The sequence below is a fragment of the uncultured Shewanella sp. genome (assembly GCF_947501665.1).
GTDB lineage: Bacteria > Pseudomonadota > Gammaproteobacteria > Enterobacterales > Shewanellaceae > Shewanella.
Genome location: NZ_CANMWS010000012.1, coordinates 57,672 through 157,892 on the forward strand (window position 1 = coordinate 57,672; position 100,221 = coordinate 157,892).

Below are 100,221 nucleotides of genomic sequence, written 5' to 3' on the forward strand. Positions count from 1 at the left end.
ATAAAAGGACAATGGCGCAGCAATAACGCCAATGTAGTATTAGATGCATGTAAAAAAGGGCTCGGTATCGCATACATGCCAAAAAGTACCTTTAAAGCCGCCTTAGAAAATCATGAACTTGTTCCCATTCTTGCCCCTTTTTGGGGGCAAGGCACCAGCAGCTGGATTGTTTACCAAAATAAACGCTTTATGCCATTACGTGTCAGACTTGCCATTGACTTTTTGGTGCAATATTTTGCTGATTGGGATGAAGATTAATGCGTAAAATCTTGGCTCTCTAAATATAATGTACGTACAAAAATGATCCCTTGCTCGCTCAATTGCACTTGTACTTCATCTTTAGTGGCCGGATATGACAGCTTAAAATCAATTTGAGTGACGTCATTTAATGGTTCTCTATTCGGCGTGATTTTTCCTAAAAAAATATGATCAAAACTGGGATTAGTCGCAATTTTATGAATAAACAATATGTCATCGGTATTGAGTGCTCGTTGATAATAAACACCATTGGACGTTGAAACTCCTGCACTTGGCATTGGCTGGCTGAGAATTATCTCATCAATATGGATACGCACATCACTGAGCACTTTACTGCCCCCTCGCTCAAAATGCCCAGCAAAAATGTCTGTTTTAAAAGACGTCAAGTTTTGATCCATTAAACGATGTAAATCAAATCGTTCTGGCATCAATGTCACCAAATGATGGCCTTTCATAATACTTTTAATCACTTGTTTATCAGCTGCATTCACCGATAATCTAAACACAACTTGCTGAGCATGTATCGAGTGGGCTAAAGGTAAATGCGATGCATAAAAATGTTGATTAATTTGTAGTAATACCATGCCATGCACACCCGTCGCCTTATGCTGGTTAGCAAAAACCGGTAAACAGATAAACAATAACCCAACGGTATAATAAGCTTTAAAGATATACCTCATTCAACGACTGCCTTTACACTCTAAATAAAACTGGATTGTCCATCAATATAGATGCTATAACAAACCTAAATAGGCATTAGTTGATTCCAAATTAGATATGAATATAGACGATTTAGACAAGTTTATTGTGATGGCGGCAACTGAAAACCTGCAAAGAGCTGCCGAGCTCCTTGACTGTAATGCCAGTATGCTCTCTAAAACATTAAAAAGGCTTGAATATTACTTCAACGCTCCGCTATTCGATCGCGTCGGTAAGCATATTAAGCTCAATAGCGCGGGCAAGACATTACAAAATAAAGCCGCACAAATCGCAATCGATCTTAAACAAACCAAAGCAGAAGTTGCCAAACAACAAGTGAATATTACCTATCGAGTGGTGAGCCCAGGACTCATATTACGCAGTGGGGTTGTCACATCGATACTGCATTGAGAAAAAGTCATACCAATATTTCACTTCAATTCAAACATATGTACGAAAGTCAATCGTTAGATCAGATCGTTAATGGATTAGCCGATCTCGCTTTCATTACTGGCGCCATCTTGCATCAAGTTCCCGTACATTTACACAGTCAGCCTGTAGAGAAAATCACTATGCAACTCGCGGCCTCCCAATCTCACCCCTTGCTCGCTAACCTATCCTCAAATAGCACAAAGAATACTGCTGTGCATCATTCCTTATCACTCCCAAGCTCTCCTTTTTTAATAAGTGATATTCTCGCCCATGTTTTTGTCGTGCCCGAGCAATCACCTTTTTGTGGAAAAGCAGATACACCCAGTTGTGACGGCTGGAATGAAGCCTGCTATCCCAGAACTCAACAAATTGTGTGTAATGATGATGGGCTCACAGCAAGCTTTATACACTCAGGGCAAGCTCTGGCTTATTTGCCCGATGGCTGAATTAAGACTCAAGGCCTCATTCCCATCACGGCAATGGATGCCAACACGAGCCATGAAGAAGATATTTTCATTGTGAGTAGAAACTCAGAACTGATTAAACAATGTATTGAATTCCCCACAAGTGACATAGATGTATAGCTAAACTTAAGTTTACATTAACGCCCCTAATAAAAAGTCAATAAAAGTACGAATTTTTAAAGGTTGTGTTGCACTTTTATATAATAAGTTTATTGGTAATGGCTTAGGGGCTGAGCCTATGAGTACTTCAATTAACTCACCGGTTTTGATACTGTCAGCAAGTAATAATCTCGGCTGTAGTACAATCCCCGCGCCAGCCATTGCAGCCACTTTTAAAGCTAAGCCACTGTTTGAGGTTAAACGAGTGTGAGACTTATCAAAAGCCAATGTCTCATATCTCACGGCCTGATTAACATGAACATCGCCATAGTGAAAACCTAAACAGGAATGAGATAATAAGGCATCGATAGACTCAGGGATCCCCGCTTGCTTTAGGTAGCTTGGTGACGCGCAAAATATCATGTCATATTCCCCCAGCTTTCGAGCAATTAAAGATGAATCAGCTAAATTGCCAATACGGATCACTAAGTCAAAAGGATCGTGTAGGGGATCAATAAACCCATTATCTAAAATCAACTCTATATTCATTTGAGAATAGGTTTGTAAAAAATCAGCTAAAATCGGTGCGAGCACTTGATGACCATAAGTCACGGGAGAGTTAATTCTGATCTTCCCTTTTGGAGCATGATTAAATTGCTGCAGACTGTTTTCAGCTTCTGCAATTTCCATCAATAACCGCTTACATTCAAAGTAATACTGCTCTCCAGCCTCTGTTAAAGATTGTTTGCGAGTCGTTCGATTCAATAACCTTACACTCAATACAGACTCTAATGCATTAATATGCTTCCCTACCATAGTCGCAGTAATCGATAAACGCACAGCAGCCTTTGAAAAACTCCCTGAGTCCACCACAGCCACTAAGGCCTGCATGCTTTTTAATTTATCCATTTTCCCCTCATATCTCCTACAAAATAAAGAGCCAGCAGCCAATTACCAACTAATAGTTGGTAAAGTTTAAACCAAAACAGAATTTATTAACTCAAATAGGTGTAATAAAGTCATTATCCTTTTTTGATCACCCTAAAATAGAGTACACGATGTTAAATCAAGGCCTTTTCATCACAGCAGAGATCCGTATCAAACCAGAAACAGATCTTCACACTGGGATCAATGCTATTCATGCTTTTTGTGAAGGTATGAATTCTGAAAGCGGTTGTTCAATGGCGATAGCGTTACAAGATACCCAAGATCCTTACCGCTTTGTATTTTGGGAGCGATATGATGACAAAGCCGCTTTTGAAGCCCATTTTAACGCCCAGCATACACAAACCTTCATTCAATCTGGGCTCACCGAATTGGTACAAGCATTTGAATCACAAAAACTACTCAAGGAAGACTAATGCTATGGAAACAACATTAAAATGGGGTATTGTAGGCACCAGTTTTATTTCAGGTGTCATGGCGGACGCTATTATTGAAGATGGTCATAGCATATTGCACAGTGTTGCAGGCCGTAATCTAGATAACTTACAATTATTTGCAAACCAATATCATATTCCAAATATTTATCAAGATTTTGATGCATTAATCACTGACGATGCTGTCGATATTATCTACATTGCTCTGCCCAATCATTTGCATCATGAATTTATTATTAAAGCCGCAGAGGCAGGGAAAGCCATTTTATGCGAAAAGTCATTATCCATTGATATGGAGAAGACTCACGCTGCAATCAATGCGGTAAAACAACATAATGTGTTTTTCGCAGAAGGACTCATGTATCTCTGCCATCCTTTTGCAAATAAAATCAGCCAAGTGATCAATGAAGGCCATATTGGGCAAATTAAATCTATATCAGGGCAATATTGCGCAGCCATTGCTGAATTTGTAAATCCTCAAAGTCGAGGTGCCCTGTATAATTTAGGCTGTTATCCTGCTTCATTGATGCACCTTATTCTAAAACAGCACTTTGGTCGGGATTATTTTGAAAACGCCGCTATTAGCGCACAAGGGCGATACGGACAAGATGGCAATATCTGTGAAAGCAGCGCTTTGATCCGTTTAAACAATAGTGTTTTATGCCAATTACATACTGCCGAGGATTACGGCTTACACGCTTCTTTTACGGTATTGGGCACAAAAGGCAAACTCAACATTAGCTCCAACCCTTGGTTACCCCAAGCCACTGGGAATCAATTACGTGTTAGTGAATATGAACAAGCTGAGCAAGTCATTGATATCAAAGCTGATGGTAATGCTTTTCTTTATCAAGTCAAACAAGTACGTCAAGCCTTAAAAGCAAATAAAACCTCCCTCACCTTTCCAAGTGCCACCATCGACGATTCATTACAAATTATGCAAATACTCACCAGTTGGGAACAAACAGTGAAATAAGTTAATACCCAGCTCTAAAAGGAGCAGGCCTCCAACACCTTAATGAATACATAACCATAAACAGTATTTAAAAAAGGGGGACGATTTCCCCCTTTATTGTCTTCAATTGACCGCACGTCCTGAGATAAATTAACCGAATTAGGATATAGCAGAGTCGCTCAATACTGCTATTTTGTCCTATTTATGGATGTCACTCTGACGATTCATCCTCCTCAAGTATGCATACTGTAAGCATTAATAATATCATCACCATTTTTGCTACTTATCCTTAACACTGAAAAAACTGTTCAACATATAAACAACACTGCCCACTCGTCGCTACTATCTAGCCAATAAACTATTAACAATAATTTACTTACTGGTAAGAATGAAAATATTAATAAAATCATTATTAACCAATAGAGTAACTGGTAGGATGAGATTGTTGCACTTAAATTAAAATACGATATATGTTCAAAAAGCGATCAAGTAAATTAACAAAAATTAATCCTATCTAATCTTATGAGTACAAGAATATGAAAGAGCACTTCCAATCTTTAATACATTTTTATTTTAATAATAAAAATCTCACCATAAACAATAATATTGTCACACTAACCGTCAATGATAAGTTGGAGATTAATATTATTTATATTGAAGAAACATTTACCATTCATATTTCTGCTTATATCTCTGAAATTAAAGATAATGAAAGAATTAATATCTATGAAAGATTGCTTATAGGAAATTACCTATGCAGTGATTCCGCCGATGGAACCCTTGGTATTTGTCCTGACAAAAAACACATTGTTTACAGTTATAAAACATCTGCATCAATTAACGATATTGAATTTAAAGATTGCATTAACTCTATTATTGAAAAAAGCCTAAAGTTCAAAAATTCATTCTCAATTTCTCACTAATATTTCATACCTTTGCTACATAAAATATAGGAATAAAACCTCATGCCAACACTATCTCAACTACCTAACTCTCCTAAGTTTCAAGATTTAGTACCCGAATCAATAAAAAATTTCTCAAATAATAATACAACCTCAAGAGAATTAAATTTTGTTTCAACCCATAAAGGTAATGATGTCATTTTACAAGATGTTTCCGATCAAACAATGACGCATTTAATAAAAGCTAAAGAAGCCATTGTATCCATTAAATATCAAGATGGTATCGAGTTTATAGGCAACCAAAGAGTCCATATTAAACTCACAGAAGGCCAATCTAATATTGATGCTCTCTCCGGTAAAAGAATGCACTATTTTCTTGATTCAGCTAAAGGTACAATAAAGCAAAATGAATATGATAAATTTAATGAAATTGAGCAAGCGGTTTACAGGGCTAAACTCTCTAAAGGATCATTTTGTGGAGATGTGGGCCGCTTACTCTTTGCAAAATTAGCCGCTAAAGATCACAGTTTACCCGTACATTTGGCTGCTTGGAGTAATGACCACTCAGTTGTCATCATTGGGGAATTGGATCCCAAAACCAATAAACCTATGGATAATGCAATTGTTATCGATGCATGGTGCCTACACCCAACACCTGTATTGTATAAAGACTCTTGCTTCCAAGATGTAAAAATTACAAAAACAGCCAAACCAACCACAACACAGGAAGGTCAAGAACTCCAGAAAAAAATGCAAACCTGTCTTAAAGAATCAACTGAAGTTTTTAATAATGAAAATAAAAATAGATTGCTACAGAAACAAGATGCATCTAAATTTATTACTAACCAATCGATTAACACATATAACAACACAATAAATAATTTCGATATTAGTAATGAAATACTATTAAGAACTGATAAATTATGGGATCATCCTTCCCCATACCTAAATAAATCTGAACAAGATAGTATTCACGTTTATAAAAATACTAATAATAATATCATGCAAACATTTGATATTCACGATGAAAAATATTTAAATTCAGTAAAAAAAGGCCGTGAATCCTTAAATAATACTGATTTAAACAACATACAAACAGGCTTTACCCAAGCATTACTGAATAATGAAGTTTCTATTAATGATTTAAAAAACCTTCTTAAAGCAGATCCTAAAGCAATGAATGCGACCAATAATAAAGGTCACAGTCCAATTTATTATGCTCTTAATACCTATTTAGGAAATGAACGAGTTTTAACCAATGAAGAAACATTACTCTTAAAAGAAAAAATTGACTTTATGTTAAATAATAAACTAGAGGTTAATACTAGCGATCCTGAACTGCTTTCTTTAGTTATTGATAGTCAAAATAAAAATAATGATACCTACGAGATACTAACTAAGCTAGTTAACAAAAATAGTAAAATCAACACCTTCGATAAGGCTGGATTTACACCACTAACAAAACTATTAAGCTATGGGGACAGTACAGATGAAAAGGCATTTGATATTATTACCTCACACCCCAAAATTAATGTCAATAAACCTGATAAAAATGGTACTTACCCACTTTTTAGGGCGCTAGACATTATCCTACAGGATAAAGATATCGGTTTTGAAGATGGTAAAGAAGAAATGTTTAATACATTAATTAACCATGAAAAAGTGAACCTGAATATAACAAATCCATCAACAGGTAAAACACCTTTAATGGTTCTCTGTGAAGATAATAATGCAAGTTCAGTCACTCATCTAGCTACAGCACTTATCAATAAGATGTCAGCCCAAGATTTAATCAAGCAAGATAATCAAGGTGAAAATGCATTAATGAAAGCAATTGATTCTGGCCATACCAAAATAGCTAACATGATATTAAGTAAATTACAGGGTGAACAATTGACACAACTAGACTTAAAAATGGACTCTGTATTAATAAAAGCCATTAATAATAAAGAAAATAAAACTGCGAAATTAATCCTTGAAAAACTGCCTAAAGAAAGCCTAACAAAACCGAATATCCAAGGTGAAACGGCTATCATGAAAGCAATCAATTCAGGAAATACAGAAATAGCAAAGTTAATCTTAGCGAAATTATCTAATGATGATTTACTACAACTTGATTTTCAAAGAAGATCTATATTAATGTTGGCTATTGAAAACACTAATAATGATATTGCCAAATTAATCCTCGAACGGATACCAACAAAAAGCTTAACAAATGTAGACCTACAAAACAACACACCATTATCTTTAGCGATTAAAGATAATAATGAACCTATATTACAATTATTACTTAATAAAGAAGGTGAACATTTACGCATGCCTCTAACCAGCCTGACAGATAATAAAACCAATATGAGACCAGAAACCTTACTCACTTGGGCTGAAAAGCAAGTAGATAGTCAAAGTTTTTCTGGAAAAATGAGTCGACTCTTTAGTAGTAAGGAGCCATCAACTCCTCTTTCAACTATTTCCCTTAATCTATTAAAACACATTACGACAATGAGCTACCTAACACAAAGAACAGTATAAAGTATCTTTATTTAACAATAGCCTAAAAAATATTAGGCTATTGTTATTTTAAAAATCAATGTCGCTGAGTCACTTTGGGGCCAGTCACTATTGCAGGTCGAGTAAAAGGTTTTACACCTAAAGTACGATATAACTCAGCCGTTTTATAAAAATGATTATCTTTGACCACCAGCGAAACATTACGAATATCACTCATGTTTTGGGTCGGATCCCCTTCCACCAAAATCAAATCAGCATTTTTTCCTTCTTTAATTGAACCAGAAAGATGACCTGCTCCCACTAAGTTCGCTGAATTAATACTCGCCATGGCTAAAATATCAAACGCTGGGATCCCCGCTTGCTCATAGAGCTCAAGCTCTCGGTGCAAGGTAAAGCCGGTTAAATTATCGGTACCCGGCACGATAGGCACTTGATTGTCATAAAGCACTTTTACCATGTCTATTAATGCATCAGCGCTTTTTTTATATTCCACCAATTCGGCTCCTTTGACATTCATTTCAGCCCCTTTTAGTTGCCTTGAGGCAGCTGGCGGAAGGTGATCAATAATGGCCAAATACTCAGGATTCGTTTGTCTATCTTCAGCAATAAGCAAACTTCTAAAAGTGGATACTGTTGGATCAACTGTGATGCGCTTATCCGCCAACAGTTTAATTAGGGCTTTCATTTCAGGACTGTTTAAATCCATTTCCCCCGCTTGTTCACCTATCAGAGAAAACCGTAATTGCTGGCGAGTATCTGCATGTGTGCCTGCCAGAAAGTTTAAAAATATCATATTAATATGTTGAATTTCATCATAACCCGCATTGACCGCTTGCTCTGCGGTCATAAACGCCGGAATATGACCACTGACTCGTAGCCCTCTACTGTGTGCCCTTTCAGCCAAAGGTTTCACCCAATCAGGGTCGATTGAACTGTATAGCTTGATTTGAATATAACCATTATCAGCAAACCAGTCGACAGTATTAAGTGCCTCCTCTAATGTTTCCACCGATAATCCCGCTGAATACTCACTTTTTTGATCCATGAACCCTGCGCGATATACATGTGGACCAATGATCTGATTACTGTTAAATAAGGTTTCTATCTCCATAATACTGTCATGATTACTGCCCATATCTCGGACATTGGTGACACCCGCGGCCATATTCAATAAACCATCATCTTTCGATAGGTGACCATGCATGTCCCAAAGCCCCGGCAATAAAGTTTTATCTTTTCCATTAATGACTTGCATGTGATCATCTTGAGGAATGTGTTTGGCTATTTTCTTTATTTTACCATTCTCCAACAACACATCGATTTGTTCAATCCGTTTACCTTGCTCAACATCAATGACATTACTGCCTTGAATGAGAAGCTGAGTATAAGAATGGCTTAATTTATCAGCCATGTTTTCAAGGTAAGATTTTTCCTCTTTTTGTTGGATTTCACTCAACGCACTCAGGTTTTCAAGGCTGAAACCTTCTCGAATAACCCGCATGAATCCCCCCATATTTTGAGCAAACAAACGGCCTTTATTATCATACCAAGCAAAATCGGGCGTAAAATCCAACCCACTGATTGCATATAAATAAACTTGTGCTTTATTCCCTTGATGCTCAACTTCCTGTTCATTAAGTATGGTTAAAGACGCATGACCACTGGGTAATAATTCTAAGGTTTTAGACGGAGAGGCTAATAATGCTCTCACAAAGGCGGCATCAGTAGCTACAGAACTGTCTGCTGGCACATAAAAGCGAGGTGTATTGACGTCCATAGTGCCTACATCTTTAGCACTTTCCCAATGAGCCTGATGATTTTTTAACGTAAAAGACTCTTCAATAATTGAGCCAAAAGGAGATTGGCCATGGGCCTTAAATGATACAGGCATACCATTAGCATCTAATGTTACCGACTCTGATATTTTCAAACGGCGATTATTCCAGCCCACCTCAAGAAAGCCACTATAATCAAATTGACTTTCTTGAGTAAATACGGCCTTGCCCGCTAAACCTTTTTCAGTATACAGTAAGTTAGTAACCGTCTCTTTATTCTCTGCAATAGCATTAAAGCTAACACTGACACATACGATCAGTAAACTTAACCAAGCCTTATTGGTTTTTGTCACCATGCTTTTCTTCCTTGTTTATTATTGATGTTTGTTATGAGATGCTGCTATCCCACCATATTGTTCAAACCACCACAAAATATAAGCCACCTTAGTGAGTAAATTAGATGGCCTAGCCGTAATACTGTGACTCGCATTGGGGATCCGGACCATCATGGTATCCACTTGCTTTAGTTTTAATGCTTGATATAACTGCTCTGATTCTGAAATAGGAGTACGATAATCTTCCTCCCCCGTCAATAACATCGTCGGTGTTTCCATTTGTCCCACATAACGAATAGGCGAGCGCTTCATATAGGCCTCAGGATCATTCCAAGGTTTATCGGCAAACCAATATTTGGCAAAAAATGGATAATCATCTGCCGTTAAAACAAAACTAAACCAATTGATCACAGGCTTTGCCACCACAGCGGCAGAAAAACGCTTGGTATGACCGATAATCCACGCCGTTAATACGCCGCCACCTGAACCACCTGTCACAAACAAACGTTTATCATCAATAAAACCTTTAGCAATCAATGCATCCACCCCAGACATGAGATCATCATAATCTTGACCTGGATAGTTATTATATATTTTTTGAACAAACTCAGTGCCATAACTTGTACTCCCTCTTGGGTTCATGTACAAAACCACATAACCTGCCGCAGCATAAAGCTGATCTTCAGCTGAAAAATGAGGGCCATAGGCCGCTGCAGGGCCACCATGAATTTCAAGAATAAGAGGGTATTTTTTGCGTTTATCAAAGTTCGGGGGATAAAGCACCCAAGCTTGAATAGGCAGATCATCGAAACTCGATTTCACCATAAAACTCTCGAGCCTTGCTAATGTTTTATGGGACAGCGCATCTTTATTCAACTGAGTCAGTACATCATGCTTACCCTGTTTTATCCTGCCTATTTCCGCAGGTACTTGAGGATCAGACTGAGTAAAAACTAAGGTACCATCATGAGCAGCATCGAAATCCCCGCCAGAATAAGGTCGGCCTAGATAATCATTACCGATATTATTGGTAATGAGGTTTCGTTTGCCCGATAGAGGCTGAAAAGCCACACTCGTACTGCCTTGATCGTCATACTGAATATAGAGGCCTTTGCTTTTAGCATCCCATTTAATATTCTCTATATTTCGATCAAGATCTTTCGCTAATACGGCAGTTTTACCTTCTTTTTTTAACGGCCGTACATAAAGTTGCCAGTTTTCATAATTCATGCCTTTATCATCAAAACCTAAATAAGCTAAATACTCTCCATCAGGTGATACTTTAGGATGCTTATCGGGTCCATTTCTATTTGTTATGGCCGTTATTTCCCTCGAGCTCAACGTTAAACGGTAAATTTCACTGCGCATCGGTGCTAACACTAGATCATCAAAACGTTGAGCCGAAAAATACATCGACTTGCCATCGAGTGCCCAGCTCACGCCACCATTATGATGATAATCCCCCGTTGTTAATTGTTGAGCATTACCTCCATGAATTGCCAACTTAAAAATATGTTCAAAACCAGCGCGAGTATAGCCTGAACCATCTTGCCGATAAATCAGCTCATCAATGACCACAGCTTCATCAGCCCAAACTGCACCTTTAGGCTTTCCTGTTATTACGACTGGCCGATTGGTAGGTTTTGGCACAAACATGTTAAACGCAATAAAACGATTATTAGGCGACCAAGTTAAGTGACTTGGCACTTCATTTAAATGACTTATCATCGCTATTGCTCCAGTCTTCAACCACTTAATAAAAATTTGTGGTTTACCTGAACGAGTGGATATAAAAGCAAGCTTTTCTTGATCAGGTGACAAAACAGGTGAAAAGTCAGCATGAATACCTGATGTTACAGGCAGCAATTCTTTGGTTTGTGTGTGTATCGACCAAATATTTTTAACTTGCTTGTCAGTATTGATATCCATACGATTACGAACAAAATAAACCATCAATCCATCATCACTGATGGTCATGTCGCTGGCATATTCCAGATTAAAGACATCCATTGGCATAAATAGACTTTCATCAGGATCGTTTGGCTGCGCCAGTAAAAATGAAGAAGGTAGTAAAAAAGCCAATATAAATAAAGAAAGTGATCGTAAATAGCTCAATGCTGGTCTTTTGATAATATTAGGTAATATCACATTTCATCCTTGTATTTTTTATTTATCTTTTATTGTTCTTTTACTGCTTTTTATATTTGTATTAAACATGCCAGCTTTTATCACACCAAACAAGCCTATTATTTAATGTTAAAGTGCCTGTTTATATTACAAACGCCCTCGGTATCACGTACTTTAATAAAACGAATAGTGAACATTAATTTGTAAGTAAAAGTGTCACTCGGAATAAAAAGTCCAAAACATAGAATAAATGCAAAATTAAAGACCATTACCGATCTTGTTTTCGTCTAATGTAAATAACTTTTGTCACCACAGCTACAACCTCTCCTGTTTCATCTTTGATATCAACTATCAGTTTGGGAAGATATTTATTTCCGGTTTCAGTTTGTTGCACGATTTGGCCTAGTAATTCATCGGTTATGAGAAAGTCACATGACATACAACCCTTTCCAGGTTTAATAAATTCAATATTCGCAGACTGATCCCAGACTTTAAAATCACGCCCTAGCACTTGAATAAGCATCAGCATAAACCAAGGATCGGTCATCGAAAATAAATTACCACCAAAATGTGTTCCAACATAATTTCGATTATACCAACGCAAGGGCATCACAACGGATAAATGTCTAAAATCATGGCTGAGGTATTTAACCTTAATACCAGTAAACAAGTAAGGAGGATAGACATTCATGAGTCCTTTAAAAATCCAACGTTGAGAAAGTAACGATTTCATACCACTATTTTCCTTATAATTTTTATAGTGTTGTAGAAATCAAGGTTAGCACTTTCCTAATAAAGTCAGCAATCCATATATCTTGAACTAGACTTTAGTACTAGTTGTAAGTTAGCTGAAAGGGATTTTAATGCAAACATTAAGAATAATGACATTTTACAGCTTGATGTTATTCACCTTCATATTCTATTCCAAATTAAGTATCGCAACCGCAGGAATTGATGACTTAAACTATAATATTTATCAAAATCAAACAGGCGATCTATTCTTAAGGATCCCTCCTCAATTTGTCTTAATTGCCTCAGATATCAACATTCCTCTTAATATTACCCCTAAAAATGGCGTGTTCAGACTCGCTTACACTCAGAGTAACAATAAATGGACATTGATTATTCTGAACGAAACTGAATTTAGCCAACTCACTTTAACTCAAGCCTCACACTATAAAATTGAATTTTCAGAACTTGATGGAGATGGCCATTTAGATCTTCTCATTCGCAGTGAAAACAGTGCTGATGATAGCTTTATTGTCAATAAGCTCACTCAAACGGCTAAACTCAATGTTTACAGCCAATCACGTAACAACATTGATTTTTCTCAATCTATTACACTCACCACAAAAGATCTGAACGGCGATAACATTGACGATATCATCACACTGAAAAATGGGTCATCGGTGACTTATTTAGGCTCTCATTCAGGGCAACTCATTAACACATCCGCCTCCCCTTCCTATGCGCAAGCAGGTAATATAATTAATCTCAATCAAGGTCAATTTCAAGTCACAGAAACCGGATCTGCTAGCTATACCTTGCCAATAACATTACCACCAGCAACGGCGGGGATCAGTCCAGATTTAAGTTTGGCTTACAACAGTCAAGGCGGAGAAAGTATTTTAGGCGTGGGTTGGTATTTAGCCGGCTTATCCGCTATTAATCGATGTGCCAAAAACATTGCAATTGATAATAAAATATCAGGAGTTAACTTTGATGAACATGACGCTTATTGTTATAACGGACAAAGGCTTCTATTAAATACACATTCAAACAATCAATACCATACAGAAATTGATTCTTTTAACACCTTCACAGCTTACCCTGATAACCGTCACCCTCAATATTTTACGCTAACAACTAAAACCAATGAAACCCATTATTTTGGTCGAGCCCCTATTTTAACTAATGCATCAGATGCCTATATAGAGCGCAGTGGACATGCTAGCGACACATCAGCCCAAGTCTGGGCATTGAAAGCTATTATTGACAAACATGGAAACTATATTCGCTATGACTACGATAAAAATATCATCAAAGGCAGCCATTACTTATCTCAAATCGTATATGGAGGAAATCACCTCTTAGGTAAGCCCGCTTATAATCGTATTTTATTGCACTATGACCATTTAAATAAGAGTCATGTTAGCTTTTCTCATGGTAGTCAATTAACCCACGATAAAAAATTAAACTACATTCAAATCAAACAAGACAATGACACTTACCGCACTTACTATTTCAGTTGGGCAGAAGGCTCTCTTCCTGAAGAGCGGCGTTATGTGACAGGCATTCAAGAGTGTTTCGACAACACTCAGCAACTATGTTCACCTAAAACAAGTTTTAATTACCAACATGCTGCACATAAAACAGTCAACCCGATATATCAAAGATGCAGTGCAGCCCCCAGTGGTTCAGTCTCTTGCTCAACCGTTTCTCATTGTGAACCAGGCTCAGAAAGTTCTGCAGAGATCTGGTGCCACATAAACTATCGAGCCCCTAACTTTGGGCCTTTTGAATCGAGCAGTGAAAATATTAATATTCATGACGATAGCCGCTTTCATACCCAAATACTTGATTTCAATGGTGACGGTTTTGCAGATATGCTTTTTCCTAAAAATAACCAATGGCATTATTACACCAGCGAGTGGGACGTCCATCAGGTCCAGTCCAACCTTGTCCCCAATGCATTCGCTCAGCAATATCTCAACCAATACCCTATTCAACGTATATTAAATATCAGTACGTTACAAAGTAAAACCCAAGCGATTAGTAATGCCGGTTTAGGCGAAAAAGAATATGTCAAAGTCATAGATATAAATGGCGACGGAAAACAAGAACTGCTGATACCTTTTAAAAATGGCCAATGGCATGCAATAAGCTCCGATCCTAGTACAGGTGAAAGACGCATTTGTGAAACCGAGCCCGGAATGGAACATATCTGTTTCACAACGCGTGTTAATTATGATTTTACTTATCGTTCTTTAGGCATTTCATCCTCTCAATATGCCAATACATTGATTGCAGATATTGACGGTGATGGACTACAAGATATTGTTTTTAAATCAGGAAGCGACCTTTATTATTATCAAAATATCGGAGGAAGTTTTTCACAGGCTAAAAATATTATGGTTAATTTTCCCTCGAAATCTGGAGGAGCAGTTCTTCATACTACCTATAGCCAATTAAGTAAATTGGGCCAGAATACTGCTATGGTTGACATTAATGCCGATGGATTAACCGACCTCATTATGACCATTAAAAAAACCATTTCCAATGACCCCTGTGGTCCTATGGTAACGGGTTCCGCTTGTCCTATTGCTCCCATGATGGAATACCATAATGAATCCAATACATCCTATAATACCTATGCTTTCCTTGCTTCCTTTGATAATAATCAAATCACCTATACAGCAAGCAATGCTACCCATTTAGAGAAAGATCTTAATGATCTCAGTGTCGCTGACTTCAATGGTGATGGACTCACAGATGTGACTTATCGAATGCATAACATTTGGTATTATCGCTTATCTAAAGGAGACGGCAGTTTTATTTTCCGTAAAGCCTTAGCAGGTATTAATGCAACCAGCAGTGACCTTTATAATCGACATCAATTTATTGATGTTAACAATGATGGCCGAACAGATGTATTGGCGGCCACATCTAGCACTCAATATGAAATATACCTATCAGAACCCAGCCCACAATCTGCATATGTCCATTTTGCAAAAAGAGGCGTACTCCCCACTGGCACCGATAGTGATCCTAATAAAACATCCATCCGCTTCGCCGATGTTGATGGCGATACAAAAGTTGACTTACTCTATTCATCAGGTAATACCAATTCTTGGAAATTACATAAAGCCACACGCTCCAATATCAACGAACATGTAATGACTCGCATCACCAGCGGCGCGGGCATAAAAACAGACATCGCCTATGCAACACTTAATAGTGGGATCCCTTTACTTAATATTGAATCAAGTCAAAAACCCGATATCAAAGCCAACTATGATTACGATGACGACCCCGTCGGACAAGAAGATGGTCGGGATTTTTTAACTCCCATAGCGGGTATGTTTTTGGTATCAGAAATCGCTCAACAAACCAGTCGAAATCATTCTATACTCACTCAGTACACTTATGGCGGGCCACTTACCCACAAGAAAGGCCGTGGTTTTTTAGGTTTTGAAACCATAAAGAGCACTCAACCAGAACAAAAGCTCACAACAACCACTCAATACCATCAACTTTATCCACTAACTGGCCATATTAAAAATCAACAGCAGCGCTATCAAAATTTGACGTTGAAACATACCCAACATACCTATACTCAAAACATCAGTGCTCAAGGGGGAATACAAGTCAACCCTCATCAAACTCAAGAGACTCAATATCATATTGACCTATCCTCTAATGGCATCACCCCCACTCATCACCAAAAAGTCGCTGAGACCCTCACGACCAACACGTTTGATAACTGGAATAACCTCACCAGTAATACACTGCTAAAAAAAAGCAGTACAGGCCAACTTGTTCATGAAAGCATCACGACTCACCATTATTCAAATGCCGCTCATAATGTCATAACTCCCCAAGCACTCACCTTAACTCACAACCACAATCAAGTTACCTTTCCATCTAGTCAGCAGTTAGATGCTAAACAATTCGCACTTATTCAGACAACCAAAGTCAAAAAAATACGGTATCAGCATACCAGTAATGGACAAATAAGTACTCAAACCAGACAAACAGACCTCAGCTACTACCCTAATGGTTTACTGAGAGAATCTAAGGTTAATGGGCTAACTTCAGCTTATTTCTACGATAAGTTTGGCAATAAAGTGGCTCAACAAGACTATGCAATGGTCAATGATACCCTGTACCAAAAACGAGCAAACTATTGGTTTTATGACTCTCGAGGTCAATATGTTGCCAGTAAAATGAACTCATTAGGTGAAAAGGAACACTTTCTATATAACGGTACTTCAGGGCACATCGCGACACAGGGCCGCATTGTGAGCCAAACGAGTACGGGACCAAACAAACTAGCCACTACCGTATTTTTCGATATTCTCGGGCGGAGTATAGAGAAGCGTTTAGTCGATGGAAATTATACAAAAATTAATCGAAGTTACTGTTCAAGTTGTGACAAAAACTATATTACTGAAACCCAAACCAGCAGTAATGAACCTGCCAAAATCAGTTACCTCGATCCCTTTGGACGAGAAAGAGAACAGAAAATTAAAAGTTTTGATGGCAGCTGGATTGTGACAACCATGCAATATAATTCCCAAGGATCACTTACCCATGTTTCAACACCACAATTTAATAGTGCGTCAACACATTACCAGCAAGAATTTTATGACAATTTGGGCAGAGTGTATAAAAAAACCATTCCCTCAGATACAAGCACTGTCAGTCGATTAACGAAAATCAATGGGTTGACAACGACCCGTATTGATGAAAAGGGGCAAGCATCTTATTACACTTACAGCCCTGACGGACTATTATTGTCTCTTAAAAATGTGGTTGGGCAATATATTCGCTATTATTATGATGCCTTTAATCAACAAACAAAAGTCTCTGTTACTGCCAAAAATCAAACAAATATTGATCAAACCCAATCCATATTGTCTCATTTCAATGATTATGGACAACTGCTCAATACTCACGATCCCGACAAAGGTACTTGGAGCTATAAATACAATGGTTTCAAAGAAGTCATAGAACAAACCGACGGCGAAAATCAAAAGAGCCTATTAGCTTATGATGAAATAGGAAGAAAAATACGGCAAGAAAATAATGATAATGTATCTTGTTGGTTCTATAGTAGCAGCGGTCACAACAAAAGTGCGGGTAAACTCAGTGCCCTGAAACAATGGAGCAAAATAGGTACCGCTCCCATCCATTGCGCCAATACAGCGCCAACACAATACAGTGAACAATACCGCTATGATGACTTTGGTCGCACACAGAACATTCATTATATTCTCGATGAAACAGATTACAATGTCACTTACCAATACAATGCTAAAGGCCAATTAAGCCGACAATACTTCCCCAGTCATCACGGCCTTTTCTATGTCAATTTTTACTATAATGCCCACCATTATTTATATCTTCAAAAAGACAATAAAGGACAGGCTTTACGACAAATTATTGCAACCGATCCTTATGGCAACATTACCGAGCAACACTTTGCCAATGGCACTCAGGAAGTCAAAGATTACAACACTAAAACAGGCCGGCTTTATTCTATTAATGTTAAACGCGGTAACCAAAACATTCATCAACTCAGCTATGGTGAATACGATCAAAAAGGCAACTTAGGTAGCCGCTCTCATAGTTATTATCATCAAGGAATATTAAATCTTGCCTTCAATGAATCTTTTACTTACGACAATTTAAATCGGTTAACTAACCGTCAACTCAGTATCGGCAAAGGCCACTTATCACCTCATGGCTATTCTGAACAATATCAATATGATGGGTTTGGAAACATCAAAACACGCAAAGGCGTTCTTAATGGTAATGAACAAATCACGTTAGCCAGCTATGAATACCAACAAGCCACCAGTGCCAATCACCTCATTAGTGCCGAGGTAGACGGGCAGGACTATTCACTCATCACTTATGATAGTAATGGTAATATACTCTCAGATGGTATAAGACAGCTCAGCTATTATAGTTTTAATAAAATCAAAACTATCCAGCAAGGCGATAGCTATAGCGAATACCGCTATACGCCTAACCAGAATGTAATGAGCCGAGTTGATAAACGTTTAAACAATGAAGAATGGAAAACTTTTAATACCCATTATATTGGTAAACTCTACCAAAAAGAGCAGCGCTTTAGCGAAAACAGCCTTGAGAGAACACGTCATCGTTATTTCATTAATAATATCACCGTTGAACGAGATGAATTACCGGATCAAACGACGCAAGAAACAATACAATATCAACATAGGGATCATCAAGGCTCAAACCTGAGTATCACCAATCATTCAGGGCAAGTCATTAAACAATACTTTTATACTGCTTTTGGTCATGCAATGGAGATTGAAAATAGCAACTTGATCCCAGCGACAAACTCACTCCCTCATGGATACACAAATCATGAAACCTTACCTACACTGAATATTATTCAAATGGGTGGACGTATTTACGACCCTGTTTTGAATCGTTTTTTACAAGCAGATCCCAGTATTCAATCACCTCAAAATGTACAAAATTACAATCGATTCAGTTATGTACTTAATAATCCATTACGTTATACCGACCCAAGTGGGTATAACTTCTTTGAAAAAGTTTATAAATTTTTAGGTAAAATCGATGGACGAGAACACTCGCAAAAGTATGTCTTTCAAAAAAATCCAACCTTAGCAAACTTTACTCAAACTGCACTTACCTACATTCCCGTCTTTGGCACGCTCGCATCGGCGCATTTTGCTTTTGACCGCGCCTATTATGCATCCGGTAGTTTAAGGGCAGCTTTTAAAGCTGGGATCATTACCTATGTCATGGCACAGGCTAATGGTACTCCTGAATTTAGCACTGAAGCTATCGCTTTATTGGCCATCGACAATATTAATCCTGATGTGGGCAGAGTCGTCAGAACCTTGTATTATGGTATGGATAATCCCGATGACATTATGGGCAATCTTAAAAATGCCTTTGCCACAAAATATGCCGCTAAAGGCGTTGAAAAATTAGCCCATAATGCGGGGCTCTCTTTGACAGAATTTAATGCTATTTTAACAATCAACTCTTTTATTGGATTTGAAGTAGCAGGCAGTCGTGCTCAATGTGAGAATGACTCGTGTGATGTGTTTGGATTTACCACTCGAGAAAATGGCGTGATAGGCATTATTTGGGATGTCAATGATACGCTTCTAGGCTATCAAGGCCTTATGGATGCAGTGGGTTATAACATTGTTCGCCAAGGCTACAAAAAGCTCGGCGTCTGTCATAGTTTAGGGTCAATAACCTGTAATAATTTAGCCGCCAAAGGCTTTACCTCAACGGGTGAATTGAATTCACTCCCCTTTGGTAACGCTGCTTACGGCGGCGCAGTGACCAAATTAGGTTCATTGGACTTTGTGAATGGATTTATTGGCGGGTTTATTCTCAATTGGAATGCAAGAAATATCACCTGTTCAAAAGCCCCTTGCCATAGCTATGTCGATAACTATAAAGGAAAATAATATTATAACTTAAGTCAATAATAAAAGTGCACAGATTAAGTGTGTAATCCCACTACAAGGATGGCGCCCTTTTAAAACTTAGACCCGTTCTATCTTTACCCGATAGCGTTGGCGAAGTGACACAAGGCCAAGCTATATTGAGGGTTGGGTCGTCCCAGCGAATACTCACTTCAGAGTCACTGTGATAATAGTCAGTACACTTATATACACACTCAGCAATATCACTCATCACATAAAAACCATGGGCAAAACCTTCAGGGATCCAAAGTTGACGTCTGTTTTCCGCAGATAATACTTCCCCTACCCAATGTCCAAATGTGTTAGAGTTCTTTCTCATGTCCACCGCCACATAAAATATTGAACCGCTCACCACTCTTACCAATTTACCTTGGGTTTGCTCAGTTTGATAATGCAGACCTCTTAGAACGCCACGCTGAGATCGAGAATGGTTATCCTGAACAAATGCTCTGTTGGCAACTTGACCATTAAAAATATCTTGCCGCCAAGTTTCCATAAAAAAACCCCGTTCATCGCCAAATAGCGCAGGAATAATCACTTTCACATCTTCAATTTGAGTATTAATCACTTGCATTATTTTAAGCTTCTTTGTTAATAAACTGCTCAATGACTTGAGGCAAGGCCTTAGACCAATCACTCATTTCGATACTAAAATGTCGTTTTATTTTAGCGCAATCGAGTGTTGAATTGGCTGGACGTATGACAGTCGATGGATAATCTTGGCTTGAAATAGGCACTAAACACGGTATTTTATCTATTTTTTTTTGTGCATGTGCTTGCTGAAAAATATGCTGAGCAAATTGATACCAATTCACACAGGGAAAACCTGAAAAATGATAGACTCCCCAATCAAGTATTCCTGCTTGTTTAACTTGCTTAATCACATGAATAATCGCATTAGCAAGATCGCCCGCATAAGTCGGTCCTCCCCATTGGTCGCTTACTATATGTAATTTATCGCGATCGCGACCTAACTTCAGCATGGTACTCACAAAGTTATTGTCTTGCTCACTAAATAGCCAAGCAGTGCGAATAATGATGTGCTTAATGCAAGTATTAATGATGGCTTCTTCGCCCGCTAACTTGCTCATGCCATAACTGTTTTGAGGAGCAGCGACATCATTTTCTTTATAAGCATGTTTATTACTACCGTCAAATACATAGTCTGTGGAAATATGAATAATGATGGCACCTTGCTGGTTTGCAGCTCGAGCGAGAAAATAAGCGCCTTTATGATTCACTTCAAACGCTTTTTCTTTTTCAATTTCAGCTTGTTCGACAGCAGTATAAGCAGCGGCGTTAATAATGAGATCCGGACGACATTGCTCAATCACCTTATCGACTATTGTACTGTCACAAATATCAAACTCTGATCTCTCAATGACATAAAGCTCAGTGTGCTCTTTGAGCTTATGAAACAGGTGACTGCCTAATTGCCCCTTTTTTCCAACGATTAGCACTCGCATAATACTGCCTTATTGGTGATGAGAGCAGTATGGTCAAAAAAACATTTTCCCGTTTGCGCTTCAACTTGCTGAATATACTTTGATGTATCTCTTAACTTTTCATGGGTCCCCATATCGAACCAGCTTACACCTGAGCCTAATAATTCCATTGTTAATTCACCACATTCAAGATACATCTGAATGATAGAGGTGATTTCAAGCTCTCCCCTTTTTGATGGCACCACCTTTTTTGAAAATTCAACGACGCGATGATCAAAGCAATATAAGCCCGTAATAGCGATATTTGATTTCGGGTAGGCAGGTTTCTCTTCAATCTCGACCACTCGGTTATATTGATCTAGCCTTGCGACCCCATAATGCTGGGGATCTTCCACCTCATAGCCAAACACGGTCGCCCCAGAGCCTCTTGCTGCTGGACTAAAGTATTTTTTTCGCTTTAACTCATTAAAAAGTGACTGACCATAAAAGAAATTATCACCCAAAATTAAACAGACATTATCATCACCGATAAAAGATCCTGCGATAATAAATGCCTCTGCGATCCCTTTAGGTTGTTGTTGGATAGCATACTCAAGTGATATGCCAAAACGTGCCCCATCTCCCAATAACTGCCGAAATGCTAATTCGTCCTTTGGGCGAGTGATCAACAATACCTCTTTTATCCCCATTTTCACTAAAAAAGATAAGGGATACAGTATCATTGGGTTACCATTAACCAACAATAATTGCTTAGAGATAAACTGAGTCAGAGGATAAAGGCGAGTGCCAGCTCCTCCCGCTAAAATAATGCCTCTCATTATCAAATAGCGACTTGTTTTGTCGAAGCTTGGTGCATAGCCTCAATTGCACTATGGGATTGAACGCGTGTATGACACCAATTAGGGTTATCAACATACCATTTAACCGTCGACAATATTCCCGAATCAAAATCCGTTAATGGCGCCCAGTTCAGTTCTTTTTTAATTTTTGTAATGTCAATCGCATAACGGGAGTCATGACCTGCTCTATCATCAACATGACAGATCAAGTCACGGTAACACTTCACTCCTTTGGGCTTATTAGAGACTAACTGCTCTAATATTTCACAAATAATACTGACTAACTCAATATTGGACTTTTCAGCTTCTCCGCCAATATTATAGGTTTCGCCCACTTGACCTCGAATTAAAATACAATATAAAGCTTGAACGTGATCATTGACAAAAAGCCAATCTCGCCGCTGTAAGCCATTACCATAGATCGGTAATCGTTTACCTTCAAGTGCATTAGACACCATCAAAGGGATCAACTTTTCAGGGAATTGATAAGGCCCATAATTATTAGCACATTGAGAAATCAAAATAGGGAGACCGTAAGTGCGATGCCAAGCACGAACTAAATGATCGCTTGAGGCTTTTGATGCAGAATAAGGGCTACTGGGGGCAAAATTAGATGCTTCAGTAAAAGGAGCAGACAACTCATCCAAATCGCCGTACACTTCATCGGTTGAAACATGGTGGAAACGGAAGCGCTTTTTTTTCTCGCTTTCTAATTGCGCCCAATAGTGTCTCACCACTTCAAGTAAAGTAAAAGTGCCGATAATATTAGTCTGTATAAATGCAGCAGGTCCATCGATAGAGCGATCCACATGACTCTCCGCCGCGAGATGCATTACTGCGTCAGGTTGATGCTCTTTGAAAATGTTGTCTAATACTGCTCTATCGCAAATATCAGCTTGTATAAAGCAATAACGCGTATTATTTTCCACTGATTGAAGCGCATTGGTGTTGCCCGCATACATTAATTTATCAAGATTCACCACACAGTCATTTGTCTTATGTATTAAATAGCGGATCAGCTCAGAGCCAATAAAACCTGCACCACCTGTTACTAACACTTTCATATCTCGGCCACTATACACTCGACTTGTTCAATTTGATTAATACTAAACACCTAAATTAAAGTCGAGTTACCCACTGCTTGATACCCATTAAAGAAGAGCACCATTCTAACGTGATAACCCAATGAATGCTATCAGCCCTCACCACAAAACATGAGGCGGCCTCTTTCAATCACATCAAATATATCATCACCACAGTGCAATCTTTCAAGCATAAAAAAACGGCTAGCAATCCATCATCGCTAGCCGTTTCGTTTTTAAAATCAATAAAATTCATTGTAAAAATTTTAAAGGATTAAACAGATAATATATGATTAAGCTCAGTTTTGAACTGAGTCCCTAGCATTTCATCACGTAGACCATACTCAACAAAGGCTTTCATATAACCTAACTTATCACCGCAATCATGGGACTGACCAGACATATGAAATGCTTCAACATTATCAATCTCAATCAACTTATCAATCGCATCCGTTAATTGAATTTCATCCCCCGCTCCTTTTGGGGTATTCGCTAGCAAAGACCATATTTGATTTGATAATACATAACGGCCCACCACAGCCAAATTAGAAGGCGCAAATTGAATATCAGGTTTTTCAACCATGGCTTTGATCATGGCAGAACCGCCCGCCTTTAAAGTGACATTATCGCAATCTGCAATGCCATATTTATTCACTTCACTCATAGGCACGGGCTCAACCATAATTTGACTAGATTGTGTGTTTTCAAAACGCGCAATCATAGCCGCTAAATTATCCTTTGATTGATCCGCAGTATATTCATCTAAGATCACATCAGGTAATACCACTGCAAAAGGATTATCACCAATTAAGGGTTTAGCGCATAGAACTGCATGCCCTAATCCCTTAGCTTCACCTTGACGTACATGCATAATGGTCACATCACTTGGGCAAATAGACTGAACTTCTTCCAATAATTGCCTTTTGACACGCTTCTCTAATGTCGACTCCAATTCATAGGAAGTATCAAAGTGATTCTCAATGGCATTTTTACTGGCATGAGTCACTAATACAATTTCTTTCACACCCGCACTCACACATTCATTGACTATATATTGAATAAGTGGTTTATCGACAAGGGGTAACATTTCTTTCGGAATAGCTTTCGTTGCAGGTAACATCCGAGTTCCTAAGCCTGCAACAGGAATAACAACTTTCATTTATTTACTCTGTTTTTTTAAGTAATAATCTCAACATGATATGGTTCATTTGAGTACTATTTAGCGATGAATAAAAGTTAACGGCGGATAAAGGTCAATATTTTCCAAACATGCATGAGAGCATAATTGTACGTTAAAAATAAAACAATAAAGCCAACAAACATAATCCATTCAGGCACTAAATAAAGCTCACTAATACAGCCAATCATTGCTATTAACGATGCAAAGCTAGTTATAATAACTAAGGTTTGTTTGCGATTATAGCCCGCACGTTCAAAAATATGATGCAGATGCTCCCTATCGGGCTTAAAAGGCGATACGCCTTTTTTAATTCGGCGGTACATAATCGCCGCCATGTCCATTAAAGGAATAGCAATTAAATACAAAGCAGTGACCGGACGAAATGCCTGAGTATGGGCACCTAGATTAGGCGTTGCACCAATCACAAGTAACCAAACTACAGTCAAGCCGATTAACATACTGCCTGCATCACCCATAAAGATTTTAGTTAACGATTTACTTGGCCAGCCTAAATTAAAAATTAAATAAGCTAAAAGCGCTGCAATAAACAATAAAGGCACTAAATGCCAGCTACTCTCCACTCGCCAAAGCAAAAAGAGTAGAGATGAAAATGAGACTAAGCTCAACATCCCTGCCAGCCCATCAATTCCATCTACCATATTGAAAGCATTAATAGAACCAATTACGGCTAATATGGTGATCACGACCCCCAAATAGCCAAGCTCTAATTCAAAAAAACCCAACACAGAACCAAAACTATGTAAATAAAAGTCAGCGCCAAAAATCATCAATGATGCCACTAATATCTGTACTCCAATCCTAAGTTTGACTGATAAATCATACATATCATCAAACACACCTAAAATTAAAATCATAGCAATAGAGGATAAATATATTTTTAATGCATCGTTAGGCTCTATAAAAAAAAGAGCTGTGAAAAAAACACCAATAAATATTGAAATCCCCCCGATTAATGGAATAGAACCCACATGTTTCTTACGTACATTAGGCGTATCAACTAGCCCCGTTTTCACCGCAATGGGTTTCATCAATTTAATTGCAAAGAATGAAATCAAGAATGTTGACAATAGAGGAATAATATATTCCATTGCTCGCCCCTAGAAAAATATTAATATTTTAAATTAAAATAATATAGTCTTATATGGATAAAATTGTAATCAATCAGAACCAAATAAATCTCGCGTATAAACTTTATCACTCACATTCTGTAACTCTTCCGCCATACGGTTAGATATAATTACATCACTCAACTTTTTAAACTCTTCGAGATCATGAATGACTTTCGAATGAAAAAACTCATCTTCTTCAAGCGTAGGCTCAAAAATGACAACTTCGGTTCCTTTGGCTTTGAGGCGCTTCATAATGCCTTGAATAGAAGACGATCTAAAGTTATCTGAGCCTGACTTCATGACTAGACGATAAACCCCAACAACTTTTGGATGCTTTTTTAAAATGGAATCTGCGACAAAATCTTTACGTGTAGTATTAGCATCTACAATGGCTGCTATAATATTATTCGGCACATCAGCATAATTGGCTAATAGTTGTTTAGTATCCTTTGGTAAGCAGTAGCCGCCATAACCAAATGAAGGATTATTATAATGCTGACCAATTCTAGGGTCTAACCCCACTCCCTCAATAATTTGCTGACTATTAAGCCTGTGCGATTCAGCATAAGAATCTAACTCATTAAAGTAAGCCACTCGCATGGCTAAATAGGTATTAGAAAATAATTTAACAGCTTCAGCTTCTGTTGAATCAGTAAAAAGAACTTGAATATTCTCTTTAACAGCACCTTCAACTAATAAATCAGCAAAAATCTTAGCACGCTCTGATCGTTCACCCACAACAATTCGCGAAGGATGAAGGTTATCATATAATGCTCGACCTTCTCTTAAAAATTCAGGTGAAAACATAATATTCTCACACTGAAGAGATTCTTTAATTTTTGCGGTAAAACCCACTGGCACGGTCGATTTAATTACCATCATGGCTTTTGGATTAATCGACATGACATCTTTAATAACCGATTCAACTGATGAAGTATTAAAATAATTCGATTTAACATCATAATCAGTTGGTGTTGCAATAATCACAAAGTCAGCATTTTTATAAGCCAACTCTTTATCTAGAGTAGCCCTTAATTTCAGTTGTTTTGTCTTTAAAAAATCTTCTATTTCAACGTCACTAATAGGTGATATTCTATCATTCAATAAATCAACTTTTTCAGCAATCACATCGACTGTAATCACTTCATTATTTTGGGCTAACAAAACCGCATTTGATAAGCCAACGTACCCTGTCCCTGCAATAGCAATTTTCATTCTTATTTTTCCAATTTAGGCTAAACATGCATCAACAGCATTAATATATTTATTAATGACAATATTTTCATCAAATTCATTTTTTATTTTCAAGCGACTTTTAATGCCCATATCGATACGTTCGTTATGAGTTAGTTTAATTATTTTATCTAATTGTACAATTAGACTACTAGTCGACTTTATTTCACATAAATATCCATTAATATCATGATCAACAGTTTCCCGGCAACCAACATTATCAGTAGTCACGATAGGCTTTCCCATAGCTCCTGCTTCTAAAAGTGACTTAGGCACCCCTTCCCTATAAAAAGACGGTAATACCATACAATCGGACTTAGCTATCTCAGCTTCCACAGTATCAGATGCCCCTAAATAATTAACGATACCTTCAGCCACCCAACTTTCCATTTCAACTTGACTCACCGATGATGGATTATCTACATCAAGAAAACCTAATAAATAAAACTCGATTTTGTCTCCATAACATTTTTTTAATTCACGAGCAGCTTCAATATAATGACCTATACCTTTGTCGTATAGCATTCTCGCTATTAATAAAAAACGAACGACGCCATCATCTTTTGCTGGAGATACAATAAAACGCTTAAGATCGACACCGGATCCAGGTAAACGCTCTGTTACCGAAAGAGTAGTTAATTTATGTTTTATAAATAGAGTCCTATCATCTTCATTTTGAAAAAATATTTTATCTGCTTTACGTTGGCTAAATTTATAAAGTACTCTTGCCACTTTTGCAGTAATATTCTCATTAATAAATAAGACACCTAATCCAGCAATATTATTTATTACTTTCAGTCCATTTAATTTAGCAGCCATAGTACTGTATATATTATTTTTTGGTGTAAAATTTAGCACTATATCATATTGGCCACTACGGTATATTCTAAAAAAATCTATATAAGTTTTAATATCTTTTAGAGGATTAGTTCCACCTTGGTCAATATCAATATCAATATGTTGAGCTCCTAATTCTTCCAACATTGATGAATAACTATCTTTTGGAGAAATAGCAGTTACTTTATGCCCTTTATCAATTAAAGATAAAATGGTATTCTTTCTAAAATTATATAAATACCAACTGGTATTTGCAGAAATCACAATATTGGCCATAATTTACTTACTATAGAATTCTTTATACCAACGAACGAAATTAGTGACACCCTCTTTTAATCCCACTTTAGGTTTATAACCAATAACATCAAATAAGTCTTGAGTATCGGCATAAGTTTGATAAACATCACCTGGCTGCATTCCACGAAAATTTTTCTTAGCTTCAATACCTAATTCTGACTCAATGGCTTTAACAAAGTCCAATAAGTTGATAGGGCTACCATGTCCTATATTATAAATACTATAAGGCGCAGAGCTAGAAGCTGGACTTCCTTGCTCCACACTCCATTCAGTATTGCTTGTGGGAATAACATCAGCGATACGGATAACCCCCTCTACAATATCATCAATATAAGTAAAATCACGCCACATATCTCCGTTATTATTGATATCGATAGTTTTACCTTCTAATATTTTTTTAGTAAAAATAAAAGGTGCCATATCAGGTCGGCCCCAAGGGCCATAAACAGTAAAAAATCGTAATCCTGTAGTGGGTGTATCATAAAGATGGGAGTATGAATGAGCCATTAATTCATTGGACTTTTTTGTTGCTGCGTAAAGAGAAACAGGATGGTCAACGCTATCAGAAGTCGCAAAAGGGATTTTACTGTTTAAGCCATACACAGAACTAGAAGATGCATATATTAAGTGTTGTATTTTATTATGACGACAAGCCTCAAGAATATTTAAATGACCAATAAGATTTGAATCTGCATAAGCCATCGGATTTTCAATAGAATAACGCACTCCAGCCTGAGCACCTAAATGAATAACACGGTCAAATTTATTCTCTTTAAATAAATTATCTAAAGATTTTTTATTCGATAAATCCATTTCAATAAATTTAAAATTTTCAGTTGCAATTCTTTTTAATCGAGCATACTTTAAATTAATATCGTAATAATGATTATTATTGTCAATACCAACAATTTTATGCCCTTTGGCACTTAAAGCCTCGATAACCCGACTACCTATGAACCCTGAAGCACCTGTAACTAAATATTTCATAAAAACCCTTTAATAACTTTGTATCCAAGGTTGACCAAAAAGCAAATCATATTTTTTATCTGGAAACTTTTCAAACCCAGCCCCTGGATAGACGGTCAACTCACCAAATGTAATCATTTTATTATAATAATACAAATCTACTCTAATAAAGTCGAAATAAGCACCTAATTCTTCAGAAATTCTAATCATCTCATTTAAAAATAATGGTTTTTCTGGAGCTGGACTTTTCCGCTTATAAGAATATTCAAACCCTAATTCATTCCATTCATAATCGAACATATTTCTAGAGTGATTAGTAAACCTATCTGAATCTAATTGAATAAAGTGTACTTTCCCATGATAAACAAAAAACTTATAATCATCAGGAGCCTCACCTTCAAAATCTAAAAACTCTTCAACAAATATTTTTCTAGGAATGTCTTGATATGCCCATTCACCAAGCGATAAAGACTGATCATGTTTAAGCCATGATTTAGCGAGTCTTTTCATACGATTTTTACTTAAATGTTTAGAACCCCGAATTATTTCTATTGTTTGGCTCGTATGGTTAGCTTTAAAAACATAATCACTAGGCAACTTTGATAAATCTAAATCATCTATAAATGATGGTGAATCTCCAACATATAATGTTTTTGGTATATATAATTGGCTAGATACTGAAGATGCAAACTCTTTAGATTTCAATTTATCTGCCGCAATAGATAAAAGTTTATTTCTATCTTTAATTTTTCTTAATTGTAATTTTTCATTAAAAGTCTTAGGTGATTTTAAATTTAAAAAAGCATTAAACCGTCTAAAATATAATAAATTCAACTTTATTATATCAGGTAACAAACCAACTGCTTTGGAAAAAAGCCTATATTGTAAACTAGCCACAATATCCCCTCAGATATATAGTTTTGATATATAAAAACTGAAAAACAATCCCGCTTAATACATCATAAGCTAAATTTAATGTTTTCTTTTTTGTTCATTATGAATAGTCTTCATTAACGGCTTATAAAACAATCGACTGTAACGATTTTTATTTAAATATGATTCTAATATTCTAAAGAAAGTTGAAAGCCTAAATCTAGATATAAACCACTTGAAGTCGCGTGATGAATTTCGTTTCTTAATCACGCCTTCAATCTGCCTAGTTCTTTCTTCTGAATAACAATTCATATCAAAAGATAACATATTGCTATATTCACTCATTTTCCCTGAGTCAACCACTTTTAATTCGTTATCACCAATAAAAAAGTCAATTGTTTTATGTTCTACAATTTCTCCACCTTGAATATCAAGGATACAAATTGCTGATTCCTTATTATTAACACTTTGCTTAACTAATGGGTTCTCCGTCCTTTCATCATAAATATCATCAAAACAGAAGTTCCCTAAACTATAAGCGATAATACTGTTATTAATTTTTTCTATTCCTTGGAGGACATGAGGATGATGACCAAAATAAAAGTAATCATCAATAGTTGAAAGGTATCTCGCAAAATCAATATCATCGCGGCTTGGTATATTTATATGCTCAAATCCTGAGTGAATACTCATCACATTGAAATAACCTGCATCTTTAATTTTAGAAAAATTATTAATAACATCATGAAAAGAAAGATGATTAATACTAGGTTTTGATCCGGATTCATCATATCCGATTGGATTCGTATTTAGAGAGCAGTAACCGTGAAATGCAATATTTTCCCCACTAGGATGGTTAAGATAATGTATTTTATCTTCACATCCAAACCAGTCAATTCCAGATTTGTCTAAAATATTTGTAGTAGATTTATAACCCTCTTCTCCAAAATCAAATATATGATTATTTGATAAATTAACTGCATTTATACCCAAATATTCTAATATTTTAATATTATCTGGATGACCCGATATATAAGCTGATTTAGAGCCTAATTTTACACCATTTTCTACTAATGGTGTTTCAAGATTCCCCACAACATAATCACAACCATCCATCGCTTTTTTTACTTCTTGGAAGCTTTCTAAGGCTTTAGGATTTTGATGTATACAAAACCGACCAAAGAATGCGATATCACCAATAAATGCTATTTTCAATGAACACCTAACCTGTTTGTCTATATAATTTGTTAACTCTTAGTTTCATACTAATTTCATATAATTTTTCTAGCACTAAACAGCATGGTACTGTTAATAAAATCAAGTTTAAAAATACTAAAAATGAATATTTAGGTGCAAACACTATACTTTGAAAATAATAATAGCAAAAAAAACTGTGCGTTAACCACATGAAAAGAGTTTTTTTCCCTAACCATTCTAATGAAAAACTCACCCCGTTACTCATCTCATTAAAAGCCATACAAAGAGCAAGGCATATAACAGGAGTAAAAAATATTAGCGCATATACTTTCAGATATAAATATGAAATCAATATCAATGGTAATAGTATCACAATAAGAACAAACGAGTATTTTTTAAGTCTAAAGATTATCGTATTAAGTTTTAGATATGATATAACATTATAATAAAACAATCCTGAAATAAATGATACTTGCCACAATAAAAAATTATTTAGTAGCACTCCAATATCGAATGAGAGCATATGTAATAAGAAATAAACATTTAAAAAAGAGAAAGATAACACTATTGATTTTAAACACCCTATCCTAATATAAAATGGCGTAAATATTACACATAAAAAATATACACCAGAAAACCACCACTCACCATTATAACTGCTTTCTATCATTAGCAGATTTTCAAAGAAAGTTTTTATTTCAAAACCAACCCCGTTAACATTGCCAAAATACAAAAAACCAAAAGGAATAAAAATTAAGAATACAATAATGTAAGCTCGGTAGAAACCTAGAGCTTTATCAAGATAGTATCTAAGCTTTCTTTCTCTAGAAAATGAAAAACCAACTCCTGACAAAAATAAAAACATTGAAACACATATTTTACCAAAAATAGCAATATAATATTCAAAATCAATATTATTTGAAATTGCTATAAAATAGTTAGGTTCAACTATTCTTTCAGGAAAGGCGAACAAATGATGGAAATACATCAGAATAATCGCAATACCTTTCAAGATATTTCCATTTCTTTTTGAAAAAATATTTATAGCAAAATTATTGACATAAGTACTGTCTTTAAAATTCATATTCAGGCCAAGTTAAAATATATTTGCAATGTTATATTTAGATGATTGATATACAAGATTATCTCTTACATAATCAGTATTGTTTTTAAACTTTAAACCTAACTGAATTTTATTTTCTAAGCAATAATCAATTTTCTCTGCTAAGTCATTGATATCTGAGGGAGTGAAGTTTATTGAAAGATTTTGGTCAATATTTAGTTCTTTAACAGCATCAAAGCTACCATTAATTACAATTTTATTGGATACAAGAGAATCAATATATTTCAAATGAATAATCATATTTGAATACAAATTGTATCTGTCCGGACAAACTATTACATCAGCAAGTTCTTGATAAGTTATAAGTTCACTATAATCAACTTTAGGAATATGAATTATACTATCAGACAAACCATTTTCATTTATATATATTTTGACTTTATCAAGATCATCTCCACCACCAATCAAGAGTAATTTTAAGTTATCTCTCTTCAATTTAATTTTGTGATAAGCCTGTACAAGATCCATGACTCCACCGAGTTCTTTAAAAGAGCCTGCAAAAAAAATAACATCATGATCAGTAGTTATCCTTAACCTATTTCTAATCCTATTAAGTTGTACCCTATCAACCTTAATATTAACCTTATCTTCTGATACTAGGTAAGGTATTACCATACTATTTACTGTCTTGAGTTTTTTTATTTTATGTTCCATAAAACTTTTCATAGCGAAGCTAGCATAAATGACACCATCGCAAAAAGAGAATACTTTTTGGTCTAAAAGACTCGCAGAACAATACCTTACATAATTATAAATTCTTTTATTTTTCTTAGTTTTAAACTCATTAGGAACTAAGCCATGAATATCACAGATATACCCACCAATAAGATTATTCTTTTTCATATAATAACCTAACGATAAATCTAGGTATTCACAACAAATTAACACCTGATTATCTAAGGAAAATTCACTAGAAAAAGCCTTAAGTTTATTCAGGGTTTTAGTAAAAAAGATATTTACAATTGAAATTGGTAAGAATGAAAGAAGCAATTGAAAAAATCTCTTTTCTTTCTTTGAGAATTCAAGATCCATGTATTCAATATTTAATCCTGATAATTTATTTCTAGTAAGAAATTCTGTATCTAAATTATTGCTGAATAGTCTATGTTGCTCGTCGTTGTAATCAAGAGTACTAAGAAGACCCAATATTCGAATCATTCCTCCACCATGGAATGAAAAATCCCTCATAGTAAAAAAACTAATCATTTCTTAAACTCCAAAAATAAAGATTCATAATGAGATACAACTGTTTCAATTGCAAAAGTTTTTCTTACTTCTTCTTTTATTTTATAGCGATCAAAGCTTTCTACTGTTTCTAATGCCGTAGATATTGTTTCATATAATTCACGTGCAGTTGGTTCTGAGCCTACTTGATTAGTCAGCCACCCGTTAACCTTCTCATCTATAATTTCTCTATTACCACTAGGGCAATCTGTTGCAACAACTGGAATTCCATTTGCCAAAGACTCTAAAATTACATTCGCAAAACCTTCAAATCTTGAAGACGATACAAAAATATCGATATCATTTACAGCACAAAATGGCTGCTCTCTTTCTCCTAGAAATTCAACAATTTCAGTTAATTTAGCTTTTTTAGCTTTATCTTTAACGATTTTCTCTTCAGCTTTATCACCACCTCCAATAAAATAGAACTTAAACTCCCACCCATCTTTAGCAAGCATTCCTAAGGAATCAATAAGAATGTCATATCCTTTTTGCCAAGCAAATCGACCAACAGTAACTAGATTCTTAGACTTTCTCTGTTCAGGATTAGAGTATAGTACACTTGGGTTAGGGCATGGATTATATATAACATGAACATCATCACTATTCGATAAGGCAAAATATTGAACCAAATCATTTTTCATATATTCGGATTGAGTAACAATTTTACACCTTTTCAACACCAGTAAATAAGATAGTTTTTGAAATAAGTATTTAAAGTAACTTTCTCTCTTAGACCTATATAGATCTGCGCTTATAGTATTTCCAAAGCGTGCAATATAGGTGATATTCTTACTTGTAAAAAAAGAACATAATGAACTTGATGAGACCATACCAAGAGTAGAGAAAACAATGTCAGGCTTTTCGTATCGAATTAATCTCAATAAAGGAAAAAACGACTTTATAGCCCTTTTCGAACCAGATAATTCAACGATTTTAATGTCTTTTGGTACTTCATTTAAGAAGCCGTCAGTTCTAGCTCCAATCGCCAAAATAATGTCAAACTGGTTACGGTTTATGTTTTTCAATAATGTCGAAAACACACGCTCAGCCCCACCAACAGATAATGAATTAATAACAAACATTAATGTAATTTTCAACTGTCCTGCCTTTTTGATACAAAGTAATAATAGTAGATTAACGTTACAGCCATAACGTGAGATGCGTCATTATAGCTTTTCATTCCAGCATCTAGAAATAACTTCAGTATAACTAATATTATAATGGCCTGATCGAAGCTATTTTTTCTCTTCTTAAATGAGCTTATAATCAATATAAACAGCAATGGCATATAGTATAAAAAAAATGCTATTACTCCCCCATTGAGGAGCATTTCAGTTATATTATTTTGACTATTAATTGAATCCATCAATTCCCTAAAGGAGTCTGGTAATGTAAGATAAAATTGACCATTATTGACACCAACTCCTATCAATATGTTATTTGAAACCACTCTAAAAGAGTCATACATTAAAAATAATCTTATTTTGCCACTGTCATGGCCAACAGTACTCTCATCGTAACTATTCTTGTTGGAGTAACTTATAGCTGAAATTTTATCTTGTACTCGTTCCATTGATTTTTCAGCATAAAACCCAACTATAACTGAAGCCATTATCAAAAATACTAAAGCAGGTATTATATTAGTTCTTTTTGTTTTAAATAAAATCAATAAAAAATAAATAATTCCAAGCCCGATAAGTCCTTTTGATGAGCCCGTAAGTAATACTTGAAATGAAAATATTACTGACACTCCAATTAGTAATTTTCTTGTTTTTAATATTTTTTTATGAAAGAAAAAAATATTAACCAATAAAAACAATAATAATGCTGAATATGTATTTGGATTAGAATGAAAACCTGAAAATGTTCCCGCTGCTTTGAATATAAAATAATTAAACAATGAAAATATAGAAAATATCAAAGTAACTTGTATAACTACTCTCATCAGCTGGTAGAAAAATTTCTCATCAACAATTATATAGCTAAACACACAAATAAAAAACAATATATATATCAATGTTTCTAATATTGCTTTAATGTGTATTTCAACATTAGCATAAAATGGTGTTAATAATATTGGAAATATCAGCCATATTGTAGATAAAATAAAAACTTTACATGATATTTTTTTCACTTTTAATTTGAAAATAGAAAATATACTAAATGCTAATATCAAACAGAATGCTAAAGACCAAGATAATATATTTCTTAACTGATAATTACCATAAAAACATAACAAAACAGCTAATACTGCTCCAACTATTATTAATCTCAAGTCAACTTTTTTCGAAACCTCATTACGCATAAATTAGATCCAGACTCATTTTTTTAGATCTCCTTTCCAAAAACCGCCCATCCATTTATCATGATATTTTGTCGTGAATCTCTCGAAACCAGAACCATGGGCGAACGTAATTTCACCAAAATATATTTTTCCATCAACATTATAGAGATCTATCCTAGCATAAGAAAATGGCTTAGCCAATTTCTTCGCTATTTCCACCATTTTATTATAATTATCAGGCACTTTAATATCAGTTCTAATATTCGGATATCCCATAGCGAATGGCAAATAATTAAGATCTTCATCAAACCAGCTTCTATTATGATTACTATATCGATCAAAATCTACATGCAAAATGACATTTTGCTTTTCAGCATCGGTGAATACATGAAATTTATAGTCAGGAATCTCACCCTTCGAATTTTTCTGTAACTGTTTTTCAACTAATATCTTGCCTTTGATATTTGAATACCAAGGTTCACCACTCTTTTTTCCATAATCGTTATGTATTGATTTGTTGAGCTCTTCTATAAATAACATCAAACTAAAATCTGGTGTTGATTCATCAATTAAATATACGCTTCCTGAATCATGATTAAGTTTTGCTACAACTGAGCCATGGGTTTTAATAATAGACTTTAGCTCATCAAATGATATTTTGTCACCAGAGAAATAATTCTCTATAACACACTCTTTCCCTATAATATCTTCTACGTACTGCTTTACTTCAAATTTGTCAGAACAAAGAGAAAACAGTTCATGATCTCCATGCCTCTTCCTATATTGTATTTTTTCATTAAACGTTTTGGGGTTATTGACGTTGGGAATGTATCTCAAACAAGCAATAGATCTAATAAATAGTGATATGAAATCAGGTAAAATTTTCATAATGCTATACGCCACATTATTTTCCTTTCTTTAAAATACTGACTAAAACTTCATGATGTGACTGACATTCAAGCATGTTAAGTTTAACTGGGATTGTTTTCTTGTTTAAGATCAGTTTAGACAATGAAAATATCTTTTCTAGTACACCAATGCCTCGAAATGTGTAAGGAAAAAATGTAGAAAGAATATATTGGTTTCTTTTTGACTCACAAAAATAACTCCACTCTTTAAGATATGCCTCTTCATTTTCCAAAATAGAATTCAAACTTTCAATTCTATATAAAAACTTATCTAGTTTCACTTTTTCCAATAAAGATATTGGAATCCCATCTACCCCTTGTTCATATGGAATAATCTTACTGTTTAAAGATAAATCACCATTAAACTCTTTTATTATTTCAACACTAACCATATATCCCTCATACCAATCCTTATTTTTTTCTGGCATGTTGAATATAAAATTTCCTAGTCCGTAGTAGATTTTTTTATCTCTATACACTTCATATGCTGCCGGCGTATGACTATGATGGTTAATAATAATATCAGCTCCAATATCAATATAAAGCTGACACATTTTCCTTAAGTTAGGTCTCGGTAATGAAAAATGTTCATTTCCCGCATGCATTGTAACGATAACAACATCCGCTTTTTTTCTAGCTTCATTTATTTGATAGAAGTTGTCATAAAAATCTAAAGGGGCAACTCCCGGAGTATTATCTGTAGCTATACTAAACTCTCGCTCTGCAACTGCTATTGTTGCAACAATAAGTCCATTAGATTCGTTATAGTGAACTTTTAGCGCTTCATTTAAATTAGCTCCAGCCCCAACGTACGATATGTTATTTTTGTTACAAAGCTCGATCGTATCTTTCAACCCATCCCAGCCAAAATCCATAATATGATTATTAGCTAAACCAAAAATATTAAATCCGGCAGCGATAAGTGGATTTATAAAATCTTTATCTATCTTTAAATTTGGACCATTTTTTTCAATCATTTTAATGGAATCAGTAAACGGTGCCTCTAAATTAATAAAAGCTTGATCATACTTTGAAATCATACTTGCAACATCACCCAAAAAATTCGTATTAGGTGTATATTCATTACTATTTATATTAGGAGCAAAATCCCCACAAAAAATCATTTCATACTTTTTCATAGCTTATCTTTTTAGTATTTAGGTATAACATTATTGTATGTAACCAAAGCACAGTTACAAAACCGATAGCCAAACCTATAGATTCAAATAGGTATATCGCTGGAAAAACAACTACGACGTTTGCAATTACAGTTAACTTCATAACCTTTAAATAAGGCTTCTTATTTCCGGTAATGATAAGAACATTAGAAAATAAGTTACTAAACGGCGAAGAAAGAATCCTAAGGCTCATTATAGAAACAAGCAATACTACTGTACTATTAACCTCACTTGTAATAAATTCGACAATAGATTCATTAGAGATATAGAATAGAAAAAATAATATTATAGACACGATAGAAAGCAATTTTGTTAGTTTCAAAGTAATTTTTGAAAAATCATATTTACTCTTATTATATTTCTTAGCTAAAAAAGGATATATAGCTTGGTTGAATGGAATAAATAAACCGGTGATTGCACTAACTATCTTATCAGCTATGGTATAGTATCCGACTACTATTGGAGATGTGTATAAACCTAATATAACTATATTACTATTAGTATACAATGAAGTGAATGCACTTCCTAAAAAAATCTCCCATCCATCCTTAAATCCAATTTTAATTTTATCAATAGAAGGTAAATTGAATTTATAGTTATATTTACTTCTTATTTTGCATATTGAAAGAAATGCTGAAATAAAGAACCCGACTGCAGTAAATATCGGAACATAATAGTAGTCTTCTGGGGTAGATATATATGTAAATACTAAAATCAAAAATACAAGTTTTGAAAATATATTAATGTATGTAACATACTTCATATCTTCAACCCCCTGAAAAAACCAGACAGGTACAAAAGATTGACAAGCTATAACAAAAAACGAAACTATATAAATTAATTTATGCTCGTTAAATGGGGAAATATAATTAACAAGAAAAACCATAAAAAGGAAGCAAAAAGCTAATATTATCGACTTAGACACAAATACCACATTTGCTATTTTATTTATTTCATCTTGATTCCCACCACACTTCGCTATATCTCTGGGTGCTGTTAATTTATAGCCGTAATCAGATATGATACCAAAATATAAGGCAATTGAAGTCGCAAAAGACACTAATCCAAATTTTTCAACCCCCAAAACTTGAATAAGATATGGAAGTGTTATTAAAGGTAAGACATAGTTCATACCTTGCAAAACAGAAAGTGATATAAAATTTACAAACACTCGCTTATAACTATATTGTATATTTCTAAAACGATTAGATATGTTAATAGCCATTAAACCAACACATTATGAATTTTTAATTATATATAAATAGAAACTTTACTAAGCCCGCTATTCATTCACTGCTATGCTTTTAAAATGTAATTACATATGCATTCTGAATTCATTAACCATACTTTTTATATCTTCAAGTACATTTCTAGGTTTAAAATCTAGTATTTTTCTCAAACAATCTATTTTAGTTTCTGGGAATTCCTCTCCAGTATTTACGTTATCATGCCAAACAACTTCACAACTTGTTTCTTTTACTAATAGTTTCGTAATTTCTGCTGCACTAGTATTGGTACCTGAAGCAATATTTATAATTTTTGGAATAAGTATAGTCGCTTGAGAAATTTTATAACATGCGTGAACTACATCATCTACTGATATATAGTCTTTTTCATATCCAGGAGTTATATACATCTCTATTCTTTTATTTTTAATGGCATTTCGCGTAATCGCAGGGAGGAATAAAGGGCTCTCTAATGCAACACCGTAAACATTGCTAGCTCTAAGAATATGACATTGTTGTTTACTCTTTAAACACAACTCTTCAGCAACTAATTTGGTTAGATTAAATAAACGTCTTTCATCATTAGTGCAAATTTTTAAATCTGAATCTTCATTTGAAGACATCTGATTCATATATAACCTTGTTGAAGAAAAGTAATATAGTTTAGAAAATTTAGCATTATTTAATATATTTTTTAATAAAATAGTATTTGCTTGCAGCACATTATTTGGATCATTTTGGCAATCACCGAATCCAGCACAATAAAAAACAATTCCAAGATCTTTTTCATAAATATCCAGATCACCCCGTGCAGGGGACCAAATATTTTCACCATTTTCAACTAAATAATCACAAAGTTTCTTTCCAATGAAACCATTGCCACCAATAACAGTATAGTTACTCATTATAGTTTTACCTTTAAACCTTCTCTATATTCTTTTAAAGTTAACTGCATCAGATCTTTATTTGAAAGAATTGGACTTCCTACAGGCCAGTCAATTTTCAAATCGTTATCATTCCAAATAATGCCAGACTCGTCTAATGGGTCATAGTATTTTGTACATTTATACTGAAAATCCGCAGTTTCACTTAAAACAACAAAACCATGAGCAAAACCTGGAGGAATATAGAACTGTGTATGATTCTCTTCATTTAATATAATTGACTCATGCTGTCCAAAAGTCGGTGAACTCACTCGTAAATCAACAGCCACATCGAATACCTCACCAGAGGTTACTGTCACGAGCTTACCTTGAGGTTTATTTTTTTGGAAGTGCAGTCCTCGAAGCACAGATTTGGTCGAACGCGAACGGTTATCTTGGACGAAATTTTCTTTAATTCCCGCCATTTTCTTATATCTTTCGTAATTATATGACTCAAGAAAAAAACCACGCTCATCCCCAAATACTTTAGGTTGAATGATCACACAACCTTTCAACTTAGTTTTAATTACTTCCATTCTTTCACACCCTTTACTAGTTAATATTCTTAATCAAGTTAACTAGGTACTGGCCATAGTCATTCTTAAGCATAGGTTGCGCAATCCTAAGAATATCATGATCGGTTAGCCAATTATTTCGCCATGAAATTTCTTCTAAGCAAGCAACTTTCAAGCCTTGAATATGCTCTATCGTTTGCACGAAAGAAGAAGCCTCGTGTAAACTTTCATGAGTCCCCGTATCTAACCAAGCGAAGCCGCGACCTAACAGCTCTACTGTTAGAGAGCCATCCTCTAAATACATTTGGTTAATAGTGGTTATTTCAAACTCTCCTCGCTCTGAAGGCTGTACTTTTTTAGCAAAGCCTACGACTCGATTATCGTAAAAATAGAGTCCTGTCACCGCATAGTTAGATTTAGGTTTAGCGGGTTTTTCTTCTATACTAAGCGCTTTATAATTTTCATCGAAATCAACGACACCAAATCGTTGGGGATCTTTCACTTGATATCCAAAAACAGTAGCACCATTTTTATTGGCGGCTGCTTTTTTCAAAGTATGGCTAAAAGATTGACCATAGAAAATATTATCACCTAGTACCAAACAAACATTGTCACCATCAATAAATTCTTCACCGATAATAAAGGCTTGTGCTAGGCCCTCTGGTTTTTCTTGCACAGCATAGTGAAGTGAGATGCCATAGTCGCTACCATCACCTAATAAACGCTTAAAGCTATCGTTATCTTCTGGCGTGGTAATAATGAGTACATCTTTAATTCCCGCTAACATTAATGTCGATAATGGATAGTAAATCATTGGCTTATCGTATACTGGTAGTAATTGCTTAGATACACCACGAGTCAATGGATAGAGACGAGTACCAGAACCGCCCGCTAAAATAATCCCTTTCATCCTACCTCTCTATTTACTAATATATCTTCTGATATAGAACCTAAACGTTCCCCAGAATAAGATCCATCAAGCACCCGGCTCCACCAACTTTTATTATTTAGATACCATTTGACCGTCTTACGTAAACCAGACTCAAATGTCTCTACAGGTTTCCAACCTAACTCGCGCTCAATTTTTGAGGCATCTATAGCATAACGTACATCATGACCAGGCCTATCAGCCACATAATTTATCAAGTCTTGATATTGCTTAACACCATCAGGTTTATTTGGTACTAACTCCTCTAATAATGAGCATATTGTTTTCACTACATTAATATTTGATTTCTCATTATGGCCACCGATATTATAGGTCTCACCTACTCTACCTTGAGTTATTACCTTATAAAGCGCAGCAGCATGATCTTCTACATACAACCAGTCTCTAATTTGCATACCGTTACCATACACGGGCAAAGGTTTACCAACTAAAGCATTTAAAATGATTAAGGGGATCAATTTTTCAGGAAAATGGTAAGGGCCGTAGTTATTGGAACAATTAGTTACCATAATCGGTAAACCAAAAGTTCTATGCCATGCTCTAACCAAATGATCACTTGAAGCTTTTGACGCAGAATACGGACTACTAGGTTCATAAGCCATATCCTCTGTAAATAAATTATCCGTCTCTTCCAAGTCACCATAAACTTCATCGGTAGAAATATGATGAAAACGAAAAGCCTTTTTTCTTCCCTGTACTAATGTAGTCCAATAATTTCGAGTAGCTTCTAATAAGGTATAAGTGCCGACGATATTGGTTTCGATAAAAGCTGCAGGACCATCAATAGATCTATCTACATGACTCTCTGCCGCTAAGTGCATTACCGTATCTGGCTGATAGAAATTAAAAACTCTATCTAAATTAACACGATCACAGATATCTACTTGCTCAAAATAATAACGCTCATTATTTTCTATTACAGATAGTGATTCTAAATTACCTGCATAAGTCAATTTATCAATATTAATGACACTATCATTGGTATTACAAATTATATGGCGCACAACAGCGGAACCAATAAATCCCGCTCCACCAGTTATTAATATTTTCACACATATGTCCCTTAAAAAGCATTTTAATAAATCTAACCACAACAGTTGAATCAAATTAAATATATATAAAATTATGTTTACTATTTATTCATAACTATAGGCGTAAACTTCACTAGCATTACGCGCTTTTTGCTCAGTGGCATTGAGGACAAACCCTTTAACATTGATACCAGCTTGCTCAAAGCGGCGATACGCAATTTCAATTTCTTTTACTGAACTCACGCCAAAACGGGCAACGAGTAATGTTGTTCCCGCTAATGCACCCACAATACTTGGATCGGTAACGGCAAGTACCGGCGGTGTATCAATTAGTACTATGTCATATTCTTTCGATGCCCAAGTGACAAAGTCTTCAAACCTTGGGTGCATTAAAAGCTCTGACGGATTTGGGGGTACTGATCCTCGGGTAACAAGATCTAGATTGTCAATCCCCGAGGCTTTGACGACATCCTTTATTTCAGACTTACCTGATAATAAGTCCGATAATCCGTTCTCCCACTTAAGATTAAACTGACGTTGTAAATAACCTTTGCGCATATCCGCATCCACGATTAATACTTTTTGCCCCGTTTTGGCCAACACTGCGGCAAAGTTAACCGATACGAAAGACTTACCTAGCCCCGGCGCAGGGCCTGAAATCATCACCACATTGTTTTTTGCTTCCATCATAGCGAAATGAAGACTGGTTCTCAGCCCACGTAATGCCTCAATGGCTAAATCAGCAGGATTAGTCTCTGCAAGTAGAGCTTCATATTCTTGATTTTTCTTCTTACGCTTAAGATGAATATCAATTCCCGCTTGCCAGTTAGATTTAGGTACACTGGCATAAACAGGCAAACCAATTTGCTCAATTTGCTCAGGACTTTCAACCCCACGATGTAAAGCAGATCTTAACAAAACCAGAGCAATACTAATCACTCCGCCGAGTAATGTGGCCAGTAACACTACTAAGGCTTTTTTCGGTTTAATGGCTCGCGTATAGGCTTCTGCTTTATCGATAATGCGTACATTGCCAATTGTACTTGCTTTGACAATATTTAATTCTTGCACATGATTAAGCAATTTTAAATACATTTCCTGGTTGACTTCCACATCCCGTGTCATACGCAAAATATCACGTTGGGTTTTCGGCAAGGCTTGAATATTTTGATTAAGCCTATCTCTCTCTTTCAATAAAGTCTGCCGCTTATCCATTAACGAAATATAAGCAGGATGCTCTTTAGTAAAGAGTTGAGATATTTCACTCTCTTTAAAAGTGAGCTGATTAAGCTGTTCTTCAAGCTTCACCATGACATCTAATGATGATTTAGCTTCTAAGCCTAAATCAATGGAGTCATTCTCTTCTCTAAAACGATTCAATGTTTCTTCAGCTTCAACAAGTTTTGCTTTTACCAAAGGTAAATGTTGCTGTAAAAAAACAAGACTATTTTCAGCTTCGGCGGAATTTCGCGCCACATTTTGTAGAAAATAATCTTGACTAATATCATTTAAAATGTTTTCAATTTGGCCTCGATTATCTCCAGTGAAGGATAGCTGTAATACCCCTGTTTTTTTACCTTTTTCAGAAACCGACAAGTTATCTTGCACCCAAGTAATGGCATCGAGACGAGATTGCTTTTTAAGAGTAAAACTCATGCCGTTAGCACTGCTAACATCACTCACAAAAAGGCGATAATCCCCTTTCTGAGCCAGCTCTCCCACTCGCCCTGTTAATACTTTATTATCATTTCTATCATATAGCTCATAACTGCCAATATCGAGATTTGTGAACACTAGTTGATAACTGATAAAATTAGCATTAAGATATAAATAAGCTGGAATTTCAAACCGATTAATGTCAACATAATTAACATCGCCTAATAATCTCGCTAGTCCTTTACCAATAATAGGGAAATAATTAGGCTCTATGACTGTGGTTAAATCCAACTTATCGACTGTTTTACCCAATATCATTCGAGACTGTAGCACTTCAATTTCTGTCGTTGCAGACGACTCACTGCCAAACAAGTCTCCCATATCACCAAAGCCGGATATTCCAGAACTTTTTTCTTCTATTTGAATTAAGGCATCCGCTTTATAAATGGGCGTGGCCAATAAGGCATAAACTATACCAACTAACATAAAGAAACTGGTAATAGCGATAATCATCCAGCGCTGATCGATTAAAGTGCCCAATAGTTTACTTAAATCGATTTCATCATTGGATTCAGATAGTTTTGTCGACATATTTTGAGTCGAAGTCATAATAGAAATGTACTCGTAAAAACAATAAAAAATAATAGTTAAGTGAACAGCACTGAGCTAGCTTATTTTATTCGCCCAGGCATTAGCCGATTGTTCAATTAACTCATAAGCATACTCAAAGGCTTCTTGGCTCAGCTTGTAAGGATCGGGAATATCTTGCTTGCCTATCCACTGCCCAAACAGCATGGTTTTCCCTCGCGCGGCAGAGGAAATACTCGATACCGCATCGATATGCCCTTTTTCCATAACCAAGATCAAGTCATACTCTTGACACAATTCAGCCGTTAATTGCCTCGCTTTATGCGGGGTTAAATCTATATCGTGTTGCTTAGCAATTTGAGTGGCCATGCTATCGGCAGGTTTTCCCGATAAGCGACTTTTTTCAGTCGCTATTCCCGCTGAATCGACTTGCTTATGAGGTAAAAGGCTTTTAAGCAAATACTCCCCAGAAGGTGAACGACAAATATTCCCTACACACACTACTAACATTTTATTAAACATATTATTACCATGACAAAGTTCTATTATAAGACTGTGTTAAATAATTAATACTCAGAAAAGTCGGAAGCAAATTACTTACGACTCGATTCCAACGAGAAATAGGCTCAGTGGTGACATAAACAATATCATAAGGTTGCATCTCAAATGACGTTCCAATCACCATAGCAGTGGCATCAGAAATGTCCAACTGATAGACATTCGCAATAGGAGAAGCTATTTTAACTTCTGTCTCATCTTGATTTGAATTAACATCGAATTGCTTATTACCTCGAATAACAAACACACCAGTAGCATCAGACTCATTCTGATCTAAGCCGCCAACCGTACTCAAGGCTTCAGTTAAACTCATCCCCGCTCTGTCAATGGTAATTGTTTTAGGCGTTTTCACTTCCCCCATGACAAACACTTTTTGACCATCATTTCTCGGTACATGGATAATATCACCTGCATGCAATAAATGATTCTGGGTTAAATCCCCTTTTTGCATTAATGCATAAAGTGACACTTGAATCTCTTTACCATTACGTGTCAAAGTCACATTGCGCCAATCAGCATCTTCACCTAAGCCGCCAGCTTGATTGATGGCATCGAGCAAGGTTAATGGCACATTAGTAATGGGCTGCTTGCCCGGATTTTTAACTTCACCTGTCACATAAGTCTTTTGTGAGCGAAAGTTCGCCACATTGACATCAACTTGTGGACTTTCTATGAATTCTGCCAGTCTCTTTGACATTTCATCACGAATTTCAACAACTGTTTTGCCTTCAACGGTAACAAATCCAATATAAGGATAATAAATCCGCCCATCTGTATGCACCCAGTTACCGGACTCTGTAGTACTTCGATAAGAACCCGCGGGAATAGTAAGTTCAGGATGGTCCCAAACTGTCACATTGAGAATATCAGCAGGCCCAACACGATATTGATAGTTTGCAATTTCTTCATCCATACTCCTGTTCACTGTCGCCGTCGGGCTTGACGTTCGGTGCGAGTTCACAAATTGAGGCGTTAATTCATAAACATTAACCAAAGAATCAAAATCTGCCTCTTCTTTACCGGACGGTACTTCATTAACAATATTCTTACCTGAGGTGCTCAAATGTTGCCCAGGGGTCACACAGGCGGTAATAAAAGTTGACATAACGCCAATGCCAATAAGCTTGGAAAGTTTATTCATGATTAATAATTAAAATTAGGAATTGAAAAAGATCTGACAGAGCAGTTCTTTATATAATTGAACACAATATAGTACGAATTTAAATCACCGCTACACAAGCTATACACTGATAAAGCCTATGTTTTATATTGAAATGATAACTGCTGAAACACAGCATTAAACGATAAAAAAATAGGTGAAAAAACAAGTGACTAAGTTAAATGAGGTTAAACAAGTGAACAAGTGTAAAATAAAGTTAATGGAACATAACATTCATCACTAAAATCCCTTTAAAGTTTAAGTAATAATTCTAAACAATCAATTTATTTCAGACACGCTACCGCCCATGAATTTTGGCTTCCATAGTGCCATAAATCGTTTAAAATCAATTAAATGATAATAAACACAACCAAATTGATTAAGTTAACATCTAAGAGTTAACGCTTAGCTTGACAAAATTATGATAAATTTAACAATTTCATCAACAATAATAAAAAGCTCATACTAACCTCTGAAACACACTAGCCTAAATCGTACCATTTACTCTCATACGGTTAGACTTTATTGCAAAGGGTGTTTACACCATGTTAAACGCCGACATAATACACCATAACAGGCGTTAAAGTTGATAAAATTATGGAAATTTACGCACTTTTTGATCTCAAACCTTCAACAGCTTATTAAATAGGCAGCACAAGTAGTAGCATGTATAAAATTGAACCACATGTTATCAACTTTAATCGACAATATGTTATTAGTATTTATAAAGTGAATGCATTAATGCAATACAGTAACAGCTTACGAATACTGCAACGGCAGAGAATCTAGGCTCAGCAAGCTCTAAGATTAACAAGTAGAGTAGATAAATATCAAAACAAGGATAGCCATTAACGCCTTCAACGCTATTTCGATCTTTTCTCATTGCTCTGTTTAAATAACGGACTCAACAGCCGAGATCGTATAGGAGGGAAACACACAAAGAAACAAGACTAAAGTAGAGCTTACCTATAAAAATGACCCAATACTTTAATAGATAATTACCTGATTACCCATAAAGCTCAGTCATACTCAAATGCTTCTGTGGCATGGGAGGTGTTCTGAGTGCAACATACATTAATCGCGGTAACATGTCTTCAAGTGAAAACAGTCGATTAAAGCGATAACAATATTCAGTTAAATATCGGGGTAAGAATCTAGGGTTATGACGCTCACTACTATAATACACATCATCGACTTGAACAATATCCAATAATTGGCGTTTATCATCTCTCTCTTTCATCACTTGCATGATTTTTTGTTTCACACGCCAAGCCGTATTTTAAGATACGCCTATTCGGCGTTTAAGTGATAAAGCTGAAATACCGACTTTCAAATGCACAATTAAATGGACACTTAAAAGCCAGATAGTTAAGGGGAGCTTTGAATATTCAAATATCGTATTGGTTGTTAATGATGTTTGATGATGACAACGGTTACACTGATAAATTTTTCTGGATTTTAAAGTGCAGTGACTTTGTAAAGAACGTTTGGGACAAATAAAGCCTGTAGGCCATTTCCAATTAAACAATACCACTACACAACACCTTTACACATTGTTCTTAGCTTGCATATTTTTTGAACAATGCTAATAAACTATATCTAAGTTGATGTTAAATTTTACTTTTAACCAAGACCATTCTCCAGATCAAGCATTGCTCTAAATATAGCTCATATTTCAAAAAATTCATGGTTGAAGCTCGTGGGTAATCAGAAAAACTATTCCCAAATCAGCTTTCTAAAATGCTTTCGACAAACAGATTCATATCGCTCATTACCACCTATGGCCACTTGCTCCCCTTGACTAATAGGCCTGCCCTCTCCGTCGAGTCTCAATACCATATTGGCTTTTCGACCACAGTGGCAAATGGTTTTAAGTTCAACTAATTTATCAGCCCAAGCCAATAGATATTGACTACCAATAAATAACTCTCCTTGAAAGTCCGTTCTTAAACCATAACAAAGCACAGGAATATCAAACTCATCAACTATTTGAGTTAATTGTTTAACTTGTCCCTTAGAAAGAAATTGACACTCATCCACTAAAATACAATGTAATGCCCCTCGCTTTCTTTCATCAACGACGAATGAGAGTAAATCATCTCCTTGACTAAAAACGTGTGCTTCAGACTCTATTCCAATACGTGAAGCCACTTTTCCTACACCGTAACGGTTATCAATCGAAGCCGTCATGATTAAGGTATTCATGCCTCTTTCCTGATAATTATAAGAAGACTGTAATAATGACGTCGATTTTCCTGCATTCATTGCAGAGTAATAAAAATAAAGTTGTGCCAAACGCTTTGTCCTTTTATTCAATATTTCGGCTTAAGTTCTCGACCATGTTACGAATAAATGCCTAAGGGCTAAAAATCTTTCATGGTAAAAATCTATCTGAGCTAAACGTAATAACATTAGACAATAACAATCAAAATCCTTAATAAAAAGTGCCGCAATCAGAAACTGAACTGCGGCACTTAACTATATTATAACGCTCAACTAAGTTAATTGTTCAGTCTAATAGCGACCTTGATTTGATTTCATTCTCAATAAGATAACACTCATGACAAACAGTAAACTACAGGTCACAAAACCAATTGTTACCGAGCCTGTAAATCCAAGTACTAAGTAGCCTACTAAGCTGATGCCAGCCACAATGAGTGCATAAGGTAACTGAGTCATGACATGATCAATATGATGACAACTTGCACCCGTTGAAGATAAAATGGTGGTATCTGAAATGGGTGAGCAATGATCCCCAAATACAGCGCCAGCTAATACTGCAGCAAGCATAGGCAACATCATCGCGCTGTGACTGCCCATGGCCATATCAGCAGCAATAGGTAACATAATACCAAAGGTACCCCAGCTGGTTCCAGTTGCAAATGCAGTCAACCCCGCCAATATAAAGAGTACAGCAGGCAACATTTCAAAAGGAATATTGCCTGTCGCTAAACTGGCCATATATTTACCGGTTTCTAATTGGCCAATAACCGCAGCAATTGTCCAGGCAAACATCAAAATGTACAAGGCAGGTAACATTGAACGCGCGCCCATAGTCATGCCTTTAAAAATCATTTTCTTATCGATGCCTTGCACGATACTCATGACTAAGGTCACAATTAATCCGATAATGGCACCAAAAAATAATGATGACCCCACATCGGTGTTTTCAAAAGCGCCAATGATATTAAAGGGGATCCCTTTTTCAACGAGTACATCTGCTCCACTGCTGACCATAAAATAAAATGTAGCTAATACTAAGACTGAAATAGGTAAAAATAACCCTAATATTTTGCCTGAACTCGCCTCAGGTAAATCTGAAACAGCTCCTGGGGGTAACCCTTTTGCTTCATCATATAAGTTACCTTTTTGCGCATTCAGTTCATGCTCTCTCATGGGGCCGACATCCAATCCCATCAATGCCACACAAATAAGTAATAATAAAGCAAAAATGGCATAAAAGTTCATTGGGATCATTTGAACAAATACGCTTAAATGTCCAGAATCAGTAAAACCATGAGCCGTTAAAATGCCACCAATTAAAGCGATGATATAGGCACCCCAACTCGAGACTGGGGATATCACACAAACAGGAGCCGCTGTAGAGTCTAATAAATAAGCCAGTTTACTGCGAGAAACATAATATCGGTCAGTTAATGGCCTAGCCACACTTCCCACAACCAAACTATTGAAGTAATCATCAATAAACACAACACACCCGAGGAAAATCGTTAATAATTTTGCATCACGTTTATTGCGAATATGTTTTCTTGCCCACTCAGCAAACGCTCTCGCTGAGCCACTCACGGTTATCAATGCGGTGATCATTCCAAGCAACACTAAAAAAGCCAGAATATACAAGTTCCAGCTATTCAATGCACCGTCATCCCAAACAAGACTCGTCACTTTAGCAGCTAAATACTGGCCTGTTCCCAGAAAAGAAAAGTCAGTTAAAAGAAGGCCCCCTATAAGGATCCCCAATCCAAGAGAAAGTAATACGCGGCGAGTAATCATCGCCAACACAACTGCTACCACAGGCGGCAGCAAAGAAAGAGCCGAATCGGCATAGCTTATAATTGTCATTTATCTTCTTCGCTAAATACAAATGTAGGACAACTGAACTGGTGGGGTTTAGTACTTATCCTGTTCTGGTAACACATCATAGCTGTCATTAATCAAATCAACATCAAATTTGCCTGTCATCCTAACAAGCAATACTATAATTAATGTATTTATACACTCGACTCATCTCTATCATCAATATGAATAAATATCGAATAAAATCATGATATAAAAACACTCTTTTTGCGCTACTTAACCAACCTCAACAACCCTCTGTAAATTGACACGCGCCACATAAAAGCACAAGCGGCGAAAGGGAGCGAGCCTTTTGCCACTTTTCGTGATCTTAGTCACATTTTGCAGCTACGTAAAAGTACAATGTTCAATAATGATAAGCAAGTATTGATTTTACTTATACGCTAAACAGCCGCTGTTAGTTCTGGTACTGCCTCAAAAAGATCGGCCACTAATCCATAATCAGCGACTTGAAAAATAGGTGCTTCAGGATCTTTATTGATAGCAACAATAATCTTTGAATCTTTCATGCCCGCAAGATGTTGAATAGCACCGGATATACCAGCCGCAATATAAAGCTCCGGCGCAACAATTTTACCTGTTTGCCCTACTTGTAGATCGTTAGGTACAAACCCTGCATCTACAGCAGCTCGTGATGCCCCAATTGCCCCACCCAATTTATCAGCAAGGGCCTCTAAAATATTGAAATTTTCACCACTTCCCATACCACGACCGCCAGAAATTATCACATTAGCGCTACCCAATTCAGGTCGTTCTGACTCTGTAAGCTGTTGAGAAACAAAAGTTACCTCAGGTACAAAAACAGTATCAATTGTCACTAACGCAGCATTGCCATCCATTTCAACAGCATCAAAAGCACTTGAACGAACAGTGATCACTTTTTTAGTATCTAGGCTTTGCACTGTCGCTAAAGCATTACCCGCATAAATAGGACGTACAAAGGTATCGGCTGATACCACTTCAACAACTTCAGATAATTGTGCAACATCCAACAAAGCCGCTACACGTGGGAATACATCTTTACCAATACTTGATGCAGCGCCTAAAATCACATCATAATCACTAGCTAACTTAGTTATTAATAAAGACATATTTTCGGCAAGTCCGTTAGCATACTCTATCGCATCCAAATAGATTATTTGCCTAACGTTTGATAACTTTTGTGCTTCAGTGGCAACTTGATGGCATTGATGCCCAACAACCAAGACATCACATTCTCCTCCTATTGCTTGAGCACAAGCCATGACTTTTGCTGTTTCAAGTTTTAAACTCTCATTATCATGCTCTGCTAATATTAATATTGCCATCAGATCACCTTCGCTTCATTTTTCAACTTTTCAACTAACTCATCAACAGATTTGACAATCACACCTGCACTTCTTTTTATAGGCGGCGCCACACTCAAAACTTTCTGATGCTGTTTTAACGACACTTCTAATGCATCAGGTGTCATAACATCTAATGGTTTTCGTTTTGCTTTCATAATATTAGGTAACTTGGCATATCGTGGTTCATTTAAGCGAAGATCTGAAGTTACCACAGCAGGAAGCGATAATTTTAGTGTTTGTAATCCCCCGTCCACTTCCCGTGTAACAGTCAATTCCTCCCCCTCTAATAGGACTTCGGATGCAAATGTGGCTTGAGGCATTTTTCCTAGCGCAGCTAACATTTGTCCCGTTTGGTTATTGTCTCCATCAATTGACTGCTTACCTAAAATCACCAACTCGGCCTGCTCTTTCTCTTGAACCGCATGTAATATTTTAGCTATAGAAAGGGGCACCAGTTCATCACTGGTTTCAACATGAATAGCTCTATCTGCACCTAATGCCAGTGCTGTACGTAACTGCTCTTGAACAGCTTTAGTACCAATACTGACCACGACCACTTCTTGAGCCTTTCCAGACTCTTTAAGTCGAACCGCTTCTTCAACTGCGATTTCACAAAAAGGGTTTATTGCCATTTTCAAATTCGCGGTATCAACTTGCTGAGTATCAGTATTGACTCTGACCTTCACATTAGCATCGACGACACGTTTTACTGGTACCAATACTTTCATAAAGCTTCCTTGTACGTCTTTTATTAAATTCTTGAACCGATATATCCAAATAAAGGACTATCTCACTTGCTTGATAGGGTATCAATAAAATGGATGTTAACCTTACCAGAATGACATCCAAATCATCCCCCACTCTACTTGCTGTTAACGTTAACGTCAACTCGATTCAAACGTTCGTTTTTATTTGTGTTTAATTTATATCCACACAAAAGCAACAATTTCGTCAAAAATACATTAAAAAAGCATTTTTTTTATTTAAAAACCAAATAATATTCATTTATTGCAATATTTATTTGATCCTCAGCTAAATAGTTTCTATTATTCGTACTTGAATATAAAAACTTTCTACATTGGATTGGATCTAAATAACTATGAGCGAATTTCTAGATATATTAACACATGGACGTCGATTTAAAGCTGCTGTTAAGGAGTTAAGCTTAGAACAACTTCAAGAGCTTGCTGAGAAACTTGAAAAGATTATAGAAGAAAAGTCTTCTCAAGCAGAGGCAGATAATCAAGCACTCGCTGAGCGTAATGCTAAAATCGAAGAAATCCGCAAGCAAATGGAAGCTGTTGGATTATCAGTTGACGATATTGGTGGAGCAGCCATTAAATCGGCCCCTAAAAAACGTGCTCCTCGCCCACCAAAATATAAAATCAATGTGGATGGTGAAGAAATTACATGGACAGGTCAAGGTCGTATGCCTACTGTTTTTAAAGCGGAACTAGACAAAGGTCGCAACATGGAAGACTTTCTTATTTAAGATTAAGTCTAAGCAACTAATAAAAAGCCCAGTTATGCTGGGCTTTTTTTATACTCTCATTGATACAAATATTACGTTTTTCCTTATATTAACCCAATATTTACTCTTGTATCTTACAGCCAATAAAAGAGATGCTAGCAGCTGATTTAAATGAACTTTTATAACCTAGCTATCATGAGAGTAGTGCTATAAATAATGTTAAAATCTCATTTACCTGTTTCTACATACCTATTATTTTTAATCAATGGAACTCTTATGCAAAAATAACGTCTATATAAGTTTATGCATTTTAATATCAAATAATATTTATTATTGTTTATGAATTTTTGTTCTACATAAATGACTTTTATTCAATTAATATTCATTGTTGTTAATATTTATTCGTCTATTATTCATTCGTAGGATAACGTCAAGAATAAATCCAGTGTAAAATACAAGCTTAATAGCACTGTCATAGAGCTCTTTTTCATTAGAAATATTTAATTTAAACGACATAAGATGAACAAAGATTTGTGCAAATAAACTTCATTAATCGCCTTGTAAACAAGTCTTTTAATATTGTTAGATCAATTTATACTTTTATCCAATTACAAAAAGAAATACAATTTTATTCAATAAAAAATCTCAGTTCCTCTTTAATCCCCCTTCCCCATACCAAGCTAAAAATAACTCTCTAAACACCTTTATGAACGGACTCTCCCTCAATGTAATACAGTAATATTTTTATTCAGTTGACGTAAATAAAAGTAAATATCAGGACTGTTTTCATCACTTTCTTCCCGCCACTTATCCCTATTCATTTATTTCAATCTACTTCATATAATTGGATACCCTATCCTCCTATTCCTGTTTAAAGCACTAAACAAGAGCAACGATTTCTGGTTTAAAAAGTAATTTTTAACCCTTTTTTCACTTAATGGCTTTCTGAAAATCGATTTTAGCGCTAAGATGTAGATATCTATAAAAACATGAATTATCTGTTACTTAGAGTTTCTTTAATGCTAATCCAATAGCATTAAGTCAATGCACTCAACACATAACTTAATGCATAGATAATAACTGACCCCATCTTAAAATTTAACTAAGGCTTAATCGACATGAGACTGATACTACTCATTGTACTCACCGCACTGCTTAGCGCATGTAACAGTAATTACACCTTTAATAGCAACCTCAATAGAGATGCAATCGAAGATTATTTCAAACCATCAGAAGTGACGGTTTACGAGGGTGATACGCAACCTTTAGGCCAATATGAATTGAAAGGTCTCGTACAAGGAGAAGCTTGTCAAGTGGAAAAAAATGGTGTTCCTGTAACACTAGCAGATGCTAGAACGCTGGCAAGGCGAGCTGCAGCGGATAAAAATGCCAATGGGTTAATTATCAAAAATTGTGTGTTAGTTGCAGAACCCACACCAGGCTGTTTTAGTAGTGCTCTATGCATAGGACAAGCCATTAAGACACCGACCAATACCGACAAGTAGAGCTAAAAATATTCATGCATTTTACCAATCAAATTGAAGCAGTTGCTTATTGCCAAACGCCTTATAAGCAAAAATTTGGGATCCCACGTCAACCAGGTTTAGTTAACTCTGTTAGAGGCTATATAAAGCTTAACGGTGCTTATAACCAACTCGATACAGTAAGAGGTTTAGAGCAATTCTCTCATTTATGGTTACTGTTTTGTTTCCATGAAAACCTCAAGCAAGGTTGGAAACCCACCGTTAGGCCCCCTCGTTTAGGCGGGAATGAAAAACTCGGGGTGTTTGCTACCCGTTCAACTTTCAGACCAAATGGTATCGGGCAATCTGTGGTCAAACTCCATCAAATCCAACATAACTCAGGACAGGTGAGTCTCGAAATTTCAGGAATGGATTTACTGGACGGCACCCCCATTATCGATATTAAACCTTATATCCCTTTTTCAGATGCCATTGAAAATGCGATAGGTGGAATAGCCCAAGAAGCCCCACTATTAATTGACGTTACCTTTTCAAAAGAAGCTAAAAAGCAGCTACTTAAATATCACGATAGGCCCCATTTGGAAGCATTTATAACTGAAGTTCTCGCCCAAGATCCAAGACCTGCTTATAAGAAAGGAAAAATGGATCTAAAACAATACCAAATTGCATTATACGATTTAGACATTTTATGGCAAATGCAAGAAGGCGCTATTTTAGTCTGTCATATTGGACCTGCTAACCTATAAAAATCATTGAGTATTCGTTAAAATATCTCCATATGCTCTAACTTGAACATGGAAATGAGTACGCACATGCAAGTCGATTATCAAGCTCAACATAAGCAACGATTAGCCTATATGCCTTGGCTCTATTACACACTCAAAGAAAAACATAAACAATGGGCGCTTCCTTGGCAAACACAAATACAATCACAACTTTGTGCGCTTGAAACCATCAGCATTGGACAGAATTGTTTCGTTGCTCCGCAAGCACACTTATTTGCCGAACCTGGCCGTGATATAAAAATGGGCGATCAATGTATGATTGCAGCAGACAGCTTCATTCACGGACCTATCACTATGGGTAACGAAGTAGCCATTAATCATGGCTGTTCACTTGATGGCGGACGGGCGGGTATTGTCATTGGCGATAAAACTCGCATAGCCAACAACGTGACTATCTATGCTTTTAATCACGGTATGAGCATGCAGCAAAGTATTTACCAGCAGAAAGTGAATTCATTAGGCATAACCATAGGGATAGATGTGTGGGTAGGCGCTCAAGCTGGTATCGTTGATGGGGTGACTATTGGTTCACATAGCGTTATTGCTATGGGAGCTATAATTACTAAAGATGTCGAGCCTTATGCCATTATGGCCGGTAATCCAGCAAAAAAAGTGGGAGATAGGCGTGATAAATCATAATTGACTCACACTTTTTTATCCTACAACAAGAATATTTAGCATATTCCAATAATCATGGGTGACAACAGCAAGCTTAATGATAAAATGTCGCCCAATTACATTCTAAACATGGACATCGGTAATGCGAGTTAGCAAGTACCTACTATCAACAAAAAAAGAAACACCAGCAGATGCTGAAGTTATCAGTCATCAGCTTATGCTACGTGCAGGAATGATCCGCAAAAACGCATCAGGCTTATATAGTTGGCTTCCTACTGGACTCAAAGTCTTACGTAAAGTCGAAGCGATTGTACGTGAAGAAATGATGAAAGCTGGCGCGATTGAAATATCCATGCCCATGGTACAACCTGCCGATCTTTGGACTGAAACCGGTCGCTGGGAAAAATTTGGCCCTGAACTATTACGTTTTCAAGATAGACACAATCGTGACTTTGTCTTAGGACCGACTCATGAAGAAGTCATCACCGATATCGTACGCAAAGAAGTCAACTCATATAAACAACTTCCTTTAAATTTATTTCAGATCCAAACCAAGTTCCGTGATGAAGTTCGCCCACGTTTTGGTGTCATGCGGTCACGTGAATTTTTGATGAAAGATGCCTACTCTTTTCATTTAGATCAAAAGACGATGGATGAGACTTATCAATCCATGTTTACAGCCTATAGTAATATTTTGTCTCGTATGGAGCTATCATTTAGACCTGTATTAGCAGATACAGGATCCATTGGCGGCAGCTTATCCCATGAATTTCATGTGCTAGCCAATAGCGGTGAAGATTTAATTGCATACTCCACTGGCAGTGATTACGCAGCCAATATTGAAAAAGCCCAAGCTCCGCTGCCGACAAAGGAACGAAACGCCCCCACTCAGGCAATAACTGAACTTGATACCCCCAATGCAAAAACCATCGCTACGCTGGTTTCTGAGCATCAGATCCATATCGAGAATACGGTGAAAACCATCATCGTTAAAGGTGCAAATGATGACGCGCCTCTCGTTGCTTTAGTTATTCGAGGCGATCATGAACTCAATGAAGTCAAAGCTGAAAAATTAGACGCTGTTCTTGCGCCACTCACTTTTGCAGAAGAAGTAGACATAAGAGCCACAATTGGCGCAGGACCTGGATCATTAGGTCCAGTCGAACTCCCAATACCTATCATTATCGATCATAGCGTCGATGTGATGAGTGATTTTGTTGCAGGTGCAAATACCGACGGTAAACACCTAACAGGAATAAACTGGGAACGTGATTTGCCTCAAGCTCAAACAGCTGACTTACGCAATATTATTGAAGGGGAAGCGAGCCCTTGTGGACAGGGTAACATAGCCCTTTTACGTGGTATTGAAGTGGGACATATTTTCCAATTAGGCACAAATTACTCTGAGTCAATGCATGCTAATGTGCTGGATGAAAATGGAAAATCTCAGTCGTTACTCATGGGATGTTATGGTATTGGAGTGAGCCGCATTGTCGCTGCTGCCATTGAACAAAATCACGATGAGAGAGGCATTATTTGGCCTAACGCTATTGCTCCGTTTACTGTGGGTATTCTCCCTATGAACATGCACAAATCTCATCGAGTAAAAGATATGGCTGAAAAGCTTTATCAAGAGCTAAATGAGTTAGGAATAGAAGTGCTCTTTGATGATCGTAAAGAGCGTCCTGGTGTTATGTTTGCTGATATGGAATTGATCGGACTACCACATGTCATTGTCATTGGCGATCGTAATATTGACAATGGTGTTTTTGAATACAAAAACCGCCGTACAGGTGAAAAGCAGGATATCCCTTTTGAGCAGATTATTGACTTCATAAAGTCAGCATAACCCTTGATTATTAAAGCCTTTATTCTAATATTAAAGGCTTTTTTTCTTCATCACTTCCTCATGTTAGTAAACATCCTTCTCTGTGTCTATATTCAACTCGTTTTTTATTAAAAACTTCCTTAAAACAACTATACTTTGACTAATTAAACAACTGAGGAACAGTCATCTAGCATAATAAAAACCTTTAGATTCAACACATAAAATAAAGGCTCATTGTTTGAATAATTTATTTTTCAATTTAAGGATTTAGTTATGTCAGATAAAACAGCGCTTGTTTTTGGTGGTGGAGGCGCTAGGGCAGCTTATCAAGTCGGTGTATTAAAAGCCATAGTCCAATTTTACCCGAGAAGTCACGGTATTCCTTTTAAAGTATTAAGCGGTACTTCTGCAGGAGGGATTAATGCAACGGCACTTGCCACATATGCATCGTGCTTTCATTTAGGCGTAAGAAAATTAGAATGGGTATGGTCAAATCTGTCTATTGACCAAGTCTATAGTGCATCTATCGCTGGCGTATTTGGTCACTTAGGTAAAATGGCATTTAAAGGTATGAAGTCAAAAGGCCCTAACTTACAGCCTGCAAGCCTATTTAATAATGAGCCTCTGCGTAATTTACTCGATCAACTCGTGGATTTTGAACGTATCGATAGAAATATTAACAGGCACAGTTTAGATGCTATTAGTTTAGATACTTCATGTTTCGACAGCTGTTTTTGTGAAACATTTTTTCAAGCTAAATCCAATATTCAAGACTGGCAGCGCTCAAGACGCTGCGGGCGAAGAACAAGGCTCACAACCGATCATTTACTCGCCAGTGCAGCAATCCCACTTATTTTCCCTACGGTAAAAATAGGGCAATCTTATTATGCTGACGGCTCATTACATCAATTTGCCCCATTAAGTAGTCCTATCCATTTAGGTGCGAACAGGATCATTGCCATAAACTTAGAAAGCCCCCATAAAAATGAGCAGCAATCCAATACTCACTACCCTCAAGTAGAGACTATAGCAGGGCACCTGCTCGATACTATTTTTTCAGATACGATTAATAGTGATTTAGAGCGTTTACTCAGAATTAACAAAACAATGGCCAATATTCCAAAAGCATACCGTAGGGCTATTCCCCTTAATCATATTGATGCACTTGTGATTAAACCCAGTGAAGATTTGAGTGAAATTGCGGCTAAGTACTTTCACACTATCCCTATTGCTTTTAAAATACTCATGAAATTAATGGGAATAACTGGCCAATCTGATTCCAGTATTGTTTCATACCTATTATTTGACAAAGATTACTGTAAAGCGCTCATACGGTTAGGCTACGAAGACACTCTGTGCCAAATTGATGACGTTAAGCACTTTCTCAATATTAATGACAGACTATTAAGTAATTGATATTTTATCCACAGCCACTTTTGCCCAATGCTGATATATTGCTTCGCCTGGATGAAAGCCATCTATTGCCATTTTGTCCGCTTCTAATAAAGGGCCCAAATTAATGATATGACAATCAATCTCCTGTGATAACCAATGAGTTAAAGACTGATTAAACTGCTGGCTTCTAACCCCTAAAAACCAAGCTAACGGTTGAGGTAAAACTGGGAAATCGCCCATAGGAGGCACTAGAGAAAACAACACTTGCTGGCTCGATAGCTCTTTTCTGCAAAACTGAAGCAAAGCTTGTTGCTGAGAAATCCAAGTATCAACTTGAATAAAGCGAGTCACATCATTAACACCGAGCGAAATAATAACAACATCCACCTCTCGCTTTTCCATCGTTTTTACTGCAATAAGCAGATCTTGCGTTGAATAGCCAGATTGCGCAAATAATCTCCAATTGAGTGTCACACGATCAGCCAACTGTTTTACTATTTGACCAGATAATGCTTGAGACTGCTCATTAACTCCCACACCAGCTGCCGCAGAGTCACCGAGGATAAGTAAACTCAAAGGCTGACCATTGCCACTTATTCCTGCCCTTTCGCCTTCAGGTTCTGGTAATTTAGGCGTAGTTTTACGAACATACCAAGCTTGAGCGCATAAAAGCGGTGACAATAAAATTAATAATATATAATACCAAATATTCACATTATTGCTCTCCTTATGCTTGAATTGGTATGGGTATGATGCCCGTTATTCAGTCATCATACCGTTTAACCTCACGTTGAGCTTATCGCTTTATTGGATATTACGTTTTTCTACATTTGCCATAATATAGCTATCCACAACGCGTTCTAAAATGGTTAAAGGCATAGCTCCATTCTTCAAAATCACATTATGAAACTCAATTAAACTGAACTCTTCTCCTAAAGTCGATTGCGCCTTTTCTCTTAAGGATAAAATTTTCATCATACCAATTTTATAGGCTGTCGCTTGTCCTGGCATCACAATATAGCGTTCAATCTCAGCTATTACATCACTTTCAGGCATGCCCGTATTATTAGACATATATTGAATTGCCTCCTCTCTTGTCCAGCGTTTATGATGAATACCTGTATCGACAACTAAGCGAACGGCTCTAAAAAGCTCCGCTTGTAAACGACCAATATTATCAAAAGGATCCGCTTGGTAACCAAGTTCCCATGCCACTCGCTCTGAATATAATGCCCAGCCCTCAGAATAGGCAACAAAAGGCGCCATTTTCCGAATAAAAGGCATATTTTCAAGTTCCATAGCAACAGAAAGTTGAAAGTGATGCCCAGGAACCCCTTCATGATAGGCCAATGTTCTCATGCCAAATTTAGGCGTTGCTTTGATATCATAAAGATTAGCAAAAAAGCGCCCTGGACGACTCCCATCAATAGCTGGCATCTCATAATAAGCCCCCGGTGCGGTTTGCTCTTTAAATTCAGGAATACGTACGACTTCAAGTGATGCTTCAGGTTTTACACCAAATGCGGCATCGATCCCCTGATTAATTTCAGTCAGGATCTGGTTATAATCTTGCAATATTTGCGCCCGTCCGGCGGCACTATCTTCATAGTAAAATTCAGCTTGATTAGTTAGAACGGCCATTGACTGAGTGAAGCCTTCTGACACTTCATACCCTTGGGTGTCTAAAATGCTTAATATTTCAGATTGAATACGTCTCACATCATCTAAACCCAATTGATGGATTTGCTCAGCCGATAAATCTGTTGTAGTAAAAAACTTTAATGCCTGCTTATAGGCTTTATCACCATTGGGCAGATGCCAAAAACCGGCATCATTCACGGCTTTGCTTTTCAATTTAGCAAAATAATGAATAAATAAATCATAAGCTGGATACACATTATCTTGGATGAGTACTCTAGCTGCGAGTAAAATACGTTCTTTATCGAATTGTGAAAAATGAGGCACTTTATTCATTTTATCCACTAACGCAGTATAAAGAATATTATCTTCAACCGGAGTTTCTACAAAGGCATTCATTTCTGTGAGTACACGCTCAATGACAAACTTAGGCGGAATAATGCCTTTTTGCTCACGAAGTTGAAGACCTTCTAGATTTTGAGCAAATTTTATTTTTACTTTTTCTAAACGAGATAAATAATACTCAGCATCAGTAATATTATTTATTTGATGAGTTGATGCCATAAAACTCGGATACCCGTTTTGCACACCAAACAACTGATTAACAGGATAATTATGATACCGATATGCTTTACTTTCTATTATGAAATCCAGTAGATAAAGTGATATATCTTTAGACAATAACTCATTTTCATCTAAATAAGCATCATCATAGCTCAATAATGTCGCTTTTAAATCATCGACCTGTGCCAGTAGCTCATCCATTTTTTCGGGGCTATCATTATTAAGTTGACCATTGTGCGAAGTAATACCTAATGATTCCAGAAACCCTAAAGACGTTAATGTTTCAGGGCTATCTAACGCCACTTTTAATACACTTCTATCTAAAAATACTCTAAAGATAAAAGGTTTTTGAGCAAACCATTCATGTGCAACAAACATACTCGACAATAACGTGAGGCTCAGTAAAATAAACCCTAACCGCTTCCCTGTTTTTTTTATCATTTCTTTCCCTGCTAATCATTATCCATCATCAGACAAGGTTAACATTTTACACACAATAGTAACAATCAGGTTTAGCCTTTTAATAGCCAATTTTCTGCACGTTCAATACGACGAGGCTTACCTAATAAAATAAGAATATCCCCCGCTTTACACTGCCAATCCAGAGGAGGTGATTCAATTTCAGCGCCAGAACGCCTTATTGCTCGTAACTCTATTCTCAATTTTTGCCATGGGATAATTGCTAACGTTTTCCCCACTACATAAGCACCTTGAGGTAAAGCCATCGCATGTAACCTTTCTAAGGTAAAGTCAGTATCTGCCCCCGAAAAAAAACCGTGCAAATACCGATAATGATGACGCCTTTCAAATTCAAGTCGTTTTAAAATTCGACTCAAAGGCACACCTGACTGATAAAGAACCTGAGAGACCAACATCAAGCTCCCCTCTAAGGTTTCTGGAATAACTTGACTCGCTCCAGCTCTCTCTAGTACATCCATATCCATATCATCACGCGTTCTAACCAAAATTTTTGCATCACGGGTTAACTGCCGACATAAGCACAACACATCTTCCACTGCTTTACTGTCACCCAATGTGATAACAACCAGCTTTGCCTCACGAATATTAGCTTGTTTCAATATACTTCGCTGACAACCATCGCCAAAATAAACGGGTTCCCCTGCAGCTCTCGCTTCTGCAACACGTTTAGGATCTAAATCAAGCACCAGATAAGGGATCGCCTCCACTTTCATAAAGCGGGCTATCGTCTGCCCCACTCGGCCATAACCTAAGATCAAGACGAGCTCTCCTTTTGCATTTGGCAAAGCTTTAACGGCATCAATATTATTTGCTTTCGTTTTCACACCTTGTAATCTTTTAGCAATATTCATACTGTTTTTAACTAACCAAGGCGCAAAAGCCATAGAGAGCACAGCCACCATCACAAATACAGTACTGACTTGACTATCAATTAATTGATAACTCACCCCTAAGGATAAAATGACAAAACTAAACTCTCCCATCTGCGCTAAGGTCAATGCAGTGGATAAGGAAATCCTAAATGATTCTTTTGTCACTTTGAGAAGAAGAAAAATAATCGCAGTTTTAACAAATAATACTCCCACCAGTAATAATAAAATCTCCCACCAAAATTGCATTACGATATGGAAATTGAGTAACATACCAATAGAGATAAAAAATAACCCCATTAATAAATCTCTAAAAGGTCGAATATCGGCTTCTAATTGCCTTTTATATTGACTCTCACCTAATAAAATCCCTGCAATAAATGCCCCCAATGCCATGGATAAACCCACCCATTGAGTAATCGCACCAGTCACTAACGAAACAACTAAAGTTGATAAAACAAATAGCTCATTTGAACGTGCTCTAGCCACTTCATCAAACAGTTTAGGCAGAGTCCACTTTCCCACAATAATCAGTGCTAAAAAGGCAGCAAGTCCTTCCAATAAGCTTGTGGTAATATCAAACCAAGTAAACGCTTGTTGTTGTTCTGAAAGAAGAGGCAATAAAATAAGTAAAGGCACCACAGCGATATCTTGAAAAAGCAGTATACTGACAGACAATTCACCGTGCCTGCGACGAAGCCAACCTTGATCATTTAACAATTTCAGCACTATTGCAGTAGAAGACAACGCAATCGCGGCCCCTACCACTAATGAGGCCACCATATTTAAACCAAAAATGATCGCAGCTAACATCGCAATCCCAACAGTCACGGTAAGCTGAGCAAAACCTAATCCAAAAACTTTACGTCGCATAGCCCAGAGTCTGGGCAAAGAAAACTCCAGACCTAAACTAAACATCAGTAAAACAATACCCAATTCTGCAACCGAATGAATTTCTCGCTGGCTAAACCAATTAAACCCGCTCGGCCCGCTTATCACCCCAGTCAATAAGTAAGCCAAAATAGCAGGTAAACCTGCTCGCCTCAACATTGCAATAGCAATAATAGCAATCACTAACATGAATAGGATTTGGATCAACAAGCCGTGGTTCATTAGAATTTTATTCCCCCAAAATATGAAAATACAATATGATGAACTACTGATTTTTGGTGATAATGTCTACATAAATTTATGACTTTTTAGATGCAGCAAATGCTAAGTCGTTATTCTTGGTCTTAATACCAGACGCCCCGTGAGCTTCTTCATTCTTGAAACCATCGACTTTGAGTCAAACGTCATACTGTCTTCTTCAGGCTAAAAATCATTAGGTAAAGTTCAAATGTTACACACTCCTTTAACCATATAATTAACCAAAATGAACGATAACACAGTAAAAGGGGGCCATAAACGCTGTCCTCATTATTTATCAAAAAGAATTCAGCGAACGTATTTAACACTTATTGTAAATAATCTTTGTAAAAAAGAGCCTAAAAACCACCACAAAAGAGCCCGCTCTAACAAATTCACGTCACTTTAAGAAACTATATTCAGTATAGGAGGATATAGATAAGACTTAAAACAAATCGAGCCAAAGGATTGGCTCGATCATTTAATATAGGAAATCAAGTAAATTCAGATAGTAAAGTTGGTACGCTTACGTTAATAATTAAACTGGCGCTAAAGATGCAGCGTCTACTTCAATACGTTGCTGTTTACCCATTAATTCAAACAGAATATGGCAACGTTTATCGCCACTTTTTTCTGAAAAAATACCCTCTAAATCAACAAAAGGACCTTGAGTAAAGCGCACTTTATCTCCTGAAGTAAAGGGATCATTCAAAAACGTTTCTCCCTCTATATCACTTTTCACTTCGGCAAGAATGCTTGCTTCTCTTTTTCGAATAGCGTCAATAATACTGTCATGAATAGGTGTCATGATCTCTTTGCATCCAACAATACGTACTACACCTCGAGTAGAATGAATACGACTCACACTGGTTTCTAAAGGATCAAAATAAATAAAGACATAACTTGGAAATAAGTGTGTTTTTTTTATTGTCGATTCACCCTTAAGCGTCACTTTTTTTGATAAGGTCGGCAGATACGTTTCAATATTCTGCATTGCTAAGTTTTGCTGCGCTCTGACCTCACCACGTGGCTTACAATACAAAAGATACCAAGCCTTCATGTTATATTCTTAATTCCTTATTCATAAAATTGAGATACTCACCATCCCCATGCGCATCATAACAAATCTCAACACATAGTCATGATCAGTTTAATGAAAAATGCAATCTACACTTTCCAACTGATGTTTTATCAACCAAATTATTTCTCGTATCACGTTTAATCATTCCATTCAGTCTGGCTGTGAACAAAACACTAAAATATTACTAACACGAGCACTATTTAAGAAACAAGCAGTTCAACAAGACAATTCCGCTCAGATTATCAACAAACAAGCCCGTATCATTGACTTTAGTCCCATTTAAAGGGTATATATTGTTAGCTTTTTAGCATTAAGCTCTATTTAATGAGTCATTTTAAAAACATTTAATAAACATAAAAACAAAAATACAGTTATGAATATGTGATTTTTAAACAATTTTAACAAATAGCATATCTGTCATTAATAACATTCATGCATATAACAAATTTTTCGGCTTACTCAATATAAGACGAAAAATCATCAGCTGAAGGTGGGGATCTACATGAGCGGAGTAAAGTCTCAAGGAACAATATTTGGACACCCAAAAGGGTTGTTCTTGTTGTTTACAACAGAATTATGGGAACGGTTTAGTTACTATGCCATGCGCGCTATTTTAGTGCTATATCTGGTCGACAAAGTACAAGATGAAGGAGGAGGATTAGGTTGGAATAGCGCAGATGCCTTATCGTTATACGGTACTTTCACTGGCTTAGTTTATTTAACACCTTTAATCGGTGGTTGGCTAGCCGATAATATTTTAGGTCAACGAAAAGCCATTTACATTGGTGGTGCCTTGATGGCAATCGGCCAATTTATTCTGGCAGCCCCTCATCACTGGAGTGCGGGCATTGAAACCACCGTTTTCTATGTGGGTCTATTTACATTGATCATAGGTAATGGTTTATTTAAGCCTAATATCTCCACTATGGTAGGCGATCTTTATGAAGAAGGTGATCACCGTCGTGATGGGGCATTTACCATTTTCTATATGGGCATCAACTTAGGTGCAGCTTTATCTGGTTTCTTAGTCGCTTGGGCTTATACGCACTTTGGTCATACTATTGTCATTGATGGTGAAAGTGTCTTCATTAACAACTGGCAAGCAGGTTTCTTCTTTGCTGGTATTGGTATGATAGTCTCTTTAATCATCCAATTTGTATTTGCACAAAAATTATTAGGTGACATTGGTACCGTTCCAGCTGCGAAACTGGAAAAACAAAAATCGCTCGATGCTGGTAATACCCGTAAAGAACCATTAACAAAAGTTGAACGTGATCGTATTAAAGTCATCATGGTGATGGGATTATTTACCATTGTTTTCTGGGCTGGCTTTGAACAAGCCGGTGGCCTGATGAACTTATTTACCAATGAGTTTACCAATCGTTTTGTGGGCAGTTTTGAAGTCCCAACGACTTGGTTCCAATCACTGAATGCTATTTTTATTGTTGTATTTGCCCCTGTCATCGCCTCTATTTGGGTACGTTTAGGCAAGAATGAGCCAAACTCCCCCATTAAATTTGCACTCGGTCTTGTATTGCTTGGTATTGGATTCTTATTCATGATTGGGGCAGTAATGGAAATGGGTGGTGACGCTAATGCCAAATCAAGTATGTGGTGGTTAGTCGGAGCTTACTTTTTTCATACCATGGGTGAATTGTGTTTATCCCCCATTGGTTTGTCTATGGTGACTAAATTAGCACCACTGCGTATCGCATCACTTATGATGGGCGCTTGGTTCCTATTTATTGCTGCAGCCAATAAAATTGGTGGCATTATAGGATCTTTCATTGGTCATGGTGGCCCCAAAGAAGAGCAATTAGCTAACGCAATGTCTATTTTTGCGGGAATAGGTATCACAGCAGCAGTCTCTGCGATTATCCTCTACTTAATGGCAGATAAACTGGTTGACTGGATGCACGGCGCTGAAGGGCATGCACACGGCACAGCAGAACACTTAGCTGAAGAAGTTGCCGTTACTGCTGAACACGAAGCAATTAAACCATCATAATATTGTAATATAAGATGATGAAGTAAAAAGCACCTCAAGATTGAGGTGCTTTTTATTAGCCATTATTGAGCAAGAGTTAACTGAATATAACCACCCGCTGGTAATGAATCATCCGACATTAACCCATGGAACTGATTACTAAGCAAGCGTGCTTTATGCTCTGTCTGATGAGTCGCAATACATAATCGCTCATTTTCCAGCAACTGCCTATTATGAATACAGGGTTGCCCCCAATTTAATACGCCCAGTTGAAGGGTATCAGGCAAAGCAATCGGCGTAAGATCTTCATCATTACGTAAATAACAACGTAGCGCATTACCTGACTGGGCAATAGCCACATTTTTATCCGCTAATGTAATGATGATATAAGCCATATCGACATAAATATTCAAACCAGACTGACTCATGCGTTCATTAAGATAAGTCAGCATATCATGCGGTTTAACCAAAGTATTAGATAATTGATTTCTAAAACGTTTCAACTTAAAATTAACAAAGCTTTTTAGTAATACGCTGGCAAAAGCAACACGATTATCATGCGGATGAAAGTGCGCCATATAAATCATAATATGCTTATCATCAACCAAAGCCGTATCAATGAAATGAGCACTTAACTCCCCACCAGTAAACAGACTATATTCAATCAGTCCCTGATGATAACGCACCGGAGAAGGTGGTAATAATTGTTGTTGAACCGTTTTTGCCGCCAGTTTGTCTTGCTCAAGTAAGCGCAAATGTTGCTGTAACTCTAAATAAGACAGTTCTTCCACATTGTCTAATTGAAAAGAGGCTTCAACATCCGTATTCAAACATTCATGAATGGCATTTTCAATTAAATACAGATCGGAAATCGGTTTCACTAAATAATCGGATGCACCATGTCTTAATGCCTCAAGCACATCAGACATCACTGGACTACCGGACATAACAATTGACGGAATATCAGGATAAGTAGTAGCGCATTGCTTTAGCATCTCTAAACCGCCTAAATTTGGCATGCTTAAATCAGCAATAATCATATCAAAACGATACTGAGAAAGATAAGACAGCCCCGCTTGACCATCTTTAGCTTCAAAAACTTGTGCACCTCGTGACTCAAGAAATGAAGTCACTAGACGACGAAAAACGGGATCATCCTCAACAAACAAAATTGATAAATTTTTTAGCGCCATTGCGACTCCTCAACACCCAACATGAGCTTAATCAAGATCATGGGTATTTAGTTACTGCGACGCAAATCATAATTTCCTGAATAAAATATCACTCGTTCCTTGACTGTCTGTAAATGACTTACGAAGACATTTGAGATATTTAAGGCCGTGCTCAAACGGTTAATCGAGCTCCTGCATATAATCATCAAGTAATTCATCATCATTGGCTTTTTGTGGCACATCACCATCATAAACCTTGTAATCGACATATTGAAAATAAGCGTCTTTAACAAAGGTATAAGGATCGAGCGCATTATCGACCAACCTTTCTTGATCTATCACAGCCGTCCGTTTGCTTATCCCTTCAATACCCCATTTTAAAAACTTCTGCCAGATAGTAAACTCTGTCATTGGAAAGTATAGACTATCTACCCAATCAAATGCGATTTCTCGAGTAATATAAGGTCCAAGAAAAGGTGCCATAAAATAAGGTCCATCAGGCACACCGTAGTACCCCATCACTTCACTTAAAGAATCTTGTTTTCTTGGCATGCCCATTTGCTCAGCCACATCAAAAACACCAAAAATACCTAAAGTCGAATTGACCGTAAAGCGCCCCACAGCATTAGCAGCCCACTTCCATTTTCCCTGTAACGTGTTATTGACAACACTGCTTGGTTCATCAAGATTAAGCACCACATTATATACCCCAGTTCTCACCGGACGAGGGATATAATCTTGATAACTATGAACAATAGGACGATAAATGTATTTATCAAGATACAAATAATTAAAGTCCCACATTGCCCTGTTAAACCCTTCAATAGGGTCGCGTGGATCATTATAAGTCACTGTTACATCTTTACTTTCACCCACTTTTGACTCTTCAGCCAATAATGAAGAGGATAATGCAGACAGAGAAAACCCCACAGTCAGTGCAATCCATTTAAACGTCATATTCTTCTCATTTATAAAACAATATAATTAAAGTTATTTGCTCTGCCAATTACAGAGAAAGCGAAAATCCCTCTTTGATACGACAAAGCGGATTCATTTTAATATATCCTTGCCATGTCAAAAACTAGCAAATATTATCAGCTCAACTAATAATCTATAAACCAATAAACCAATAAACCAATAGTAACAATACACCCTTATATAGGCTATTCTACTCCACCTTTTATCACAATATGATCAACAATCGAGATGAAGAATATCAAATCAACATGGGCTAATCAGCTTTATTAATCCTAAAATACCTATTCAGTTTTATCACCCAAATTTACATAGCATTAAACAATATTGATAATACCATATCACCTAAAAAATTTTCATGGTTCAATGGGGTATTCTTCCCACGTTCAACCACTCAATACTCGTTAACTCAATGGCACAAGTACTCGACAATGTATCTGAATAGGCCAAAATACCAAACTGAATGTTCAAAATGATTTTCAAGCTTTTCCATGTAAACGAAGAAGTAGCTCAGCTTCTGCTTTAGGAAGCTCGCATTCTTGAATCAGCTCTTCAACATCTGCCCCTAAGCTCACCATTTTCATTGCTCTTGAATACAGTTTTGCCTGGGGATCTTGTAAATGGGTCTCATCAATTTTAGCATCTTGTGTTTTTAATTTTTTCTCAAAATTAAGTACACGGCGTCCAACCCCAATGGTACCACTACGTAACTCTTTCAACTCATGCTTAAAAGAGACATTCTGCTCATCAGTCACATCCTGGCGCTCATTTAGATCATCAATATCAATCCGTAATTGATTAATTCGATGTTGTAAATATAATACTAAGCCTAAACAAGCAACAATAAACACCAATGTAGCAGCAATTAACACTTCATCTGTCACTCTTTATTCCTCTAGATTTGGTACTCACAGCTATCTAAGTTTGGCTCCCGATAAGTGCTATACCTTCACTTTGCTCAATAATAGCAGCATTGTTGATTTACATTATTATCATGCAGGTATGTACAAGTGACTCGAAAACAACTTAGCCACTTATGCCCAAATAACAATACAGAACTTAGCTGAAAAGAAAAATATTTAAGCCCATTTAAAGTAGGAAACTTAGCATTATAAAACTCTAATAAAATGTTTTATAAAGCAAAAGCGCTTCCCTTCTATATTAATCAGAGTCAACTGATTTGGGAGCTCTCAAATGCCTTATTTCTACATGCTATCATTTCAAAATATGCTTACATACTCTCAATGATGCGCTTTGAACTAAGACATCTGAAGGTTTTAAAACTCACCGCTTCATTTCACTTGAATATTATAAAATCAATCAAGCCATTAAATCAGTATGTTTTACGCTTATAACTGAGAAAGTTCCATCCACTCTTCATCCGTTAACAGCTTATCTAAGTCAATTAAAATCAATAACTCATTTTCTCTGTTACTGACACCTTGAATAAACTTAGTGCTATCATCTGTTCCTACATTTGGCGTATTATCAATTTCAGAACGGCGAAGGTAGACCACTTCAGCCACACTATCAACCAAAATACCCATGACTTGCTTTTCGACTTCAATAATCACAATTCGAGTCGAGTCATTCACAGCTGATTCAGGTAAACCAAAACGACACCGAGTATCAATAACCGTAACCACATTGCCTCTTAAATTGATAATCCCTAAAACATAATGCGGTGAACCTGGTACTGGTGCTATTTCAGAGTAACGCAACACTTCCTGTACTTGCATAACATTAATGCCATAGGTTTCATCATCTAACTTGAAGGTGACCCATTGTAATACCGCATCTTCTTCTGCTGCCATAGCAACACTATTTGAATTATTCATATTTACCTCAATTGCTTCCCTGACAGCTTAACCCTTGGTTTAACATATTAACCAACATTCTAACATCTAAAATTGCACACTTTTGTTCTTTCACTACACCGGCAAGCCAGGGCCTTTTTCCCGACATTTTACGCCATTGTACTTGAGATTTAATCAATTGGCCTGTTTTTACCACCCGATTAAAAGTCAATCCCCATTGACTATTTCCCAACAACGCAATGTATTTATACGCATTTGCATTGACACACAGCGCCTTATTTTCTGGCATCATCCAAGCACATGTATCGACAAGATTAATGTGTGATCCTCGATGAACCTGCGTCCCTAAATACCAAGCTGGCTTCCCTAAAATCTCATTCACTCGCTTAACATTAATAATGCCGCCTAAATCCAATAAAGGCACCGCCAAGGTTAACCCTGCAAGTTCAAAAAACAAGACTTGGAACGTCTCATCAAGTTGTTCGCATAAAAAAAACACAGTTTCATTTTGAGCAGAAGGTAATGTACTAATTTTTATATTTTCATCTACCGTTTCAGCCTGATTATCTTCACTGTGGTCTCTCTTAAAATTATCTAACCTTGACTCACCAAAATTATCGACTGATGTCATATTTTCTTTAGGCGAAATGAATGGTTCCAGTGACGCTTTTCCTCGAGAGGTAGGCAACTCATGCCCAACGCCTTTTCTAGAAAAGGCCCCTTGCTCACAACCTATTATCTCTTGTACCGCGTTCTCCCCTTTAACCGAAGATAAAAGCACCGATAGATTTTGTTTATCAAGCTTATTTCGCTCTTTTTCCCTTTGATAATATGGCCTTTCAACCACAGCATCGGCCTTTGAAAAGTGTCGCGCATTCATAGGTTTTAATACTTGCTTATCTTGCTGTTCATCCTTAAGCAAAATAGAGAAAAAATCAGATACTGCTTCATCATTCAAGTTGGACATGACGTTTCTCCTGAGACAGTAAAAAACTCAATAATTTATCATAAGCCTTTGCACCACGGCTTCGATTAGCAAAGTGAGAAAGCGGTAAATGAGCCAAGCTGGCTTGTTTAAATTTAATATCAACAGGGATCATATTGGGCCAAACTTGCTTTGAATTATCTAACATTAATTGCTTAAGCACTTTCGCTGCACCGTGGCTTTTTTTATCGTATAAGGTAGGGATCACTGAAAAATGATATTGCATCTTCTTAGCCCGCCCCATTAACAACAAGGTTTTGACCATACGATCTAATCCTTTTAATGCTAAATATTCAGTTTGAACGGGAATAATAATATGTTCACTGGCAGCCAAAGCATTCACCATTAACACACCTAAAACGGGCGGACAATCGATTAACACCACATCATAACGATGTTCAACCAACGCTAATATTTTATTTAATACTAATCCCATACCATCATGATGCCCCAGTTGCCTATCCAATGTAGCTAAAGCCATTGTGGCAGGTAATAACTCAATTTGGGGCACATTGGTCGGAATAATGTGGGTCTGGACTTTTTCAAGAGTCAATGATTGATGGGCAAGAAATAATGAATAAAGTGACCCTGGTAATTCATCTTGATCCATACCGAAATAATACCCTAAAGAGGCATGAGGATCGGTATCTACAACGAGCACTTTTTTTCCTCGCTTAGCCAAAGCGCCAGCTAAGCTTGCCACCGTCGTCGTTTTTCCTACGCCTCCTTTTTGATTAGCCACTGTCCACACTCTCATCGAATCAATCCTTTATTCCCCGTTACCCTATCACGTTAACGTGTGGTGATCCTGATCCCGCCATGGGGCAAAGCGATAGTTTTGACACCTTCAGCCGATTCATCGATGACCGTTTCTTTGTACATCAATCGATTCTGTTTTTTTTCTATTGTTTCCACAGCATCATCCATCGCAGTATTCAATTCTATCACCTTCTGTTGGCTTTTTTTCTCCCCATAATAAGGCTGAACGACCGGATCAGTACTTGGGGCAACATCATAACTCTGTGCTTGTTGAATAATTCCTTCAACATATGCAGGATGCGAATTCATCCAAGCCGCAATCACAGAGGCTTGCTCAGCCGATACACTCAATAACACTTGACTGTCTTTTAATTGACTCACAGTTTCATTTAACGATTTATTTTTTTGCCAAGTATCAAAATATAACCCACCAAAAGTCACTGAGGTCACCAGCAATAAAAAAGTGAGTAACGTGGTGACGGAGCTCATGAGAAAAAATTGAAGCTGACAGTCAATAGACGCACCATTTTACCCCATGCCCGTTTCACATAAAATAGCATCGGCAATATCCTCTATGGCCAAAACTTTCGTTGCTAAACCTGCTTTAACCACTGCTTGGGGCATACCATACACCACGCAACTGGCTTCATTTTGTGCCCAAATAGTCGCGCCAGTGCTTTTTAACATACGAGCCCCTTCTCGCCCATCCGCTCCCATTCCTGTTAATACTACCGCCAAGATTTTATCTGCCATGACTTTCGATGCTGATGCAAAACTAATATCGACACTCGGCTTATAATTTAACTCTGGTTTTCCAACATGAAGCTTAATGCGGCCAAATGTCCCCCCTCTATCCAGCATCATTTGCATGCCTCCTGGCGCCAAATAAGCACAACCTGCACGCAGTATTTCTTCATTTTCAGCCTGTTTAACTGCAATTTTACAAAGACTGTTTAATCGACTCGCAAATGCAGGCGTAAAAGCGGCTGGCATGTGCTGAATAAGTAAAATAGGATAGGGATAATGAGCGGGAAATTGCGTTAATACCTTTTGTAATGCCACTGGACCGCCTGTGGATGTACCAATCATCACCAATTTATAGTTTTTTCCACTGGCCCGTTTCACACATCCTATGTTGGTTGATGCTCTTTTTGACTCAATTTGATGGCTTTTAGCTAAGGGAGGTAACGACGAGTTACAGGCAAGCTCATTTGATTCAGCCACCTTAGTATTAAGGGAATTTTCTCGCCTCTGTGTCATTAAAGGTCGGCCTAAATGAGCCTGCCCGCTACCCAATAACCGCCGCCGACCTATAGTTTTAATTTTTTGCTGTAATACCGTTATCGCACTGGTTTTATTCGTCGCAATATCTTCAAAACGTTTCGGTAAAAAATCCAGCGCTCCCGCCTCAAGTGCATCTAATGTGGCACTTGCACCGGCATGAGTTAATGATGAAAACATTAAAATAGGAATAGGAGAAGCTGCCATGATGGCTTTGACGGCACTAATACCGTCCATAATAGGCATTTCAATATCCATGGTGATCACTTGTGGTCGTAAACGCGCAGCCATTTCTATCGCTTCTTGTCCATTGACAGCGGTTCCTATGACTTCAAGATCGGCATCTTGATTAATCATCTCACTTACACGGCGACGAAAAAAACTTGAATCATCTACTACCAATACTTTTATGCCCATTTACATCCCTACACAGCGCTTTTAAACAAATACATCAATCGCTATCAACACGAATAGAACACTTCATGTTAATTAAGATCTGCAAAGACCCCGCTATATTAATTTGCCGCATTACCTAACATAATGTTTTAATAGGCCTGGTACATCTAAAATCAACGCAATCCCCCCATCAGAAGTAATTGTCGCCCCCGCCATACCAGCTGTGCCATGTAATAAAGCACCAAGGGGTTTAATGACCACTTCCTCTTGACCTATTAAAGCATCCACTACAAAGCCTATCTGCTGGGTTCCTAATTGGACGACGACGACATGGCCATGTCGAGCTGCATTTTCTGCACTCACATTTTGCCCTGATTGCCGGCTTAACCAATGTTCTAAGTAAAATAACGGTACAGCTTTATCCCTGACAATCACGGTCAATTGCCCATTCACCATATTGGTTTTATTTAAATCTAAATTGAAAATCTCATTGACACTGGATAAAGGCAAAGCAAAGACTTGTGTGGCCACTTCAACCATTAAGGTTGGCATAATTGCTAATGTTAACGGTACTTTAATTTCTAATTGAGTACCTTTACCTTTAAACGAATCAATATGCACAGTCCCATTTAACTGAGCAATGCGTGTTTTCACTACATCCATTCCCACGCCACGACCAGAAATATCCGATATTTCAACCTTAGTAGAAAAACCTGGGGCAAAAATTAAATTATATGCATCTTGATCAGACATTCTCGATGCCGTATCAATATCGATAACACCTCGAGTGACTGCGATTTTTTTCAATTTATCAGGATCCATTCCTGCACCATCATCTTCTATTTTTAATAAAATATGATCGCCTTCTTGGCTTGCTGACAAAGTAATTTTTCCAGTACGACTTTTTCCGCTAGCGGCCCGTACATCCGGCATTTCAATACCATGATCCACCGAATTACGTACTAAGTGCACTAAAGGATCGGCTAAAGCCTCTACAAGATTTTTATCTAAATCAGTGTCTTCCCCGATCATCAGCAATTCAATATCTTTATTTAAACTCCGTGCTAAATCTCTCACCACGCGAGGAAATCGACCAAACACCTTCTTAATCGGTTGCATGCGCGTTTTCATCACCGCACCTTGCAGATCGGCTGTTACCAAATCGAGATTGGCCAAAGCCTTGGACATATCCTCGTCATCACGCGCCACCCCTAAACTCAATAAACGATTTCTCACCAAGACAAGTTCACCCACCATATTCATGATCTGATCTAAACGAGCAGTATCTACTCGAACAGTGGTTTCTGTTTGCGTCGTATTGGTTTTTGAAGTGGCTTTAACCGCTGATATAGACTGCGCGACTTTGTGTGAGGTGTTATCTTTTCCTTCAGAAATAGAAGACTCTATCACCCCACCTTGTTGAACAGTGAGTGAGGCATCACCTTTAGGCCCTTTCCCTGCACCGTGTAATTCATCAAGTAAGCTTTCAAATTCATCATCAGTAATATCATCTGAGAGCGTTGTATTATCAACATCAACCTCAGGAACAACGACTGCAGGTTCAACGGTGGTCGACTTAAATTGTCCATCACCATGTAGCTCATCTAACAATGCTTCAAATTCATCATCGGTAATATCTTCATTTGATTTGCTCGCGCCCAATAACTCTTGAGCAGACTCTTGAATTAATTCGGCGTCGATGACTGCCGCAGGGGTTAGATGTGAACTTGCCTCTTCTTGGGAGTTTAGATCGGATGATGGGCCATTACCATCACCATGTAAGGCATCTAATAATGCGTCAAACTCAGCTTGATTGATGTCATCGATACTGCCATGATTTTCAAGTTCTAAACTTAGACCTTGCTCTGTATTTCTAAGGCCTCCAACGCTATCTGCCGTAGATATCCCTTCTTTTTTCGTGATAATTTGAGTTGTCACATTACCATTCTCAATCGAGTCTTGATGCTCTGTGCTACTGAGTCGTTTTAGTTGAGATAATAAATAAGGATCGGCTGGAATTTGTTCATATCCGGCTTGAGTTTGAGCAAACATTGCATTAATCGCATCAATGGCTTGCAAAATAGTATCCATCAGATCTGCAGACACTTGTCTTTGCCCTGTACGCAGCAAGTCAAAAGTATTTTCGGCTTCATGACAGACATCAACCATTGGGCCTAAACTTAAAAAACCCGCCCCACCTTTTACAGTATGGAAACCTCTAAAAATGGCATTGAGTAAATCGGTATCGTCGGGATCATTTTCAAGTGCAACCAATTGCTCTTGTAACAACTCGATAATTTCGCCTGCCTCGATTAAAAAATCTTGCAGTATCTCTTCATCAACATCAAAGGACATCCTTTCGACCTCTCCCTTAGAAACCTATAGCAAACATTATATTGCTTATATTTTTATCAACACCTAAACCCACTAATAAGGCTAATATCTCTAATCGTATTAGAAATACAGCATTATTAGGAGCTCAAAACCAACGAGCATAAACTAGAAACCTAAGCTGGATAATAAATCATCCACTTCATCTTGATCTGTCACGACATCTTCGCGACTTTGCGCATTTATGATGGGGCCTTCGGCTGCCACTTTCTTATCATCATGACCCAATTGGTTATTAATAGGCGCATCACAAAAAACGGTCAATAATGACACTAAGCTGGATTCGACTTCTTTCACTAACTCAATCACACGCCGGATCATTTGCCCCGTTAGATCTTGGAAATCTTGTGCTAATAGGATCTCATTTAATAATGACTTCAATTGCTGAGAATCCATCTCACTGCCATCAATAAAACCTTGTATTTCATGACATAACGTTTTGAAATCTCGAAGTTCTATCTCTCGACACATCAATTTATCCCACGAAGGACGAATAGAGGCAATATTTCGACTTAATGTATCCGCCAGCGGTAAACACCCTTCTACCGCATCCATGGTTTTATTGGCTGCTTGCTCTGTCATATCAATGACATAATTTAAGCGTTCTTTTGCATCGGGAATATCCGTATTAGCCAATTCTATTAAACGTTCATCAACTTGAAAATCCACAATTGCATCATGAAGTTGGCGTGTTAATCGACCCACTTCATCAAAAAGATCTTTTTGCAACGGGCTAGCAATCAATTTTATCAGCTCATCAGCACTCGCTTGATCGCCAGCAGAAAGGTATTCCACTAATTGTTCAGCTTGTTTTAAATTGATGAGCGGTAAGGTTTGTGCTTCCATATGCCCCTACTTTAGGCTAATCGTTCGAAAATTTTATCGAGCTTTTCTTTTAGTGTTGCAGCAGTAAAAGGCTTTACGACGTAACCATTAACCCCCGCCTGAGCCGCAGCAATAATTTGCTCACGTTTCGCTTCAGCAGTCACCATGAGAACAGGCAAATGCTTTAAACTGTCGTCGGCACGAATCGCCTTTAATAAATCAATACCTTGCATTCCCGGCATATTCCAGTCGGTCACGACAAAGTCAAAATCGCCTCTTTGTAGCATAGGCAGCGCTGTTGAACCGTCATCGGCTTCTTGGGTATTATTAAAGCCTAAGTCTCTCAACAAGTTCTTAATGATACGTCTCATTGTTGAAAAATCATCAACAACCAGAATCTTCATATTCTTGTCCAAGGTATCCTCCGCGGATTTATTCTTTACTTATTAAAATTATTATGTATTTGTCCAGTGCTTAAGCTTGCCTTTTAATCTCAGCATTGCCTGACTGTGTATCTGGCTCACTCGCGACTCACTGACATCGAGAATGGCACCAATTTCTTTCAAATTTAACGCTTCGTCATAATATAATGACAGTACTAAGGCGTCTTTTTCAGGTAATTGTTTAATCCCCTCGACTAAAGCACTATGAAACTGCACATTCGCTAAGGATTCAAAAGTATCATCCCCTTGACACTCATCCGCATCAAGCACATCAAGCGACACTCCCAAATCTTCAATTCCAACCACCTTTCCCACAGAAATATCATTTAAAATTCGATGATAATCAACTAGTGACAGTTCAAGACGGTCGGCAATTTCTTGATCCCGGGCATCTCGTCCCAATACTTGCTCCAATTCATCAATCACTTGCGCTACACGGCGTTGATTGCGATGAACTGAGCGCGGTACCCAATCGCCCCGCCTCATTTCATCGAGCATTGAACCTCGAATGCGGATCCCTGCAAAGGTTTCAAATTTAGCCCCTTTACTGCCATCAAAATTCGCTGACGCTTCCAATAATCCCATCATGCCAGCTTGCAATAAATCATCCAATTGCACCGATGCGGGTAAACGCGCCAGTAGATGATGCGCAATTTTTTTAACCAACGGGGCATACTGTTCTACGATAGTGCTTCTATTATCAAAACGAGTATACGCTGCGGCTTTATTCACCTTCATCATCCTTATAAATAGGGCGTTGAACTAAACGCTCAACAAAAAACTCAAGATGCCCACCTGGCTGTTGAGGAATAGGCCAACTGATCATTTTATTGGCCAATCCATGATAAGCAATAGAAGCGGGTGACTTAGGAAAAGCCTCAACAATCAATTTTTGTTTACGAACTGACTTACGTAAATTCTCATCAAAAGGCACTGTCGCCACTAGCTCTAATGCCACATCCAGAAAACGATCGGTAACCTTACTCAATTTTGCAAATAATTCCATCCCTTCTCGTAAACTACGCACCATATTCGCAACAATCTTAAAGCGAAAAACGCCGTGCTCTCGGCTTAAAATCTTAATGAGGGCATAGGCATCGGTAATAGAGGTGGGTTCGTCACACACGACAATAACAACATCTTGGGAGGCCCTTGAAAAACTCAGCACCATATCCGATATGCCAGCAGCAGTATCGACAATCAACATATCAAATTGCGTTCGCATCTCGCTAAATGCACGAATAAGTCCCGCATGCTGCGATGGACTCAACTCCACCATCGATTGTGTTCCTGATGTAGCAGGAATAATTCCCACCCCTTTAGGTCCTCGTAAAATAATGTCATCAAGCTCAGCTTCACCCGATAACACATGCGATAAGTTCAAATCTGAACGTAGCCCCAACATGACATCGACATTAGCCAGCCCCAAATCGGCATCAAGTACTAATACACGTTTACCTTTTTCAGCTAACGCCACTGCAGTATTAATAGAGACACTGGTTTTGCCTACGCCACCTTTACCGCCTGAAACAGCGATGACTTTCACTTTGTCACTCGTTTGTTGATTCATCATACGTAAACCGCTTGCTTGATCCGGACTCATGGCTTCACTCAACTGCATCGATCAGATCATCTGATCCTTGACTATTTTGTATGGGTTCTACAGTTTCTAATACCGATAATGCGCTATTGGCTAACGCTAAGGTATCAGCAACCTGCATATCTTCAGGCACTCTCTGGCCATCAGTCACGTAACTGAGTGGCAGCCCACTTTGTATTAACACGCTTAATGCAGGTGCTAATGATGTTGATTCATCGAGCTTAGTCAGTACGACCCCCGATAAGACAATACGCGCAAACTGCGCCACTGCCTCCTCTAATACTTTACGTTGTCCCGTCGCGGCCATCACCAAATAATTACGAATAGGTAAACGACTATTGGCGGTCAAATTATCTAACTGCTGAAATAGGCGTAGATCCCTTTGGCCCATCCCTGCAGTATCAATCAAAATCAACTTCCGATTTCTAAATTGATATAATACTTGTTCTAACTCATTAATATCATGAACTTGCCTAACAGGACAGCCCATAATTTTACCGTAAGTCGCTAATTGCTCAAAGGCACCGATACGATAATGATCTGTCGTAATAAGTCCCACATGTTCGCTACCATGATAAGAAGCATACCGAGCTGCTAACTTCGCAATCGTTGTGGTTTTCCCCACTCCAGTGGGACCAACAAAAGCGACAACACCTCCTTTTTTAACTATATCATCTCCTTGATTATCAAGTAAATTAGCTAGGCTTTGAGGTAGTGTTTTCACGAGTTCTGCTGGAGAATACTGTTCACTCAAGCCAGACAATTTCTTTGCAACGAGAGGAGAAAATTCAGCCTGTAATAGTGTACTTTCAAGCATGGCACCTACAGGGTCGATTCTTTTTTTCTCATCGTTCATTAAGCTACTGACTTGATCTGTCAATAAACTTCTAATTGATACTAATTCTCGTTTTAATTCAGCAAGTTCTTCATCCTGAGAGACACTTATTTTATTCTTTAATGGCGACTTAGGCGTAAAAACCGCTTTTTGCTGCTGATGAACATGACGCTGCTCTTCAAGGCTCTGAGCCCACTTAGGCATAACAGAGCTATCGGCCTGTTCAGCAAAACCTTGATGCCTATTTTCTTTCCCCACTCCCTTTTGCTGTCTTTCTAATAACGCCTGTAAGGAATCAGCAACGGGCTTTTGCTCAATCACTTCCTCTTGAGACTTGGACATATTTTGGCTAAAAGAACGCGATTGAGTGACTCGGCTTAATGCCTTTTTAAGCCCTTTTTTTTGCTCAGCTTGAGTCGATAAATACTGTTGACTTCCATTAAGGGCTTCATCCACTTTGCTTTCAAACAGTGGTGATTTACCGGTACTCGATTGTCTGCCCAGTGAGACCTTCTCATCAGAAAGAGTGCCAAGTCCTTGAAAGTAACTTTTACTGTCTTTCGTTCGTGTTTTTATAGGCGTTACAGCATCAGTTCGACTTTCATTAACGCGAGAAGAATTAACTTCTCCCGTTTTAGCGCCATCAAAATCTACCGCAGCAACAATTTCAATCCCACCTGTCACTTTCTTATTTGACATGATGACCGCATCAACCCCTAAGGTTTCTTTCACCTGAGCTAATGCCGAGCGCATATCCTTAGCCAAAAACCGTTTAATCTTCAAAGATCACACCTCTACTTGCCCACTGCCGATACGATTCTGATCTGCTTTTCATCGGGCACTTCTTGATAAGAAATCACTCGTAAACTTGGAATTGTATACTTCACAAATCGCGATAAAGTAGAGCGCAACATCCCGGAAGTCAGTAAAATAGCGGGTTGTCCAACCATTTCTTGTTTTTCTGAGGCGTCCACTAATGACTTTTGCATACGTTCTGCCAAGCTAGGTTCGATATTTGGCCCATCCCCCCCTCCAGCTTGCATGGACTGATGCAACATTTGTTCCAACTCTGGCGCCAATGTTATGACGGGTATTTCAAGTTCTGGTCCACTGATCTCTTGAATTATCATTCTCTTTAAAGCAATACGAACAGCCGCCGTCAACACCTCTGTGTCACCACTTTTAGGCCCGTATTCTAATAACGTTTGAACAATGGTTTTCATATCACGAATCGACACGCCTTCATTAAGCAAATTTTGCATTACTTTCACAACAATGCCTAACGGCATTACATCAGGAATAAAGCCATCAACCAATTTAGGGGAGACTTCTTTTAGCATGTCCATGAGCTGCTGTACTTCCTCATATCCCAGCAATTTTGACGCATTATTGGATAACAATTGACTTAAATGTGTTGCTACAACGGTGGCAGCATCAACAACGGTATAGCCTAAGGTTTGTGCATGTTCTCGTATACTCGGATCGATCCAAACCGCCTCTAAATTAAATGCAGGATCCCGAGTAACAACCCCCTCTAATTGCCCAAAAACTTGACCTGGATTAATCGCTAACTCACAATCATGGCGTATTTCAGCTTCTCCAGAACTCACCCCCATCAAGGAAATACGATAGCTATTAGGCGCTAAATCTAAATTATCGCGAATATGTACAGCTGGCACGAGAAAGCCCAATTCTTGGGAGAGCTTTTTCCGCACGCCTTTAATCCTATTCAGTAATTCTCCCCCTTGTGTTTTATCAACCAGAGGAATTAAGCGATAACCCACTTCAAGTCCTATGGTATCCACATGCTGAACATCATCCCAACTCAGCTCTTTAGGTTCATTGCTGATTTTTTCTGTATTATCAGTGCCCAATAATGCCAGTGACTTATCTTGTTCCACTTTCTTTTTACGCTGTAAAAAATAAGCCGCAGCAAAAATACACAAGCTTAAACTAATAAACACAAAATGTGGCATGCCCGGCACAATACCCATAATGAACATAACCCCTGCAGCAATCAGTAATGATTTGGGATTATCGAACATTTGGCTTATCACCATTTGCCCCATATCGCCGGATTCATTTTGTCGTGTCACCATCAGTGCAGCTGCAATAGACAGTAACAGCCCTGGAATTTGTGCAACCAACCCATCACCAATCGTCAGCAAAGTGTATATTTCAACAGCAGAAGAAAAACTCAAACCATGTTGAGCCATGCCAATAATAAACCCGCCTAATATATTGATCGCTAAAATTAAAATCCCAGCAATCGCATCACCTTTAACAAATTTAGACGCCCCATCCATGGCACCATAAAAATCGGCTTCTTTTGTCACTTCAGCTCGGCGTAAACGCGCCTGATCTTGGTTTAATGTTCCGGCGTTCAGATCCGCATCAATTGCCATTTGCTTACCAGGCATTGCATCAAGTGTAAAGCGAGCACTTACCTCTGAGATCCTACCCGCACCTTTAGTCACAACGGCAAAATTGATAATAATCAAAATCAGGAAAACGACTAGGCCCACAGCGTAGTTTCCACCAATGACCACAGATCCAAAGGCTTCAATAACTTTACCCGCAGCATCTCCGCCATTGTGTCCTTCAAGCAAGACCACTCGTGTTGAAGCTACATTGAGTGCTAAGCGTAATAAGGTTGCAACCAATAATACCGTGGGAAATGCCGCAAAATCTAATGGACGATTAGCATATATGGCCACCAGCAATACCATAAGAGCAAGCCCAATATTAAAAGAAAATAATATATCCAATAAAAAAGGGGGCATGGGTAACACTATCATCGCCAGTGCAGCTAACACCAAAAGTGGCGTGCCAATACCTTTAAAATGCACAGGCTTTAACTGCTTTAATTGCTCTAAGTTGGCTTTTACACCCATGATCACTGCGCCCAAACTTTGACATATCGCCAAAAAATGCAAATTTGAGGCCAAGTTATTAGCTCTTTCATATTGATTTAATAGGTTTTGTTAATAGAAAAGAATTGACATTAAAGATATTTAGCGGTCTAATCTAAATCATTTGTTAAATAATTGTCATTATATTACTCAGCAATAATGAGATAATGACAATCCCGATCTTGATATGAGATGGTACGACTCAAATACGTCCGCTTTTTGAGTTTTCTCAATATCCCACTGGATCATCTTAATAAGAAATACTGAAAGAATGTCTCCTAATGGGGCAAGCAAAGAGACAAAAAGTGTATCGTAAGTGCATCGCTATGCATACATCAAATAAGGAAAGGTACTATGTCAAAGGATTTGCCTATCACTCAATTGAATTTGTCAAACCTGTCTACATTACAAGTTGAAACATCATTGAATATCGACGGAAATTCTACGCCTCTTAATCGCGTTAAGAAGAATTAAGATTAATAAATCTATGCCATATATTCATAAAAACTAATCCACAATATTTGGATAAAACAGCATAAAAAACGGACAAAACAGCATACGATATGGAAATCCTCCTTATAATTTTAATTATATTATTAAGTACTTGCTCAATTACCTTAGGCTTCTACTACTCTCAGAATAAGCCTGCTTTATGGTTGGTAACCTTTGCCATTACCGCTTGCGCTGTATTGACAGGCATAGTTTCCGCCTTTTTTCCTGATATCCATTGGTTAACGCATTTTACCTATACTTTCATCCCCCTAATATGTCTCTATCATTGTCGATATTACCCTAATTGGCTGTATCTTTTATCGATACCCATAGGAATTAATTTCATTGATGTATTATGGATAAATCAAAACCTATTCGCTCAAACGTCCAATTGGATCTTTTATACTAAGAATATCGGCTTAGGATCCCTCGTGTTACTGCTTATCTTTTATCGAGGGTCCATAGCTAAAACACTTGGATTGTCTATTCATTATCGACGCATACCGCAAGAATACTTACTACTCAGTATTTATACGATGAACGTCATAATCAATATCATGACATTAATGGAAGATCTGATACGAAATAATCATATTTTAGGGGAACTCTTTGTACCTTATCAGCCTATGTTTTTGTATGACATTTATCATTTCATACGCTTCCCACTGAATTTAGGTGAATTAATATTATATGTCGTGATAGCATATTTTGCCGTACGTTCAAATAAAGTCGATTCGGTAGCACACGCCAACATGTAATATCGTGCTCTCGGTTTTGGTAGAAATAAAGTCACTTACAAAAATAGTTTACTACCGACATACAAGTAACATACAGATTTAATGATATAAAATAATTCTGCACACGGTTGTACAGAACGAAGATCAACATCGATAAGAATAAAGGAATACACGCGTGACCGAAATGGATAGCTTATGTGAATGTTTTGATTTGACCCAGATCCAACTTGGAAAAATCATGAAAATGCCTCAAGTGCAATTGAGTCTATGGCAAACAGGTCAAAAAAAACCCAATATCATTAACGTATTCAGGCTAATGATTTTTTTACTTCGGCATTATAACCGTTATTCTCATCGAGAACTTATCACTAAAGAATATCGTTGGGAAAAGACAAAACCCCAGACAAACTCCCAAGTGACTTTGCAACCTCAATCAGATATGAAAGCCACTGAAAAAAGCAAAATGACATCAAAAATGGCATCCCCTCTCTCAAGAGAAACCACGGCTAAGAATATTGCTCCTCAGCCCAAGGTATTTGAAAGTAAATTATTTCAAACCGATACCGACGTAAAAAAAGACAGAACAATCGGCATAACTGATAAGGTGGAATGATATAACAGCATTTAAGATCATTTTTTGATACACGTCAGTTTAACGAAACAAGGCATCAATATCCTTTTTGTGATCGAGCATCAATCGTTTCCATTCCATTTTAAACCATGGCGTTAATCGCTCTGGTGAAGCAATCATGAGTCTATTCACGGCTTCAATGCTCATAAATTCAGTATCTGCCACTTCTGCAGGATCAACACGAATATTTTGTTCAATCTTGCCAATATACACAGAGCACATTTCATGCTCAGTTCCCATATCTAAATAAGCAGCTTGATACTCAAATTGATATAAATACTGTAACTGACTCTTTGCGCCTATTTCTTCATACAGACGCCGATTAACCGCTTCTTCAAACGGTTCATCTTGACGGGGATGACTACAGACGCTATTGGACCAAAATAAAGGCCATAAAGGTTTTAATGCACTGCGTTGCTGCACTAATAATTGCCGCTCATGATCAAAGACAAACACAGAAAATGCACGATGTAAAATACCTTGACCTTGATGACAGCGTAATTTCGTTTCATAACCTGTGACATCATCATTTTCATTCACCGTGACTAACATATCACTTAATGATGGATCATTCTGATGAAAACCTTTGTCTACCCACTTATTCAACCGCTCCCCCTCGCCTTCTTACTCAGGCATCACTGCTAGGAAATGAATTTGTCTTCACTCAACACTCACCATTAAAGATACTAGTTAAGTTTACACCCTTTACAGAAGAGAGTAAAAGCGGGTTACGGAAAAGCTAAGATAAGATCCTCACCGCGTATTCCGCCTTTAAAATAGAGACCACCTCATTTTCCGTATTTTTAATGTCGATTGTCAGCGGAAAATCATATCGGCCAGTATTCGCCATAGCCAGATTCATTTTCTGACTATCGGTTTCAGAAAAAACAGCTTCAGCAAAAAGATCTGTCATGGCCGGTTTTTTAAAATCGATACTGACACTCCTCACCAAAGGAGTATAAGCTTGCTCATTTCGCGTTTCAAAAATCACAATCCCCCCTAATGATTCTGCGGCTGCGAATTGAAAAGCGGCATGAAAACTTTGAAAATGATTAGCCGTTTTTTCCGTTAATGGTACATGAACACAATAGCGCCCATTAAGATCGCAACGATACCTAAGGTTAATATAATCATAAATGTTTTGTTCTAAGATCTGCCAATGGCTATCTTCAATTTTAATGTTTTTCCTTGTCAAAATTCAATCCTATATTATGTCGCTATAGCCCCCATTGTTACTGATATACAAAAAAAAAGCGAATGGCTAGACATTCGCTTTTACCAATGATGTTATTAATCAACCTACACTCGGGATAACGAATGTCAACTTATCTTAGGACGGAACATTAAACTCAATAAATAAAGAACTACCTGATTATTCTTTATTTTCATATTTGGCTTAATGCCGAAACGGTCGCCAATATCAAGGCAGGATTTATATCTAATAGCTGGCTATTAGTAGAAAACACACCATATAGCTAAATTAATATAAAATGATTTAGCTATAGATAAGAGCAAAGATAGCAGTATTAAACGGCACTGCTTATCCTAAGTTCAGGTTAATCAGCCTTAGTATTAACTTCTCTTTCGCCTAAGACCTCAAAATCATCATGACTTAATCGGGCACAACCATCCGCTTGCATAATCCAAAGCTCTTTATGGATCACACCATAAGCTTTATTCATTTGCCACTGAGACCTCAATTGAACGGTTTTATCATCAAGCACTTCAAGCTGAGGCTCAATGTAATCTACATCATCAAAACCTTGTTCCATCAAGCCTTGCCAAAAAGCTTCAATTTGTTCTCTTCCGGTAAATTCACCAAAAGGTCTTGCATGCATCGTTGCTGTAACTTCATATTGCTGTGCACAGACTTTAGCATTTTGACTATTGAAACCTTGCTTCCAACGTTGACTCGCTTCACCTACCGCCGCTAATAGTGCTTGTTCTTTCGACATGATTGACCTCTGTAAAATCACTGTATGATTGTTGATAACACCTATCTTAAAGCACTGGTTTTTTTCTAAAAACAGAATAAAATATAAATTACTGTTTTAAAAAATAGAACAATAAACATAAAACAACGAAAAAAGGCCCATTACTATGTTTCAATATCTTCGTCATATGTCTGTTTTTGTTGCCATCGTAGAACAAGGTTCAATCACAGCAGCTGCAGCCACCTTAGGCTTGTCTAAGTCAGTGCTTAGTCTACAATTAACCAAATTAGAGCATGAATTGAATGTCAATTTACTGCGAAGAACAACAAGAAAACAAGTACTGACACCTGCAGGAAAAGCCTTTTATATAGAGTGTACAAAAATACTCAAACAAGTGGATAACGCTTGGCAACAAGCACGTGATAGCCAACATGAACTCATCGGTGATATTAACATAACAGCGCCTCATGCCTTTATGAATACCCTTATTGCTCCTGCAATTGGCGCCTTAATTAACCAACACCCAAACCTTAATGTGCATCTCATTGATAATGATGAGAGAGTCGATTTAATGGATCATCGCATTGATATTGCGATTAGAGTTGGCGATTTACCCTCCAGCGATTTAAAACAGCGATACTTAGGGACTTTTTGTGATGTGCTTTGTGTCAGTCCCAGTTTCTATGAAGAAAATGATATCGATATCAAGCAACATCAAACACTGAATTACATTGGAAATCAGTGGCAAGGAAAACACATCACTCATGAGTTACACAAAGGCGCTCAAATTGAACAACTGCACTTTATAGCCAGTAGCAGTGTTTATTCTATGCCGTCACTCATTGCGCTATGTCTATCGGGGGCAGGCATTGCCGCCATTCCGGACTTTATCGCCACCCCTTTGATTGACAATCATCAACTCATACCGATTTTTACCACACTGCCTCTAAAAATCAATCCCGTCCATGCACTCCATGACTATGGTATGAACCCTCCGCAAATTATTACGACCTGCTTAGAAGTGATACAAAAGACCTTTAAACAACATTTATCGATTCTATAAGATTACTTATTGGTTACCTTACTGACAATAAAGAGTAAAATCACCGCCCCCACGATTGCAGTTACCACAGAACCAATAAAACCTGTCGCATTCAATCCAATTAAACTAAACACAAATCCTCCCAGTATTGCTCCGACGATCCCCACGCCGATATTTCCCAACATACCAAAGCCACTGCCTTTCATGATGTTACCCGCAGCCCAACCTGCTATCGCCCCAATCACTAAAAATATAATAACACTCATCAGCTTATCCTTAGTTAATGATTTAACTTAATTTAGAGATGACCATTTTATGTCTTTAAGCAATTATAGAAGAAAAAGAGCACATTAAGTTTGATACTCACCTGTTATCAGTTAACACCTTCAATTTTATACTCAACTTGATAACTCACTTGAATAAAGTCATTGGGGAATGCCTTAACCTTAGCTTTTTTAAGCGTTATGGCCTGACTCATTTCTCCAAACAGTGGTACACCTTTACCCAATAAAATAGGAGCCTGAGTAATAATCATTTCATTAATGAGTTTTGCTTTTAAAAAGGCGGTAATCGTCACTCCACCATCAATATAAGCATGGTGATAGCCTTCCAAAGATAATTGATGCATTAAAGGCACGATATCGCCAGCAAACATTTCCACTTTATCAAATAGGTTTTTAGGTGGTTGAGTCACACTGCGACTAAGCACAATAATACGAATACTCCCATAAGGCCAATTCTCAGGTGAGAGGTTCATTTTTGAAATCATTTCCATAGATTTTCGGCCCATAACCATACAATCCACAGATGCGATAAAATCATAAAAGCCCATATCTTGCTCATCTGCCATTTCAGCTTCAATATTACCTGTGGTGTGCAGCCAATCAACATTGCCATCTAATTTAGCAATATAGCCATCAGTACTGGTGGCAATAAAGACAGAGCATTTCATTGTGTTACCCTTTTCTCGACTTAAAAGTGCCTATTTCTAGTCTCTATAAAAATAGGTCATATAGCTAACCACGTTTCGCTTTAAACTCATCCGTTTTCACCGCATCTTGTAAGCCTTTATCTTTCATTGCTTGCTGCACATAGAGACGGATTTCAATCACATCATCTAACCTTAAACAATTGGCCAAAATACCTTGAGCCCATGTCAATTCAATGTGTCTAATTAGCCACTTTATACGGGGCAATTTTGCCGCGCTCATACTCAAGCGACCGATCCCCATTCCAATTAATAAAACGACCGCAACGGGATCGGAAGCCATTTCACCGCATAAACTCAAGGGCAGTTGATATTGCTTTGCTAAGGTCACGGTACGATAAACTTCATGGATCACCGCCGGGTGAACATGATCGTAACGATCAGCCACATGGGGATTATTACGATCTAAAGCCAATAAATATTGACTTAAATCATTAGAGCCAATAGAAATGAAATCGAGTCGTTCGGCCCATAAAGGAATTTGCGTCACAGCAGCAGGCACTTCAACCATAATCCCTACCTTAGGCCATTGTATATCCAACCCGTCAGATTGAAGTTGGTCATAGGCATCTGCTAGCACTGTTGAAAATTGCGTGAGTTCATGACTTGATGTCACCATAGGCAATAAAACATGTAAAGTATTAATCCCACTCGATGCCCGTAACATAGCCCGGACTTGTGTCATCAGTAATTGGATATTATCCAAGGTAAAACGTATTCCTCTCCAACCTAGAGCGGGGTTTTCTTCGTGTCGAATAGGAAAATAAGGTAATTGTTTATCACCGCCGATATCCAATGTTCGCATATAAACAGGTTTACCTTTATACGCCTCAAATACCCGTCGATATACTCTAACCTGCTCATCTTCACTGGGGAAACTATCCCCCACCATAAAAGGAATTTCGGTGCGATATAAACCAACACCTTGAGCTCCACTTTTAACCCCTGGAGTGATGTCTGCCAAGAGTCCCGTATTGGTGTAGAGTTTAATGTCATGATTATCTAATGTTGTTGCTGCAAGGTTTTTTAAGTTATGCAGTTTCAGCGTGGCCTTCTGCTCTTGACGAATGAGACGTTTATATGCTTTTTTTAACAAAGCACTGGGCTGTAAAATAACCTTCGCTTCATTCCCATCCACTATCATGACATCATGAGTATTTAAATTTTTGATTTTACCCACCCCCATTACTGCGGGGATCCCCATAGCATTAGCCAAAATAGACGTATGGGATAAACTCGATCCTTCAAAACAAATAATGCCCGCTAACAACTTATTTGGCACACTGGCAATATCACTCACACTGACTTGAGCCCCAATCAATATAACAGGTTCTTTATAAGCAGAGGTGACCGCTCGCCCTCCGCCTTTCCACACATGAAATAATTTATTCCCTAAATGAATAATATCTTCTGCTCTAGCCGTTAAATAAGGATCATCCATTTGCTTAAAGCGATTAGCAAAAAAATAAATGCCTTGCTTAATGGCACTAGGAAGCGAAAAACCGTCATGGATATAAGCCTCCACTTTATCACTCAAGCCTTTATCCGTTAACAGCATTTGGTAAGCATCAAAAATCGATCCAATGCTTACGGTCATGTTTTCACCTAAACTACCTTGCTCGTTAATTAAATCTTCTTTCACTAACAACAGTAATTGCTTCCATTCTTGAACTGTCGCTTGAGGGGCATCATTACGCACATCTTGTACTTCTGATAATTGTGTTAATCCACATAATATCGCCTTGCCTAATCCCACTCCCTCTACACTTTTAACCCCTTTATAACGTCTATTTTGTTGAATAGTTTCATCTTGAGTATTAGGAATATTCACCACGATAAAAGCCAATTGAGCCGCTAACGTTAATAAAAAAGCCTCTTCTTGTTCTGTTAACACTTCCGCTTGGCGACTTTGTACAACCAATACCCCTACGACCTCACCATGATGGACCAATGGCACTCCACAAAAACTTTCAAATTGCTCCTCTTGACTTCCTAGAATATAAAAGTAGGCACTGTGATTTGCTCCTTTGGCTAGATTTAATCCATGACGTTCTTTCGCCACTAAGCCTACAAGCCCTACTCCTTGAGGAAGGCGAATAGAACGATGCATTTGCAAGCCATGACTGACAAGTAGTTCCATCTCCTGATCAGCATTAACCCGATATAAACTGCACACATCACGATTAACCGCGGCACTCACACTATCGACAATAAAGCGTATTTGCAGTTGCGGTGTATCAATCAGTGATACCGCTTGTAAAATGCGTGTTAACTCTAACATCGGATCATTCATCACATTCAAGTTCCTGGTTTAATCTATTCTGAGCCCTAGGCTTAATCCTTACGTGTTAACCATACCGAAAACCACCTTAATAAAACACTACTAATCAATCGACACCCTAAACTCAATAAAGGTACGCGATAGTGATATCGCAATATTGATACGCTTTGCAATAGAATGAATCACAGATAATATTTAAAAAATATAAAAATCAACTATTAAGAAAATTTATTTTTCAAGACAAACAAAAACTTATTCCTACAAAGAAGGCTTAACCATAAAGAGACTTTGCTGTTACAAAGATTGCTTATATAATAGTTTTTAACATAATATTAATTACACAACATAAAAATACCGTACTTTACTCCGCGAACTTGAGTATTAAAACGGAACACTGAGTCTATTAATGTATTTAAAAACAGATACTTCATACAAAGAAAACTCTTTAAAAAAGAAATTATCTTCTCGTCATCGCCCCCAGAATCTATTTGGGCAATGCGTTTTTTTCTTTCTTTGCTATCTTGTTTCATTCATCACGCAAGCTTCATCTTTTCAAGCCATCAGTGATAACTTTAAGCAACAATTTCACCAGCAGCTCAAAGAGAGCAAAGTCCCGGGTGGTGCTTTTGTTATCGTTGAAGGCGATCAGATCCTTAAACTCAGTGCGTATGGTAAACGTTATAAAAATAGCTCGTTAAATATCAATGCAAATACAGTATTTAGGCTTGCTTCCGTTTCTAAAACCTTTGCGGCTACTTTAACCAGTCAACTGGTACATGAACATAAACTTGATTGGCAACAGCCCATTAATCGATATTTACCTGAGTTCAGTCTGGCCAAGCCAGCTCAAAGTCAAAAAATCACCCTTGGGCACATTATTGGGCAAAGCACAGGGCTCATGCCCAATAGCTATGACAATATGATCGATGCTAATGTAAAACTTGATAAAATTGTGCCCAAATTTTCTAAACTCACCCCAATATGTTCACCCGGAAAATGCTATGGTTATCAAAATGTTGCCTTCTCCTTTATTCAACCAGCGATAGAGCAACAGACAGGCCAAAGCTACGAAACCTTACTTGAGCAACGGATCTTTACCCCTTTAAATATGCATACAGCCTCCGTTGGATTTGATGCCTTTCATCAACAAAAAAATCGTGCCGAGCCACACATCAAAACCCGTACAGGCTTTAAACAAGTCAGCGTCAAGCCCAATTACTATCAACTCGCTCCCGCTGCGGGTGTCAATGCAAGTATTTCCGATATGGCAAAATGGTTGATTGCTAACTTAGGCAATAACCCCAGTGTCATCAGCCCTGAAGTGCTTAACGATATTACGCAATCAGGGATCCGCACGACTAAAGAGCTAAGACGCCGTGAATGGAAGCATTATCTGGATGATGCACACTATGGTAAGGGCTGGCGAGTGTATGACTTTGAAGGTAATCCGCTTATTTACCATGCCGGATGGGTAGCAGGCTATGTAGCAGAGATAGCCTATTCACCCAAACTTAAACTCGGTATGGTAATATTATTAAATGGTGAATCCCGTGTTATTTCATCTCTAGGAGCACATTTTTGGCATAGCGTCTTTGAACATAAAGCCGAAATCATATCCAAACTGAGCCAAAGCAAAATGAAATAACCCCTACTTCATCATCAACTTATGGCTTGTTAAGAGTTCGATAAGCCATATCCGTTAAATAATCATTCAAACGATGAGAAGCAACAACGGCTTCTTGTGCATCGGTATGGCTCACCGCTTTTAAAATATCAGCATGATGAGAAGAAGCCTCTATCAAATCTGAACTCTCATTCTTATATGCAAACCAAAAACGGCGAGACAAACCTTGGAGTGGGGCCATGGCTAGCTGTAAATATTCATTAGCAGCCGCCTGCACTAATAGTACATGAATTTGCTTAAGCAAGGAGGCAAAAAGTTGATCATCACAGCTTGTCGCCCCTCCTTCCAATTGCTCAGCAAGAACTCGCATTTCCTGTTTCTCATTCATTGTGGCTCGAGAGGCGGCATAATTAACACACAAAGCTTCTATATCTCGACGCACTTCTAAAATTTTTAATTGACTTTCCACAGAAATAGGCGGAATTTGAATACCGCGACGAGGGTGTACTTCAACCATTCTCTCATAAGATAATCGCTGTAAAGCCTCACGCACAGGGGTACGACCCAGCACCAGTTCTTCAGCAAGCCATTTTTCACTTACCATACTACCTGGAAGGAGTTCTCGAAAAATAATCATTTTTTCTAAATGATGATAAGCCTCTTCTGTCTTATTAATTGTATTTATCGTCATTAAACTGACCCCCTTTAATAAGTTCTCACATTAATTTTATTCGCATTGATCCACAAACATTAAAAATAAAACAAAAACAATTCCAACATGATAATTAAAGATTAAATTTATAAACAACCCACCATCTAACGACTCACATTATATTCACTTCATGCCCACTTACATTTATTGTTCACTCATTTAAGAAAATCACATAACGGTATAATTTTATGATTAATGTTGGATTGTTCACTCATTTCTTTCTCTCAATCCTCTTCTTTAAATATATTGAGGCAAGTTAAATATTACTCAGCTGTGCACAAATCCAATTGTACCATAGAAAAATCTGACATATATTGTAATGTACAACTGATATATCAGATGTACATTACAATATATGTCACTGTAATAAACTGCCTTAAGCGAGGTCTATATGAAAGGTTGGAATCTTGTTCATCGATTTGAACAAATACCAGAACTACCTATTTTGGCTGACGTTGATGTGTTAGTCGTCGGTGCAGGTGCAGCAGGTGTTGCGGCGGCAGAAGTAGCAGGAAGTATGGGACAAAACACTTGGCTCATTGAAAAATACGGTTTTTGTGGTGGAGCAGCAGTTGCTGGACTATCAGGTACGATATGTGGCATGTATATGGCTTCAGAAGATACCACCGCCCCACCTAAACAAGTGGTATACGGTTTCACAGAACGCTTTCGACAAGCTTTAGCTGAAAAACAAGGTGTCACTGACCCCCAACGTTATGGCAAAACATTTACAGTGACGCATGACCCCTTAGTATGGAGAGAAGTCGCGGATAACCTTCTTGAACAAGCCAACGTCACCACCTTATTTCACACCTCAGTCACAGGCGTTATTCTTGAAAAAGATGCCTTTAAAGGGGTCATTGTGGAATCTAATGCTGGGCAAAGTATTATCCTCTGTAAAATAATTGTCGATGCATCAGGCGACGCAGCAGTGATTGCCCGTGCTGGTATGGATTATTACTTTGGCGATAATGGATGTATTCAAAACCCCACTATGTTTTTTCGTATTGGTGGTGTCAATATGGAAAAATACTTAGCTTACTATGGTAATGACACTATTTGTCCATCTAAGGTTACAAAAAACCTGATTATTGCCAATAAAAAAGATGACTATCATCTCCCCAGAAATAAAATTTGGATGTTCCCCACTACCCGTCCTAATGAATTAATGGTCAATGCGACTCGGCTCACGGCAAAAGATGGCCACATACTCAATGTGATTGATCCCAAAGATTTTACTGAAGCAGAAATAGCAGGTCGGCGGCAAGTCAGAGATTACGCCCGCTTTTTAAATCAATACGTTCCTGGATGTGAAAAGGCTTACGTTGTGGATACTGGCGTCGAAGTGGGAATTCGCCAAACCCGCTCAATTGTCGGTGTCACTTCGTTGTCCAATGAAGATGTTGTGAACTGTAAAAAACATAAAGACAGTATTTGTCGCTCGCCTTGGCCAATAGAGTTACATTCAGGTGACAAGCCCAAATTACACTGGCTTTTTGATGATTACTACGATGTGCCCTATCAAACATTAATTCCCATAGTTGGAGAAAATATTATCGTCGCAGGACGCTGTCTAAGTGCTCAACATGAAGCACTGGCATCGGCTCGAGTAACCGCTCAATGTTTTGAATATGGCCATGCTGCAGGCATCGCTGCCGTCAAAGCTATTACAGAGCATAAGCGGATCCGCGATCTCACCGGTGAAGAAATTCGCACCATCATGATAGAAAACGGTAGTGCACTTTAAGGGGAAAAAATGAAAAATACTGTGATTAAACGTGTTGAACTTTATGCCGTCGCAGACCGGGATGCTCCCCCGATCCCTTGGGCTGACAACCAAGAGCCCTTACTGTACACCAATAATATCATACGGATCATTTGTGACGACGGAACTGAAGGCGTCGGGGCGACAATTAGCTATACAGAGAATGATTTTGATCGTTGTATTATCGAGGCCATGCGCACCTTAGTGCCAGGCTTAATAGGTCAAAACCCACTGATGACAGAGGCCATTTCGACTTGGTTGCAAGCCCGTTGTACATGGGGTGGATTGCCCGCAAAGTCCCCAATTGACATCGCGGTATGGGATATCAAAGCCAAAAAAGCAAACTTACCGCTCTATATGTTATTGGGCGGTGCGCGCCATAAAATTAAATCTTATGCCTCTTCTCCTATGTTTGATACCGTTGAAGAATACTTTCCTTATATCGACGATTGTATTGAACATGGTTTTACTGCCATTAAATTGCATTGTTATTGCGTATATGAAAAAGATGTCCTTCTAGTCGAAGCCATTAATGCCCGTTATGGGCAATCTGGCATACGTTTCATGTTAGATACCGCCACCTTTTATACCGCCAGAGAAGCCATGCTTATGGCAAAACGCATGGAGCAATATCAATGGGAATGGTTAGAAGCTCCTGTTTCTGACTACGACTTTAACACTTACCAACGCTTATCCGATAAAACTGAAGTCGATATTTCCAGCCATGGTAACTGCTTACTCACACTCCAAGAAATTACCTATGCATTAGGTAAAAACTTATGGGCAGACGTGCGTCAAGATGCCACCGTTTGTGGTGGTATCACTCAATTAAACAAATGCTTCGCCATTGCTGAAGGGCATTCTAAAAATGTGGAAATTCAAAGTATGGGCTACACCATCACTCAGGCAGCTAATTTGCATGTTGCCCTTGCGCACCACAACTGTAAATTCTTTGAACAATTCTACCCTTATGAGAGTTTTGAATTAGCCTCTAAGACCCAGATCCGAACAGATAAAGAAGGCTATGTTCACGCGCCAAAAGGAAATGGGTTAGGTGTAGAAATGAATTGGGATCAAGTTAAACAGTCTGCTATTGCTAGCTATATATTTGAATAATAAAACAAAGGAATGAACCATTCCTTCAATGGTTCATTCCTTACCAATGGGATAGAGTAGGATACGATATGATAAAAACAACATTAACCAAAAATCTCGATTATCTCGCCATTGGATTATCACTACTGGTCGTTTTATCCGTTTCAGTATTTTTCTTAACTGATACTCATGCCGCTATTCAAGTCGCCAATAACACATTCAAACTCATTGCTTATAACTTCGATACACCTATTTTATGGTATGCATTTGCTTTAGTTATCATTGCCATCTTTTTTATCTTCTCTAAATATGGCCATATTCGTATGGGGCAAGAAAAGCCTGAATTTTCCACCTTTGCATACATCACTATGATGGCGCTGGCCGGAGTCGGCTCCGGCACTATTTATTGGGCCTTTTTAGAATGGTCTTATTATATTAAAACACCGCCTTTCGATATTTTACCTCATTCAGTTAAGGCTAAAGAATGGGCTGTTACTTATAGCTTACATCACTGGGGTCTAACAGCTTGGGCTATTTATGCTGTTACCGCCATCCCTGTTATGTATTCTTTTTATATCCTTAAAAACCATTCACTTAAGCTCAGTGACATCGTCATGCAAATGATAAAGCACCCTGTCATTGCGAAAATTACAAGGCGCTTCATTGATATTCTCTACCCCATTGCCATTATGTTTAGCTTAATTATCGTTCTTTCACTGGGAATTCCTATTATCACTGCAGCTATCGCTTTATTGACCGATATTAATGATACGTTGGCATTAAAATTATCAATGATTGCTATTGTTACTGTCTTACTCACATTAAGCTCTTTTTTAGGCATCAAAAAAGGCATGCAAACTGTTAGTCAAACCGGGACCTATTTTGTCATAGCCCTCGCCCTCTATTTGCTGTTTTTTGGTCCAACTCAATTCATATTAGAAAATACCAGTTCCTCTTTTGCTCTATGGGGACAAAACTTTCTCAAAATGAGTTTATATACCGATGCGATTAAACAAGCAAAATTTCCTCAATCTTGGACTGTCTATTTCTGGGCGTATTGGATTATCTTTATTCCACTCATGTGTGTTTTTGTCACAAAAGTCTCAAAAGGACGCACTCTCAGAGAAGTCATGATCTGTATGATAGGTGGTGGTACTGCAGGTACAGCATCATTATTTGCCATTATAGGCTCTTTTATGATGAAAACAGAATTAGATGGCAAGGTCGCCATAAGCCAATTAGTCGAGCAAGGACAAGGTAGTCAAGCAATTGCCAGCGCACTGAGTACCTTGCCGTTATCGTCGCTGATTTTAGTCATATTTATTATTGCCACTTTCTTATTATTGGTCACCACAATGGATGGCTCAGTGTTTGCCGTGGCCTGTAATACCCAAAAAACCTTAGATAAACACGCCGATCCTGCTATATCTTTAAAAATATTCTGGAGCCTTGTTATCGTGGCTATCCCTACCATCTTTGTCAGTGTCAATGCGCCCGTTTCCTCTATGCAGTCCGCTATTTTAATTTTTGTGTTACCACTCATCGCTCTAACTAGCTTTATGCTTTATAAAACGATCGGTTACATTCGTGAAGATTACGGACATTTAAGTACATATGAGATTCAACAGCGTCATGCATTAACCCCAAACACGTCCAATGAAACCATTCTCAATATACAATATATTCATCCACTACACATTCAAAATACCAAACATAAAACACAAACAATCATTATTGATTAAAGATATGCCTGTCCTAAATTTTAAATTCAGGACATTGAACTTCAAATAAAGGTTTCGTATAGAGATTTATTCATTGCTATGGCTATGAATAAACTTGGTACCACCAGCGAGAAATAAGCAACCTTTCTCTACAACCTTTCAAGGTCCCTCTTAGCCCCCATACAGCTGGATTGCATCATCTTAAAAGGCAACAAACATTTCGGCCCTCTTCCTATTAAAAAGTACGCCTTGAATTAGGCACTTTTACACTATGAAAACAGGCATCTCGAAATCTCAGGGGTATAATCAACATGACATAAGAAACCCAATGACTATTCAATCTCACCGGTGGTGTTATTATCGCCATGTTTTTGATAGAAATGCATTAATACTCCCGACTCCCCCACTTTGGACCTTAACAAATGAAACTGTTGGGCGGGTGATCCTTCTGTAAACAAACGCTTACCCGATCCGACTATCACTGGAAATGTCCACAGGCGCAATTCATCAACTAATTGATTTGCCAATAAGGTTTGAATGAGCTGCCAACTACCATGGACTTGTAATAGCAACCCAGACTGTTTTTTAAGTTGAATAATGTAGTCCACAATATTGCCTGAAATCTTAACGGAGTGCGGCCACTTTAACGGCTCCTCAGTCGAGGTCACCACATATTTCTTTGCATTGTTCAGTTGTCTTGCAATAGGATTATCATTATTGAGCGATGCAAAATGCGCAGCAAAAAGCGTATAAGTTTGACGTCCCAATAAAAGATCATAAGGCTGCGCCATTGCCTCCTGGCTAACTTGTTCCATCACATCATTCCAGTATTGGCCTGCCCAGCCTCCATAAGTAAAACCACCAGACATATCTTCTTCGGGTTGACTCGGCGCTTGCATCACACCATCAAGGGTTTGAAAAACAAGGACAGCTAATTTTCTCATTGTATTTCCTTATACCAAATGAATGCAAAATGGACATGACACCGTTACGTTACCCGTGCACTTTCATAAAATCAGTATCACACCAAACAACTGACACCTAAAACTCAGCAATCGCTAAACACAATTTTAGTTCAATGAGGAATACTCGCCAAACACGAGGATAAATGGACACGCTAGAAATAAAAGATAAGCCTGTCCTAAGTTTTTTTGCTGTGTTAACAAATGGTAAATGTCACCTTTTTCAATCAATCCTACAACAGATTGGAAGCACCTCACACAAAATGACAAACACAACCGAAAAAGTAAAAGTGAGCTTTCTCTCAATCAGCCTCCAATTAGAATCAACACCCAAAGTGGTGCTTTTGACCACTTATTAGCATGACTATTTCAGCGATTTTTCGATGAGGAAAAGCGTGTTTTTGAGGCTTAGAAGATGAATATCAACTGAGTGCCAAAACCGCGTTTCACACTTTCACTATTATGTTCAATAAGTATTGAAATTCTTTTTTTAAAAAAATCACTAAATCTTATAATTTTTCAAAAAA

General features: G+C 37.5%; 83 protein-coding genes and 1 pseudogene (1 of these 84 cut by a window edge). 22 read left to right on the forward strand and 62 right to left on the reverse strand.

Features of this window, described 5'->3' with window-relative positions; all coding sequences use genetic code 11:
* A protein-coding gene (locus Q0976_RS10785; RefSeq protein WP_299493819.1) for a LysR family transcriptional regulator crosses the window boundary here: on the forward strand, positions 1-258 show its 3' end. It extends 627 nt beyond the left edge of the window; only the last 258 of its 885 coding nucleotides appear in the window; the start codon falls outside the window, past its left edge; its stop codon occupies positions 256-258.
* Here Q0976_RS10785 and Q0976_RS10790 read toward each other — a convergent pair.
* Positions 255-938, reverse strand: a complete 684-nt coding sequence (locus Q0976_RS10790) for a hypothetical protein (protein ID WP_299493820.1) — start codon at positions 936-938, stop codon at positions 255-257. The genes Q0976_RS10785 and Q0976_RS10790 overlap by 4 nt on opposite strands.
* A 97-nt stretch (positions 939-1,035) precedes the next feature.
* On the opposite strand from Q0976_RS10790, the gene Q0976_RS10795 reads away from it, so the two are divergent.
* Together Q0976_RS10795 and Q0976_RS10800 are read left to right on the forward strand one after the other, a co-directional pair.
* Positions 1,036-1,368, forward strand: a complete 333-nt coding sequence (locus tag Q0976_RS10795; protein WP_299493821.1) for a LysR family transcriptional regulator — start codon at positions 1,036-1,038, stop codon at positions 1,366-1,368.
* Positions 1,365-1,835 carry a LysR substrate-binding domain-containing protein gene (locus Q0976_RS10800; protein WP_299493822.1) on the forward strand — a complete coding sequence of 157 codons (471 nt, stop codon included), beginning with the start codon at positions 1,365-1,367 and terminating at the stop codon, positions 1,833-1,835. Before Q0976_RS10795 ends, Q0976_RS10800 begins: the two co-directional genes overlap by 4 nt.
* Positions 1,836-1,985: 150 nt before the next feature.
* Here Q0976_RS10800 and Q0976_RS10805 read toward each other — a convergent pair whose 3' ends face one another.
* Positions 1,986-2,861: a LysR family transcriptional regulator gene (locus Q0976_RS10805; protein ID WP_299493823.1), complete on the reverse strand. Its 876-nt coding sequence runs from the start codon at positions 2,859-2,861 to the stop codon at positions 1,986-1,988.
* A 149-nt stretch (positions 2,862-3,010) separates the two neighbouring features.
* Here Q0976_RS10805 and Q0976_RS10810 point away from each other — a divergent pair, with 149 nt between their 5' ends.
* The 4 genes from Q0976_RS10810 (at position 3,011) to Q0976_RS10825 (ending at position 7,717) form a co-directional block, all read left to right on the forward strand.
* On the forward strand, positions 3,011-3,313 hold the full coding sequence (locus Q0976_RS10810; RefSeq protein ID WP_299493824.1) for an antibiotic biosynthesis monooxygenase: 303 nt from the start codon (positions 3,011-3,013) through the stop codon (positions 3,311-3,313).
* Between the two features lie 4 nt (positions 3,314-3,317).
* Positions 3,318-4,307 carry a Gfo/Idh/MocA family oxidoreductase gene (locus Q0976_RS10815; RefSeq protein ID WP_299493825.1) on the forward strand — a complete coding sequence of 330 codons (990 nt, stop codon included), beginning with the start codon at positions 3,318-3,320 and terminating at the stop codon, positions 4,305-4,307.
* A gap of 515 nt (positions 4,308-4,822) precedes the next feature.
* The gene (locus tag Q0976_RS10820; RefSeq protein ID WP_299493826.1) at positions 4,823-5,209 is read left to right on the forward strand and encodes a CesT family type III secretion system chaperone; all 387 of its coding nucleotides are present in this window, start codon (positions 4,823-4,825) and stop codon (positions 5,207-5,209) included.
* 42 nt (positions 5,210-5,251) lie between these two features.
* A complete protein-coding gene (locus Q0976_RS10825) occupies positions 5,252-7,717 on the forward strand; it encodes an ankyrin repeat domain-containing protein (protein ID WP_299493827.1) in 2,466 nt (821 codons plus the stop codon).
* A gap of 55 nt (positions 7,718-7,772) precedes the next feature.
* Here the strand turns inward: Q0976_RS10825 and Q0976_RS10830 are convergent, their stop codons facing one another.
* The 3 genes from Q0976_RS10830 to Q0976_RS10840 all read right to left on the reverse strand — a co-directional run bounded on the left by Q0976_RS10830 (position 7,773) and on the right by Q0976_RS10840 (position 12,666).
* On the reverse strand, positions 7,773-9,827 hold the full coding sequence (locus Q0976_RS10830) for an amidohydrolase family protein (protein WP_299493828.1): 2,055 nt from the start codon (positions 9,825-9,827) through the stop codon (positions 7,773-7,775).
* A gap of 18 nt (positions 9,828-9,845) precedes the next feature.
* Entirely contained in the window at positions 9,846-11,858 is a 2,013-nt protein-coding gene (locus Q0976_RS10835) for a S9 family peptidase (protein WP_299493900.1), read from the reverse strand.
* A 343-nt stretch (positions 11,859-12,201) separates the two neighbouring features.
* Positions 12,202-12,666 (reverse strand): DUF4442 domain-containing protein, encoded by a 465-nt coding sequence (locus Q0976_RS10840; RefSeq protein ID WP_299493829.1) that lies wholly within the window; start codon positions 12,664-12,666, stop codon positions 12,202-12,204.
* A gap of 130 nt (positions 12,667-12,796) precedes the next feature.
* On the opposite strand from Q0976_RS10840, the gene Q0976_RS10845 reads away from it, so the two are divergent.
* On the forward strand, positions 12,797-20,143 hold the full coding sequence (locus Q0976_RS10845; RefSeq protein WP_299493830.1) for a toxin TcdB middle/N-terminal domain-containing protein: 7,347 nt from the start codon (positions 12,797-12,799) through the stop codon (positions 20,141-20,143).
* A 52-nt stretch (positions 20,144-20,195) separates the two neighbouring features.
* Here Q0976_RS10845 and rfbC (Q0976_RS10850) read toward each other — a convergent pair whose 3' ends face one another.
* The 30 genes and pseudogenes from rfbC (Q0976_RS10850) to Q0976_RS10995 all read right to left on the reverse strand — a co-directional run bounded on the left by rfbC (Q0976_RS10850) (position 20,196) and on the right by Q0976_RS10995 (position 52,719).
* A complete protein-coding gene (gene rfbC / locus Q0976_RS10850) occupies positions 20,196-20,735 on the reverse strand; it encodes a dTDP-4-dehydrorhamnose 3,5-epimerase (protein WP_299493831.1) in 540 nt (179 codons plus the stop codon).
* Positions 20,736-20,739: 4 nt separating this feature from the next.
* Complete coding sequence (gene rfbD, locus Q0976_RS10855; RefSeq protein WP_299493832.1) at positions 20,740-21,627, reverse strand: dTDP-4-dehydrorhamnose reductase; 888 nt, start codon at positions 21,625-21,627, stop codon at positions 20,740-20,742.
* On the reverse strand, positions 21,615-22,424 hold the full coding sequence (locus Q0976_RS10860; RefSeq protein WP_299493833.1) for a sugar phosphate nucleotidyltransferase: 810 nt from the start codon (positions 22,422-22,424) through the stop codon (positions 21,615-21,617). Before Q0976_RS10860 ends, rfbD begins: the two co-directional genes overlap by 13 nt.
* Positions 22,425-22,426: 2 nt before the next feature.
* Positions 22,427-23,509 (reverse strand): dTDP-glucose 4,6-dehydratase, encoded by a 1,083-nt coding sequence (gene rfbB / locus Q0976_RS10865; protein ID WP_299493834.1) that lies wholly within the window; start codon positions 23,507-23,509, stop codon positions 22,427-22,429.
* Positions 23,510-23,801: 292 nt separating this feature from the next.
* A complete protein-coding gene (gene galU, locus Q0976_RS10870) occupies positions 23,802-24,686 on the reverse strand; it encodes a UTP--glucose-1-phosphate uridylyltransferase GalU (RefSeq protein WP_299493835.1) in 885 nt (294 codons plus the stop codon).
* A 77-nt stretch (positions 24,687-24,763) separates the two neighbouring features.
* On the reverse strand, positions 24,764-25,816 hold the full coding sequence (gene wecA, locus Q0976_RS10875; RefSeq protein ID WP_299493836.1) for a UDP-N-acetylglucosamine--undecaprenyl-phosphate N-acetylglucosaminephosphotransferase: 1,053 nt from the start codon (positions 25,814-25,816) through the stop codon (positions 24,764-24,766).
* Between the two features lie 69 nt (positions 25,817-25,885).
* A complete protein-coding gene (locus tag Q0976_RS10880) occupies positions 25,886-27,052 on the reverse strand; it encodes a nucleotide sugar dehydrogenase (RefSeq protein ID WP_299493837.1) in 1,167 nt (388 codons plus the stop codon).
* A gap of 15 nt (positions 27,053-27,067) precedes the next feature.
* The gene (locus tag Q0976_RS10885; protein WP_299493838.1) at positions 27,068-28,183 is read right to left on the reverse strand and encodes a glycosyltransferase family 4 protein; all 1,116 of its coding nucleotides are present in this window, start codon (positions 28,181-28,183) and stop codon (positions 27,068-27,070) included.
* 3 nt (positions 28,184-28,186) lie between these two features.
* The gene (locus Q0976_RS10890) at positions 28,187-29,191 is read right to left on the reverse strand and encodes an NAD-dependent epimerase (RefSeq protein WP_299493839.1); all 1,005 of its coding nucleotides are present in this window, start codon (positions 29,189-29,191) and stop codon (positions 28,187-28,189) included.
* 9 nt (positions 29,192-29,200) lie between these two features.
* On the reverse strand, positions 29,201-30,067 hold the full coding sequence (locus Q0976_RS10895) for an ATP-grasp fold amidoligase family protein (protein ID WP_299493840.1): 867 nt from the start codon (positions 30,065-30,067) through the stop codon (positions 29,201-29,203).
* 75 nt (positions 30,068-30,142) lie between these two features.
* Positions 30,143-31,258, reverse strand: coding sequence for a CapA family protein (locus Q0976_RS10900; RefSeq protein WP_299493841.1), 1,116 nt, complete (start codon positions 31,256-31,258; stop codon positions 30,143-30,145).
* A gap of 7 nt (positions 31,259-31,265) precedes the next feature.
* Positions 31,266-32,324 (reverse strand): acyltransferase family protein, encoded by a 1,059-nt coding sequence (locus tag Q0976_RS10905; protein WP_299493842.1) that lies wholly within the window; start codon positions 32,322-32,324, stop codon positions 31,266-31,268.
* A gap of 12 nt (positions 32,325-32,336) precedes the next feature.
* Positions 32,337-33,569: a glycosyltransferase gene (locus Q0976_RS10910; RefSeq protein WP_299493843.1), complete on the reverse strand. Its 1,233-nt coding sequence runs from the start codon at positions 33,567-33,569 to the stop codon at positions 32,337-32,339.
* A complete protein-coding gene (locus tag Q0976_RS10915) occupies positions 33,566-34,687 on the reverse strand; it encodes a glycosyltransferase (RefSeq protein WP_299493844.1) in 1,122 nt (373 codons plus the stop codon). Before Q0976_RS10915 ends, Q0976_RS10910 begins: the two co-directional genes overlap by 4 nt.
* A complete protein-coding gene (locus Q0976_RS10920; RefSeq protein ID WP_299493845.1) occupies positions 34,684-35,895 on the reverse strand; it encodes an O-antigen ligase family protein in 1,212 nt (403 codons plus the stop codon). The genes Q0976_RS10915 and Q0976_RS10920 overlap by 4 nt, the downstream gene beginning before the upstream one ends.
* Positions 35,896-35,910: 15 nt before the next feature.
* The gene (locus Q0976_RS10925; protein WP_299493846.1) at positions 35,911-36,777 is read right to left on the reverse strand and encodes an ATP-grasp fold amidoligase family protein; all 867 of its coding nucleotides are present in this window, start codon (positions 36,775-36,777) and stop codon (positions 35,911-35,913) included.
* Between the two features lies 1 nt (position 36,778).
* Complete coding sequence (locus tag Q0976_RS10930) at positions 36,779-37,921, reverse strand: CapA family protein (RefSeq protein ID WP_299493847.1); 1,143 nt, start codon at positions 37,919-37,921, stop codon at positions 36,779-36,781.
* On the reverse strand, positions 37,908-39,185 hold the full coding sequence (locus Q0976_RS10935; RefSeq protein ID WP_299493848.1) for a flippase: 1,278 nt from the start codon (positions 39,183-39,185) through the stop codon (positions 37,908-37,910). The genes Q0976_RS10930 and Q0976_RS10935 overlap by 14 nt, the downstream gene beginning before the upstream one ends.
* 90 nt (positions 39,186-39,275) lie before the next feature.
* Complete coding sequence (locus Q0976_RS10940) at positions 39,276-40,091, reverse strand: NAD(P)-dependent oxidoreductase (RefSeq protein ID WP_299493849.1); 816 nt, start codon at positions 40,089-40,091, stop codon at positions 39,276-39,278.
* Positions 40,091-40,645, reverse strand: coding sequence for a dTDP-4-dehydrorhamnose 3,5-epimerase (gene rfbC, locus Q0976_RS10945; RefSeq protein ID WP_299493850.1), 555 nt, complete (start codon positions 40,643-40,645; stop codon positions 40,091-40,093). Before rfbC (Q0976_RS10945) ends, Q0976_RS10940 begins: the two co-directional genes overlap by 1 nt.
* 16 nt (positions 40,646-40,661) lie before the next feature.
* Positions 40,662-41,534 carry a glucose-1-phosphate thymidylyltransferase RfbA gene (rfbA, locus tag Q0976_RS10950; protein WP_299493851.1) on the reverse strand — a complete coding sequence of 291 codons (873 nt, stop codon included), beginning with the start codon at positions 41,532-41,534 and terminating at the stop codon, positions 40,662-40,664.
* Entirely contained in the window at positions 41,531-42,625 is a 1,095-nt protein-coding gene (gene rfbB, locus Q0976_RS10955; protein WP_299493852.1) for a dTDP-glucose 4,6-dehydratase, read from the reverse strand. The genes rfbA and rfbB (Q0976_RS10955) overlap by 4 nt, the downstream gene beginning before the upstream one ends.
* Positions 42,626-42,709: 84 nt before the next feature.
* Positions 42,710-44,869: a polysaccharide biosynthesis tyrosine autokinase gene (locus Q0976_RS10960; protein ID WP_299493853.1), complete on the reverse strand. Its 2,160-nt coding sequence runs from the start codon at positions 44,867-44,869 to the stop codon at positions 42,710-42,712.
* A 57-nt stretch (positions 44,870-44,926) separates the two neighbouring features.
* Positions 44,927-45,370, reverse strand: coding sequence for a low molecular weight protein-tyrosine-phosphatase (locus tag Q0976_RS10965; protein ID WP_299493854.1), 444 nt, complete (start codon positions 45,368-45,370; stop codon positions 44,927-44,929).
* Between the two features lie 4 nt (positions 45,371-45,374).
* On the reverse strand, positions 45,375-46,547 hold the full coding sequence (locus tag Q0976_RS10970; RefSeq protein WP_299493855.1) for a polysaccharide export protein: 1,173 nt from the start codon (positions 46,545-46,547) through the stop codon (positions 45,375-45,377).
* A 1,024-nt stretch (positions 46,548-47,571) separates the two neighbouring features.
* A pseudogene (locus Q0976_RS10975) lies at positions 47,572-48,148 on the reverse strand (IS1595 family transposase).
* Between the two features lie 133 nt (positions 48,149-48,281).
* On the reverse strand, positions 48,282-48,860 hold the full coding sequence (locus Q0976_RS10980; protein ID WP_299493856.1) for a thymidine kinase: 579 nt from the start codon (positions 48,858-48,860) through the stop codon (positions 48,282-48,284).
* Between the two features lie 219 nt (positions 48,861-49,079).
* Positions 49,080-50,648, reverse strand: coding sequence for a Na+/H+ antiporter NhaC family protein (locus Q0976_RS10985; RefSeq protein WP_299493857.1), 1,569 nt, complete (start codon positions 50,646-50,648; stop codon positions 49,080-49,082).
* Between the two features lie 398 nt (positions 50,649-51,046).
* Complete coding sequence (locus tag Q0976_RS10990; RefSeq protein WP_299493858.1) at positions 51,047-51,970, reverse strand: FAD-binding protein; 924 nt, start codon at positions 51,968-51,970, stop codon at positions 51,047-51,049.
* Positions 51,970-52,719, reverse strand: coding sequence for an electron transfer flavoprotein subunit beta/FixA family protein (locus Q0976_RS10995; protein WP_299493859.1), 750 nt, complete (start codon positions 52,717-52,719; stop codon positions 51,970-51,972). Before Q0976_RS10995 ends, Q0976_RS10990 begins: the two co-directional genes overlap by 1 nt.
* A gap of 371 nt (positions 52,720-53,090) precedes the next feature.
* Here Q0976_RS10995 and Q0976_RS11000 point away from each other — a divergent pair, with 371 nt between their 5' ends.
* The 6 genes from Q0976_RS11000 (at position 53,091) to Q0976_RS11025 (ending at position 59,593) form a co-directional block, all read left to right on the forward strand.
* Positions 53,091-53,483, forward strand: coding sequence for an H-NS family nucleoid-associated regulatory protein (locus Q0976_RS11000; protein ID WP_299493860.1), 393 nt, complete (start codon positions 53,091-53,093; stop codon positions 53,481-53,483).
* Between the two features lie 1,097 nt (positions 53,484-54,580).
* Positions 54,581-54,967 (forward strand): Rcs stress response system protein RcsF, encoded by a 387-nt coding sequence (rcsF, locus tag Q0976_RS11005; RefSeq protein ID WP_299493861.1) that lies wholly within the window; start codon positions 54,581-54,583, stop codon positions 54,965-54,967.
* A gap of 14 nt (positions 54,968-54,981) precedes the next feature.
* The gene (gene tsaA, locus Q0976_RS11010) at positions 54,982-55,692 is read left to right on the forward strand and encodes a tRNA (N6-threonylcarbamoyladenosine(37)-N6)-methyltransferase TrmO (RefSeq protein ID WP_299493862.1); all 711 of its coding nucleotides are present in this window, start codon (positions 54,982-54,984) and stop codon (positions 55,690-55,692) included.
* A 66-nt stretch (positions 55,693-55,758) separates the two neighbouring features.
* Positions 55,759-56,370: an acyltransferase gene (locus Q0976_RS11015; RefSeq protein WP_299493863.1), complete on the forward strand. Its 612-nt coding sequence runs from the start codon at positions 55,759-55,761 to the stop codon at positions 56,368-56,370.
* 121 nt (positions 56,371-56,491) lie between these two features.
* Positions 56,492-58,198 carry a proline--tRNA ligase gene (locus tag Q0976_RS11020; protein ID WP_299493864.1) on the forward strand — a complete coding sequence of 569 codons (1,707 nt, stop codon included), beginning with the start codon at positions 56,492-56,494 and terminating at the stop codon, positions 58,196-58,198.
* Between the two features lie 252 nt (positions 58,199-58,450).
* Positions 58,451-59,593 carry a patatin-like phospholipase family protein gene (locus Q0976_RS11025; protein WP_299493865.1) on the forward strand — a complete coding sequence of 381 codons (1,143 nt, stop codon included), beginning with the start codon at positions 58,451-58,453 and terminating at the stop codon, positions 59,591-59,593.
* Here Q0976_RS11025 and Q0976_RS11030 read toward each other — a convergent pair.
* The 4 genes from Q0976_RS11030 to rfaH form a co-directional block, all read right to left on the reverse strand.
* Entirely contained in the window at positions 59,582-60,286 is a 705-nt protein-coding gene (locus Q0976_RS11030) for an SGNH/GDSL hydrolase family protein (RefSeq protein WP_299493866.1), read from the reverse strand. The genes Q0976_RS11025 and Q0976_RS11030 overlap by 12 nt on opposite strands.
* Before the next feature lie 90 nt (positions 60,287-60,376).
* A complete protein-coding gene (locus Q0976_RS11035) occupies positions 60,377-62,152 on the reverse strand; it encodes a DUF885 family protein (RefSeq protein WP_299493901.1) in 1,776 nt (591 codons plus the stop codon).
* A 134-nt stretch (positions 62,153-62,286) separates the two neighbouring features.
* Positions 62,287-64,236: a monovalent cation:proton antiporter-2 (CPA2) family protein gene (locus Q0976_RS11040; RefSeq protein ID WP_299493867.1), complete on the reverse strand. Its 1,950-nt coding sequence runs from the start codon at positions 64,234-64,236 to the stop codon at positions 62,287-62,289.
* Between the two features lie 553 nt (positions 64,237-64,789).
* Positions 64,790-65,311 carry a transcription/translation regulatory transformer protein RfaH gene (gene rfaH / locus Q0976_RS11045; RefSeq protein ID WP_299493868.1) on the reverse strand — a complete coding sequence of 174 codons (522 nt, stop codon included), beginning with the start codon at positions 65,309-65,311 and terminating at the stop codon, positions 64,790-64,792.
* A gap of 523 nt (positions 65,312-65,834) precedes the next feature.
* Between rfaH and Q0976_RS11050 the strand changes: the two genes are divergently transcribed.
* Positions 65,835-67,340 (forward strand): peptide MFS transporter, encoded by a 1,506-nt coding sequence (locus Q0976_RS11050; RefSeq protein ID WP_299493869.1) that lies wholly within the window; start codon positions 65,835-65,837, stop codon positions 67,338-67,340.
* A gap of 62 nt (positions 67,341-67,402) precedes the next feature.
* Here Q0976_RS11050 and Q0976_RS11055 read toward each other — a convergent pair whose 3' ends face one another.
* From Q0976_RS11055 to flhA, 15 genes are all read right to left on the reverse strand, one after another.
* Entirely contained in the window at positions 67,403-68,512 is a 1,110-nt protein-coding gene (locus Q0976_RS11055; RefSeq protein WP_299493870.1) for a response regulator, read from the reverse strand.
* Between the two features lie 159 nt (positions 68,513-68,671).
* Positions 68,672-69,448 (reverse strand): VacJ family lipoprotein, encoded by a 777-nt coding sequence (locus tag Q0976_RS11060; RefSeq protein WP_299493871.1) that lies wholly within the window; start codon positions 69,446-69,448, stop codon positions 68,672-68,674.
* 497 nt (positions 69,449-69,945) lie between these two features.
* The gene (locus Q0976_RS11065) at positions 69,946-70,350 is read right to left on the reverse strand and encodes a DUF2802 domain-containing protein (RefSeq protein ID WP_299493872.1); all 405 of its coding nucleotides are present in this window, start codon (positions 70,348-70,350) and stop codon (positions 69,946-69,948) included.
* A gap of 465 nt (positions 70,351-70,815) precedes the next feature.
* A complete protein-coding gene (locus Q0976_RS11070) occupies positions 70,816-71,304 on the reverse strand; it encodes a chemotaxis protein CheW (protein ID WP_299493873.1) in 489 nt (162 codons plus the stop codon).
* 7 nt (positions 71,305-71,311) lie between these two features.
* On the reverse strand, positions 71,312-72,250 hold the full coding sequence (locus tag Q0976_RS11075) for a chemotaxis protein CheW (protein WP_299493874.1): 939 nt from the start codon (positions 72,248-72,250) through the stop codon (positions 71,312-71,314).
* Positions 72,234-73,025, reverse strand: a complete 792-nt coding sequence (locus Q0976_RS11080; protein WP_299493875.1) for a ParA family protein — start codon at positions 73,023-73,025, stop codon at positions 72,234-72,236. Before Q0976_RS11080 ends, Q0976_RS11075 begins: the two co-directional genes overlap by 17 nt.
* A 35-nt stretch (positions 73,026-73,060) precedes the next feature.
* Entirely contained in the window at positions 73,061-73,516 is a 456-nt protein-coding gene (locus Q0976_RS11085; RefSeq protein ID WP_299493876.1) for a hypothetical protein, read from the reverse strand.
* A 39-nt stretch (positions 73,517-73,555) separates the two neighbouring features.
* The gene (locus Q0976_RS11090) at positions 73,556-74,725 is read right to left on the reverse strand and encodes a chemotaxis response regulator protein-glutamate methylesterase (protein WP_299493877.1); all 1,170 of its coding nucleotides are present in this window, start codon (positions 74,723-74,725) and stop codon (positions 73,556-73,558) included.
* A 111-nt stretch (positions 74,726-74,836) separates the two neighbouring features.
* A complete protein-coding gene (locus tag Q0976_RS11095) occupies positions 74,837-77,059 on the reverse strand; it encodes a chemotaxis protein CheA (protein WP_299493878.1) in 2,223 nt (740 codons plus the stop codon).
* Positions 77,060-77,203: 144 nt separating this feature from the next.
* Positions 77,204-77,941, reverse strand: a complete 738-nt coding sequence (locus tag Q0976_RS11100; protein ID WP_299493879.1) for a protein phosphatase CheZ — start codon at positions 77,939-77,941, stop codon at positions 77,204-77,206.
* Between the two features lie 11 nt (positions 77,942-77,952).
* The gene (gene cheY / locus Q0976_RS11105; protein ID WP_299493880.1) at positions 77,953-78,336 is read right to left on the reverse strand and encodes a chemotaxis response regulator CheY; all 384 of its coding nucleotides are present in this window, start codon (positions 78,334-78,336) and stop codon (positions 77,953-77,955) included.
* Positions 78,337-78,375: 39 nt separating this feature from the next.
* Positions 78,376-79,095 (reverse strand): RNA polymerase sigma factor FliA, encoded by a 720-nt coding sequence (locus Q0976_RS11110; RefSeq protein ID WP_299493881.1) that lies wholly within the window; start codon positions 79,093-79,095, stop codon positions 78,376-78,378.
* Positions 79,088-79,966 carry a MinD/ParA family protein gene (locus tag Q0976_RS11115; protein ID WP_299493902.1) on the reverse strand — a complete coding sequence of 293 codons (879 nt, stop codon included), beginning with the start codon at positions 79,964-79,966 and terminating at the stop codon, positions 79,088-79,090. Before Q0976_RS11115 ends, Q0976_RS11110 begins: the two co-directional genes overlap by 8 nt.
* 4 nt (positions 79,967-79,970) lie before the next feature.
* On the reverse strand, positions 79,971-81,581 hold the full coding sequence (flhF, locus tag Q0976_RS11120) for a flagellar biosynthesis protein FlhF (RefSeq protein WP_299493882.1): 1,611 nt from the start codon (positions 81,579-81,581) through the stop codon (positions 79,971-79,973).
* An 11-nt stretch (positions 81,582-81,592) separates the two neighbouring features.
* On the reverse strand, positions 81,593-83,692 hold the full coding sequence (flhA, locus tag Q0976_RS11125; RefSeq protein ID WP_299493883.1) for a flagellar biosynthesis protein FlhA: 2,100 nt from the start codon (positions 83,690-83,692) through the stop codon (positions 81,593-81,595).
* A 581-nt stretch (positions 83,693-84,273) separates the two neighbouring features.
* Here flhA and Q0976_RS11130 point away from each other — a divergent pair.
* Together Q0976_RS11130 and Q0976_RS11135 are read left to right on the forward strand one after the other, a co-directional pair.
* Positions 84,274-84,960, forward strand: a complete 687-nt coding sequence (locus Q0976_RS11130; RefSeq protein ID WP_299493884.1) for a hypothetical protein — start codon at positions 84,274-84,276, stop codon at positions 84,958-84,960.
* Positions 84,961-85,114: 154 nt separating this feature from the next.
* Positions 85,115-85,552, forward strand: coding sequence for a hypothetical protein (locus Q0976_RS11135; RefSeq protein ID WP_299493885.1), 438 nt, complete (start codon positions 85,115-85,117; stop codon positions 85,550-85,552).
* Between the two features lie 39 nt (positions 85,553-85,591).
* On the opposite strand, the gene idi is transcribed toward Q0976_RS11135, so the two are convergent.
* The 3 genes from idi to Q0976_RS11150 form a co-directional block, all read right to left on the reverse strand.
* Positions 85,592-86,176, reverse strand: coding sequence for an isopentenyl-diphosphate Delta-isomerase (idi, locus tag Q0976_RS11140; RefSeq protein WP_299493886.1), 585 nt, complete (start codon positions 86,174-86,176; stop codon positions 85,592-85,594).
* Between the two features lie 133 nt (positions 86,177-86,309).
* Complete coding sequence (locus Q0976_RS11145) at positions 86,310-86,765, reverse strand: DUF4442 domain-containing protein (protein WP_299493887.1); 456 nt, start codon at positions 86,763-86,765, stop codon at positions 86,310-86,312.
* A 361-nt stretch (positions 86,766-87,126) separates the two neighbouring features.
* Entirely contained in the window at positions 87,127-87,525 is a 399-nt protein-coding gene (locus tag Q0976_RS11150; RefSeq protein WP_299493888.1) for an isochorismatase, read from the reverse strand.
* A gap of 145 nt (positions 87,526-87,670) precedes the next feature.
* Between Q0976_RS11150 and Q0976_RS11155 the strand changes: the two genes are divergently transcribed.
* On the forward strand, positions 87,671-88,567 hold the full coding sequence (locus Q0976_RS11155) for a LysR family transcriptional regulator (protein WP_299493889.1): 897 nt from the start codon (positions 87,671-87,673) through the stop codon (positions 88,565-88,567).
* Positions 88,568-88,569: 2 nt separating this feature from the next.
* On the opposite strand, the gene Q0976_RS11160 is transcribed toward Q0976_RS11155, so the two are convergent.
* The 3 genes from Q0976_RS11160 to ptsP form a co-directional block, all read right to left on the reverse strand.
* A complete protein-coding gene (locus Q0976_RS11160) occupies positions 88,570-88,812 on the reverse strand; it encodes a GlsB/YeaQ/YmgE family stress response membrane protein (RefSeq protein WP_299493890.1) in 243 nt (80 codons plus the stop codon).
* A 107-nt stretch (positions 88,813-88,919) separates the two neighbouring features.
* The gene (locus Q0976_RS11165) at positions 88,920-89,498 is read right to left on the reverse strand and encodes a dihydrofolate reductase family protein (RefSeq protein ID WP_299493891.1); all 579 of its coding nucleotides are present in this window, start codon (positions 89,496-89,498) and stop codon (positions 88,920-88,922) included.
* A gap of 64 nt (positions 89,499-89,562) precedes the next feature.
* Positions 89,563-91,827: a phosphoenolpyruvate--protein phosphotransferase gene (ptsP, locus tag Q0976_RS11170; RefSeq protein WP_299493903.1), complete on the reverse strand. Its 2,265-nt coding sequence runs from the start codon at positions 91,825-91,827 to the stop codon at positions 89,563-89,565.
* Positions 91,828-92,221: 394 nt separating this feature from the next.
* Here ptsP and Q0976_RS11175 point away from each other — a divergent pair, with 394 nt between their 5' ends.
* Positions 92,222-93,460, forward strand: coding sequence for a serine hydrolase domain-containing protein (locus Q0976_RS11175; protein ID WP_299493892.1), 1,239 nt, complete (start codon positions 92,222-92,224; stop codon positions 93,458-93,460).
* Positions 93,461-93,479: 19 nt separating this feature from the next.
* Here the strand turns inward: Q0976_RS11175 and Q0976_RS11180 are convergent, their stop codons facing one another.
* Positions 93,480-94,130, reverse strand: a complete 651-nt coding sequence (locus Q0976_RS11180; RefSeq protein ID WP_299493893.1) for a GntR family transcriptional regulator — start codon at positions 94,128-94,130, stop codon at positions 93,480-93,482.
* 412 nt (positions 94,131-94,542) lie between these two features.
* On the opposite strand from Q0976_RS11180, the gene Q0976_RS11185 reads away from it, so the two are divergent.
* The 3 genes from Q0976_RS11185 to Q0976_RS11195 all read left to right on the forward strand — a co-directional run bounded on the left by Q0976_RS11185 (position 94,543) and on the right by Q0976_RS11195 (position 98,753).
* On the forward strand, positions 94,543-95,898 hold the full coding sequence (locus tag Q0976_RS11185; protein WP_299493894.1) for an FAD-dependent oxidoreductase: 1,356 nt from the start codon (positions 94,543-94,545) through the stop codon (positions 95,896-95,898).
* Positions 95,899-95,907: 9 nt separating this feature from the next.
* A complete protein-coding gene (locus Q0976_RS11190) occupies positions 95,908-97,032 on the forward strand; it encodes a mandelate racemase/muconate lactonizing enzyme family protein (RefSeq protein ID WP_299493895.1) in 1,125 nt (374 codons plus the stop codon).
* A gap of 68 nt (positions 97,033-97,100) precedes the next feature.
* A complete protein-coding gene (locus Q0976_RS11195; RefSeq protein ID WP_299493896.1) occupies positions 97,101-98,753 on the forward strand; it encodes a BCCT family transporter in 1,653 nt (550 codons plus the stop codon).
* Between the two features lie 311 nt (positions 98,754-99,064).
* Here Q0976_RS11195 and Q0976_RS11200 read toward each other — a convergent pair whose 3' ends face one another.
* Positions 99,065-99,676, reverse strand: a complete 612-nt coding sequence (locus Q0976_RS11200) for a dihydrofolate reductase family protein (protein ID WP_299493897.1) — start codon at positions 99,674-99,676, stop codon at positions 99,065-99,067.
* Positions 99,677-100,221 lie beyond the last annotated feature (545 nt).

Bases quoted from the DNA above. Each gene is read 5' to 3' on its own strand.
- Q0976_RS10790 (WP_299493820.1), bottom strand. From the start codon at position 938: ATGAGGTATATCTTTAAAGCTTATTATACCGTTGGGTTATTGTTTATC.
- Q0976_RS10795 (WP_299493821.1), top strand. From the start codon at position 1,036: ATGAATATAGACGATTTAGACAAGTTTATTGTGATGGCGGCAACTGAA.
- Q0976_RS10805 (WP_299493823.1), bottom strand. From the start codon at position 2,861: ATGGATAAATTAAAAAGCATGCAGGCCTTAGTGGCTGTGGTGGACTCA.
- Q0976_RS10810 (WP_299493824.1), top strand. From the start codon at position 3,011: ATGTTAAATCAAGGCCTTTTCATCACAGCAGAGATCCGTATCAAACCA.
- Q0976_RS10815 (WP_299493825.1), top strand. From the start codon at position 3,318: ATGGAAACAACATTAAAATGGGGTATTGTAGGCACCAGTTTTATTTCA.
- Q0976_RS10820 (WP_299493826.1), top strand. From the start codon at position 4,823: ATGAAAGAGCACTTCCAATCTTTAATACATTTTTATTTTAATAATAAA.
- Q0976_RS10825 (WP_299493827.1), top strand. From the start codon at position 5,252: ATGCCAACACTATCTCAACTACCTAACTCTCCTAAGTTTCAAGATTTA.
- Q0976_RS10830 (WP_299493828.1), bottom strand. From the start codon at position 9,827: ATGGTGACAAAAACCAATAAGGCTTGGTTAAGTTTACTGATCGTATGT.
- Q0976_RS10840 (WP_299493829.1), bottom strand. From the start codon at position 12,666: ATGAAATCGTTACTTTCTCAACGTTGGATTTTTAAAGGACTCATGAAT.
- Q0976_RS10845 (WP_299493830.1), top strand. From the start codon at position 12,797: ATGCAAACATTAAGAATAATGACATTTTACAGCTTGATGTTATTCACC.
- rfbC (WP_299493831.1), bottom strand. From the start codon at position 20,735: ATGCAAGTGATTAATACTCAAATTGAAGATGTGAAAGTGATTATTCCT.
- rfbD (WP_299493832.1), bottom strand. From the start codon at position 21,627: ATGCGAGTGCTAATCGTTGGAAAAAAGGGGCAATTAGGCAGTCACCTG.
- Q0976_RS10860 (WP_299493833.1), bottom strand. From the start codon at position 22,424: ATGAGAGGCATTATTTTAGCGGGAGGAGCTGGCACTCGCCTTTATCCT.
- rfbB (WP_299493834.1), bottom strand. From the start codon at position 23,509: ATGAAAGTGTTAGTAACAGGTGGTGCAGGTTTTATTGGCTCTGAGCTG.
- galU (WP_299493835.1), bottom strand. From the start codon at position 24,686: ATGAAAGTTGTTATTCCTGTTGCAGGCTTAGGAACTCGGATGTTACCT.
- wecA (WP_299493836.1), bottom strand. From the start codon at position 25,816: ATGGAATATATTATTCCTCTATTGTCAACATTCTTGATTTCATTCTTT.
- Q0976_RS10880 (WP_299493837.1), bottom strand. From the start codon at position 27,052: ATGAAAATTGCTATTGCAGGGACAGGGTACGTTGGCTTATCAAATGCG.
- Q0976_RS10885 (WP_299493838.1), bottom strand. From the start codon at position 28,183: ATGGCCAATATTGTGATTTCTGCAAATACCAGTTGGTATTTATATAAT.
- Q0976_RS10890 (WP_299493839.1), bottom strand. From the start codon at position 29,191: ATGAAATATTTAGTTACAGGTGCTTCAGGGTTCATAGGTAGTCGGGTT.
- Q0976_RS10905 (WP_299493842.1), bottom strand. From the start codon at position 32,324: ATGAATTTTAAAGACAGTACTTATGTCAATAATTTTGCTATAAATATT.
- Q0976_RS10910 (WP_299493843.1), bottom strand. From the start codon at position 33,569: ATGATTAGTTTTTTTACTATGAGGGATTTTTCATTCCATGGTGGAGGA.
- Q0976_RS10920 (WP_299493845.1), bottom strand. From the start codon at position 35,895: ATGCGTAATGAGGTTTCGAAAAAAGTTGACTTGAGATTAATAATAGTT.
- Q0976_RS10930 (WP_299493847.1), bottom strand. From the start codon at position 37,921: ATGAAAAAGTATGAAATGATTTTTTGTGGGGATTTTGCTCCTAATATA.
- Q0976_RS10935 (WP_299493848.1), bottom strand. From the start codon at position 39,185: ATGGCTATTAACATATCTAATCGTTTTAGAAATATACAATATAGTTAT.
- Q0976_RS10940 (WP_299493849.1), bottom strand. From the start codon at position 40,091: ATGAGTAACTATACTGTTATTGGTGGCAATGGTTTCATTGGAAAGAAA.
- rfbC (WP_299493850.1), bottom strand. From the start codon at position 40,645: ATGGAAGTAATTAAAACTAAGTTGAAAGGTTGTGTGATCATTCAACCT.
- rfbA (WP_299493851.1), bottom strand. From the start codon at position 41,534: ATGAAAGGGATTATTTTAGCGGGCGGTTCTGGTACTCGTCTCTATCCA.
- Q0976_RS10960 (WP_299493853.1), bottom strand. From the start codon at position 44,869: ATGACTTCGACTCAAAATATGTCGACAAAACTATCTGAATCCAATGAT.
- Q0976_RS10965 (WP_299493854.1), bottom strand. From the start codon at position 45,370: ATGTTTAATAAAATGTTAGTAGTGTGTGTAGGGAATATTTGTCGTTCA.
- Q0976_RS10970 (WP_299493855.1), bottom strand. From the start codon at position 46,547: ATGAATAAACTTTCCAAGCTTATTGGCATTGGCGTTATGTCAACTTTT.
- Q0976_RS10985 (WP_299493857.1), bottom strand. From the start codon at position 50,648: ATGACAATTATAAGCTATGCCGATTCGGCTCTTTCTTTGCTGCCGCCT.
- Q0976_RS10990 (WP_299493858.1), bottom strand. From the start codon at position 51,970: ATGGCAATATTAATATTAGCAGAGCATGATAATGAGAGTTTAAAACTT.
- Q0976_RS10995 (WP_299493859.1), bottom strand. From the start codon at position 52,719: ATGAAAGTATTGGTACCAGTAAAACGTGTCGTCGATGCTAATGTGAAG.
- Q0976_RS11000 (WP_299493860.1), top strand. From the start codon at position 53,091: ATGAGCGAATTTCTAGATATATTAACACATGGACGTCGATTTAAAGCT.
- rcsF (WP_299493861.1), top strand. From the start codon at position 54,581: ATGAGACTGATACTACTCATTGTACTCACCGCACTGCTTAGCGCATGT.
- tsaA (WP_299493862.1), top strand. From the start codon at position 54,982: ATGCATTTTACCAATCAAATTGAAGCAGTTGCTTATTGCCAAACGCCT.
- Q0976_RS11015 (WP_299493863.1), top strand. From the start codon at position 55,759: ATGCAAGTCGATTATCAAGCTCAACATAAGCAACGATTAGCCTATATG.
- Q0976_RS11020 (WP_299493864.1), top strand. From the start codon at position 56,492: ATGCGAGTTAGCAAGTACCTACTATCAACAAAAAAAGAAACACCAGCA.
- Q0976_RS11025 (WP_299493865.1), top strand. From the start codon at position 58,451: ATGTCAGATAAAACAGCGCTTGTTTTTGGTGGTGGAGGCGCTAGGGCA.
- Q0976_RS11035 (WP_299493901.1), bottom strand. From the start codon at position 62,152: ATGTTTGTTGCACATGAATGGTTTGCTCAAAAACCTTTTATCTTTAGA.
- Q0976_RS11040 (WP_299493867.1), bottom strand. From the start codon at position 64,236: ATGAACCACGGCTTGTTGATCCAAATCCTATTCATGTTAGTGATTGCT.
- rfaH (WP_299493868.1), bottom strand. From the start codon at position 65,311: ATGAAGGCTTGGTATCTTTTGTATTGTAAGCCACGTGGTGAGGTCAGA.
- Q0976_RS11050 (WP_299493869.1), top strand. From the start codon at position 65,835: ATGAGCGGAGTAAAGTCTCAAGGAACAATATTTGGACACCCAAAAGGG.
- Q0976_RS11055 (WP_299493870.1), bottom strand. From the start codon at position 68,512: ATGGCGCTAAAAAATTTATCAATTTTGTTTGTTGAGGATGATCCCGTT.
- Q0976_RS11060 (WP_299493871.1), bottom strand. From the start codon at position 69,448: ATGACGTTTAAATGGATTGCACTGACTGTGGGGTTTTCTCTGTCTGCA.
- Q0976_RS11070 (WP_299493873.1), bottom strand. From the start codon at position 71,304: ATGAATAATTCAAATAGTGTTGCTATGGCAGCAGAAGAAGATGCGGTA.
- Q0976_RS11075 (WP_299493874.1), bottom strand. From the start codon at position 72,250: ATGTCCAACTTGAATGATGAAGCAGTATCTGATTTTTTCTCTATTTTG.
- Q0976_RS11080 (WP_299493875.1), bottom strand. From the start codon at position 73,025: ATGAGAGTGTGGACAGTGGCTAATCAAAAAGGAGGCGTAGGAAAAACG.
- Q0976_RS11085 (WP_299493876.1), bottom strand. From the start codon at position 73,516: ATGAGCTCCGTCACCACGTTACTCACTTTTTTATTGCTGGTGACCTCA.
- Q0976_RS11090 (WP_299493877.1), bottom strand. From the start codon at position 74,725: ATGGGCATAAAAGTATTGGTAGTAGATGATTCAAGTTTTTTTCGTCGC.
- Q0976_RS11095 (WP_299493878.1), bottom strand. From the start codon at position 77,059: ATGTCCTTTGATGTTGATGAAGAGATACTGCAAGATTTTTTAATCGAG.
- Q0976_RS11100 (WP_299493879.1), bottom strand. From the start codon at position 77,941: ATGGAAGCACAAACCTTACCGCTCATCAATTTAAAACAAGCTGAACAA.
- Q0976_RS11115 (WP_299493902.1), bottom strand. From the start codon at position 79,966: ATGAGTCCGGATCAAGCAAGCGGTTTACGTATGATGAATCAACAAACG.
- flhA (WP_299493883.1), bottom strand. From the start codon at position 83,692: ATGGGTGTAAAAGCCAACTTAGAGCAATTAAAGCAGTTAAAGCCTGTG.
- Q0976_RS11130 (WP_299493884.1), top strand. From the start codon at position 84,274: ATGGAAATCCTCCTTATAATTTTAATTATATTATTAAGTACTTGCTCA.
- Q0976_RS11150 (WP_299493888.1), bottom strand. From the start codon at position 87,525: ATGTCGAAAGAACAAGCACTATTAGCGGCGGTAGGTGAAGCGAGTCAA.
- Q0976_RS11155 (WP_299493889.1), top strand. From the start codon at position 87,671: ATGTTTCAATATCTTCGTCATATGTCTGTTTTTGTTGCCATCGTAGAA.
- Q0976_RS11160 (WP_299493890.1), bottom strand. From the start codon at position 88,812: ATGAGTGTTATTATATTTTTAGTGATTGGGGCGATAGCAGGTTGGGCT.
- Q0976_RS11165 (WP_299493891.1), bottom strand. From the start codon at position 89,498: ATGAAATGCTCTGTCTTTATTGCCACCAGTACTGATGGCTATATTGCT.
- ptsP (WP_299493903.1), bottom strand. From the start codon at position 91,827: ATGAATGATCCGATGTTAGAGTTAACACGCATTTTACAAGCGGTATCA.
- Q0976_RS11175 (WP_299493892.1), top strand. From the start codon at position 92,222: ATGTATTTAAAAACAGATACTTCATACAAAGAAAACTCTTTAAAAAAG.
- Q0976_RS11180 (WP_299493893.1), bottom strand. From the start codon at position 94,130: ATGACGATAAATACAATTAATAAGACAGAAGAGGCTTATCATCATTTA.
- Q0976_RS11185 (WP_299493894.1), top strand. From the start codon at position 94,543: ATGAAAGGTTGGAATCTTGTTCATCGATTTGAACAAATACCAGAACTA.
- Q0976_RS11190 (WP_299493895.1), top strand. From the start codon at position 95,908: ATGAAAAATACTGTGATTAAACGTGTTGAACTTTATGCCGTCGCAGAC.
- Q0976_RS11195 (WP_299493896.1), top strand. From the start codon at position 97,101: ATGATAAAAACAACATTAACCAAAAATCTCGATTATCTCGCCATTGGA.
- Q0976_RS11200 (WP_299493897.1), bottom strand. From the start codon at position 99,676: ATGAGAAAATTAGCTGTCCTTGTTTTTCAAACCCTTGATGGTGTGATG.